We start from the raw sequence: 96,623 nt of genomic DNA, 5'->3' as shown, positions 1-96,623 counted from the left end.
CGAAGTGGGCGAAGGCGATGAACTCCCGCTCCTGCCAGGCGAGCTGGACAGGGGTGGGGGCGATTCGGGCGGCCTGGCCCACCACGTCCGCCTCCGCAACGCCGGGAGGGATGAGGCCGTAATGGGACGGCGTCGGGACGCTGCCGTTCGACACAGCGACGAGAACCACCGCCAGCAGAGCGCACCCGCATCCCCACCGCTTGGGGCGGGCGCCGGCGTGTGACGGCATGTGTCCTCCTTCTGAACGTGAACCGACGTTCAGCTGGTTCAGGTGGTGGGATTATAGGCGGTCCGGTCCCACATCGTCAATGGATCCGCGTTGCCGGCCATGGCTTTGCGCAGAAATGCCATCCAGTGGACGTCAATGAGAGCGATCCAAAACAACAGATCGGCGGATCGCCCATCCGGTCAGCTGTCGGACCGGCTGTACGAGCACTTCGCCGCCGGCGACCTGGCTGTCGTGCCGGGCGGAGGCGCCACCACGCTGGAGCTCGCGGCGCTGCGGCGGCCGTTCATCTACTTCCCACCCGATGAGCAGTCGAGCAGCAGCCCCATGTCACCCACCGCCTGGACCGGCACGAAGCCGGCTACCGGCTCAACTACCCGGGCACGACGCCGGACACGCTGGCCGAGCTCATCGTGTCGGAGATGACCACGCCCAACCTGTACCCGCCCATCCCCACCGACGGCGCGTGCCGGGCAGCGACCGTTCTCGCCGAGTTGCTGCCGTCTGCCCGTCGCTGATACCCCGCGATCCTTGGATGCCCGCGCGTGACGGTCATCGGGCGATTCTGTTTTCATGACGCGACCTAGGCCCTGCTTGAATCGGATCCAAACCGTCTTCAACGGACAGCCGCTTGAAGGCGACGGTCCCCGGACGTACAATGTCCCGGAGCACTACCCGTGTTAGGGTCTGGGGAACACCTTCTGATCCTGTTCCACTGGGATCCTGGCCGGCTGCACCGGCTGTGTGCTGTTTGCAGACACGTGGCTCCGCGACTGCCGGACAGGGAGCGGGGAGCCGGGTGCACGGATGGCCGATGACATTGTTTCACCAGGAGCATGCGCATGAAGACGATCGGCCTGCTGGGCGGCATGACCTGCGAGTCGTCGCTCGTGTACTACAAGCTGATCAACGAAATGGCCAGGGAACGGCTGGGCGGCAACCACTCGGCCGCCAGCGTGATGGTGTCGGTGGACTTCGGGGAGGTTCAGCCCCACATGGAGCGGGGAGAGTGGGATCGGGTGATGGCGGTGATGATCGAAACCGCTCAGGCGATCGAGCGCGGCGGCGCCGACTTTCTGGTGCTGTGCACCAACACCATGCACAAGTTCGCCGAACCCATCGGGCAGGCGATCCGGATTCCCATCCTGCACATCGTGGACGCGACCGCCCGGGAAATCCGGCAAGCGGGCCGCGACACGGTCGGGCTGTTGGGGACGCGCTTCACGATGGAGGAGCCCTTCTACCGGGACCGGTTGCGGGAGCCGCACGGCATCACCGCGCTGGTCCCGGACGCCGACGACCGGGCGCTGGTGCATCGGGTCATCATGGACGAGTTGAGCCGGGGCATCATCGATCCGGAATCCCGACGTGCTTATTGGCGGGTGATCGACACCCTCGCGAGTCGTGGGGCTCAGGGCATCATCCTCGGTTGCACGGAGATCCCTCTGCTTGTGACACAGGATCAGGGCCGCATCCCCCTGTTTGACACGACGACGATCCACGCCCGCGCGGCGGTGGACTTCGCGCTGAAGGGAACCGGTTCGTGACCGCGGCGGTGCGGCCTGACTCGACAGGAGCGGAGTGACATCATGATCACCGGCAACGAGTGGTTCATGACCCATCGCGAGACGGTGGACCGGCTGCTTCGCGAGGAATATGAAATCGCCGGAACCTGCCGGCTGCTGCCGGGCGAGTACGACCTGAACATCCGCGTGGACGCCGAGGCGGAGAGCTACCTCCTCAAAATCATGCGATCCGGCTGCGATCCGGCGTTTGTGGACATGCAGTGCCGGGCGCTGGCGCGACTGGCTGAGCGGGCGCCGGAGCTGCCGCTCCAACGCGTGGTGCCGACGCGCGCGGGCGCGTCCACGACTCTCCTGGCAGACGCCGGCGGAGAGCGCCTGGCCTGGCTCTTGACCTTCCTTCCCGGCCGGATGATGGCGGCGGTGCGCCCGCACACACCGGCACTGCTGGAGCAGATCGGCGAAGCGCTGGGTCGTCTGGACGCGGCGTTGGCGGGGTTCGAGCATCCGGCGCTGGATCGGGCGCTCAAGTGGAATCTGTGTCAGGCAGACTGGATCCTGCCGCATCTGAAGCGGGTCGATGACCCGAGGCGGCGGGATCGGCTGACGCGCGTTATGGACCGATTCACCGTTCAGGTCGCCCCGCGGCTCGGGGGCCTGCGCCGCGGCGCCATTTTCGGCGACGCCAACGATCACAACCTGCTGGTGGATTACGACGAGCAGGGCCGTCAGCAGCTCTCCGGCATCGTGGACTTCGGCGACATGTGCCGCTCCGTGGTGGCGGGTGAGGTGGCCGTGGCCGCGGCCTACGCCATGATGGGCGAGGAGCATCCGCTGGCGGCGGCCGCGGGCCTGATCGCCGGCTACCACCGGGTTTTTCCATTCACTGATGACGAGCTGGCGCTGTTGTTCCCCCTGGTACTCACCCGGTTGGCGGTGAGCGTCGTCAACGCCGCAGTGGTGGCGCGCGAGCGCCCCGATGACCCGTACCTCACCGTCAGCGAGGCGCCGGCCTGGCGTCTGCTGGAACGGCTGTGCGATGGCGATCCCCGGCGGGTCGAGGCCCGCTGGCGCGCCGCCTGCGGGCTGGCGGCGCACCCGGGCGCGGCGCGCGTGGGCGCCTGGCTCCGCGAACGGTCGGGGACGTTCGCCGAGGTGCTTGGGTCGGACCGGTCCGCCGCGGCGGGGCGGGTGCTGGACCTCTCCTTCGCTTCAACCGTCGGCGGGAGCCGCCTCGACGGATTCGATCCGGCGGAATGTGCCGGGCGCATCGACGCGCAGGTGGGCGCCGGCGGGAATCGAGTGGGCATCGGCCGCTGGGGCGAGCCGCGACCCATCTACTCAACTCCGGCGTTCGGCGGCGGTGACGATCCGGTGGCGCCCCGCCGGACGCGCCATCTGGGCGTGGATCTGTTCGCGCCTGCGGGCACGCCGGTGCGCGCGCCGCTCGCGGGCGAGGTGGCGGCGGCGGGCTGGTCTTCGGACCGGTTCGATTACGGTGGGTGGGTGCTGCTGCGGCACCGCACGGATGACGGCGACCCGTTCGCGACTTTCTATGGCCATCTGGCCCGGCCTGTCTTCACGGATCTGGAGATCGGCCGGTGCATCAACGCGGGGGAGGTGTTCGCCACCCTGGGCGGCCGGCCGGAGAACGGCGACTGGCCGCCCCATCTCCACCTCCAACTTCTGGCGGCAGGCGAGGAGCCATGGGGGGAGACGCCCGACGGTGTGGCCGACCCGGACGACTTCGATGCCTGCGCCGTGCTGTACCCCAATCCGGCGCCCCTGCTGAACCTGCCCGATGCGGCCATCGCGTGGATGGACACATCCCCCGACGCATTGCAGTCACGCCGCGCCGCGCGCTTCGCTCCCAATCTCCGGTTGAGCTACGCGGAGCCGTTTCGGCCGGTGCGCGGCTGGCGGCACTTCCTGTACGACGCCGAGGGGCGCGCCTACCTCGACGCCTACAACAACGTTCCCCACGTGGGGCACTGTCACCCGAAGGTCGTGGCGGCCGCCGAGCGCCAGCTCCGGCTCCTCAACACCAACACCCGCTACTTGTACGATGGCCTGGCCGAATTGGCGGAGCGCCTGACGGCGAAGCTTCCCGAACCGCTGTCGGTCTGCTTCTTCGTCAACTCCGGCTCCGAGGCCAACGAACTGGCGCTGCGACTGGCCCGGATCCACACCGGCGCCCGTGACATGCTGGTGATGGACCACGCCTACCACGGGCACACCACCGGGGCCATGGCCATCAGCCCGTACAAGTTCAAACGGCCGGGCGGCGGCGGGGCCGAGGAGTGGGTGCACATCACCCCGGTTCCCGACACGTATCGCGGTCCCCATCGGGCCGGCGACCATGAGGCCGGCGCCCGCTACGCCGCCGACGTACAGGCCGTGCTGGCGGTGGTGCAGGGGACCGGGCGGCGCGTTGCCGGCTACATCGCCGAGTGCCTTCCCAGCGTCGGCGGCCAGATCGTCCCGCCGCCGGGATTCGCGGAGGCGGTGTACCGCGACGTCCGGGCCGCCGGCGGCGTCTGTATCGCCGATGACGTCCAGACGGCGTTGGGGCGGTTGGGCGGCACGTTTTGGGGTTTCGAGTACCTGGGCGTGGTGCCGGATATCCTCGTGTTGGGAAAGCCCATGGGCAACGGCTATCCGCTGGCGGCCGTGGTGACGACGCCGACGATCGCCCGGTCATTCGCTGCCGGCCCCGAGTTTTTCAGCACGTTCGGCGGGAGCACCGTGTCGTGCGCCGTGGGGATCGCCGTCCAGCAGGTCCTCGAGGAAGAGGGGCTCCAGGCCCATGCGGCACGGGTGGGGACGGAGTTGCTCGCTGGCCTCGCCGACCTGGCCGGGGAGTTCCCGCTCATCGGCGATGTGCGCGGGACGGGCCTCTTCATCGGCGTGGATCTGGTCGTCGACCGCGACTCGAGGGCGCCGGCCACCGCCCAGGCGGCCTACGTGAAGAATCGGCTCCGCGAACGGCGCGTGCTGGTGGGTACCGAAGGACCTCACGACAACGTGCTCAAGATCCGCCCGCCCATGACGTTCGACTCCGCCGCCGCGGCGCGCCTGCTGGAGACGCTGGCGGACGTGCTCGCTGAGGATCCCGCCCAGCCCGGCTGGCCGGCATCAGCCCGCCACTTGGTCTGAAGCGCCGGGTTGTTGCGCGCGGAAACCGCCGAATCGCCCGGCACATCACCGCCGGAACATCCGGGCCAGGTCCCGGTTCACTTCCTGAAAACCCTTGCCCCCCGTCTGCTGGCGCACGGTCCGGTCCAGTTGGAGGATGGCGTACGGGTTGGTCTCCCGGGTGGCCGCCTGCTTGAAATTGCGCGACATGTCCTGCCAGTAGTGCAGGTCGGCCTGGGCCTGCTGGGCCTCACGGCTCCCGGCGGGCGCCTTGGAGAGCTTCTGCTGGAGCTGCGGCAACAGCATGTTGTCGATCTCCTTGGCCGATTCCCGACTCTGCGCCTGCAGCTTGGCGATTTCGCCGAGCACCGGGTCGCCCTCGATCTTGTCGTGCTTCACCCCCAGCACCTTGCCGATGCTTTCCACTTCCTCCGCGGTGAGCTGGTCGAAGTTCACCTTGGCTTTGAGCAGGCGCTTGGAGGCGAACGATTCGGCGTGGGCGCTGGTGGTCAGGTTCACTTCCGAGCGGGTGGCGCTGAAGCCGGTGACGCCGTGGTACGCCTCGTTGAGCGCCCGCTGCCCGTCCTGCTGGAACTGGGCGATGGAGACGGGCTTGCCGTTCTTGGTGATCACCAGGTTGGGCGTCTCCATGAGGGCCAGGTCCAGGTCCATGCTGGACGTGCCGGCGCTGGAGGCGTTGCGCATGGGCTTGAAGCGGAGGTTGCTGACGTCGTAGCCCTGGGCCTTGAGGAGCCGGAGCATCTCAGGCATCGCCTCGGCGTACGACTGGTCCACCAGCCGGGTGAACAGGCTCCGCACCGCGGGGTGGGCGTGGTACTTCATGAGCAGCTTGCAGTGATACGAGGAGTTGAGCGATGCGGCCAGGCGGCCGAGCTCTTGCTCCGCCTGAGCCAGTTGGGGCGAGCCGGCCGGCAGCTGCGCCCGCAACCGGGCCATGGCCGCCTGCTTTTCCTGGAAGAAGCCGATGAGCGCCTTTGCGTCATCGACGTCCTGCTGCATGCGGGCGGCGTCGAAGGCGAGCTTCACGTTCCGGCCGGGGCCCAGCACCGGCTTGAACAGGGTGCTGTCCGGACCGTAGTAGCTCAGGGCGCCCTTGACGAAGAGGCCGGTCCCGATCTGGGCAGCCTTGCCCATGAGGTAGGCGGCTCCCGCCTGTCGGGCGCCGGCCCAGACCCGGTCCTCCCAAGAAGTGGACTTGGCGTCCGCCGGCTCGCGACGGTAACCGTCGAAGAACTGGGTGGCCAGCAAGCCCACGGGCGACGACCAGGCGATGGCCTGGTAGGCGCCTTCGGTGGGGCCGCCCATGACCAGACCGGTGGTCCCACCGTAGATGGAACCCAGGATGTGCGGGCCCCACTGGGTGATGGCCGCTTCGGCGCCGTACGCCTGGGCCAGGGCTTCGCAGCCGACGCCGATGGTCACCGCCCCCGCCGCCATGACCGCCATGTTGATGTAGAAGTCGCGTTCCGCTTTGGCGACGGCCTTCTCCTCCTGGGCCGCCTCCCGGCCCAACGCGTACCCCTGAAGCATGGTGTCCAGGGCGCCGGCCACCTGGAGCACTTTCTCCACGTCGCCGCTGGCGACCGTCTTCGCGTCCAGCAGTTTCCAGACCCGCTCGCGGGTGGCCCGCCGGTGTTCCTCCGGAAGCTGGCCGACCTGCTGCTCCACCAGCGCGGCGATCCGGCGGGTGGCGTCGGCGCGGGCCGCCTCCTCGCGGACCTGATGGATGAACTTGTCGGACGCGTACTCGTCGAACGCGGACCGGGTGTGCACCACTTTGCCCGTCCTGTACGAGGCGATCAGGTCCTGTTCGGCCTGGATGTCGGACTGGAGCTGGATCATCCGGAAGGCCAGGGTTTTTCGGCGTGCCGGATCCGGCTCACGTTCCAGCTCTGTTTGCTCCTTCTGGAGGTTCCGGCTCAGCAGCTCGATCATCGCCTCGTGGAAGGCTACCGTCGCCTCGACGGTGGCGGCATCCACGGTTTCAAGGGACGATACCGGGCTCCGGGTGGTCGTCTTCGTTCTTGTAACGGCCGTCGATTCCGCCGTCGAGTCGGTCGGCTGTTTGGAGCGGGGATCGTCCGCCTTGTACGGGCCCTCGTCCCACGGGTTCCGCACGGGAGGCGGTGCGGGGAGGTTCTCCGGATCACAGGCAAGCAGTTCTTGAACCTGGGCGGCATACTCCTGTTTGGCCCGCTGCAGCTGCTGGATCCGCTGCGACTCGTAGCGCGTGGCCACATCCAGGAGCGCGGTCCACGTATGGCCGGGCAGCATGGGCGGCTCGCTGTGGGCGGCGGGGGCGCGGTAGTAGGTGGTGCCGGAGAATGTCCATCGGTCCGTCAGGCCAGTGGCGTAGCGCACGTAGTGCAAACGCTCGCCATCAGGGAAGAAGCCGTCCAGGGTGGCGCCGAGCTCCTGCGGGGACGACAGGAGCACGCCGTCGGGCTGTTCTTCCACCAGCCGAAGGGCGTCCTCCAGCCCCGGCACCAGGATCTGCTTGCCGTCCCTGGTGGTCACCCAGCCCGGTTTGGCGGCGGTCACGCCGGCGGCCGCGAGCGTGTCGGCGAAAGCGAACGAATACTGGTACACCAGCGCCAGGTTGCCCGGGTACCGCTTCACGGTCTTGAAGTAGAGCCGCGCCCCGCCGTCACTGACCCATTCGCCGTCCAGGCCGGAGGGCGTTTGCGGGAAGGACCGGCGGTAGCGCTCGCGGGCCGCGCACTTGGCGGTCAAGGGATTGGGCGGATTGCCGAGCGCCTTGATCTGAGCGGCGACGTACTCGAGGCCCGCCTGCTGGGATCGAAGCACCTCCTCCTGCCGACTGGCCACGGCCATGGCATCCAGGTAACAGTCGCGCGTGCCGGCTGCCACGCCCACGGCAGCGTCCCGGAGGCTCGCCTCCACCGCCACGGCCGTCCGGATGAACGCCTCCCGGCCGGCCAGGAACTGGCCAAGCAGCGGGATGAGGCGGCGCAGGTATTCCGCTGCCTCCGGCGTCGGGTGATCGAACAGAGGTGCCCACGCGGTCTGGAAACGCTGCTCGTCCTCCGGCGACATCGGACCGTAGAGCAGCCGCATCCCCTCCATGGCCATGGAGACCTCCCCGTTGTACTGCGTCTGGGAAATCCGGTTGAAGTCGGCGAAGGGGGGCAGGGCGGCCGCCGCGGGCAGACTACCCGGCGCCCGGGTGATGGTGGGCAGGCGGCCCGGCGTCTGCCACGGCATGCCGTCGCGGGGTTGGGCGGCTGTGGCGCAGGGGTCGGACGCCTCGAATGTCAGGGTGGGCAAGCGGACCGGTGTACCGGATGGGGGAATGGCCCCGGCCGTGGACGGGCCGGTCGGGGCGCCCGCGTCCGGGCGTGAGCCGCCGGCAGGCCCGCCGCCGAGCTTGGCCAGCTGCTTCGTCGCAAAGTCGTGGCCGGGCTCGATGGCCAGGGCCTGCGCGTAGTCCTGCCGGGCGCCTGTAGCGTCACCCATCCTGTTGCGGCAATAGGCGCGGTTGGAGAACGCGTCGGCGTTGCGGGGATTGAACTCGACGGCCTGGGTGTAGTCGGCGAGCGCCCCCTTCAGGTCGCCCAGTTTTTCCCTGGCCAGGCCGCGGTTGTTGTAAGCCGCGCTCATGCGCGGATCAGCCCGGAGGGCGCGGGTGTAGTCGTCGACGGCGCCCGGGTAATCGCCTCGGTCGTAACGCAGCAGACCGCGGTTGTTGAGGATGTGGGCATTGTCCGGTGCCAGCGCGGCCGCCCGTTCGATGTCGGCCCATGCGCCGGCGGCATCCTTCATCCGGCGTTTGAGCGATGAACGGGAGCTCCAACTGGTGGCGTCGGTGGGATCGACGGCGATCGCCCGGTCCAGATCGGCCAAGGCGCCGGGCAGATCGCCGAGGCGCTGGCGGCACAGGGCGCGCTGGCGGTAGCTTTCGGCGTAGGCGGGATCTTCGGCGATGGCTTGGTCGCACGCCTCGAGAGACTCGGCATATTGGCGCGCCTTGAACAGCTCCTTCGCCCGCTGCAGGCTGGGCGGGTCCCCCGCGCCGGCGGCCGCCGTCCAGATCAACGCAGCCGGCAGCAGGGTACTGACCAAACACCCGAGTAACCGTGATGGGCGCATCACCGCCTCCACCTCACCAGATGACTTCCAGAAGAGAATACCATAAACGCCGGGGCGAAGGCAGTGTGTCAGGCGTTGTGGAATGGCGGCACAGACGGCGTGATCTGGTGCGCCTCGCCGCCGTTGGTGTACAATGCGAGTAATGTTTCACCGTGTCGAAGATTCGCCGCATTCTTCACCGGACGGCGGCGTGAGGTGACCGGCTGTGGCCGATGCTGGGCGCAAACCCGGCGGTGGACTGCGAAGACGCAGGAGGGCAATCCCATGAGCGGCTCGATCCGGCTGCTGGCTGTGAGTGTGATGATGGCGCTGGCGCTGGCGGTGGCGCCGGCCCAGGCGGGAGGCGGGACGCAGAACGCCGGCGCCGCCTTGTCCACGGCGGTGCGGAAGCTGGATTACAAAGTTGAAAAGATGGGCGACAACCCGGCCCCGACGGCCGACTACTGGTCCGAGATGCAGCGGATGGGCCAGATCCCGCCGAATCTTGCGCGACATCCGGAATCCGGGTACTCTGCGGTGTGCGTCTCCAGCCGCGGTCCCACGCAGATGGTCATCGGGCTCAGCTTGTTTCAAACGGCGGCTGACGCGGAAGAGCGTCTGCACGCGATCCATCGCTTCCGCCAGGAGCGGCTCCGCGCCCAAGGCAAGGGCTGGATGGGAATGAAGGGGGAGATCCGGGCGGGCGACTTCCAGGGCTGCCCCGGCTACTATTCCCTGTTGACCGATCATTCATGGACCGCAGATCCGGACCCGCCGCGGTTCGAATACCGCTACTGGGTTCAGGGAAACGTCATGGCGGAATTCGGCGCGCTCTACCGACTGTCCGGCGGGGTGTACGGCGTGGATGCCGAGGCGGCGGTGCTCCAGCGGGAGCTCACCAACGAGGGCTTCCTCTGTGGCGGCGCGGCGCCGCCGCCGGCGGCGGGACCGGTGGCGCTGGCGCTGAAGGCCCAAGCGCCCGGCTGGCTGACCGCGGACGCCGCGGTGGCCGCCGATGCCTTGCCGTCGTCGATCACCGTCACCGGCACGGTGCGGGGCACGGACGGCTCCCCTATCACAGGCGCTCAGGTGCGCCTCACCCGGTACGGCGTCACGGCCGCTACCGACGCCCAGGGCGCCTACCGCCTGACTGCGACGGATCGGGGGAGCCGACCCTTCACCGCGCAAAAGGATTTCACACTTCGGCCGGCGGACACACCCGTCACCGTGGAACTCGCCGTGGCGGAGTGTCCGCTGCCCGTGCCCGGGGATGCTGCGGTCACGGTGCAGGCGCGGGCGGCCGACGGCCGGTCCCTCGAGGACCACGTGATCCGCGTCAGCCTGGAGGACGCCGACGGCCGGGAGGCGCGCTACGCGTTCGTGTCATTCGGCGTCGACGGCGCCCGGCTGGCCCAGGGGCGGCTGGACGCACGGGGCGCCTTCCGCACCACGATGCGCATCATCCGGCCCCAGGACGCCATCTACTCCGGCCTGTTCGAGGGGCGGTACGACCTCAAGCACATCCCGTGGCAGCTCCGGATCCGGGCAGAGGTGCTGCCGCGCGACCCGGGCGGCGCCAAGGTGCTGGGCGTCGCCCGCCAGACGTGTCCCCTCCGGCTGGCCCCCCTGCGGGTGCTGGACACGTTGCTGCTGCAGGCCATCGAGGACGGCGTCCTCGTGGGGCGGCGCAAGACCGGCCTGCGCATCCGGCTGGAGTCGGAGATCCCCTTCGACCTGCTCGGCGAGCTGCCGTGCGACGTGCAGGTGTTTGTCGATGCAGGCGCCACTCCCGCAGTCACGGGTCGGTTCACGCTGAAGCCGTTTTTCACGAACCAGGAGATCGACGCGTTGCAAAACTCGGCCAACCTGGTGATCCCGGCGGATGCGGTGCCGCCGGGCCGGCACACAGTCCGCCTCGAGATTACGCCCGTGGGCGGCACGGAGGTCAACACCACGACGCACGGTCTTGCTGCAACCGAATGGAAGACACCGCGGCGGCTGAACATTCTTTTCACACCGGCGCCCTACAATCCAGTCAAGCCGGAGGCTGTTCGGGCGATCGGACGACAAGCTGCAGAATTTCTGGAGGTTGTTTTTCCGGTGGCCGAGGTGACCGATTGCTACCTTGAGGACGCGGCCACCGCCGCTGCCGTCCAGCGTGTGGTCGATACCTACGGCTTCTACTCCACGATGTATGACGATTTTGCGATGGTCGATGGGATCCGCCAGAGCTACAACCTCAAGCATCCGGACGATCCTGCCGATTTCGCCGTGGGGATCTACCCGTGCGGGGTCTATGCCTGGTTCGGTGAAAAAATTCATGGTGCCCACAGCTTTTGGGACCGCACCGTGCTCAACTGCGACGAGAACAGCGTCAACGTGGCCCATGAGATTGGACACACCTTTACCCGGAATGACGAATACGCCGGCCTCTGGGAGAGTTTGAAGGGTGATGAAAGAATCGGGAAATTCATCAAGATCCGCAACGCATTCGACGGCCGCACCGATACGTTCTTCAATCCGGCAATACCTTATTGGATCAATTTCATGGGAGAAGCCGGTGTCAACCCGGGCATCGGGACCTGGGTGGACAGTACCACCTACAACGCCATCTACGCGTCATTGGAAAAGTTCCGGGTGGTGGGACCCAAGCCGCCGCCCGAGGTGACGTGGCTCAAGGGTAGCATCCGGGCGGGCGGGAAACTCGACGCGGGCGTCGCCGCGTATGGCGACCTCCTCACATCCGACAACGATCACCTGGCGGTGAACTTCGGCTTCGGCCCGGACACGATCCATCGCATCTTCGGCTCGCCGGGAATTGGCGTGCGGGTTCAATCCGCCACCCGTGCCGAGATCACCAGCGGTTCGGCTATCGTGGACGGCGGGGTGACGGTGTCGGTTGGTGGGGTCACCTTTACTCCGCGGGGCACCCGGTTCACTCTCAGCGTAGCCGACGATGGCGGCGTGACGGTCCAGGTGCTGCGGGGCGACGTCGAGGTGACAGCCGCCGCGGGGCAAGAGCGCCTGGTCGAAGGGCAGGCCCGCCGGGTGGATCCGGCGGGACGGATTCACCCGGCAACCGCGGAGGACCCGGCGGCGCTGACCCGGCGGATTCTCGGCGCGGCGCCGGCGGCGGTTTCCGCCACCCCGGGAACGTCAACCGCCGGCGAGCCGACGGGACGACCGCTGTGGCCGGATTCGAGAGCGAGCGCGCCTCTGCCTGGCGGACCGGTGGCGCGCCCGCCGAGACCGGACGGGGGGGCGGGCGTGCCGTCCGTACCGACTCCGGATGACGGACGCACCGGCACGCCGCCAACGGACAATCGGTCGCCGGCGCCGCGGCCCGAGCCTTCCGTGGCGCTCCCCGGGCGGGTGCTGGCGCTGGGCCTGGACGAGGTGACCGGCGTGATCACCCGGGGCGAGGGCCCGGCCGGAATCCGCGGCATCCTGCAGGGGAACCCGGAGCGTGTGAACGCGCGCCGCGGCCGCGGCGTCTCCTTCGACGGCCGCAACGATTGGATCCTCATGGATCCCGACCCGGCGCTGGATATCCGGGGCGCCCTGACGGTCATGGTGCTGGCCCGCGTGCCCGCAGCGGTCCTGGACGCGGACCTCTACATGATGGTCTGGCGCGGCGACGAGCAGGGCGGGAAAGACCCGTACGCCCTGTCCATCGCCGGCTCGCAGCTCGTGTTCCGGCGCGACTTTCCCAGGACCGTCCAGGTGACGTGGCCGCTGGCCGATCTGGAGTTGGACGAATACCACGTCTTCTGCGGCGTCCACCGGGCCGAGGAGGGGACGCTGGAACTCTGGGTGGATGGCGCCCGGGTGGCCGTCGCCTCGGCACCTGAGGCCGTGGGGTATCCGACGGGGACCATGCGGACGCTGGTGGGCGCCATGGACAACGGCAAGAGCCAGTTCTTCCGCGGCGTCGTCGACGAGGTGCGACTGTTTGCCAGGGCGCTGAATGCCGACGAGATCGCCGCCGAGGCGGCCGCCCTGCTGGACGAGCCGGTGCGCTAGAGCCTGGTATGGGGCGGAACGGCCGCCTGCATGGCGGTCCACTCTCACGCGTCGGGAGGTGCGCATGCTGAGTGTGCTGTGCCGGAGCCTGGGTATCGCGGCCCTGGCGACGGGGCTCGCCCTGCTGGTCTTTCCGGATCCCTCCGCCCGGGTGGTGCGCCAGCCGGTGGAAAACGTCTTGCTCACCACCGTGGACATGGACCGCTACGCGGCGGCGGTGGGCCCGGCGTGTGGCGAGGCGGCTGCGGAGCTGGCCCACGAGGGCCTATCCGAGGGACACGCGTTCCGAACCTTCCTCACCGCCATGGACTGGAGCGGGCCGGGCGAACGCGACCTCATTCTGACAGCCGCGGAGTGGGCTGCGCTGCGGCGGCAGGTCACTCCTGACCCGGGCGTCGCGACGACGTTCTGCGCTCGGGTGGGCGTGCGGCTCCTCCGGTTCGAAATGGAAGCGCTCCAACCGCCCGCGGATCGCTTCGTGGTGCACGTGCGCTTCTTGGGTGAAGCGCCCCCGTCGGGTTCGGCTGAGGCGCAGCCGTTGGACGCATCAACGCTGCAGCCGTTCCCGGCGATCCGCGAACAACTGGCAGCCGGCGCCGCGGCGTTGGAGGGCACGGCGGCCTGGGTGGTGCAGGAGATGACCGCCCTGGACGGCGCCGAGTGGCGTCGTTTCGCCGCCGCCGCCAAGCTGTCGCCCGATGCCTCTTTCAATTATGCAGGCCGGGTATACCAAGCCATGCTGGTGGCCGGCGCGGTGGGCGAGCAGATGGTGCCGGCCCAGAGGTTGGGATCAAAACGCTACGCGGCGGCCGCCATCCTCGCGATAGTCGGGCTGGCGCTGATGCTGTGGCTGTACCGACCCGGCCGGAGCATCCCGGTGGTGCCGCGGGGTGTGGCGGCCTTATGGGACGTTCTCTTCCTCGCGGCCGCCCTGCCGGTGGGATACGGCGCCATCGATGCCGCCCTGTCGGGCTGGTGGGGGTACCAGCCGATGCTGGGGCCGGTTATGCGGTTCGTGGGAATCGCCGGTATGGCCGTGGGTATTCCGGTGATGGCCATCGTGCTGACAATCCTCACCGCCCAGCGGCTGGAGGTGACCGCGGCGGACGTGGCCCCGGCCGGCGTGGGCGGCCGGCTCCGCCTGGCGTGGGACGACCTCACGGGGCTGGCATTCGAAGCGCGCTATCTCGCGACGGTGAAGGCCGGGGTGCCCGTGCCCCGGAAGCTGCAGCGGGTGCTGGTGTTGAAAGGGCAGGCCGTCTCACTCACCGTCCAGGAACCGCCCACCGCCGCAGGCAAGGCGCGCGTGGTGGACGCTCTGGCGGCAGCGGCGCCTGCGGAGTGGCGTGACCGAATCCGGACGATGGGCGCAAACTGGTGAAACGCGCGGCAAGGGATCAGCACTCTGGATGAGGTCAGGCGAGAAAATGACAGCGGTGCGGGATCACTCGATGGAATATCCCGTCATTGACGACGAGCTGGCCCGGCGCCTCGAGCGGACGGAGGGGACAGCCAGCGCCCGGTTCGTGGAGGCGCGGGCGCGCCTGCGTGCGGCGGCGGCGCAGGGCTGTGCCATCGCCATGATGGGTGCTGCTCCGGGCGGCGCCTCCCAACGCAACGCCGGGTGCCACGGTTTCCGCGTCGCTTACACCCGCAGCAAGTGGCGGCTGGACTGACGGTTGAGGAAGGGATTGTTCTTTTGAATCCGCTATCCTGATATAAATCGCGAAATATTGTCTATGTGTGACATAAATATCACACATATGCGATAATTCAGTTGACTACTGAATTAAGCAGATTTTCAGCGACTGCTGCCGGAATTGTCACCCCCGCAACTATTCAAAGAAGGAAGGCCCATGATGCATCGAGACGAACACTGCAAGGCATTTTGGCTCAGTATGATCGGTACTTGCGGCCTGATCCTTTGTTTCGTCGCGCCATCGACCGTGCATGCTGCGGACAGGGTCATGTACGACGACCAGCTTCGCAACGGCTTCCAGGACTGGAGTTGGGCCACGCGCAGCCTGACCCAGTCGGCGGTGGTCCACGCCGGCGGCGCGGCCGTCTCGTTCGAGCCCGACGGTTGGGCGGGCATCTACTTCCACGTGGACGCCGGTCTGACCACCGACGCATATGAAGCGTTCGACTTCTGGGTCCACGGCGGCGCCGCCGGCGGCCAGGCTCTCACCGTGGCCCTCTACACCGGCACGTCGCTGGCGGGCTCGGCGCCCCTGGCCAATTACCTGCCGGGCGGCGCCTTGCCGGGCGGGCAGTGGGTGCACGTGCGGGTGCCGTTCGCGGAGCTGGGTCTGGCGGCCGGCGTGATGAACGGCTTCTGCCTGCAGGACCGGTCCGGTGGCGATCAGGCGACGGTGTACGTCGACGACATCCTCGTCGCCGAGCGCACCGGCCCGCCCCCCGAACCCACGACCGTGGCCGTCAGCGTCAATCCGGCTGCCGACCGCCGGCCCGTCTCCCCGCTGATCTATGGCGTCAGCTTCGGCGACGCCGCCCAGCTCGATGCACCCGGCTTCACGGTGCGCCGCTGGGGCGGCAACCACACCACACGCTACTCGTGGCTCGCCGATACGAGCAACCGGGCCATGGACTGGTTCTTCCTGAACATCCCCGAAGACAACCCGCACCCGGAGCGGCTGCCCGATGATTCATCCGCCGATTTGTTCGTCGACGAAACTCTGGACGCCGGCCGCGAGGTGCTCCTGACGGTGACCCTCATCGGCTGGACGCCCCGGGACCGCTCGGTTCGCTGGGGCTTCTCGGTGCAGAAGTACGGCGCCCAGACCGAGACCGAATGCAGCGCCTCCGGCTATCCCGATTGGTGTCGCGCCGATGCCGGCAACGGCGTCCTCGTGGGCGGGGCCGACGTCACGGGCAACGATCCGGCGGACACCTCCGTCGCCATCGGCCCCGATTTCGTCGCCGACTGGATCGACCACCTCGTGGCCCGGAACGGCACCGCGGCCGAGGGCGGGATCCGGTTCTACGCCTTGGACAACGAGCCCATGCTCTGGAACAGCACCCACCGCGACGTCCACCCGGTGCCAGCCACCTATGACGAGGTCTGGCAGCGCACCGTGGATTACGCCACGGCGGTCAAGGCGGCGGACCCGTCCGCCGCGGTGCTGGGGCCGGTGGTCTGGGGCTGGTGCGCGTATTTCACGTCGGCCGCCGACGGCTGCCCCGACGGGCCCGATCGCCAAGCCCACGGCGGACTGCCGTTCCTCGAATGGTATCTCCAGCAGGTGACGGCGTACGAACAGGCGCATGGGATCCGGCTCGTGGACTACCTGGACATCCACTACTACCCGCAGGGCGGAATTTACTCGGCGAACGAAGCAGTCGCGGCGCAGCGGCTCCGCTCCGTCAAAAGCCTGTACGACCCGACATACGTCGACGAGTCGTGGATCGGCCAGGCGGTCCGCCTCATCCCGCGGATGAAGGAGTGGATCGCCGCGCGCGCGCCGGCGGTGAAACTGGCAATCACCGAGTATTCGTGGGGAACGAACGATGACTCACCCAGCAACGCCCTGGCCCAGGCGGAGGTGCTGTCCGTATTCGCCCGTGAGGGCGTGGACCTGGCCACGCGCTGGGTGGCGCCGGACGCGGACACTTTGGTGGAGGACGCCTTCCGCCTCTACCTGGATTACGACGGCGCCGGCGCGCAGGTGACGGGCGAATCGGTCCGGGCCGTAAGCGGCAACGTGGACCAGGTGGGCGCCTACGCGCAGGTGCGCGGCGACGGGCGGCTCTACGTGTTCCTTTTCAACAAGGACACGGTGCCGCACACAGCGGCGGTCAGCGTGGCCGGCGGCGATTCGTACGCGGTCGCACTGTACCGCTTCGACGCCATGCACCGGTTGGGACCGGCCGGGACTGCGGCGGCGCCGGGCGGAGTACTGGCGCTGGAGCTGCCGGCGCGCTCGGCGACGCTGGCGGTGCTGGACCCGTCGGCACCGCCCTACAACGGCTACGGCGACCTGGACCTGGACGGCGAGGTCGCGCTCTTCGACGCGCAGATCATGGCGGACTACCTGACCGGATCCCTGCTGGCTGGAGATGTGCCGTTCGCCGCATCACCGGACATGGCCGATCTCGACGGCGACAGCCGGATCACCGTGACCGACTTGGTCATCTTGAGAGCATACCTGGACGGATGGATCCCGATGCTGCCAGTCAGCCGGTGACATCGATTCGCGCGTTCACAAGTTTCAGGCTCACTGGTTCACAAGTTTGAAAACGATTGATGGGTTGATAGTTGATGGTTGCGTTGAGGTGGGATGTTTCCTGGAGATGTCTCATGGGGTGACCCATGGGATGCCCCCAATTTCTAGACACTCGATGGGTTGGGCCGTCCGTTTCCCCTGACCAATCTCAATCTCCCCGGACGCCTCCCGCACTCCGTTTACCGCAAGCTGTTTACTGCTTACTGTTTACTGTTCATAGTCGTTCCACTTCCGCCCACCCACGGTGCCCAGCGGGATCAGCATGGGCACGAACCAGAACAGGTGCCACCATGACAGGCCCAAATCAACCTTGGATCCGAACGCCCAGAATGCCCAAGCAACAGAAACGAAAAACACGGCATAAGGCGCCAGCATCAGCTTCCAGTAGGGCGTTGCGGGATGCCGCCAGGGGGCGCCGAAGACGATCACCAGCACGGCGACGCCCGTCAGTGCCAGCCCCATGATGCTTTCCAGCCATTGCCCCTGAAACATGAAGACCACCGCCAGCAGGGCCAGCCAGATGAAACCGCCCAACCAGCCGCCCGTCCAGCCGATTTTCTCACCCCTGCGTTCCGCCATAACGATGACTCCTTGCCGGAGATGTCATGTACTAACGCGGCAATTGTTTTGGATTGAGCGATTGGATATCCGGTACCGCCGCTCGGACATCGGAATTCGGACATCGGAAATTGGAAATCGTAAGTAGGATCCACGCATCCACTTGATATCCCATCCACCATCAACTATCAACTATCAACCCTCGACCCAACGATAAGAGAAAACCGCGGTTAAAGGAATATGCTTAAATCCACAGCTGGTGACAGGGTGACGATGGCCAGCGTCCAGAGCAGCGCTCCGGCGAACGCGGCGGGCAGCGCCGAACCGGTGGACCGCTCCGACGCGGTGCCAATCAGGGCCAGTCCCGCCAGCATGGGCGCCAGCGGGAACAGGTCCATGGCGAAAAAGTAATTCCCCAGCAACATGCCGGAGCCGAGAATCAGCGCGGCGAACCAGCCGAACAGCAAACCCGCCGCCAGCCACATCCCGCCGGTCCGATGGGCGCGACCGGAACGGCGGCCCAGCCACGCGGCGATCGACGGTCCCGCCAGCTTCTGGATGAAGAGGGCGAACCACAGGGTGATGGCGAACAGGGGCGCGAAAAACAGCGGAAGGGAAAGCCAGCGCTCCGGGCCCGGCAGCAGTCCAATCCAGTGGCGTCCCAGCAGCAGGAGGCAACCGACGCACAGCACCGCGGCCAGCACCACGGCGTGCAGCCACACCGTCCAGCCGCCGCCGAGGGCCTCACCGAACAACCGTCCCAGCGGGAGACCGGCGGAGCGGGCGGGCCGCCGCAGGACCAGCGCCAAGCTCAAGGCGCAACTGCCCAGGATGGCGGTGGCCAGGGCGCTGAAGGCCAGTCCGGTGAGCGCCAGCGGCAGGAAGAGCAGCGCCGCCGGCCAGCCCAGCAGGCTGATCGCCGTGCGGCTGACGATGGTCCGGACAGGGATGGATTGGGCCCGCGCGCCGGCGGCCGGGGGCTTCGACCCGGACAGGGGCAGCGCCGACACGGTGTACATGAGAGCGGCCAATCCAAAGAGTCCGAGCGCCAGCCAGCCCAGTCGCGGACCCAGCACGAAGTCCGCGTCGGTAGACAGGCCGAACGATTCGAGAATCCAGTTCCGGCTCCGGCGGAGCACGCCGCCGTGGTACGGAATCATCAAGTGGTCCACGCCCGGCAGCAGCATCACCTCCCGGGCAGTGCCGCCGGCGATCGAGCCGTACCGGCGGTCGTATTCGGCCGGACCTTCGGTCAGCAGATGGTCCAAGGACGCGCGGATGCGCTCCGGCCGGAACGCCTCGTCAAGGGTGCCGATGAGTAGCAGCACATTGCGCGGGCTTTGCGGACCGCCCACGCCGGACAGGGCGAAAGTGCCGAGGCCCACCCAGGTCCGGACGGCGTCGCGCTCCGCGGCGAAACGGAAGGTGGGCGGTCCGCCCATGGAGAATCCCACCAGCGCGAGGCGGTCCATGTCAGACTCCGGTGCGCGCCGCGGCAGGTCGGCGGCCACGGCGGCCAGATCCCGGGCCAGCCCGTCGCGTTGGCCGAGGCGGCCGCCACTGGCGCCGTGGCCTCGCCAGTCGAGGGCTGCCACGGTGCATCCGCCGGCGGCCAGCTCCAGCGCCAGCGATGCCATCATCTCCTTGTTGACCACCACGCCGTGGCCGATGATGACCACCGGCGGGGATGTGGCGCCGGCCGCCGGACGGTACAAGTCATAGGCGACGGAGACGCCGTCGGCGGTCCGGGTACGGTGGCCCGTCCGCTGGACGCCGCCGGGGTAGGCTGACAGCATCACGATGGCGGACGCGAGCGCCCCCGCGGCGATGATGGTGAGAACCCAGCGCGTGCGGTTCATTCGGCGGCCTCCGGTGTCAACCGACGGTGACCAGCAGGATGCCCGTCAGCGCCACCAGCGAAGCGAGCGCCTTGCGGCGGGTGAATGGCTCCCGCAGGAACATCGCGGCCAGGATGAGCACGTAGATGGTGCTGGACTGGTTGAGGATCGCCGCCACGCCCACTTCGACGTACTTCATGCCGGCGATCCAGAAGATCAGTGACAGGTAGGAGCCGAGGATGGCGCCGGGGAGCATGAACCGCCAATCGCGGTTGGGGCGGATCACGGCGAGGTGCTCCCGCCGCTTCGGCGAAACCAACGCGATGGGCAGCAGCGCCGCCAGGCAGCCGATCTGGCGCACCGTCGTGGCCCAGATCACCGGCGTGTGTTCCAGCACCGGCTTGGCGATGACGATCCCCAGCGCCAGAGTGAACATCGCCAGCACGCCCCAAACCACACCGAGGATGATCTGGCGCCGGGAGGCGCCGGGCGCCGGCGTGTGGCCGGCGGCGGCGATCATGCCCGACAGGACCAGCGCCATGCCCACGAGCTGGGGTGCGCTGAGGCGCTCGTCGAGCAGCAACCAGGCCAGGCCCACGGTGAAGGGAGAGTAGAGACAGTCCACGATGGCCGAAATTCCCGCACCCACCATGTTCAGGCTCATGTGAAACAGCGTGTCGGAGATCCCGATGGCGATGATGCCGCTCAGGATGAGGATGAGATAGTCGGACATCGACACGTCGGCGCGGAATAGCGGCTCTCCCATGAATAGCAGGGTGGCCAGCAGCAGCGTGCTGGACACCGACACGCGATAGAAGTTCAGCGCGAACGGCGAGACCGTCTCGCCGGAACGCTTCAGCAGGATCACGGCGCAGGCCCAGATGATGGCGCAGGTGAGGGCGAACAGCTCGCCCATGATGTCGTCTCCCCAAACCGGATGATGGCCCGGCCGCGAATTCGGCCGCGGCCGGTCAAACAGTCTAACAGACTCCGGGTGGCGGGTCTATGAAGTGATGAAGAAGATTCACAATACACATGCCGTGTGGTCGAAGGTGCGGTAGCCGGATTGTCTCAGGAATGCGGCGGCGATGCCCGCCGGTTCAGTTCCATCTCGACGCTGGCGCACATGTTCAGCGGATAGCCGCCCGCGGCCTGAGACCGCGCGTCGATATCCGCCTCGCTCCAACCGAACCGGTGGGCGGCGGCGTGCCGGCGAAAGAATTCCTTGGCACTGCGCCGGGAAAGATAACCGAGACGAATTTCCGTCACCGGAGTGAACATGGATCGCAGCCGAGCTAGGTCGGCCGATGGCAGAAACGATTCCACAATGAGGATGAACCGGTTGTGGCGTCCCCAGGCCAGCAGCCGCAGGAATTCGATCTTCGGCGCGGACAAACCGGACATGTTGTCCAGAACGAACACGGCCGGCGGGTTGGCCGATTGCACGAGCTGCCGGAGCAGCGCGCGCCCGGCCTTGTAACTGACCGGGCCGTCCGGCCGCGGATCGAGTGCGGCCAAGATCTGGCGGCAGAGGAAGGCCGGAGTATGCTGTCCGTCGAGAAAAACAAACGGATGGCGTCCGGCCAGCCGGGTGGCGATCTGCCGCGCCAGACTCGTCCGGCCGTTTCCAAACCGCCCGCTGAGGATCGCATTGACTCCGCCGGTGATCGCCTGTTCGATGTGACGGATTTCCCGATCACGGCCCACAAAGCATTTGAATTCCATGGCGGCGGCGACCCATCCAGCAGGATACCAGCCCGATGGCAGCGTTCCGCCGCTCCGGGTGACCGGGCGTCGGATTACCGCACGAACGCCTGGCGGCCGGCGTAAACGGCGGCGGCACCCAGTTCTTCTTCAATCCGGAGCAACTGGTTGTATTTTTCCACCCGCTCGCCGCGGCAGGGCGCGCCGGTTTTTAGATGCCCGGTACCCATGGCAACGGTGAAATCGGCGATGAAGCTGTCCACCGTTTCGCCGCTGCGGTGGGAGACCATCGCGCCCCAGCCGGCCTGGCGGGCGGTTTGGATAGCGTTGATGGTCTCGGTCAGCGTGCCGATCTGGTTCAGCTTGATCAGGACGGCGTTGGCCACCTGTTCCCGGATGCCCCGGTTGATGCGTGACACGTTGGTGACGAACAGATCGTCGCCGACGAGTTCGACGGTATTCCCGAGTTTCTCGTTGAGTAACTTCCAGCCCGCCCAGTCGTCTTCGGCCAAACCATCCTCAAGCACCACGATCGGGTATTTGGCCACCCAGTTCGCCCATACAGCGACCATTTCCTCCGCGGAGGCCTTCCGCTTCTCCGTGCGCAGGTGATACGCGCCGTCTTCGTAAAATCCGCTGGCAGCGGGATCCAGCGCGATCATGATCTGTTGGCCCGGTTGGTAGCCGGCCTTGGCGACGGCCTTCAGGATCAACTCCACAGCGTCGGCGTTCTGCTTCAGGGCGGGGGCGAAACCGCCCTCATCGCCGACGGCGGTGGAGTGTCCGGCTTCCTTGAGCACGCGTTTCAACGCGTGGTAAATCTCGCTGCCCCAGCGCAGCGCTTCCCGAAAACTGGGTGCGCCCACCGGCGCAATCATGAATTCCTGGAAATCGGCACCCTGCCAGTTGGCGTGAACACCGCCGTTGAGGATGTTGAACATGGGGACCGGCAACAGCCGGGCCGGTGCACCACCCAGGTATCGGTAGCGCGGCAGCCCGCAGGCGGCCGCGGCAGCGCGCGCCACGGCGAGGCTGACTCCCAGGATGGCGTTGGCACCCAGTCGCTGCTTGTTCGGCGTGCCGTCGAGGTCGATCATCCGTCGGTCGATGTCGGCTTGATCCAACGCATCATGGCCTTCCAGGGCTGCGGCGATCGTCGTATTGACGTTGGCCACGGCCTGCAACGTCCCTTTGCCGCCGAAGCGAGTTTTGTCGTCGTCCCGCAGCTCCACGGCCTCATGGACGCCTGTCGATGCGCCGGAAGGAACGGCGGCCCGGCCGCATGCTCCGCCGGCCAGCCCGACGGTGACTTCGACGGTGGGATTGCCGCGGGAATCCAGAATCTCGCGGCCTTGGACGGATCGAATTGCGGTGTGCATCGGCAGCCTCCTGGAAAACCGAATTCAAGGCATCGGATTTCAAACAAACACCCACCGGACAGGTGGGTGAAGAATCGGTCCGATGACCCCACCATCAAGCTGGTAGGAGTTATCAGCCCGAAGGCAATTTTAGGGAACTCCATCCCTGTATGCGTGAATTATCATTCCAGGGGGGCTGAAAGATCAATACAATTTTATCCGTCAGATGTATATTGCTCCGGTTCGGGCAGGTAGCGCTCTGAGCATCATCGTTGACGGCAGCTGAATCTCGACAACGCAGGAGCAAGAGATGGTTGACGACACGCTGGGACTGACCGAGAACCATCTGCGGGGGCTTGCGGTGACCCTGGGCAAACTGGCCCAGTATCTGTGTGAATTTTCGGATTGGGCGGATGGCCGGGCATACGAAGCGCCAATGTACCGGGAGATCAATCCGCTCACGGAGGAGCAGAAACAGGCGATCCGGAGCGAAGTTCGGGAACTATACCGGATCGTGTCCGACATGGAGGAGCGGTTGAACCTGAAGCCGACGCATCAAAGCGTGCCCCAAATCATCTGGGCGACATGCGCCGTAGCGCGACAATGGATCATTGAACTGGAAAGCCGCTACATGAAGCGGTACGGGCCGGTGGCTCCGACTGCGGCCGCGTATCTCGATCCACTGGTGAAGGAGATCGAATCACGCATTCGCCGGATCTCCGGTGTCGTCACCGGACGGAATCCTGAATGACCGGGCCAGATGGATGCGGCTGGATGCCATCAGGTTATGGAATTGCCGGATGACCGGACTCATCGCGCCGGTCAAAGTCGCCTTGATTTCGAGCGGCAACAATGGTAGCTTCTCCGTCTGATTTGGGGATGGAGTCCCCCGCATAACCGCCCTCCCGGGCTGATGACTCCTGCCGCGCCATACGTATCGAGCGGCGGGACGAAGCATGACAGAATCACGCGCCAACCAATCCGACGGTTCCCGGCTCGACACCTTCCAGCGCCTGGCTATGGAGGCCGGCTGCGAACCGATGGCCGCCGACGCCCGCTCCCTGGCCGGGCGCGTCCGGGCCGGCCGGTTCTACGTGGTCTGTGTGGGACAGTACAAGCGGGGCAAGTCCACGCTGCTCAACGCGCTGATGGGGGAACGGGTGCTGCCGGTCGGCGTCGTCCCCCTGACGGTGGTGGTCACCATCCTCCGGTACGGGACGCCGCGCACCGCCCGCGTCCAGTTCGCCGACGGCTCGTGGGCCGACATCGAACCCGACGCGATTGCCGAATACGTCACCGAGGAAAAAAACCCGGAAAACAGCAAGGGCGTGGCGGTGGTCGAAGTGCTCACGCCGAATTCGTTGCTCGAGAGCGGCCTGTGCCTGGTGGACACGCCGGGGATCGGCTCGGTGTTCATCGACAACACCGAGGCCACCCGGGCGTTCGTCCCCCACATCGACGCCGCGCTCGTCGTGCTGGGGACGGATCCGCCGATTTCAGCCGCGGAGCTGGTTCTGGTCGAGGAGATCGCCCGGCAGTGTCCCGAGCTGATTTTCGTCCTGGGCAAAGCCGACAAGCAGACCGATGCGGACCGGGCGACGGCGGCGGCGTTCACCAGTCGCATCCTTCGCGAGCGGCTGGGACGGGACATTCCGTCGCTCATCGAGGTGAGCGCGGCGGAACGGCTCGCCGGCGCCGGCGAGCTCCGGGGCTGGCCCGATCTGGTGGCGGCGCTGCACCGGCTGGCGCTGCATTCCAAGGGGGAACTGGTCCGGCAGGCGGAGGCACGCGGTTTCGCCATGCTGGCGCACCGGCTGCGGCATGTGTTGCAGGAACAGCGGGACGCGCTGTTTCGTCCCGTCGAGGCATCGCAACTGCGGGTGGAGCAGTTGCAGGCACTGGTGGCCGAGGCCGCGGTGTCGCTGAACGACCTGGGATATCTGTTCACCGCCGAACAGGATCGCCTCAGTCGATTGTTCGCCGAGCAGAAGGACGCGTTTCTACGGCGGGCCCAGCCGGAGAGTCGACAGGAACTCGGCGCCGCCCTGCGCGCGGAAGACCGTCAACACGGTCCCGTGTCGCGCGACCAGGCGGTCCAATGCGTGCACACCATCACCCGGCGCTGGCTCGATCAGTGGCTGGCCGAAGCTCAGCCCGCCGCTGAGTCGTTGTACGTGGAGGCCATGGCGCGATTTGTCAGTCTGGCGAACGACTTTCTCGGCAAACTGGCGACGACTGGCGATCCCGCGCTCGCCGCGCTGCCGCAGGTCGTGGGGCCGGAGATCGGTTTCCGGGTGAGCAGCGGCCTGTATTACACGTCGCTCATGAACTACACCCAGCAGACCGTCATGGAATGGCTGCTGAATCTGATCCGGACGCGGCATCGCAAATTCCTCGCGCTGGAGCGGCGGATGGGGGAATACCAGGACCTGATGCTCCTGGCCAACGCAAACCGCATCGCCAAAGATTTCGAGGAGCGGGTCATGGAAAGCCGCCGAAAACTGCAGGCGGAAATTCACGCGATCTTGAGCGAGACAGTCACCACGGCCGAGCGCGCTTGGGAGCGGGCCCGGACGATCCAGGCCCAGGGCACCCAGTCCATCGAGACGGAGATCCAGCGCCTTGATGCGCTGCAGTCGCGTCTGGAGCAACTCGGCGGATCGCAAACCGAAACCGCATGAACATGAACCGGACCGCGCGGTGACGCAATCGGTCGCACCCCGGCAAGCGTGCGGCCGCCGGCGGCAAGTGCCATTGGAATATTGATGGAGGTATGAATCTCGTGGCGGGCTTGGCGTTCGCCGGTCGTCATTGGAACATACCGCAGCCGAAAACGCGCCTGGAGTACGTAACGCGCAGTGCCCGCAGATCACCATGGGCGGTCACGACTCAGGACGCAGGGACTTGCCGCCTGACCGGCTATTCCGGTAGACTGTCGGGGTACACCATCCGCTGGAGGGTAACATGCAGCTCGATCTCACCGGGCAGTCCGCGCTGGTGACCGGCGCTTCGCGGGGCATCGGCAAGGCCATCGCCCGGGCGCTGGCCACGGCCGGCGCGCGCGTCGCCGTCCACTACCACCGCAACCACGCCGCCGCCAAGGCGGTGGCCGCCGCGCTCCCCGGCGGCCCGCACCTCGTGCTGGGGGGCGACGTCGCCGACCCGGCGGTGCCGCCGGCCCTAGTGGAGGCGGCCGTGCAGGGGCTGGGCGGGCTGCAGGTGCTGGTCAACAACGCCGGCGTGTTCCAGGAACACCCGCCGCTTGACTCAAACTACGATTCCTGGCGGGACGCCTGGCAGCACACCCTGGGGGCCAACCTTTTCGGACCGGCCAACCTCTGCCACGCCGCGGCTCGGCACATGGCCGCACACGGCGGCGGGCGCATCATCAACGTGTCGTCGCGCGGCGCCTTCCGCGGGGAGCCGGACGCGCCCGCCTACGGCGCCAGCAAGGCGGGGCTCAACGCCATGAGCCAGTCGCTGGCCAAGGCGTTGGCGCCCCACGGCATCTTCGTGTACGCGGTGGCGCCCGGATGGGTGGAGACAGACATGGGCGCCGACTACCTGGCCGGTCCGGACGGCGATGCGATTCGCGGCCAGAGTCCGCTTAACCGCGTGGCCCGGCCCGAGGAGGTGGCCCGGACCGTGCTCTTCCTGGCCACACCCGGCGCTGAGTTCCTTACCGGCGGCATCATCGACATCAACGGCGCGTCCTACCTGCGCACCTGACGGCCGCCCGCTTCCGGCTGACCGCGGCGTTCGGGCGACCGGTCACTTGAGCGGGGGATAGAGTGCGTTCCACCACTCCGGTTCGTCCTTGAGCCAGCGGGCGTACCACGCCATGATCGATTCCGACCAGCGCCGGCGTTTGTCGTGCTCCATGATCCAGTGGTCCTGCCCCTCCACCTGGAGATACTCCACCGGCGCCCCGAGCAGCTTCAGGGCGACGAAGAAGGCGTCGCTCTCGCCCACTGGGACGTTGGTGTCCGATGCGCCGTGGGTGAGGAGCAGCGGAGTCTTCACCTTGTCGGCATGGTAGAGGGGGCTCTGCTCCACATAGATGTCCTTCCGGTTCCAGGGGAAGGAATCGGCGGTGGCCAGGGCGCTGTAGGAGTAGCCCCAATAGCCCTCGCCCCAGTACGAGGCAAGCTGCGAGATGCCGGCGTGGGAGACCGCCGCCGCGTACTGGTCCGTCAGGGTGAGCAGACGCATGGTCATGAATCCGCCGTATGAGGCGCCGATGCAGCCCACCCGCTTGGGATCGGCGAACGGATGCGCCGCGAGAAAGCGGCGGGTGCCCTCGATGATTTCCTGCGCCGAAGTCAGGCCCCAGTCGTTCACGTGCCGGGCGGAGAACTCCTGGCCGTAGCCGGTGGCGCCCGACGGTTGCGGGACGTACACCAGGTAGCCGAGGCTGGCCCACCACTCCTTCGGGTAGCGGGTGCCGAACGCCCGGTTGATTGGGCTGGTCCCGCCGTAGTAGTTCACGATCACCGGATATTGTTTCGCCGGATCGAAGTCGGGGGGAAAGACGATGTAGCCGTCGATGGTCCGGTCCGGAGCCATTTCAAAGGACCAGTCTTCCACCCGGCCGGTTCTGACAAGGGCCAGCTCCTCCTGAGCCGGGCAATGCAGAGTCCGGGCGGCGGCCTGCTTCAGGTCCAGGGCGACGAGGGTCTGCGGCTGCCACGGCGATGTCCCCGTGGCCACGCCGGCGAGTGCCCGGTCAGCCAGGACGAAGCGCTCGGCCACGTCCACCGGCAGGGCAATGGGTGTGAAGCCCGGCAGCTTCTCATCGTAGCGGTACAACCGTACCCGGGTGCCGTCCTCGGCGCTCAGGTAGATGCGGCCGTCGGCGCGGCTCCAAGCGGCGCCGGTCACCGCCGGGTGGAACCCGCGGGTGATGGGCGTGACGGTGTCGGCGGCCGGATCCCAGATGTAGAGTTCGCCGTCGCTCTCGTTGGGGATGACACCCGCTGGCACATTCACTCCTGCAGCGCCGAAGGCGGACGGTCCGGCATGCACCAGCAGGCGCCGCCCGTCCGGGGCGTAGCACGCTGCGTTCAGCCAGCCAAATTCCCGCAGCTTGCGGGCGGCGGACGTAGCCAGCTCCAGCTCCCACAGCTCGATCCGCGAGAAGGGCCGCCGGCTCACGTCTTCCACGGTCCGGGTGAACAGCAGCCGCCGGCTGTCCGGGGAGATGTCCTCGAGGGAAGCGGTTAGGCCGCCGGCGGTGAGCCGCCGGATCATCCCGCCGGGCACCCCGGCCAGGTACAGCGCGCTCTTGTCGCGGTAATAGGACCAGCGGTCCATCAGGCCTTCCACCCGCTTGATGCCGGTCTTGCCCTTTTCGGCTTCCTGCTCGACGTCAAAGACGAGACCGGAGCCGTCAGGGAGCCAGCGATAGGCGCCCAGGTGTTCCAGCCGGTTCAGGACCGGCGTGGCCGCCTGAGTGTCCAGGTCCAGGAGCCAGACGGTGGTCAGGCGTTTGTCCTTGTCGCGTTCCGTGCTCGCGTACGACAGCTTCCGGCCCGCCGGCGCCCACTGCACCTGGCCGATGTCCAGATCGCCGCGCCAGGTGAGTTCCAGCTGTCCGTCGGCAATGCGGCGCAGCTCCAGCCAGGACTCGTCGGACGACGCGCCGGGGAGGCGACGACGCAGTCCCAGCGCCACGTGCGCACCGTCCGGCGAGACGGCCACGGACTGGATGGCCGGCCAGCCGAGGATGTCATCGATACTCACAGCCCGGATCGGATCGGTGACGGCCTGGACGGCCGGCGCGATCGACGCGGGGACGGCGCACGCCGCGCCCACGCTCCACTCCGTGGCGGCGTTCGGATCCATGACCGTTTTGATCAGCAGCAGGTGCCGGCCCGGGGTCAGCCTGGCTGTTGCGGCCACCTTGCCCGCATTGTCGTCGGATGGTTTGGTCCCGGACGCCATGGGTTCGCCGTCGAGCCAGAATCGCCGGGGGTGCGTGCCGGTCACGCTGATTTCCATTTCCGCCCAGCGCGAGACGTTGATGTAGGCGGCTAGCCAAGCCACGGCCGGTGACGCCGCCGACGGGCCGGGCTTGGGCAATAGTACCAGCCCGTTGGTGCCCGCCGCGACGCTCTGCCAGGCGAGGGGCGCGCCGCCGGGACACACGACGGTCAGACCCTCGACGGGATCGGCCGGCAACCGATCGAAGTCCGTGGCCTTGAGCAGGTCGTCCAGCTTGACGCCGCCGGCGGTCTCGTCGTGGAACACCGGCAACGGTGCAGCAGCCGGACCCAGCAGCAGCCAGCGGTCGATGGCAATCCGACTCGGTGCCTCCTGCTTTGGGACGGCTTCCGGTGGGACAGCAGTCAGAGGCAGTGCGCAGCCGATCAGCGCACACAACGTCACGACCAGGCAAACAGTGGTCTTCATGGCTCACCCTTGGTCTGTTGGATTTCCATGCCCGAGTCGATGCGCTTGGCGCACCGATGCAAATGCTGGATGCGGGACACGATGATCATACACCATGCAGCGGCGGATGGATATTCGCCGAAAGCCATACAGTAGACGAGATCCCGGAATGGTGCAACGGTTTTTGCCGCAGCCGGGAGAAAGAAAACGGGCGGAGCCATGCGGCTCCGCCCGTGGGTGTCAGAACACGTGGTGACGGCTACTTGAGCACCGGCAGCCGGCCCGGGGTCCAGGGGGCGCCGGCGGCCTCGACTTCCCGCTCCAGTTGCGGCAGGTCGGTTTGGTAAATCCGGGTGATGGCCTGGAGCACGGGCGGGAATTCCTTCTGGAGGATTTCGTAGGCCGTGCGGGCCGTCCCGGTGGGCTTCGACGTGGAGCGCCACATGGAGTAGGTCATCGCCGACAGACGGTCGTTGAGGGGCACCGCCGCCGGCGGGATCTCCTCGGCGCTGGCCTTGGCTTCCTGGCCGCGGAAGGTGAACAGCACCTGGTCCAGCTCCAGTACCAGCGTCCGCGCGCGCTCGGTCAGCGCCGCCGGGGCCGCCGGCGTGGCCGCCAGCGCCTGGCGGATGTGCGCCAGCCGCTTGAGCATCTCATCGGCCAGCCGCTCGGACCCCATCATGGTCCGGGCCAGCTCGGCCGCCTGCTTCTGGAACGCCACCAGCTCGGCCCGGTCGGGCGCCGGCAGGGTGGCGTTGTTCAGCACGACGGCCTCGAACGGCACCGGACCGGCCAGCGGTTTGGACCGGCCGTCGGTGACCAGCGCCATGCTGACCGTGTACGCGCCGGGCATGGCCAGCACGCCGCCCCGGGACTCCGCCAGCGGATCGAATGTGTCGTCCTTGAGCTGGACAGGGGTGGTGGGGGCGTAGCGCAGGTCCCAGGTGACGCGGTTGAAGCCCTTGACCGCCCGGGTGGCGATGGTGCGCACCACTTGGCCCGACGCGTCGGTGATGGTGAAAAGCAGATGCGGTTTCTCTTCGCGCTCCTCGGTGCGCAGCTCGTCGAGGCTCGGCTGCGGGATGGGCTTTCCCTCCTTGAAGAGCTCCGCTTCCTTTTCCTGCCGGATCTGGCGACGGGTCTTGGGTGCGTCCTTCAGGTAATAGGTGAACGTGGCGCCGAACGGCGGATTTTTGGCGGCGTAGTAGGAGGAACCCTGGCTGGAGAGGCCCCGGCTCTGAATGTACATGAGGGCGTCGCGCGCCGGGAAGAGCTGTGCGTCCGCTTGAAGCATCTCCGGGGTCACCTGGCGCAGGGCGGAATAGTCGTCCAGGATGTAGAAGCCGCGGCCGAAGGTGGCCAGCACCAGGTCGTTCTCGCGGCGCTGGATGGCGATGTCGAACACCGCCACGGTGGGCAGATCGCCGGTGAGCTGCACCCATTTCCGGCCGGCGTCCACGGTGAAGAAGACGCCGAACTCGGTGCCTGCGAACAGCAGGTCGGGGTTGACGTGGTCCTGGATGACGGTGTACACGGTGCCCCGTTCGGGCAGGTTGCCGGCGATGGACGTCCAGGTCTTGCCCTTGTCGGCGCTCTTGAGGAGGTACGGCTTGAAGTCGTCCCGCTTGTGGTTGTCGAATGCGGCGTAGACCACCTGCTCATTGAAGCGGTCGGCCTGAATATCGCTGACGTAGGTGTTGGCGGGCACGCCGGGAAACTCGCCGGCCTTGCGCCAAGTGCGGGCATCCTCGGAGATCTGGATCAACCCGTCGTCGGTGCCCGCGTACAGGAGGTTTTCGCGCAGGGGGGACTCATCCAGGGCCACGATGACGCCGTACTGCGAGATCGACACGTCCTTGGCCACCGCGTCGACGCTCCAGTACTTGCCCATGACGGGGATGGTGTTACGGTCGATCTGGGCGGTCAGGTCGTCGCTGATCACCGTCCAGGTGTCGCCGCGGTCGTCGCTGCGGAACACCTTGTTGGCGGCGCAGTAGAGGCGGGCGGGCGCATGGGGGCTGATCATGAGCGGCGTGTCCCAGTACCAGCGGTAGGTCTTTTCGCCGGGCCGCGGCTCGGGGCGGATGTCGATGCTCTCGCCGCTCTGCCGGTCGTAGCGGCACATGTTGCCGTACTGCGCCTCGGCATAGACGATGTTGGGGTTGGTCGGATCCACCGCCGTCCAGAAGCCGTCGCCGCCCTGGGTGACGAACCAGTCGGCGTTGACGATCCCCTGGGTGCTGGTGGTGCGGGAGGGGCCGCCCATGCTGTTGTTGTCCTGGGTGCCGCCGAACACGTAGTAGAAGGGCAGGGAGTTGTCCACGTTCACGCGGTAGAACTGGGTCACCGGGAGGTTGTGCTTGAACTCGTAGGTGGCGCCGGCGTCCCACGACTCGTACAGCCCGCCGTCGCCGCCGATGAGGAAGTGATCGGTGTCAGCCGGGTCGATCCAGATGACATGGTCGTCCACGTGACGGCCGTTGTTGCTCAGCCGCTGCCAGGTCTTGCCGCCGTCGGCGGTTACAAACGAGAACGTCTCGACGGAGTAGACCTTGTCCACGTTTTTCGGATCGCAGTAAATCTCGTTGTAGTACTGGCCGGAGCTGGCGTGGTTGCTCATCTTGGACCATGACTCGCCGCGGTCGGTGGAGCGGTAGAAGCCGCTCTCGTCGTTGGCTGCCTCGATCATGGCATAGACCACGTCGGGGTTGACCGGCGACACGGCCAGGCCGATGCCGCCCATGTGGCCCGACGGGAGGCCGCTGGTGAGCTTGCGCCAGGTCTTGCCGGCGTCCTCGGACTTGTGGATGGCGGTCTCCGGGCCGCCGCCGATCTTGGTGAAGACATGGGCGCGGCGCTGTTCCGAGGTGGCGTAGATCCGGTCCGGACAGCGCGGGTCGAGCACCACGTTGTTCACGCCGGTGTTCTCGCTGATCTCCAGCACCTTGTTCCAGGTGGCGCCGCCATCCTCGGTCTTGTACAGGCCGCGGTCGCCGCCGGGACCCCAGACGGAGCCCTCGGCAGCCACATAGACCACCCGGGAGTCGCGCGGGTCGACGGCGATCATCCCGATGTGGCGGGATTCCTTCAGGCCCATGTGCTTCCAGCTCTTGCCGCCGTCGACGGACTTGTACACGCCGTCGCCGTAGCTGACGGAGCGCTGGTGATTATTTTCGCCGGTGCCGATCCAGACGACGTTGGGGTTGGCGGGGTCCATGGCCACGCAGCCGATGGAGTAGGCGCCGTGCTTGTCGAACACCGGCGTCCAGGTGGTGCCGGCGTTGACGGTTTTCCAGACGTGGCCCGACGCCACGGCCACGTAGTACTCGCTGGGCTTGTTCGGGTTGACGGCCAGGTCGCCGATCCGGCCGGAGCAGTAGGCCGGGCCGATGCTTCGGAACTTCAGGCCGCTGAACGTGCCTGAAACGAAGGGATCCTTCTCCTTGTCCTTGACGTCCTTCTTGTCGGCCTCGGCGGCGAGGACGGGCAGGGCCAGGAGGCAGATCAGGGCGAGCAGCAACGATCTCGATCGCATGTCGTCTCCTCTATACAGGGGTTTGAAAACCCAGTATACGCAAACCCGGGCCGGGTGTTGGAAAAAAGTGTGGCTTCCGCCCCCCGGCCGGCCGCGGGGTGTCGCGCGGCGTCGGGTTGGGCGAAACCGGATTTCCGGCTATAATGGGGCTTTTGGAGCCAGAGAACAGATTCATGCGGGGAGCATGCGCATGACCCACGACTTTCCGGTGCCCGGTTGGGATCGGTACGAATCCATCGAGTTCATCGGCGAAGGCGGGATGGGTCGGGTGTACCGGGCCCGCGATCCGCGGCTGGGGCGCTGGGTGGCCATCAAGATCATCCGGCAGGGCAGCGCCGACATCCAGGAGCGCTTCATGCGCGAGGCCCGGGCCCAGGCCCGGATCGAGCACCCCCACATCTGCCCCATCCACGAGGTGGGCACTGTGGGTGACTTCCCGTACATCGCCATGCATTACGTCCACGGGGAGTCGCTGGAGAAAGCCAGTGCGCGGCTGACCCTGGATCAAAAGGTGGCCCTGCTGGCGCAGGTGGCCGACGCGATCCATGCCGCCCACCGGCTGGGAATCGTCCACCGGGACATCAAGCCGGCCAACATCATGCTGGAGCCCGACGCCGTCGGCGGCTGGCACCCCTTCGTCACCGATTTCGGCCTGGCGCGTGACACCGAGACGGACGGGACCACCGTCACCGGGGCCGTGCTGGGCTCACCGCTGTTCATGGCGCCCGAGCAGGCCAAGGGGGCGCTGAGCCGCGTGGACCGGCGGACGGACGTGTACGGCCTTGGCGCCACCCTCTATTTTCTGCTCACCGGCCGGCCTCCCGTCCAGGGAGACAACGTGTTTCAGGTGATCATGCGGTTGGCGCACGAGGAGCCCGAGCCGCCGCGCCGGCACGACGCCAGCATTCCCCGGGACCTCGAGACCGTGGTGCTCAAGTGTCTGGAGAAGGAACCCCAGCGCCGGTACGAGTCGGCCCAGGCGCTGGCCACGGACCTGCGCCATTACCTCGATGGCGAGCCCATCGCCGCTCACCGGGCCAGTCTGTGGTACCGCGGCGTGAAGCTGGTCCGCAGACACCGGCTGGCTTCGGCGGTGATTGCGGTGGCAGCCGTGGCGGTGCTGGCGGCGGTCCTGATGGCAGTGAAGGCCCGACAGGATGCCGCCCACCAGGCGGCGCTGGCCCAGCAGTTCGGCGCCGCCGCCAAGGAGACGGAAGGCTTCCTGCGCGTCGCCCACATGCTGCCGCTGCACGACATCCGGCGCGAGCGGACGGTGATCCGGGAACGGATGGCGCAGGTGCGACAGGCCATGCGCGAGGCCGGCCGCCTGGCGGACAGCCCCGGCTACTACGCCCTGGGCCGGGGCCACCTGGCGCTGCAGGAGTACGAGGCGGCCCGCGGAGCGCTGCGCCAGGCTTGGGACGCGGGCTTCCGGACTCCCGATGCCGCGTACGCCACCGGCTTGCTGCTCGGTCTGCTGTATCAGGTGGAGCGCGAAGCAGCCGACCGAATTTCCAATGCCGAACTGCGGGCGGCCCGACTCGAGGAGATCGAGCGCGAATTTCGGCTGCCCGCGCTGGACTTCCTCCGGCGCGGCGCCGGCGCCCAGGTGGAGTCACCGCTCTACGTGGAAGGACTCATCGCCCTGTATGAGGGGCGTCACGACGACGCCCTGACGCTGGCCGGGCGCGGCTTCCGGCAGTCGCCCTGGATGTATGAGCTCAAACGCCTGGAAGGGGACGTCCATCTGAGCCGCGGCAGCGACCGCGTCAACACCGGCCGATACGAGCAGGCTGCGAAGGACTTTCAGCGGGCCGGTGAGGCGTACCGCGCCGCCGCGGAGATGGCGCACAGCGACCCGGCGCTCTACGAGCAGGTCGCCGCCCTGCATCTAGCCCGCCTGACCCGGGCCCGCAACGCTCTGGACCGGGTTCAGGCGATCGCAGCGGACGGCTTGAGCGCCTGTGAGCAGGCGCTCCAGGCCGATCCGGAGCGGGGCTCGGCGTTCAGCCTGAAATCCGAGATCATCCGGCTCCAGGCCGACGTCCTCGCCGAAAACGGACACGATCCGATGCCGGTTATCGCCCGGGCCGCGGTGGCCGCGGCGGAGGGAGTTCGCCTCGACCGAAATAATCCCGCCGCCTGGGTCACCCTGGGTGACGCCATGCAGCGGAAAGGTGTTTTCCTCAGCTACCGGGGCGAGGACCCCACGCCGGCTCTGACAGAGGCGATCGGGCGGTACGGTCAGGCGCTGAAGTTGAATCCCCGGCAATTCCTCGCCCATCACCGCCTGGGACAAAGCCATCGCCTCATCGCCGAACACCTGCTGAACCAGGGGCGGGACCCCGTGGCGGAGTTGGCCTTGGCGTCGCAGGCGCTGGAACGGGCCCGCGAGCTGGCTCCCAAAGCCTACAGTCTGTACAACACGCTGGGCAACACGCACGCCTTGGAGGCGGAATACCGGTCGGACCATGACCAGGATCCGCGGCCCGCGCTGGAACATGCCGTTCGGGCGTACGAGCAGGGGCTGGCGCTCAACCCCCGGCTCACCAAGCTGCTGTGCAACCGCGGCATGGCCTTCGAGACGCGGGCGCGGTACGAGGCCCGCCACGGCATCGACCCGGCGCCCGCGCTGCGGCAGGCCATTGCAGACCACCGCCGCGCCGATGCCGAGGAGCCCGACTCAGCATGGATTCTCAACAACCTCGGCTTTGCCAACGCCCAACTCGCCTGGGACAACCTGCAGAACGGGCGGGATCCGGCGCCGCCGCTGGCCGAGGCGCTGCGTGCCCTGGAGCGCGCCCACGCCATCAACCCGGAGGACAGCTACATCGTCGACAATCTCGCCTTCGCCCATCTGATCCAGGCGCGCGGGGAATGGGCGCGGGGCGGCTCGCCCGGCGCCGAGCTCCAGCGTGCCGGCGACCTGTTGCGGCGGGAACTGGAGCTCAACGCCGAGGAGCGCTGGCCCTACGTGGGGCTGGCCCGCCGGTCCCTGTTCGAGGCACAACTGGCCGCCGACTCCGGGCGGGACGCCGCCGCGCTGTTCCAACAGGCGCGGGGATGGGCCGCGCGCGGCATCGCCCGCTGCGGCGGCATTCCGGAGCTGCACCTGCTGGCGGCGGAAGTGGAGCTGGCCCGGGCGGCGTGGACACAACGCCGCGGCCGAGACGCCTGGGCCGCGCTGGACGAGACGGCTCGGCGGCTGGAGGCCGACGCCGTTCGCGGCGCCGACCGGGCGGAGCGGTCTCTGCTGCTGGCTGAATGCCGGCTGCGTCAAGCCGCGAATGCGAGTGACGGTCTGACGGTGCGGGAGCGGCTGGCGCAGGTGGAACAGATGCTGGACGAATCGGCCGCGATCAACAGCCGTCGGGCCCGGTTGGGCGCAGTGCGCGCGGCCCTGTTGCTGCGTCGGGCGGCGGCAGCGCCAGCCGGCGAGCGGGAGGCGCTGCGGGCGGACGCCCGGCGGCTGCAGACAGAGGCGTTTCGACTCAATCCGCTGCTCCGGCTCGAAGTCGGGGATCTGTTCGCAGGCCGGTGAGCGGCCCGCGCCGGAGTGGTCGTTCGGACGCACCGCGCGGGATCACCGGTCCCGCCGCTGCAGAAAATTCATCAACCCGGTGAGCAATTTCCATTACAATATCGGCCCGGCCCGCATCGACGGCACGCGCCGCGGCGCCGGTTCAATTCATCCAGAGGCGATTCAGCCCTATGAGCACAGAACCTAACAAGGTCATCTACTCCATGATCGGCGTGGGCAAGTATCACGGCCAGCGCGCGGTCCTCAAGGACATCTACCTGTCGTACTTCTACGGCGCCAAAATCGGCGTCATCGGCCTGAACGGTTCGGGCAAGAGCACGCTGCTCCGCATCATGGCCGGCGTCGAGAAGGACTTCGTGGGCGAGACCGCCTGCGCGCCGGGATACACCATCGGCTTTCTGGAGCAAGAGCCGAAGCTCGATCCCGCCAAGACCGTCCGCGAGGTAGTGGCCGAGGGGGTGGCGGAGACGGCGGCGCTCCTGGAGGAGTTCAATCGGATCAGCGACCGCCTGGCCGAGCCCATGGATGACGACGAGATGTCCAAACTGCTGGAGAAGCAAGGCGTCATTCAGGAGCAGATCGACGCCCGCGACGCCTGGGACCTGGACAGCCGCCTCGAGATGGCCATGGACGCGCTCCGCTGCCCGCCGGGCGACACGCAGGTGGATGTGCTTTCGGGGGGCGAGCTGCGCCGCGTGGCCCTCTGCCGGCTGTTGCTTACCCGGCCCGACATCCTGCTCCTGGACGAGCCCACGAACCACCTCGACGCCGAGTCGGTGGCCTGGCTGGAGCACCACCTCAAGCAATACCCGGGCACAGTCATCGCCGTGACCCACGACCGCTACTTCCTGGACAACGTGGCCGGTTGGATCCTGGAGCTGGACCGCGGCCAGGGGATCCCCTGGAAGGGGAACTACTCCTCGTGGTTGGACCAGAAGCGCACCCGTCTCCAGCAGGAGGAGAAGGCCGAGAGCCAGCGCCAGAAGACCCTCCAGCGTGAGCTCGAATGGATCCATATGTCGCCCAAGGCCCGCCAGGCCAAGGGAAAGGCTCGCCTCACCGCCTACGAGCGACTATTGGCGCAGGAAAGCGAGAAACAGGCGCCGGAGCTGGAGATCTTCATCCCGCCGGGACCGCGCCTCGGCGACGTGGTGATCGAGGCTAAAAATCTCCGCAAGGGCTACGGCGAGCGCCTGCTGATGGACAATCTGTCATTCGCCATCCCGCCCAACGCGATCGTAGGCATCATCGGACCCAACGGGGCGGGGAAGACCACCCTGTTCCGGATGATCACCGGCCAGGAACAGCCGGACGGCGGCGCCATCCGGCTGGGTGAGACGGTGCAGTTGGCCTACGTGGACCAGAACCGCGACACCCTGAATCCTGAGCGGTCGGTCTGGGAGGAGATCACCGGCGGCACCGAGACCATCGACCTCGGCGGCCGGCAGGTGAACTCGCGCGGCTACGTGGGCCGGTTCAACTTCGCCGGGGGCGACCAGCAGAAGAAGGTGGGTCAGCTCTCGGGCGGCGAGCGCAACCGCGTCCACCTGGCCAAGATGCTCAAGTCCGGCGCCAACGTCCTGCTCTTGGACGAGCCCACCAACGACCTGGACGTGAACACGCTCCGGGCGCTGGAGGACGCCTTGGAGAACTTCGCCGGCTGCGCCGTCGTCATCAGCCACGACCGCTGGTTCCTGGACCGGGTCGCCACCCACATCCTCGCCTTCGAGGGGGAGAGCCAGGCGGTGTGGTTCCAGGGAAATTACTCCGACTACGCCGCCGACCGCCGCGCCCGCCTCGGCGCCGCCGCCGAGATCCCCCACCGCATCAAGTACCGTCAACTGACGCGCGACTAGCACAGGACGGTTGATGGTCGATGGCTCGTGCTCGTAAATCGTAATCGTGCTCGTAATCGTACTCGAACGCACCATCGCCTGATCGACAACTGAACCAGGAGGCCACCGCCATGTCCACAACAGGATCACCCGGACCTTCCCCGACGCCTGAAACCGGCACCGGCGGGGAGTTTGTGCTTCCCCCCGAGGACCGAACGCTCGGCGCGATCTGCTATCCGAACGTTTTTCCGATCCTGGTTCCGCTCATAGTCCTGCTCACCCAGCCACCGGAAAAGCGGTCCCTGCGCTTCCACGCATTGCAGGGCCTGGTGCTCCACGGAATCTTCCTGGTGGTGTGGATGGTCCTGCTCGTGCTGCTGATCGTCATCGGCGTGATCACCCTGGGTTGCGGCGTGTTCATCGGCCTGCCGGTCATGCTGCTGCTGCTGTTCACCTATCTGGGCGTCACGATCTACTGGAGCCTGCGGGTCTATCAGGACGGCGACATCCGCCTGGGGGCCGTCACGGATCTCATCTTGAAACACAAGGACAGGTACATCTAGTTCTCGATCGTATCTGAGAAAATCACGCCGATTACGAGCAAGCCTACAACGACAGGTTCATCCGGCCCAGCAGCGCCCATAGCGGACGTCGCGGCGGACAGGATCCGGGAAGTGGAACGACGGGATCGGCATGATCGACGGATCGCATTCCTCGACGGTCCGCCCCAGCCATTCGACGGCGGCCTCTCATTCCCCGAGACCGATGTATCCGAACGCAAAGGTCGACGGAGGCTCGTACCGATTGGCCGTGGCCAGCCGCGCGCTTTCAAGCGATGCCCGGGCGCCGGCCGGTTGTCCGGCCCGACCCTGAACGTACGCCCAAAACCCAGCGTGGATGCCGCCCCGGGTGTCGATGGGCTGCGCCGTCACCCGCACCCGGGTGCCGCCCGGCGCACGCTTCCCTCCAGCAGGTTGCCGACGCCGAGGCGCGCACCGGCCTCGCGGGCGAAGAGCCCCAACCGCGCCACGGCGAAGGCGGAGGTCCGGGCAATCACGGTCAGCCCGGGGATGCGGGTGAGCGCGTTGATGATCTCCTCGGCCAGGCCCTCGCAGAGGAAATCGTCCTCCTTCGTGCCACTCATATTGGCGAAAGGGAAAACCGCGATCAATGACTTCTCTTGGGCGGCCGGCAGCGGTCGGTTCGTCTTGGACGCCGACTGTGCCTCCAGCTTCCCTCACGCGTCCAAGGCGGCGGCCAGCTCGCGGGCCTTGGAAATCCACCCGGCTGGATCCTTCACCAGGCACCGGTCCGCGATCGCCTGCAGCTCCGGCGCCGGGTCCTCTCCCTGCTTCGACAGGGGGAGCGGCGCCTCAACCACGATTCGGTACATCACCTCCTCGGCGTACTCCCCTGCAAACGGTAGCCGTCCCGCGACCCGTTCACACAAGACAACACCCAGCGATCACAAATCCGACCGCGTATCCGACGCCTCGCCGTGCACCTGTTCGGGCGACATGTAGGCGGCCGTCCTCAGGGTCGAACCGTCTTTTGTCAGCACCGACGCCCCCGCCAGCTTGGTCAGACCGAAGTCCAGCACCTTGACCAATCCAGTCGGTGTCACAAACAGGTTGGCCGGCTTGATGTCGCGGTGGACGATCCCCTAGGTGTGTGCGTGGTCCAGGCTCGCCGCGGCCTGTACCGCCAGCCGCCCCGCTTCCGGCCAGGGCAGGGGACCCCGCTGGATGCGTTCCCGCAGCGTCTCCCCCTCGTAACAGGCCATAACGATGTAGAGCGAGTCGTCCGCCGTCTCGCCGATCTCGAACACCGCGCAGATGTTCGGGTGGTCCAACCGCGCCGCCGCCCGCGCCTCGTGCAGGAAGCGCTGCTTCGCCTCCGGGTCCCGGGTCAACTCCGGCGGCAGGAACTTGAGGGCCACGGTGCGCTGCAGGGCGGTGTCGTCCGCCTTGTACACCACCCCCATCCCGCCCGCGCCGAGTTTCTCGATGATCCGATAATGGGCGATCGTCCGACCGATCATCACCACCTCGTCGAGGGATATGATCGCTTCGATTTAGGGACAGTCGGATAACGTTGTGTCCATTATACACGGGTTCGCAGGTTCTGAAACCGTTGATGGTTGATGGTTGATTGTTGAAAGTTGAGTATTGATGTTGAGGGTGAAGATTGAGGGCTCGTGCTCGTAGTTCGTAATCGTGATCGCGATCATGATCGTAATCCCAACCCGGCGTAGCCGGAACCAAAGGAGCATGATCGTTCACTCCAGCTCTGTGCCGCCATGCCGGATCTTCGGCACGCCCTTCCGGTTTCGAAGACAATAGCTAGGCGCAGCCCGGCGAAGCCGGGCAGCGCCTGGAAAGTCGAATCGATTGGCACGGCGCGCCCCTGAACAGGGGCGCGGGGAAGCGTGGAGATCGCCGTCACCCTTTCCTCGCGCCCCGTACCCGGGGCGCGGCGCGTCAACGAGTTGGCCTTCCAGGCGCTGCCCCGCGTTCGCGGGGCTGCGCCTGGCTATTTTCGTGGTGAATGGGCGGATGGTGCCGGCCAATGATGAGTTGGGCGACCCGGCCGATCGGGCGGCCAAAATCCTGCCAAAAATTGTCAGAAAAACGGGAGTAACTGATTAATCTTGATCGTAACCGTACTCGCACTCGTCATCGAGACTTGTTCCCGCCATGTCAAATTGCATTCGTCTCCGGGCTCCCAGGCGAACCCATTGACACCGGCGCACCGATCCGACACAATGGGCACAGTCTACCTACCCAAAGCTGTTCTGAATCGGCGCCTGTTGTGGTGATTGGTTCGCTCTCCGGAACGATGGCCTGACGAGGAGGCAACATGATCAACGGATCCCGATGCACCCTGCTGCTGGTCTGCCTGTGCCTGATCACCGCCGGCGCCGCGGCTGCGCCTGCGCCTGCGGATACGGAGGCTTTCAAGGAGTACTACGAATCCGCCACGCCGCCGCGGGTGCAGCTGGTGGCGGAGCAGGGGCGCGATGCCGGCGTGTTTGTCGAACTGCAGGTGCCGACCATCTTGGCCGCGCTCAAGTACCAACTCGACAAGGGGATATGGGCCAAGCTGGCCCGGGCCGACCGGCAGCGGCTGGTGGACTGTCTGAACGATTCCAATCTGAGGTTCATTTACACCGGCCTGCAATCTTCCATGGCGATGGCGGCCGGCGGACAGACGATTGACGCCAACACGGTCAAATTCAACCAGGACGGTTGGTACTCGTCAGGCGGCGGCGGCGAAGCGCGCAGCCCCTTGGCCATCGCCAAGATCATCATCCACGAACTCGGCCATGTCTATCAAGAGCGCTTCAATTATCTCCCGCGCCCCGGGCCCACCAAGGAGTGGTTTCCTAACGAGCTGGAAGATCAACTGCCGGCCGACATGTTCACACCGGAAGCTCTCCGGGAGCTGGCCAAGATCCTCACCCGGGAGACCGACGGACCGTGCAGTGACATCTCCGGGGCGTGGACGGGCGTGCTGGCGGTGGCCGACGTCCAGGGCTCCTCGGCGATCAACGTGGGCCAGAAACGCAACGTGAGCGGCGGCAACTTCACCGTCATCCAGGAGGGGTGCGAGGTCACCCTCAAGTTCATGACGAACGAGATCCGTGGCACCGTCAGAGGGACCACGGCGACCTTGAACAAGCGGGTCTCCGGCGCGCTGGCTGAGGCTGAGCTCACCCTGGAAGGCGGCCGGCTGAAGGTGACGTTGAAGCAGACCATCTCGGACGGCTATATTTTGAGTGAGGGGCTGTTGGCACAGTGAATCGATGAAAGGGTGCATTGGCGGGAACTTGGAAAGTTTTCCTTCGGATCGGGCCCCGGGCCCTGGGTTTATGGGGCCTAGGTTCTGAATCCCCAGGACAAGATCCCAACAAGGAGGGAATGTATGAAGCGTTCCATTCGAGGCGTTGCAATCATCGCGGCACTGGTTGTCGGCGCAGCGGCATCGTACGCCGGGACGACCGACCTGCTGGCCCTGCACGAGGGCACACTCCCGGTTGTGGAGCCGGCGCATTACGGCGGCTGGCCGGCGGTGTGCCTCATCGATGAAAGCCCCACCTCTGGCTGGGCCAGCACAACAGGAAAGGTCCGGAACAACGCCATCGTCTTTGAGCTGCTGGCGCCGGCCACCATCCAGCGCTTCGAGTTCGACACCGAGAGCGTGGACACGCCGGGCTCAGCCGCCCGGCATGTGGTTGTGGAGATATCCGACACAGCGCCCGAGACCGGCTTTGTCGAGGTGCTTCGCGCCGAGCTCCAAGAGGGCGTCAATCGACAGGTGTTTCCGGCGGCCAAACCAGCCAAGGGCCGTTGGGTGCGTCTGACTGTCGAAGACAATCACGGCAGCGAGGAGTGGACCGAGCTGTTCGCCTTCCGCGGGTTCGGCGAACGCCCGGCGGCGCCCAAGGGAGTGGGCGACATATCCGGCACCTACGAGAGCAGCTATTCCCTGTTTCATGTCCGCCAACAGGGCACCGCTCTGGCTGGCTGTTACGAGTACAAGGACGGAGTCCTCGAGGGCGCCATCGAAGGACGGGTCATGAAGATCCAGTGGACGGAAGCGGGCGATGAGAACACGGGCCCGGCGATCCTGGTGTTCGCGCCCGATGGCAATTCGTTCCGCGGGTTCTGGTGGCGGGGCTCCGACAGGGAGGCGGCGCCGGCCGGCAGCTGGGACGGCCGGAAGGTATCGCCCGAAGTGGGCGGCTGCCCTCACTGGTCCGGCTCCGTGGGCGGCGAGCTCCGGAAGGATCTTGCTGCCGCCGGTCGCTCGCGGCTATACGGCATCCTGTTCGACGTCGACTCGACGACCATTCGCCCGGAATCAAAGCCGGTGCTCGACGAGGTGATCCGAATCCTGAAGGTTGAACCGGACTGGCGGCTCACCATCGAGGGACACACCGACTCGGCGGGCAACGACGCGCACAATCTGAAGCTGTCGCAGGGACGGGCCGAGGCGGTCATGGCGTACCTGGTGGGACAGGGGATCGCTGCGGGGCGTTTGAAGGCGACGGGCTTCGGCGAATCAAAGCCAGTGGCTGAAAACGCCACCGAACTAGGGCGCGCCCGGAACCGCCGCGTGGAATTCGTCAAGGAATAAACAATCGGCCGGATCCAGCGGATCCGGCCGATGATCATCGTGCGGGATCGTTCGAAGTCTTATCGGCCGGCCTGTCTGTTCTCCAGCCGCGCCGCGATCTTCTCCATTTCGCTCACCATCCCGTCGAACTGGCGCATGGCCGCTCGGACCGTCGCGGGGTCGGACATGTCGACGCCGGCGTCGCGCAGCGTGTCCAGCGGGAACTTGCTGCCGCCCGCCTGCAGGAACGTGAGATACTGTTGCTGCTCGGCCGGGCCGCCGGCCATTACCTGGTCGGACAGAGCCATCGAGGCCACGATGCCGGTGCTATACTGGAAGACGTAGTAGTTCATGTAGAAGTGCGGGATACCCGACCACTCGTACTGGATGTAGTCCTCCACATCCAACACCCCCTGGTCGTGGCCGTAGTAGGCGCGGGTGAGCTCGAGGTACTTCGCGTTCAGCCAATCGGGCGTGAGGGTCTGTCCCTTTTCCACGTGCTGGTGCATCGCCAGCTCGAACTCGGCGAACAGCGTCTGGCGGTAGAGTGTGGCGCGGAAGCGCTCCATGTAGCCGTCCAGCAGGAAGAGCTTCAACGCGTCGTCGGTTTCCGACTTGAGCAGCTCGTGCATGAGCATGTTCTCGTTGAAGGTGCTGGCGATCTCCGCAAGGAAGATGGGGTACTGGGACGTGGGAAGGGGCTGAGTCTTGTTCGAAAAGTACGAGTGCATGGCGTGACCCAGCTCGTGGGCCAGCGTGGATACGTCGCTGTAGGAGCCGTCGTAGTTCATCTTGACGTACGGGTGCACGCCGTAGACCCCGGAGGAGTAGGCGCCCGACTCCTTGCCCTTGTTTGGATAGATGTCGATCCAGCGGTCGTCAAACGCCTTGGCCAGAGCGGTCGCGTAGTCGGGGCCGAGGGGTCGCATGGCGGCTTGGACGAGCCGGCGCGCCTCGTCGAAAGTGTAGCGCTTCTCCACGGACTTGGCGGCCGAGGCGTAGACGTCCCCGTACTTCATCTCGGGGAGCCCCAGCAGCTTCTGGCGCAGGCGCAGGTAGCGGTGCAGCGGCGCCAGGTTCTCGCGGACGGTCTGGATCAGGTTATGGTAGACCGCCGGACTGATGTCGTTGCCGAACAGGGCGGCGGTGAGGCAGTCGCTGTAGTTGTTCACCCGGGCGCGGTACAGGTGCTGCTTGATGGCCGCGTCCTGGAGCACGGCGAAGGTGTTGGCGTATTGCTTCTGGTTGTTCCAGTAGGCTGCCATCACCAGCCGGCGGTCGGCCGCGTTGGCCGAGGCGCGATACTTCTGGTAGTTGGCCTGGTTGAGCACGACCTTCGTGCCGTCGGATAGGGTGATCTCCGGCCGGGGGATGTCCAGATCGTTGAGCATGGTGGACGCCTGACTCGGCGCACCGGCGAACATGCCGGTAAGCGACACCAACCGCTGCTGCTCGGCAGGGAGGATGTGGTCTTTTTCGCGGAGCACCCGGTCGAAGCCCACCTTCCAGGGAGCCAGCCGCGGTTCGGCCTTGACGTAGGCGTCGATCGTCTCCTGGCCGAGCTTCAGGATGTCGGGATTCATGAAGCCGAGCTTGGACTGGAAGTTCACGAACAGCATCTGCAGCTCGCCCTGCATCTTCTTGTAAAGCGGATTGGACAGATCGCCGTCGCCCTGCAGGCTGGCGTAAATGAACAGGCGCATGGCGCGCTGCTGGACGCCGCTGAGCCAGTCGACGAAGGCGTACATCCGGTCGGCCGACGTGGTCCAGTCCTTGGCCCGGGCGTCCAGCTCGCCAGTCATGCCGATCACGGCCTGCTTTTCCGCCTCCCAAGCGGCCAGGTCGGGGTAGATGTCCTCGACGCGCCATTTGTAAGCTTCGGGCACTTGGTCGCGGGGCGTCGCCGAGTAATCGGGAATGTCCGGCCCGACCGCCGCCGCCATGCCCGCTGCGGCGAGTGCGGCCAGCAGGACCATGACGGTTCTGGTGACGAGACGCGCAAACATCATGGATTCTCCTTGCCGAAAAGATGAAAACAGAATCCTACTATACGAACCGGCTGAGGGGAAGCTCGATTCTGCCGGGTTCCTCGTGCCGGCGGTGCGGCCACGCGGGCGGCGATCCGGATCAGAGAGTCCGGCCGTACAGCGCGCCGTATTTTTCCCGGATGTAGCGGATGAAGTGGGCCGCATCGGGCGGGGCGCCGGTGGCGCGACGGATGAGCTCCGGCGCCGGGTGGAGCCGCCCCTGCCGGTGCACGCGCTCCCGCAGCCACGCCAGCGGCGCCTGAAAACGACCCCGGCCCACCTGGGCCATGAGATCGGGAATCTCGCGGAGCATGGCGTCGCGGAGCTGGGCGGCGTACAGGTTGCCCATGGCGTAGGTGGGGAAGTAGCCGAAGGAGCCGATGGACCAGTGAATGTCCTGCAACACACCGTCGCGATCCGTCTCCGGCGCCAGGCCCAGGTAGTGGCGCATCCGCTCGCGCCACAGCTCCGGCAACTCGCCGGTGCCGACGGCGCCGTTGACGAGGGCCCGCTCGATTTCGAAGCGCAGCAGGACGTGCAGCGAATAGGTGACCTCGTCGGCCTCGACGCGCACCAGTGACGGCCGCACCACATTGACCGCCCGGACGAATTCCTCTGTGGAGACATCCGTCAGCTCGTCGGGGAACAGCGCCTGCAGGCGGGGGAAGTAGTGGCCCCAGAACTCGGGCGACCGTCCGATCATGTTCTCCCATAGCCGGCTCTGGCTCTCGTGGATGCCCAGGGACACGGCGTTGCCCATGGGCGTGCGTCGATGCGCCGGGTCCACCCCCTGCTCGTAGAGCGCGTGCCCGGTCTCGTGAATGGCGGCGAAGAGAGCCGCCGGCAGGTAGCGTGGGTTGTACCGCACGGTGATCCGCACATCGTCGGCGTTGCCGATGGTGAACGGGTGGGACGACTCGTCGAGCCGGCCTCGCTCCAGATCGTAGCCGAGATCGGCGATCAGCGCGCGGCAGAACGCCTGCTGGCGGGCAGGGTCGTAGGTCCGCTCCAGGAAGTCCGTCCGCGGCCTCGGGGTCCCGTCCAAACGGTCGATGATCCCGCGCAGTTCGATGCCCAGCGGCTCGAACACGGCCTGAACCGCCGCCGCGGTCATCCCCGGTTCGTACTCATCCAGCAGCGCGTCGTACGGCTCGTCGGCGTAGCCGATGTGCGCCGCCATCTCGCGGGCCATTCGCACCAGTTCGTCCAGGTGGGGGGCGAACGAGCGGAAGTCGTCGGCCGGCCGCGCGGCCTGCCAGACGTCGAACGCCTGCGCCTTGGCCTTGGCGAAGGCCTGCACCAGGGCGGGCGGCACGCGGACGGCGCGGTCGCGGTCCCGGCGGGTTTCCCGCACGTTGGCGCTTTGAGCGGCGTCCAGCCCCGGGGCGTCCGCCAGGCAATCCAGCAGCTCTCCCAGCCGCGGATCGGTGAACCGTTCGTGGATCAGGCCCGACAGGGTGGCCATCTGGGCGGCCCGGTCGCCGGAGCCGCCGGCGGGCATGGTGACTTGCTGGTCCCACTGGAGCCAGCCGTCAATCTGGTGCAGGTCGTGGATCTCGCGGATGCGGTCCAGGAATTCGGCGTAGGCGGTGCGAGTCATCGGGCCTCCGGGGCCGGCCCACGGGGACCGGCGGGGTTGGGTTGGCGTCTCAGCGGGCGCGCGGCATCACTCCGGCTCATCGGCCAGGGCGGGGAACAGGTGGCGGCGGGCGGCTGAAAACGTCCAGCCGGCGGCCGTCACAGTGCCGTCGGACGCGGGCTCGAACCAGGGATCGAGGTCGGGATGTTCCGGGTTGGCCAGTACGTGCACGTCCTGAGCGGGGTAGTACCCCTGGACCAGCAACACGACGCGCCGGCCGGATTCCGGGTGGCGCGCCGCATCGACGACGATCATGACGTGGCCCGGGAACCCGGCGATGATCAGCAGGTCGCCGCCGCGCATCTCGCGGTCGGCGGCGGGACGGGGCAGATCGCGCGCCAGCGAGTAGGAGCCGGCGTAGGCGAACACCGTCCGGAGGTACCGCTGGAACGAGGCGTAGGAAGCGACCGGCGCGGCGGAGGCGATCCAGTTCACCCGGTTGCCGGACACCCGGGGCCGTTCCCCCGCCTGCCACTGCCGCCAGGCCGCCTCATGGCCGCTGGTGAAGCGGAACGCGACGGCGTCGGCGCGGCCGGCGGCGTACAGGAACTCCGCCCGCAGCCGGATGGCCGCGTCGGCGCACTGGAGCAGGTCGCGGCGCCCGATGTCCAGTTCCAGCACGGCGCAGTGCCCGTCCTGGACCGGCACGAGCGTGCCGTCCCAGTAACGCACCGGCGGCCGGCCAGGCTTCAGGGGGAGGCGCTGCAGCCACCGGGCGAACGAGCCCGCCGCCGGGTCGTCCCGGACGAAGCCGGGCGGCGGCGGGATGCGCTGCCGCAAGGCGTGTGCCGTCAGGTCGTTGGGGAGCCACGGATAGGCGCGCTCCCCGGCGGGTGCCTGGGCGGCTGCCCACATGCCGAGCAGGATCGCGCCGATAGCGATCCACGGCCGCATGATTCCTCCGGGAAAGCCGATTCTCAATACCGGATCATTGTAGGCGGGAACCCCTTCCTCTGGCAAGGTGAAGCAGGTGTGGCGGCCGTCCATCAGCAATCGGTGCCGCAACAAATCACTCCGCGGGCTCGTAGATACGGGCATTCCATTCGGACCGCGCCCGGACACCGGGGCCGACGGGAAGATGCGGCTCCAGCCGGGCCGGAGCGGGGTAGACTATCGTGGACAATCAGGTGTGGCGGCACATCAGCCGGTGGCTTCTGGTGATTCTGGGGCTGACCCTGATCCCGGCCATGTACACCGTGCTCACGGCCGGCGGCGAACTGGCCAGCCATCTGTCTCCGACGCAGATATTCGTCACGGCTTGCCTGAACTGGTATGCGCTGGGCGTGATGATCCCGCCCATACTCTGGATGATCCGGCGGCTCCCCATCCGACGGCGCAGCTGGCCCCTGGCCCTGCTCGCCATCCTCCTGGCCGGCATCGCGGGGATGGTGATCAAGGAGTCCGTGTTCCTGGGACTTGACCGAATGGCGGGCGAAGCGTTCGGCGCCGCCTACTCCGCGACGGCGCGCTGGTATGCGTATGAAATCACGCCGTTGCCGCCGTTCTGGAAGCAACTCCATCTCAATGTCACGGGCAAGGCCTACGGGTGGGTGCTCGAATACCTGCTGGTGCTGGGGCTGGGCTACGCCCGGACTCAGTACCAGCTCTCCCGCGAGCGGGAGCGCCAGGCCATCAGACTGGAGGCCAGCCTGAGCGAAGCGCGGTTGCAGGCGCTGAAGATGCAGCTCCAACCCCATTTCCTGTTCAACACGCTCAACTCCATTTCCGAGCTCATGCACCATGACATTGACCGGGCCGACCGGATGATCACGCGCCTCAGCGACATGTTGCGCCTTGTATTGGAGGGGGGAGCCGACCCGCTGGTCCCGCTCCAAAAGGAGGTGGAACTGCTGACCGCCTACCTGGACATCCAGAAGATCCGCTTCCGGGATCAGCTGCGATTGACGTTGGACGTAGATCCCACGGCTCAGGCGGTGCTCGTACCCCACATGATCCTGCAGCCGCTGGTGGAAAACGCTGTCCGCCACGGAATCGCCCGGCGGCTCGAGCCGGGCCTGCTCTTGGTGAACATCTGGTGCGCCGACGGCGCCCTGCGTGTGGATATACTCAATGACGGGCCCGAAAACGCGGAGTCCGACACCGGGATGGCTGGCATCGGGTTGAGCAACACCCGCAGCCGGCTGGAGCAGCTCTATCCGGGCCGATTCGAGTTTCATTCCGCACCGGAGACCCGTGGGCGGTGGATCACCCGTCTGGCCCTCCCCCTGACGCCGCTCCAACCGACTCGGTTGTCTTGAAGCGGAACCGGACGGCCGCATCCGGATAAACAGCCAAAAATATTCAATATATTGGAATATGTAACCAAATAATTGGACATGCGCGGCTCCCCTTGGCTCCGTTGCAGCGTAGATGTCAATGAATATTTATATTTATGCCGATTATCGGGCAGAACAATAATTGGTATGTGATTTGCAAGATTATATTCTGAGAATAAGAATCATGCGCAAAATCAACGATAAATACGTGAACAATCAGTTGAACATGGCTTTCCCACAAATCCGTTTCAAATATCCGTCTCGGCGTCCTGTTTCGCATTGAGTCCAGTTCGTCCCAACCGCCTTTCATAACCCTTTTCAGATCCGCATAATGTGGTGTAGGAAGCCGGACTCTGGGTTTCCGAACCGGCGAAATCGGCCGGCAGAGTATCGGGGGAAGACTTTGATACCAAAATTTTGGATCAACCCCTCTGACCGACCACGGCGCCGCCCACCGGCAGGCGCCGCCCTCGCTGTTCGCGCGACCGCGACCGCTTCCAATTCTACCCTCAAGGAGGTTTGCATGTCCCGCACCCACAGAATGCTGGCCTTCGCGTTCCTCGCGGTCTGCCTGACCGTGGGCGTGTTCGCGGACCAGGCCATCGAAGGTGTGGTCAAGGACAACACGGGCGGGGTCATCCCCGGCGTCACCGTGATCCTGACCAGCACCGACACCGGCCAGACCCGGGAGACCCTTTCCGATGACAGCGGGTATTACGCCTTCAACAACCTGCGCGTCGGCAACTACGAGGTCAAGGCGGATCTGGAAGGTTTCCAGCCGGTGAAGGTCACCGGTATCAAGTTGTCCGTCGGTGAGCGCCTCAACTTCCCCCTGATCATGAGCGTATCCGAAGTGACCACGGAAGTCGAGGTCCGGGCCGAGGTGGAGCAGGTGGAGACCACCACTTCCCAGCTCGACACCATCATCGACGAGAAGCGCATTCTGGACCTGCCGCTCAACGGACGCAATCCGCTGAACCTGATCTACCTGACCCCCGGCGTCATCCAGGGGCAGTCCGGCTATGCCTCCGCCAACGGCGGCCGCGAGCGCGGCAACAACTACCAGATCGACGGCATCGACAACAACTACACCCAGACCGTCGGCTCCACCGTGGACGTGAACGTGGATGCCACCTCGGAGTTCCGCGTGGTCACCTCCAACCCGTCGGCCGAATACGGCCGCGCCGGCGGCGCGGTCATCGACCTGGTGACCAAGAGCGGCACCAACGAGTACCACGGCGCAGCCTTCTACTTCCTGCGCGCCGAAAACCTGGACGCGGCGCTCTGGGAGGAAAACCGCGACGGTCTGGAAAAGGGCGACTACAAGCGTCACCAGTACGGCGCCTCCATCGGCGGTCCCATTATCAAGGACAAGCTGTTCTTTTTCTTCAACACCGAGCTGCTGCGCGTCCGCCAGATGACGGTGGTCACCGGCTTCACCCCGTACCAGGCATTCCGGGACTCGATCACCAATCCCGCCATCGCCCAGATCTTCAACACCTATTACCCGATGCCCAACAGCGACCAGGAAACCGACATCAGCGGCCGCTATGTCTGGTCGCACGCCGAGCCGCAGAACTTCGAGCAGTACGTGGCCAAGGTGGACTACAACTTCAACGAGGCCCACGCCTTTTCCTTCCGCTACGTCCGCAACACCGGCACCGACCCGTACACCACTGCGCCTGCAGGCGGCTATCTGCCCACGTTCCAGAACACACGGGAGTACTCCGGCACGGCCCAGACCTTTGGTGCCGAGTGGACCTACATCGTGAATCCCACCATGGTCAACTCCCTGAAGCTTGGGTACACCCGCGCCGCCAACACCTGGACCCGCCAGTGGACGGACATCGACCTGAACTTCGGCGGCTACCTCCAGGATCCCACCCGCTACTTCACCGACTTCGGCGGGCCGTGGGGCTATGGGGACGAAGATTCGCCCCTCAACACCTACCAGGTCAAGGACATCGTCACTTGGACCCTGGGCACCCACAACGTCAAGTTCGGCGCCGATCTGCGCTGGAACCAGAACAACGGCGGTTCCGGGTTCGGCATGACCCCCACCGCCTTCTTTGACGGCGCGTTCAACGGCGGTGACACCGTCGAGAACATGCGCGCCGGCATCGTGGACAACGTGGACCACGGCGTCTACTCCGACGGCACGGTATTCTCGCGCGACATCTCCGACTGGCGCGGCTGGCGGCAGAAGGAGTTCGACTTCTTCGTCCAGGACGACTGGAAGGTGTTCCCCAACTTCACCCTCAACCTCGGTCTGCGCTACGAGTACAAGCCGGCGGCCTACGAGGTGAACAACCTGGCCTCCACCATCATCAACCCGTACTCCCAGGGCTATCGGATCGTGAACCAGAACAACTTCTTTGATCCGGCCAACTGGGAAGGCGGCGAGTGGTGGAACCTGGTGGTCTCCGAGTGGGTGGGCAACGGGACGGACATCATCCTGTGCGGCCCCGACACCGGCAACGACTTGTACGAGGCCGAAGCCCACAACTTCGCGCCCCGGATCGGCTTCTCGTGGGATCCGTTCGGCGACGGCAAGACCGCCATCCGCGGCGGCTACGGCATCAGCTTCGACCGCATGTTCGGCAACCTGCTCACCTGGAACGCCGCCCAGCTGCCGTTCGGTGTGGAGAACTTCCTCAGCGCCCAGCCCGGCGGCGGCTACGACGGCGTCTACCCCAACAACGTCGGCTACTATGGCAACGGCATCGCCCTGCCGGAAGTCACCCTTCACCTCGCTCCCGAATCCTTCTACGAGATGGTGCTCTTCAACAACGAACTCAAGACGCCATACATCCAGACCTGGAACCTGTCGGCCCAGCGAGAGATCTGGCCCGGCAACATCCTGAACCTCACCTATGCCGGTTCCGCAGGCGTCCACCTGTACGTCCGGAACAACCCGAACCAGATGCCGCACCCGTCCGAAGCGACCATCCAGGGCATGGTTGACAATGGCCTCGGTTCCACCGCCATCCCGTGGTTCGTGCGCTACTACAGCGGGATGAACTCCCAGTTCATCCGGGTGCACAACATCGATTCGTATGGGCACTCCAATTACCACTCCCTCCAGAGCTCGTATAGCCATCGCTTTCAGGACGGCCTCCAGTTCCAAGCCAACTACACCTGGTCCGCCGCCTTCGACAACAACTCCGAGTCCGTGTGGTCGTTGGGCAACTCCAGCCCGTTCGCATCCGACTGGTACAATCTGGACTACGACCGCGGGTACGCCGCCTTCGACGTGCGCCACATTTTCAGCGGCAATTTCATCTACGAACTCCCCTTCGGTCCCGGCAAGTGGCTGGGCGGCACCACGGAAGGTTGGCTGGCCGAGCTGATCGGCGGCTGGCAGATCAACGGGATCATCCAGGCCAACAGCGGCTTCCCGCTGGACTACAAAGTCCCGCGCGACACCCTGGGCACCGGCTACACCAACAACCGCGCCCCGTCCCGACCCAATGTGGTCACGTACGAGGTGAGCACCGACATCGCCAACAACATCGTCGGCCCCACCGCGGCCAACTTCTCCTGGGCCTCCAGCGTGATCAACCTGTACAACCCGGTGGGTGATTACTACCGCGGCAAGTTCCGCGGTCCCGGTTTCTGGAACGTCGATTTCTCCATGTTTAAGGACTTCAAGCTGCCGTGGTTCACCGCGGAGGGCTCCAAGCTGCAGTTCCGGGCCGAGGCGTTCAACCTGTTCAACCACACCAATTTCAACAATCCCAATACCAACCTGACCAGCTCGAATCTTGGCAAGAGCTACACCACGGTGGCCTCCCGCCAGATCCAGTTCGGCATGAAGTTCATCTTCTAGCCGATCCCGATTCCGGTACCAAAGGCTCCCCTCCGGGGGAGCCTTCTTTTTAGTGTGCGGTGAACAGTAAACAGTGAACAATTCGGAGATAGGAGTTTCAAGTCCTTCGCACTCTTGATTCGAAATCGTGATCGTAATTGAGGCTAGAGACTCGTTCTTGTCCCCATCCTTCGTGCTCGTGGTTCGTAGTCGTGATCGTAATCGTGATCGTAATCGTGATCGAGGTTCGTTCTCACGCGGTCTGTTTTCTCGGAAGCGTGCACGATTTCAAGACTCGAGTTTGAATAGCGATTTTTTGATTTCGACGGGGCGTGGTGTCGTGGCGATTCGGCTGGAATCTGAAATTGGAAATTGAACCGTCAGATCCGGTCAGCTCAAACAAACTTTGTATTCTTCGTGACTTTGTGGGGATCCCCGCCTAGCGATTGTCTAACGCCGCGGCGATGTCGCCGAGTGCGGGCGGACGGCCCGTCCATCGGCCCGCCTCCCCGCCGGCGCCGTCGAAGAGAATGAATGAAGGGGTGAGCGTCAAGCCGTGCTTCGCGGCAAACGCACCTCCCTCGACGCTGCGGATGTCCACCCGGATCACCCGGCCGCCGGTCCATTCCCTCTCGAGCCCGTCCACGAGGGGCCTGGCCGCGAGGCAGGCCATTCAAAGGTCGGAGAACACCTCCACCAGCACCGGCTGGCCCAGCGGTGCGGCTCCCCCGGCCACGTCCAGCGGAACCGCGCCGCCGCCCGAGTGCGGGCGCAGCAGCAGCCACGTTCCGGCGACGGCGAGCAGCGCCGCCCCGAACGTCGCCCAGTGCGCCCGCCGCGCACGCCGGAGCGCCAGCGTCAATGCCCAGCCCCCAAAGACCAGCCCGCCGAACACCATCGCCGAATGCTGGTTGAGAAGCTGCATGAAGGCCATCGCGTCACGCTCCAGCCGCTGGCAGTTCGAACCAGAACGCTGCTCCGCCGCCCGGCGGGCTGTCCACCCCGACGCGGCCGCCGTGAGCGTCCACGAGCTGCTTCACGATGAACAGGCCCAGCCCCACCGACGACTCGCCGCCGGTGGGCTTGGCCGACAGGCGGTGGAATTTCCCGAACACCTGAGCGCGATCGTCTTCGGACAGACCTGGCCCTTCATCCCGGACCTCGCAGCGCACCCGGCCGCCGTCCGTCCCGATCCGCACTGTGATGGTTTTACCCGGCGGGGTGTATTTGACGGCATTGCTCAGCAGGTTGTCCAGAACCTGGCGCAGGCGGCTCGCGTCGGCGTCCACCGAGCCGGTGTCCGCGACATCCAGCCGGAGCGTCTGCGATTTGTGCGCCGCCGCGTCGTGATATGCGGACACCGCCGCCTCGGCCAGCCGGGCCAGCGACAGCGGCTGCCGCTGCAGCTCCAGCTTGCCCGACTCGATGGCCGTCGCATCCAGCAGCTCGTTCACCAGGGCCAGCATCCGTTGCGACGACAGGTGGATCAGGTTGGCGTAGCGGAAAATCTTCTCGTTCACGTTGGACGCGTTGCTGATCAGCTCGCCGTAGCCCATGACCGACTGGAGCGGGTTCTTTAGATCGTGGGCGGCGATTCCCAGCAGTTCGCTCTTGAGCTCATTGGCCTTGCGCAGATCCTCGTTCATGCCGGCCAGCTCGCGGTTGAGCCGCTCGAGCTGCTCGGTCCGCTCCCGGACCTTGCGCTCCAGTTCCACGGCCTTGTTCTGGAGAGTGCGGTGGTTCTGCTCATCCTCGGTCAGGAACACGACGGACGTGGCGATGAGGAACAGGAAGGCGATATACTCGTTGATCATGACCCCGGATTTGTAGCCGTGGGCGATGGGGAAGTCGTGCACCGCGCCCAGTACGCCGGGCAGGAAGGCCAGCACCCCCAGCACCTTCATGCGCAGCTCGATGCGGCTGGTTATCACCTTGATCAGCGAGACGCTGAAGCAGGCCAGCAGGCACACCGCGTAGACGGAATAGAACACGTTGGTCTGCCCGAAGCGGTAGTCGAACGGAATACCCAGCCACTCGACGTGGACGTGGCGCACCGGCAGCGACACGTACAGGTCCGACGGGATGGTGCAGATGATGAACACCGACACGGCCAGCGCGCCCCGCGGGATCCAGCTCTTCTCCTTGAAGAAGATGGCGTAGGTGCAGAACATCCAGAAGACGATGGTGAGCAGCAGCGCCACCATCCGCAGGCGGTGGAACAGCAGCACGGCGTCGTCCGGCAGAGGAGTACTGAGCACCAGGCCGAAAAGGGAGAAGAGCCCCCCGCACAGGGTCGTGATGGCGTAGTAGAAATACCGGTCGATCCGCCGGTAGACGAAGATCACCCGGGGGAGATAGTAGGCGGTGAGGGTGAAAAAGATGGTGGCGATGGACGCGCTGGCCAGTTGGGACAGATGCATTGGTCGGTTCCTCCTCAGCGGTTGCGTTGGAGCTCCGTCCTGATTCCCACACCGTCTTCATGCGTCGGCGCTTGATCTGCTGTTTGTTGGATATCAGACATCGGCTCGGATGTAAAGTAAGAAATGGGTACTATGTCTTTGCACCCATTCACCGATTCACCAAAATTGATCAACGACCAATGAATAATGATTATTGAATGCGGCCTCCCCCCATTCACCTTTTCAGACATTCACCATTCTCTTGTCCACCTCCATGTCGTATAATGGCCAAAAAAATCCATAAGCAGATTTAGGAGATAATATGCGCAACCGATTCGTCTTGTTGGCTCTCTGCCTGATGCTGCTGGCCGGCGTCGCCGCCGCGGCCAAGTTCCCTCCGGCGCCCCGTAAATTCTCCGACGGCCTCCTTGGCCGGCCGAGTCTCATCGTGCGCGGGCACGGCCTGGATGCCCCGGTGCAGGAACCGCTCCCCGCCAAGCAGGCTGAGGGGATCCGCGTGCTCATCGTGAATGCCGATGACGGGATCGGCACTATGGCCGCGCCGCTGATGGCCTATCCGGACATTGCGGCGGTGGACTGGCATTACGCGGGTGGCGCTCTTCCTGGCGGGACAATCCCCACCGTCGACTTCCTGCTCACGTACGATGTCGTCATCGCCTGGAGCAACCATGCGTATTTGGACCGCGTGGCCATGGGCGACACGCTGGCGGACTACGTGGACGCCGGCGGCCGGCTGATCATGTGCTGCAGCAGCTGGAATCTGCCCGGCAACCCCTGGGGAATTGAGGGACGGATACTCAGCCCCGGCTACAGCCCCTATCAGGGCGGAATCAGCAACGGTCTGTTCTTCCCCATCACGCTGGGAGTGTACCAGGCGGGGCATCCCATCATGGATGGCGTGAGCAATCTCAGTGAAATGCTTCGCGAAGAAGTCACTTTGGTCTCCGGCGCGGAGCTGGTGGCCAGCTGGGCGGACGGTTTCCCGGCGGTGGCCGTCAACGGCTGCATCGTGGGCATGAACATGTTCATTGGTGGCGATGGAGATAAAGTGGCCGGCGACGCCCCGACCCTCTTCCACAATGCCATTCTGTACCTGATGGCGAACTGCGGCGCGCCCCGGGACTTCATCTTCGTCGACGACCTGGGCCGCTCGAAGCTCTGCATCAACGCCGACGGGACGTTCCTGTTCCGGGTGCTCACGGGTCCCGACGCCGGCGAGTACGAGGGGACGGCGCAGGTGGTGGAGCGGGCCGGAGTGTACGTGTTCATGAACCCGCGGGGCACGCCGTGGACCCTGTACGTGGTGTACGACAGCCTGCACGGCCGGGCGGTGGGGTTCTACCAGCAGCCGGGGTTCGACAACCGGTCGCATCTGTCCGACCGCAACACCGCGGACAACCCCGACACCTGCTTCTAGCGGAAATGCATCCGTCTGGTCCGGCAGGACCGGTCATTGCTGAGGAATTAACTCCCGGGGAGCTTAGGTTCCGCGGGAGTTTTTGTTTGCTTGACGTGATGGTACGCCGCCGACCATCCGCCGCATGCATTCGGACGTTAGCCGCAGGAAAAAGAAGAAGTACTTCTAGTATGGTGTGTTGCGAATATATAATTAATTATATACATAAATTTGATATTTTTTCTTGCCATGTATCCATTGTTTTTTCTAAAATCCAAAAAATTTATCTGAAGCGCAGCGACGACATGTAATCAGAATGCGGGGCCGTGGGGTACCGGCCGGCCGGGGAGGGAATGGGCATGTCCGAGGGGAACATGATGCTGCAACAGAGTCGGACTGGGCGGGCTTCCGAAGTCCGCGGTCTTGGGCCAGCCCGGCCGCCTGCGGCAACGCCTGCTCGGGAGTGTCCGTCACCGGGTTCCGCTTTACGGCGAAACCGGTGGAACCGGTCGGGCCCCCCGGAATCCCCGCTGCGGTGTCAGCAGCACCGGGGATGAAGGCGATCTGCCGACAGGCGGACGGCAAGACCGTCAGGGGACGTACCGCCCGGGATGTCGGAAACATTCTGGATTGAAATCTGAATGAGAAAACAGACACCCGGCCGCAGCCACGCGATGCGCAAACGCGCAGGGGATTACTTCTCATCTTCCCAGGCGGCGGGACGGCTCTTGGCCGGGGCGAAGGGGCGCCCCCAGACGGGCTGCCGGCTCGGGGCGAACACCACCCGAAGCGCCATCCGGTAGAGGTGAGGCGCCGTGTAGAACACGAACAGATACCAGCCCAACGCCGCCACCAGATCCACCAGATAGTGGTAGCGCAGGTAGACCGTGCCCACAATCAGAAGAAGGCCGGGCGGCAGCAGCACGCGGAACGCGGTTTTTTCGTGCCGCCAGGCAAAGTGGAGCGTCACCAGGGTCATCATCACATGGCCCGATGGGAAGCAGTCCCGGTTCACCGACTCCAGGTAATTGAGCAGATTCACCATGTGGTCGTAGAGCAGGACTCCCTGCAACGGCTCGGCGTAGAGCGGCTGCAAGGTGAACCGCGGCCCGACGGCAGGAATCAGAAAATAACCCAGGTAGGAGAAGAAGAAGCCGTAGCAGATGAGGAAATAAAAGTAGTCGTAAAGCCCCAGCCGGCGCCTGGCAACGATCACGATGGCCAGTCCAAGCGGGATGAAGTAAAAGCATGTGTAGACGTACTGCAGCAACTCGGTGAGCAGGGGGAACTGGAACTGGTTCAGGAACACCGACGGATGCTGCCCGAAGAGCCACAGGTCCCAGCGAATCAGGAGCTGATCGCGGTCGGCGGCGGTGGCGGCCGGAATGATCTCCACGAGATGCCCGAACAGGACGGTGATGAAGACCGGCGGGTGCCACAGGCGAATCGCCTTGATCCACCAGGGGGAGCCGATGACGGGGAACCGGGCGGCGTAGATGAGAATCGACGCGATGAACACGTGGACCATGAGCAGCCGGTTGGCGGAGGGAATCTCCCGGTAGTTGAGCAGGACCAGCAGGCTCAGCAGACCGATGAACACCAGCACGGCCAAGTCGGCCGGTCGCAGGCCGGGTCGGTCCAGGGCCTGGTTTTCAGTTCGGACGTAGTCAGGCGAGCTGTCCATGGTCCTTGTACCAGTCGATCGTTTGGCGGATCGCCTCGTCGATGGTCCACCGGGGTTGGAATCCGAAATCCCGCGCCGCTTCCGCCGGTGAGCACACCCAGTAAGACGCGCGCATCTCGCGGACCTTCTCCAGGTTCAGAATCGTCGGCTTCCGCATCATGCGTCCGGCGAGTTGGGCCATCAGGGCCACCAACCACACAACGGGGATCGGGATGATCACCGGGCGGCAGGTCCGGCCCAGTGCTCCGGCGGCGATCCGGCCCAACTCGGTCCACCGGTAGCTTTCAGTGTAGCATGGATAGTACGTTTTGCCCACTGCCGCGTCCGCGCCGGTTGCGGCCACCATCGCGGCGGCGAGATCCGGCGCGTACACCACGGACACGCGCTTCCGGTCGTGACCGATGATGGGCAGCCAGCCCCGGGCGACGGCGCGGAAAAAATGCAGCACATCGGTGTCGCCCGGTCCGAACACCACCGGCGGGCGGAACACGGTCACCGGACAAACAGCCGCCAGCGGCCGGACCGCCGCTTCGCCCTCCAGCTTGCTTCGGCCGTAATGGGTCAGGGGAGCGGGGGAGGCGTAGTCGGGAGGCGGCTCGGGAGTGGCGCCGGGCCCCATGGCCGCCAGCGAGCTCACGTGCAGGAAACGCTCCGGGGCGTGGGCCGAGGCGAGGATCGCTGCGACGAATGTCCGGGTGGATTCGACGTTGCCCTGGTAGTACGATGCGGGATGGAACGCCTTGGTGACCCCCGCCAGGTGGTACACGTGGGTGGCGCCGACCACGGCCCGTGCGGCGCACGCCGGGTCGGCCAAATCTCCCGGCACGGTCTCGATATTGCGGGAATCCGGAAACAGCGCCGAGAACTTGGCCGGATTGCGGACCACGACTCGAACCGCGTCACCGCGTTCCAGGAGCAGAGGGACGAGATGGCGGCCGATGAAACCCGTGGCTCCCGTGACAAGGGCCAGTCGCATGTCAGTGGATGATGCCGAAAGACTTGCCCAGCTTGGCCATGACCTCGAGCAGTTGCTGAATCTGCGACTCGTTGTGGGTGGCCATGCAGCTGATCCGGACCATGCAGCGGTCGGCGGCGGGCTTGAAGATGGGATTGGTATAGATGCCGTTGGCGAGGAGTTCCTTGTGGATCTGGCAGAGTAGCAGCTCGTCGTCGACGATCACCGGCACGACGGGCGTGATGCCGGGAATGACCTCGAAACCAAGTGCGGTGAGGCCCTCCCGGATGAGTTGGGCGTTGCGCAGCAACTTCTGACGGCGCTCCGGTTCGTCCTTGATGATCTGTAGCGAGGCCCGAGCGGCGGCGACCGACGGCGCCGGCATGCTGGCCGAGAAGATGAACGGCATGGAGTGGTGTTTCAAATACTCCACCACCGCGCGTTCGGAAGCGATGAAGCCGCCGGTGGAGGCAAACGATTTGCTGAATGTGGCCATGATGATGTCGGTGTCGGCCGTGACACCGAAATGCTCCACCGTACCGATGCCGTGTTCGCCCAGCACCCCCATGCCGTGGGCCTCATCGACGTAGAGCCGGGCGCCGTACCGCTGGCACAGCGGAACGATCCGGTCGAGCGGCGCCGTGTCGCCCTCCATGCTGAACACGCCGTCCACCACGACAATCTTGCCCCGGTTGGCGGGCAAGCCGGCCAACTCGCGCTCCAGGTCCTGCATGTCGTTGTGTTTGAAACGGCGGTGGTTCTTGCTGAAGGACGCCATGGTGCCGTAGATGATGCTGGCATGGACGCTCTTGTCCAGCACCGCGAACACGTCGCGGCCCAACAGGCTCGACAGGCAGCCGTTGGTCATGAACCCGGTGCTGAAGAGCACCGCCGCTTCCTTTCCGCAGAAGGCGGCCAGCTCTTCTTCAAGTTGGAGATGGATATCCAGGGTCCCATTCAGCATCCGGGAACCGGAGCAGCCGGTGCCATACCGCTGGATGGCGGCAACGGCCGCTTCCTTGACCTTGGGATGGCAGGTGAGGCCCAGGTAGTTGTTGGAGCCAAACATGAGCACCTGGGAGCCATTCATCATCACGATAGGGTCGGTGCCCACATACCCGCTGAAGGCGGTGAAATACGGATACAGTCCCAGCGATTTGAACTGCTCCGGACGGGTGTACTCGTAGCAACGCTTGAATACATCGCCCGTTCCGGCGTCCGCGACTGGCTTTTTCCTCTTGTCCGAAGCGGGCTTCATGCGGAACTCCTGGGCTGATGGAACATTTGTGGAATTCTAGTATGATTCGGAATGCAGATCAAGATTTATTACCGCCTGCGGCACGCCGCCGCCGCCGGATGAAATAGATTATTGCAACAGCCAGGACGCCCGCTGCGAGGACCGCGTAGTTGTACTTCTCCACGATGTCCACCACCTGCTTCCAGCGGGAGCCCAGGTAGAAGCCGGCGGCGAGCAGCAGCGCGTTCCAGAACAGGCAGCTGACCAGCGCTGCAAGAGCCACCCGGAGATACGGCAACCGGGTCATGCCGCAGACTAGGCTGATCACGGAACGGGCGCCCGACAGGAAGCGGTTCACCAGGACGATCCACAACCCCCACCGGATGAACCAGGCGTCCACCTGTTCCATGCGGGCACGAGGGAAGAACCGGTAGTTCCGCTGGTACAGAAAGTCACGGCCGAACCGGAACCCCACCCAGTATAGCCCCATGAACCCGGTGAGCGAGCCGGCGGTGGTGGCAAGCAGGACCAGGGAGAAATCCAGGTAGCCGATCCCAACCAGGTAGGCGCCGAAGAGCGTCACCGTGTCGCCCGGGACGGGCGGCACCAGATTCTCCACCACCGCGCTCAGGAACAGGATGGTGTAGATCCACAGGGGAGGCAGTTGCTGCAGGCTGCTGATGAGCGCGTCCATGTCCCCCGGCTAGCCCCACAGGATTTTGTTCAGGGACAACTGGGATGACAGCAGCGGGTGGTAGGGAAGGACACGGATGAAAAATCCGAAATTTCCGGTTTTCTGGCAGCGGATCTCGCCGGAGAACCGGTAGACGCCCTTGTCGACCTCACCCTGGAAGATCAGCGGTGAGAGGTCATGGTTTTGCAAGTTGTCGTTGGCGTCCACCGGCCCGAAGTAGGCGTCCACCTCCACCTCCTCGGGCGAGATGCGGCCCAGCTTCAGGTCAGCCAGCACGGGGATCGGCGCTCCGATCACGTAATCGCCGTTCTGCCGGTACTCGACATTCACGATCTGCACCTGGTCCCAGCCGTCCAGCAGCTTGCGACGCCATTTGGCCAGTTCGACTGCGCGGGCCATCTTTTTCTCGGTCATCACCCGCCACTGCATGGCCGCCTGGACGTAGAACTGCTCCACGTAGTCCTCGAGCATGCGGTGTGTGTTGAACGACGGGATGAGCGTCTTCATGGCCAGTTTCATCTTCTGGATCCAGCCGCGCGGCAGATTGTCCCGCCCCCGGTCGTAGAACAGGGGGACAATCTCGTTCTCCAGCAGCGTGTAGATGGCTTCGCTTTCCACCTCGTCATGGTAGTCGGCATCGGTGTACTCTTCGCCCATGCCGATCGCCCAGCCGTTGTCGCCGGTGTAGCCCTCATCCCACCAGCCGTCCAGGACGCTCAAGTTCAGGCCGCCGTTCGGCGTGACCTTCATGCCGCTGGTGCCGCACGCCTCCAGCGGTCGGCGCGGATTGTTGAGCCAGACGTCTACACCCTGCACGAGATAACGCGCCACGTTCATGTCGTAGTCTTCCAGGAAGACCACGCGGTGAAGGAATTCCTCCCGCCGGGAGAGATGGATGATCTGACGGATGATCTCCTTGCCGGGATTGTCCTTCGGGTGGGCCTTGCCGGCGATGATGATCTGGACCGGCCGCTCGGTATCGTTCAGGAGGGTCGCCAGGCGTTCGGGATTTCTAAAGATCAGGTGGCCGCGCTTGTAGGTGGCGAACCGGCGGGCGAAGCCGATGGTCAGTGCCTCCGGGTTGAGCACTTCGGCGGCAAGGCCCAGCTCTTTGCGTGAGGCGCCGCGGCGCGTGAGCTGGCGATGGAGCCGGCGGCGGGTGAACGCCACCAGGCGCTCCCGCCGGCGCTCGTGGGTGCGCCACAGCTCGGAATCGGGAATCCGGTCGATCCGCTCCCACACCCGCTTGCTGTCGGGGTCCTCGAACCAGTTGGGGCCGATGTAGCGCTGGTACAGAGTGGACATTTCAAACGAGATCCATGAGGGGATATGAACGCCGTTGGTGATGTGGGTGATCGGGATATCCGACTCGGGAACGTCCGGCCAGATACCCTGCCACATCCGCCGCGAGACGGTGCCGTGCAGCCGGCTGACCGCATTGGTGTGGGCGGAGAGGCGGATGGCCAGGACTGTCATGCAGAACGGCTCCGCTTCGTCCCCGGGATTCTTACGACCCAGGCCCATCAAATCCTGGAAGGATAAACCGAGCTGCTGAACGTAGGCGCCGAAATACTTCTCCATGAGGTAACGCGGGAACATATCGTTGCCCGCGGGGACGGGGGTATGGGTGGTAAAGACGCTGCTGGCGTACACCGCCTCGCGCGCCTCGTCAAAGGATACTTTGTACTGAGCCATCAGGAGTCGGATCCGCTCCAGGGCGGCAAAGGCCGAATGCCCCTCGTTCATATGAAAGACGAGGGGATTGAGTCCAAGCCGGCCGAGGGCGCGGACGCCGCCGATGCCGAGCAGTAGTTCCTGGCGGATGCGCAGTTCGGTATCGCCGCCGTAGAGCTGGGCGGTGATCTCGCGGCAATCGGGCGGATTTTCCGGCAGGTTGGTGTCCAGCAGGTAGAGTGGCACCCGGCCCACATCAACCTTCCACAGCTGGGCGGTCACGGCCACGCCGGCCAGATCCACGGTGACGGTCAGCGGAGCTCCGGCGTCGTCCCGGAGGAGGGTGACCGGCATGTTGAAGAAATCGTTGACGGGGTAGTGCTCCTGCTGCCAGCCGTCGTTGTTGAGATATTGCTGGAAATACCCCTTCTGGTACATCAGGCCGATGCCGTAGAGGGGCAGGCAGAGGTCGCTGGCCGACTTGAGATGCTCGCCCGACAGGATGCCCAGTCCGCCGGAGTAAAGCGGCAGACACTCGGTCAGCCCGTACTCAAAGGAGAAGTAGGCGACCTGAAAATCGGTGGGCCGTTCCAGGTTGAAGGTGTACCGTTGGCTGGCCTTCATGTACTGATCGAACGTCTGCTCCAACCGGTCCAACTGGGACAGGAACCCCTCGTCGGTGAGCAGCTCCTGATACTTCTCCTGGCTGAGCATGCCGAGAAACCGGATCGGGTTGTGCTGCGCGGCTTCCCATAAATCGGGATCCATCCGATGGAACAGGGAGATGGCATCCTGGTTCCAACTGAACCAGACGTTTTGCGTGATCTTCCGCAGGGCTCCCAGCCGCTGGGGCATACTGGGCAACACTCTGAAATGTCTCAAAATGCGCATATTCCATCTCCCGGTCCGGAGTCGGTCGAATCCGTATTGTATAACGGCGTCAGCCTGAACGAAAGTTGGAAAACTCAGTGTTCCCGGAACCGGCGGCACTGGAATTCAACACGTTCCAGGCCGACGGATCGAGCGTACTCGGTGACCGCCTGGTACTCCTCGGCGCGAAGCACGTGTCGAAGTGAGGAATGCGCCCGCGCTTCGTGGCAGGGGTGGTACTGGCTCATGATGTTGACGTAGACCCGGCGTGATACCGACTCGGCCAGAAAGCGCAGCACCGCACAACTGTCCGCCGTCATGCCGGGAAGCACGAGGTGGCGCACCAGCAGGCCCCGGACGGCCACGCCGTCCGGGCCGATGATCAGATCCCCGACGCCGGCCTGCATCGCCCGGACGGCTTCCCGGGCCCGCTCCGGGTAGTCGGGAGCGATGGTCCAGCGGGTCGCCGCCTCCGCATCCAGGAATTTCAGATCGGGCATGTAGATGTCCACCACCTCGTGCAGCATGTGGATGCTGGCGGTGCTGTCGTATCCGCCCGAATTGTAGACAATTGGCACGCACAAGCCGTCCGCTGCGGCCAGGGCCACGGCCTCCACCACTTGGAGAATGACGTGGGAGGGAGTGACCAGATTGATGTTGTGGCAGCCGAGCTGCTGCAGCCGCAGCATGAGTCCGGCCAGCGCGCGTGCGTCCAGCGGCTCGCCATCGCCGCCGTGCGAAATGTCGGCATTCTGGCAGAACACGCAGTACAGGTTGCAATGGGCGAAGAAGATGGTGCCGCTGCCGGCGAAACCCGAGATGGGACCCTCTTCGCCGAAATGGGGGGCCGCGCTGGCCACGACGGCGTGCCGGCCGGTGCGGCACCGCCCACGTGCATCGGCCAGCCGATCGACACCGCAGGCATGGGGACAGAGATCACACGACCGGGCGCGGCGGCGGAGCGCCGCCAGCAGGGCGGGGAACCGTCCGGCAGCCAGGGTGTCGAGATAGACGGGCCGAGGTGTACCGCTCATCGTCAAACCTCGCACGGGAACCAGGCGGTGGTGTTTGAAACAATTGCACGGCCTGTCTAGTATACACCGGATGATTTATGGATTCTGTTTCCGGCCCCCAAGGCGAACCGCAATCCGGGTGCAGGTGCCGGTTCCACCTGCTGTTGTATAATGTGCGTGAGATCTTTGCCGGTCTGTTGCATCCATCGAGGCAGCGCGCGCATCCACCGGGCATGATGAGGAAGCTACGGATGGTGCTCCGAGTCCTGACAATCCTGGTCGTAGTCGGCGTTCTCGCAATCTGGGGAACCGCGCAGAACCGGACCGCGGACTCGGACATGTACTCATCTATCCGGGTGAACGTGGACAGCGTGCGCGTACGCGTGGCCGTATCCGACTCCCTGAACCGGTTCGTCACCGGACTGCAAGCCGAACATTTCAAGGTATACGAAGACAAGGTTGAGCAGGAGGTGGTGAACTTTACCAGCGAGGCGTCACCGGTGAGCATCGGCCTGATCTTCGACACCAGCTACAGCATGAAGCCCAAGATCAACAAGGCCCGACAGAGCGCCATCGGGTTTCTCGATGACGGTACCCGCCAGGACGAGTTTTTCCTGGTGCTTTTCAGCGACCGGGCGCGGCTGGCCCAGGACATCACCACCGACCTGCGACAGATTCAGGGGAAGATCTCCGACTCCGAAGCCCGGGGCAGCACGGCCCTGTTTGACGCCATCTACATCGGTTTGGATAAGATCCGCCAGTGCCGCCACGCCAAGAAGGCCCTGATCGTCATCACCGACGGTGAGGACAACCACAGCCGCTATACCTTTGCCGAGATCAAGGAGTTTGCCCGCGAAGTCGACTGCCAGATCTACGTGCTGGGCGAGCATGGCACCGAGGGCTACGGCGAAGGCATCATCCAGGAGCTCAGCCGGATGACCGGTGGCCGGGTGTTCTTCCCGAACTCGCTTGAAGAACTCGACTACTTCGTCGAGCTGATCCACTCCGAGCTGCGCCACCAGTATGTGCTGGGCTACATTCCCTCCAATACGCGGCGGGACGCCACCTGGCGCAAGATCACACTGAAGCTGGATCCCCCGCCGGGCCTGCCCAAGCTCTTTGTGCACCACCGCGAAGGCTACTATGCGCCGCGCCAGTGATGTCAGCCGATGCGTGGCGCTGGTTCTGATCGCGGCCGTGTGGGCGGGCGGGACCGTTCTGGCTCAGGACCGGCGAAGCGATGATTATCGCATCGGCGTCCAGGTGCGGATGGTCACCCTCGACGTGACGGTACTCAACGAGGCCGGCCAGCGGGTGGACGCTCTCACAGCTGACGACTTCCGGGTTTACGACGACGGGGTTCTCCAGGAGCTGGCGCTCTTCCATCCGGCCGACCTGCCGATTTCGCTGGGGCTGATCATCGACACCAGCGGCAGCATGCGGGAGCGGCTCAACTTGGTCAACGAAGCGGTGCTGGCTTTCCTCAAATACTCCAACCCGGACAACCAGGTGTTCGTCGTCGATTTCGTCCACGATCAGGCGGAACTGCTGCTGGACTTCACCCAGGACCGGGACGACGTGAAGGATGCCATCCTGGAGCGGATGCTGGCGGGCGGCGGCACGCCGCTGTGGGACGCCCTTTATCTGGGCATGGAGCACATCGCCCGGGGGAAATTCGAACGCAAGGCGCTCGTGGTCATCTCCGACGGCGAAGACAAGGACAGCCACTATGGTTTCCCCGACGTTCTAGCCAAGGCCCGGAACAGCGACGTCCAGATCTACTTCATCGCGTTGCAGAAACGCCGAGCGGAGACGCTCTTCGATCTGGACGACGTTTCTCGGGATACGGCGGGCCGCGAGATGTCGGACCTAGCCGATCTGAGCGGCGGCCGCCTGTTCGTGCCCGAAGACCTGCAGGAACTGGATCGGGTGACCGCCGACCTGGCCACCGAGCTGCGCCACCAGTACCGGATCGGATTCCACCCCACTGTCACGCCCGCCCAGGCGTCTTTCCGGCGGCTCGAGGTCAAGTTGGCACAGCCGGGAACATTCAAGATTTATACACGACGCGGCTATTTTCACCCCGGTCGGTGATACAATACCATCCGTTCATCACATTGACGACCGATGGGGCAGGTACGCATGCTCAACAATCTTCGCAAGGAGAAGCGGGTTCCCATCCGCCTCAAGCTGCATCTGCGGGCCGAGGACAGCTGCGGGCGTGCCATCAGCGCCAATATCACCACGGTCAACGTCAGCAAGAGCGGCATCTGCTTCCAAAGCGAACTGCCGCTGCCGTTGCAAGCTGGTGACAGCCTGAAGGGAGAACTTGAGAGCCCGCAGTTCAAGACCGACTTCCACCTCCGGGTGATGTGGATCAACGGCACCTTGTTGGGCGGCCGCCTGGAGTCGGCGCCGGCCAACTGGCCGATCCGCTGAGCCGAATCAATCACACCGATGATGGCATGGCCTGCGGGTAGGCGGCGGGCGCCGGTCCGTTGCGGCGCGGGCAGCAGGTGTTCAGGAGGAGGTGTGTCTGGGGAAGCTGTCCTCGTTGTGGTGATTCATCAGATCGTCGATGGTCAGCAGCATGCCTTCGCGGGTGAAGGACGAGGTCTCCGTGATGTAGGTGTCCATGCGGATGGCATCCTCCGGGCACGCCTCCACGCAATAGCCGCACATCACGCAGATCCCCAAGTCGATGTCGAACGACTTCGGCCGCTTCTCGATCCGCGGGTCGTGGTGCTCGTCCGCCACGATGTAGATGCATTGGGCCGGGCAGATGGTCTCGCACATCATGCAGGCGACGCAGCGGGTGGAGCCGTCGGGGCGCTTCATCAGGCGGTGGCGGGCGCGCAGCCGGCGGGCCACCGGGCGGGGATCCTCGGGATACTGGAAGGTCACCGCGCCTCGCTTTCCCTTGGCCAGGCCGATCCGGTGGAGGATGTGCACGGTCAGGTTAGCAAAGTGGTGCCGGGTTGTGATGAGCAGGCCGCGGAGAATCTCCGGCAGGTACAGTCGCTCCAGCACGGTGAGTTTGGGCTTGGTCATCTGGCTCACCTGTACACCAGGATGATCCCGGTCACGAGGATGTTGACGATGGACAGCGGCAGCAGAAACTGCCATCCCAGCCGCATGAGCTGGTCGTACCGGAAGCGGGGGAGCGTCCAGCGGATCGTCAGCTGCAGCCAGCAGAAGAAGAACAGCTTCGCGCCGAACGCGCCCACCTGGATCAACCCGACGGCCAGCGGGGCCAGCGCCCAGTGCGTGCCGCCCGGCAGATGAAATCCGTCCGCCTGCAGGTACGGGAACTGCCAGCCGCCGAAGAACAGCACGCTCACCAGAGCGGCCACCACGACCACTTCGATGAAATCGGCCAGGAAGAACAGGCCGAATTTCATGCTGCTGTACTCGGTGAAGTAGCCGATGATCTCGGACTCGCCTTCGGGCATGTCGAAGGGGTTACGCTTCGATTCGGCGATACCTGCGGTGAGGAAAATCAGGCAGGCCAGCGGCTGGAGGACCACACCCCACGCCGGCAGGAAACCGAAGAGCTGCTGGCCCTGGTAGTGGATAATGTCATTCAGGCTCAGGGAACCGTAAATCATGATCAGGCCGATCAGCGAGATGCCCAGCGCGATTTCATACGACAGCATCTGGGCGGCGCCGCGCATGGCGCCGAGGTAGGCGAACTTGTTATGCGACGACCAGCCGGCGAAAAAGATGCCGTAGATGCCCAGCGACCCGAGTGCGAGCACATACAGCAGGGAGATGTTGGAATCGAAAATCCACAGGTTGACGGTGGTATCGCCCAGCGGTACAGACGGCCCGAAGGGGATGCAGGCGAATATCGCCAGAGCGCAGAACGCCGAGATGAACGGCGCCAGGGTGTGGAACAGCCGGACGCCGCGGGCGGGGACGAAGTCCTCCTTGAGGAACATTTTCAGCGAGTCGGCGATGATGTGGAACAGCCCGATGGCCCGAAAGCCCAGAATGCTGGCGCGATTGGCGCCGATCCGGTCCTGCATCAGAGCACTCTGCTTCCGCTCCATCCAGGTGAGCAGCGCCGCCAGGGTGAGCACCACCGACAAAATGTACCCGGTGACAATCAGGGCGTGCGCGATCTCACTCATGGCGGATCATGGCTCCATGGGGTGTCAGACTTTCGTGGCTCAGGCCCCTGAACGCGTCCACTTCCGCGGCCAGCTGGCGGAAGATGGCCGCGGGGCCCGGGAATGCCAGATCAACGCTGAGGCGCTCGGCCAGCCCCTGGTGGACCGACCATTCCGGCGCCGCATCGCCCAGGGGCGGCACGGCCAGCTCGAACTTCTGCACCCGACCCTCGATATTGGTGAACGTGCCTGCCTGTTCGGCGAAGACGGCCAGAGGTACGACGAGATGGGCGGCTGCGGCCGTCGCGTTGTCATTGGTGCCCAGAAAGACGAGGCGCGTGCCCGCGGCGAGGATTTTGTCCCGCAGGGGGCCGGGCAGATCCGCCCGATTGACCAGCAGCAGCTCGGGCGGCTCGGCGCCGAGCACGGCCTCGAGCCGCTCCGGGGAGACCGGGTCGCTCTCGCCGAGGCCGAATAGAATCCGGGCGCCGCGACTGTTGGGATGCTTGTCCTCACAGATCAGGAAGTCGTCGGCGTCGCCGGTCCGCAGGCCCGTGTCGGGGAGCAGACAGCGGACGCCCAGCGCGTCGCGCAACAGCTTGCGGGCGGCGAACAACTCTTCGTTGGAGGCGTCCGCCGACAGGAGGTACGCGGTCCGGCCGGCGTGGGAAGACCGCAGCCAGTCGGCCAGTCGGTCCAGGGCGTCCCTGAGGTAGAGCTGTCGGACGCCGCCTTCCTCGCGCAGCGCGGCGAACCGCAGGCGGTGATCGTCGATGAACGGGTAGCTGTAGCGCCCGTCGTCACAGAGCCAGAACGCGTTGACGTGCGGATTGGGGCGCGGTTTGAACCGCAGGACACGGCGGCCGCCGGCGTGATGCGGCCGCTCGGGATTGAAGTGGATGGCGATGTTGCAGCCGCGGGCGCAACCGGGGCAGACCGACGGCGCCTGCTTCAGGTACCAGACGCGGCAGCGGAACCGAAAATCCCGGCAGGTCAGCGCGCCGACGGGGCAGATGTCCACGATGTTGGCCGAATACCGGTTGTGGAGCTCGCCGCCGGGAAAGACGTCGATCTCGGCGTGGTCGCCGCGGTTGAAGATCGCCATCTCGTTGGTCTTGGTGATTTCGCGGGTGAAGCGCACACACCGCGAACACAGGATGCACCGTTCCTGGTCCAGCATCACCCAGCGGCCGATGGGGGAGGCCTTCTTGTGTTTGACCACTTTGTTTTCGGCAAACCGGCTGTCGTACCGGCCCACCAGCATGTAGTATTCCTGGAGGCCGCATTCGCCGGCCTGGTCGCAGACGGGGCAGTCCACGGGGTGGTTGATGAGCAGGAACTCGAGCACGTGGCGGACCGCTTGGCGGACACGGTCGTTGTCGGACCGGATCACCATGCCGTCGCGCACCGTCGTACCGCACGCGATCTGCAGCTTCGGAACGCCTTCGATCTCGACGAGGCACATCCGGCAGTTGCCCGCGACCGGTAAGCCGGGATGGAAGCAGTAGTGCGGGATGTGAATGCCGTTTTCCAGGGCGGTTTGCAGGACCGACTGGCCGGGCCTGGCTTCGAAGGAGCGTCCGTTGATGGTGACGGTGACCTTGTCCATGGCTATTTGACCGGCGCGAGCACTGCGGACCGCTTGTGCCGGACGAAGTGCTCGAACTCGTCGCGAAATTTCGTCACGAAGCTGATGACCGGCAGGGCCGCGGCGTCACCCAGCGGGCAGATCGTGTTCCCCAGGATACCTTCGGCGACGTCGCGCATCACGTCGACGTCCTCGGGCCGGCCGTCGCCGCGGATGATCCGGTTGATGATCTTGAGCAGCCAGCCGGTTCCCTCCCGGCACGGCGAACACTGGCCGCACGACTCGTCCTTGTAAAAATGGATCAGGCGCTGCAAGGCCCGGACCATGCAGGTGCCGTCGTGCATGACGATTACGCCGGCCGATCCCAGCATGGAGCCGGCGGCAGCGACGCTTTCGAAATCGAGGGCGATGTCGATCTCGTCGGCGCGCAGCACCGGTACCGACGAGCCGCCGGGAATGACCGCCTTGAGGGTGCGCCCGTCGAGAATGCCGCCGGCATCCTTGAAGATCAACTGCTTGAGGGAATAGCCCATGGGGCGCTCGTAAACGCCCGGCCGGGTCACGTGGCCGCTTACACCGAAGAGGCGGGTGCCGCCGCTGCTGTTCGCGCCGACGGCGGCGAACCAGTCGCCGCCCTTCTCCAGAATCGCAGGCACGTTCGCCAGCGTCTCGACGTTGTTGATGATGGTGGGGCAGCCGTACAGGCCCACCACGGCGGGGAAGGGCGGTTTCAGACGCGGATATCCCTTCTTCCCCTCGAGCGATTCGAGGAGCGCCGTCTCCTCGCCGCAGATGTACGCCCCGGCGCCGGTGAAGACCGCGACCTCGAGGTCGAAGCCGCTGCCAAGAATCCGCCGGCCGAGACAGCCCCGGCCGTAGGCTTCCTGGATGGCCGCCCGCAGCCGGCGGATCTGGGGAATGTACTCGCCGCGGATGTAAATGTACGCCTGGTGGCAGCCGATGGCGTAGGCGGAGATAATGATCCCTTCCAACAGCAGGTGAGGATCCTGCTCCATGATGTGCCGGTCCTTGAACGTGCCCGGCTCGCTCTCGTCGGCGTTAACGCACAGGTACACCGGCCGGTCTGTGTCTCTGGGGATGAAGGACCACTTCAAGCCGGTCGGAAAACCTGCGCCGCCGCGGCCGCGCAGGTTCGACTTCTTTACCTCGTCGGTCACCTGGGCCGGCGTCAGCTCCTGTAGCACCCGCCGCGCCGTGGCGTAGCCGCCGGTGGCTTCGTAGACCCCGATGGTGTGGGAATCCGCCAGTCCGAACCGCTTGCTCAGGATGCGTTCGCTCATAGTCCTCTATGACAGACCGGCCAGAATCCGGTCGACTTTCTCCACCGTCAGGTCCGGGTGGAACTCGCCGTCCAGCAGCATGACCGGGGCGTGGTCGCACATGCCGAGACACTCGACCACCGACAGGGTGACCCGGCCGTCGGATGTCGTTTCGCCCGGCTGGATACCCAGACGATCGGCCAGGTGGTCGCGCAGCGTCTCGGCGCCGCGCAGCCAGCAGGACAGATTGCCGCAGATGTAGATGTGGTGGCGGCCCACCGGCCGGGTGTGGAACATGAAATAAAACGTGCTCACCTCATGGACGATCTCGGCGGGGACGCCCAGATAGGCGGCGAGCGGCTGCTCCAGCTCCGGTGGGATGTGGTTGTGCTCCGCCTGGACGGCGTGCAGGGCGGGCATCAGAACGCTGAGCCCCTTCGGGAACTGTTCCTTGAGCGCGTCGAGAGTCTGTTTCAACTGGTCCGAAAGCTCCATGACGTCATCCTTGCGCGTGCCGGCCGGTGGTCGACCGGCTCACCGGTCCAGCTCTCCACCGATCATGTTGACACTGCCGAAGGTGGCGATGATGTCGGCCACCATGCCGCCAACCAGGACTTTCTCTAGTGATGCCAGAATGGGGAAGCAAGGCGGATGCACCCGCACCCGGTAGGGATAGCCGGTGCCATCGCTCACCACGTAGAAACCCAGCTCGCCGTTGGCGCCCTCCACCGCGGCGTAGGCCTCGCCGGCGGGCGGACGAATGCCGTGACAGTTCATGACGAGCATGAAATGGTTCATCAGCGACTCGATGTTGCCGTACGTCTTGCCCAGAGAGGGCATGGCCGCGGTTTTGTCGTCGGCGATCACCTGGCGTTTGTGGCGGTGCTCCTGCCCCTCCATGTTCGGGCTGAGGCGGGCCTCCCGGTCGATCAGACATTCGGTTTGGGCATGCTTGGCCGCGTCCACCATCTGGTTGGCGTCGATGTACTCGGGCGGGATGTCCGCCTGATGGGCGCCGGGCTCCATCTGCTTGAAGCACTGCTCGCAGATGCGCAGGCTCTGCTCCATTTCCTCCATTCGGACGAGGTACCGGTCGTAGTTGTCGCCCCGTGTGCCGGTGGGCACGGTGAATTCCACCCGGGAGTACATGTGGTACGGTTCAGCCTTGCGTAGGTCGTGGGCGACTCCGGTGCTGCGGAGGAAGGGGCCCATGATGCCGTAGTCGAGGGCGTCGGCGGCGCAGATCACACCGGTGTCGCGCATCCGGTCGTAGAAGATCCGGTTGCGAGTCAGCAGGCCGTGCACCTCGGCGATGTTCTTCCGGATGGTCTTAAAGAAACCGAGCGCCTTTGGGATGAACCCCTCAGGGAGGTCGGCGCGGACGCCGCCCACCCGGCCGTAGGCGATGGTGATTCGGGCGCCGGTGACGTCTTCCACCAGCTCGTAGATGAGTTCGCGGGCGGCCATGAAGTAAAGAAACGCGGTGAAGGCGTTCAGCTCCATGGCCGAGGCGCCGACGCAGGTGAGGTGGTCGCCGACGCGGGACAGCTCGGCCATGAGGGTGCGGATGTACTCCGCCCGCTCCGGCGGACGGATGCCCATCAGTTTCTCCACTGCCATGCAGTACCCGAAGTTATTGATCAGAGGCGAGACGTAATTCAGCCGGTCGGTGTACGGCATGACGCCGTTCCAGCCCACGTGCTCGGCGCTCTTCTCGAACGCCCGGTGCAGGTAGCCGATTTCGATCTCGGCCTTGCGGACCGTCTCCCCTTCGAGCTCGGTCATGATGCGGATGATGCCGTGCATCGCCGGATGCGACGGGCCGATGTTGATTACCATCCGGCGGGCATCGTCGTCCTCGGCGGCGGCCGCCACCGGGTTGTCGCGGCGTTCGACCGCGGGTTCCTGCTTCATGTCGTCCGCCATACATCCTCAATTCATGGGTCCGATCAGCGGCTGACGCTTCTTGATCGGATAGTCTTTGCGGAGCGGGTGTCCCTCGAATCCCTCGTACATGAGAATCCGCTTCAGATTCGGATGCCCCCGGAAGCGGATGCCGAACATGTCCCAGACCTCCCGCTCGTACCAGTTGGCGCTTTTCCAGAGCGGGGTCAGGGAGTCCACCTCCGGCTGTTCCTCGGGCACCGGGAGCTTGACGCGCAGGCGGGCCCGGCGGGGCAGGGAGTAGAAGTGGTATACCACCTCGAAGCGGGGCGTCCGGCCGGGGTAGTCGACGGCGGTCACGTCCATCAGGACGTTGAACTGGAGCTCGGCGTCGGATCGGAGAAACGCGGCGACCGGCGCGATCCCCTCGGGGCGGAGCACGACGGTTTCGTCGCCGTGCTGCTCGTGGGCATCGAGGAAGCAGTCGGCGAACCGGGCGCGAAGGATCTCGGTGGCGCGGCCCATGCTCAATACTCCTGCCGCTGTTTCTGGATCTTTTCCTGCAGCATCATGATGCCCTGGATGACGGTTTCGGGACGTGGCGGGCACCCCGGGATGTAGATGTCCACGGGAATGAGGGTGTCGATCCCCTGGACCGTGGCGTAGTTGTCGTAGAAACCGCCGGTGCAGGTGCAGACGCCGAAGGCGATCACCCATTTCGGCTCGGTCATTTGCTCATAGACCCGGGTGAGGACAGGCGCGATCTTGTGGGAGATGGTGCCCACCACGATGAGCACATCGGCCTGCCGGGGCGAAAAGCGGGGGAACGCCGCACCGAATCGGTCCAGGTCGTAATGGGAGCTCGACACCGACATGTATTCCATGCCGCAACAGGCGGTGACGAACGGGTACATGAAGAGCGAGTACTTGCGCGACCAGCCGATGGCGGCATCCAGCTTGGTGGTGACGAAGCTGTCGTCACCGAAAACACGGGTGACGATCCGCTTCAATCCCACAGCAGCGCTCCTTTCTTCCAGGCATAGACCAGGCCGGCGACCACCACGGTGAGGAACACTCCCATCTCGACGAGACCGAACACGCCGAGCTTCTTGAAGACAGTCGCCCAGGGATAGAGGAAGGCGATTTCCACGTCGAACAGCAGAAAGAGCAGCGCGACCAGATAGAACTTGATGGTGAAGCGGCCCGAGAAGGGCTGGATGTCGCCGACGCCGCATTCGAACGGCTCGTCCTTGACAGGCGAGCGGCGCCGGGGGCCGAGCAGGACCGACCCGGCGATCATGAAGGCGACCAATCCGCCGACGATCCCCAGATATGTCAAGATCGAGATGGCTGTCGGGTCCGTCATGCCGGTGTCCTCGCGTCGAGGGTGGATCCGAGGGCCATTGTACTGTCACCGTTGAAGATTTGACAATTAAAAATTCAGCGATCTTGATCCGGACGGCCTGCGACGGCCCCGGCGTCCGGGGGGCGCCTTTTCTCCGGCCAGCGCAACACAGTTGCAAAGGACGGCGCTTTGGGTTATGTTGCCACGGTAGCTGAGTTCCAGCCCGGCGCGTACGGATGAGCGACCAACAGAAGCATCCCGGAACAATGAAGGTGCTGTTGACCGGTGGCGGTACCGGCGGTCACGTGTATCCTCCGCTGGCCCTCCTCGAGATACTCCGGAGCCGGTTCCCCATCGGCGACGTCCTGTACGTGGGGATCCGCGGCCGGGCCGAGGAACGGATCGTCCCGGCTCATGGGCTGCCGATCCGCTACATCGACAGCGCCCCGTGGAGCGGCCTGCAGCCGGCCGCGATGGCCCGGGCGCTTTTTCGCATCGGGCGGGGCGTCCTGCAATCCATCCCCATCCTGCTGAAGTTTCGTCCACATCTGATTCTCGCTGCGGGCGGCTACGTCAGCGCGCCCATCACCCTGGCCTCGTTCCTGCTGCGGCCCTTCGTGCGGTCCCGCCTGGTGGTGGACGAGCAGAATCTCTACCCGGGACTCATGAACCGGATCGCCTCGCTGTTCGCCCATGCGGTGCTGGTCAGCTTCCCCGAGACTCCGTATTACATCTGGAACCAGCGCTGCGTGTACACCGGTTATCCCGTGCGGGACGTGTTCACGACCGCCGCCGACCGCGGAGCCATCCGCGCGCGCCTCGGCGTTCCGCCGGACGCCCTGATGCTGCTGGCGTACGGCGGATCCATGGGATCCCGTTCCATCAACCGCCTGATCGCCGAGTCGCTGCTGGAACTCGCCCGATGCGGACGCCGGATCGTGCTGGTCCACGCGGCTGGACTGGCCACCGGCGACTATGACGCCTGGGCGGATACCCGAACGCTGGCGCAAACCCGCGGCGGCATCGCTCTGGCGCCGGTTCCCGAAACGGATGGCCTGGTCGGGTACTCCTCCGACGGCCTGCTGGAATATCGCCTGATGCCGTACCTCCATCAGATCGTCGATTACCTCCAGGCCGCCGACCTGGTGGTGGGGCGGGCCGGCGCCGGCACCCTCGCCGAACTGGCGGCGCTGGGCAAACCGGCCATCGTCATCCCCAAACGCGGATTGCCGGGCGACCACCAGGAGCTCAACGCCATCAGCCTGGCGGAACGCGGCGGCTGCGAAGTCTGCTTTGAACGACCGGGCCCGGACGGCGTCGATTACGTGGTTCACCGGGAGTTTCTTGACCTCCTGCTGGCGTTGCTGGCGGACCCCGCCCGCCTGACCCGATTGGGCGAGCAGGCTGGCCAGTTCTTCATCCGCGATTTCAAGGAGAAGATCTGCGACACGGTGGGCCGCCTACTCGAAGGACGGGAAGTGGATTACGTGCTGGAGTTCGAATTGCCCAAAGGGCTGAAGATCCAGAAGCAGATCGACGCGCTCACGGCCTTCCTCCGCAACGAGCCGCCGGGAAGCCTGTACCGCCGCTACTACGGGATCCAAGTGGACACCGACCTCAAGTCGACGGACTGGCAGATCGTCAACCGCGGCATCAAGCTGTGCGGCGCGTTGCAGCGCACCGACAAGGTGTCCGAACTTTGCGGCTTTTTCGATAGCGGCAACGGGTTCATCCGCCGGAACGTGCTGGCGGCGATCCGCGAGCTGGAGGTGGATTACGGAATGGTGGTGAACCTGGTTCGACGCGGCCTGGACGATTCGTATTTTGAGGTGCGCGCCGGCGCCGCGGTCCTGGCCGGGCAGTACTTCGACCAACTGGCCGGGCATGCGGACGTCCTGCAGAGGCTGCGTGCCCTCGCCGCCAAGCGGTTTGAGGTGTCCGAGGTGCAGGCCGCGGTCATTCAGGTGCTGCCGCTGTTCTTTCCGCTGGACGATTATTTCAAGATGGTGGACCGGTTCCGGTTCGCCCGCAACGTGCGCCTGCGCCAGGCGATCCTCAGCGGCATTCAGCGGGCGCTGGCGGCGGGCCGCATCCGCCGCGAGGACATGGACCGCGTCCGCCAGTTCGTCAAGGAAATCCTCATCACGACGTCCAGCTTCAAGCCCGAATTCAGCATTCGGGAAAGCTATCGGGAGCTGTACGACAAATTGTCTTGAGCCGGCGCCGGAGACCGGCAGGAGCAGGGAAGGCGTGTCCATCATCATCTTGCATTTGTTGAAGCAATACGGCATATCCTACGGATATTTCAGATTGTTCGAATACCTCACATTCCGGACAATGCTGGCCGCGATCACCGCTCTCCTGTTCGTCATGATTTTCGGCCACCCGGTCATCGTTGCACTCTACCGGCGGCGCTTCCGCGACACCGGCGGTGATTACGCCTCCCTGGACGCCAGTTCCAAGCGCGGCACGCCCACCGGCGGCGGATTGCTCATCATTCTGGCCGCCATGCTGGCCCTGCTGCTGTGGGGCGACTGGAACAGCGCCTACCTGCTCGTCGCCGTGGCCGCCTTCCTCTACTTCGGACTGGTGGGTTACCTGGACGACCTCCAGAAAGTCCGCTTCAAGTCCTCCCTGTTCGGGCTGGGTCAGATGGCCAAGACGTTCATGCAGCTTCTGTTCATCGTGCCGTTCGCCCTGTTCTTCATTTCATCCTGGAACCCGGTGCCGGCGGCGTGGCGCACGCCGGTGCTCCTGCCGTTCTTCAAGAACGCCGTGTTTGAGCCCGCTCCGCTCCTGTTTGCCGCGTTCATCGTGTTCGCGTACTTTTCCATCGTCAACGCGGTGAACATCACCGACGGGCTCGACGGCCTGGTGAGCGGGCCGTCCATCATGACCCTGTCACTCTACGGCATCTTCAGTTACATCCTGGGGAACACGGTCCTGTCGAGCTACCTCCTGTTCCCCTACTTCCCGGGGTGCGGGGAACTGACCGTTTTCTGCTGCGCGCTGATCGGCGCTCTGCTCGGATTTCTCTGGTACAACACCTACCCCGCCGAAGTGTTCATGGGCGACACCGGCTCCCTGGCGCTGGGGGGCAGCCTGGCCGCACTGGCCTTCCTGACCCGGCAAGAGATGCTGTTTCCAATCGTGGGCGGCGTCTTCGTGGCGATGATCGGCTCCTCGCTGCTCCAAGAAAAGGTGGGCATGCGGCTCGGCCGGCGGATCTTTCTGCGGGCACCGATCCACCACAGCCTGACGCACAAGGGCGTGGCCGAGCCCAAGGTGGTGACCCGGCTCTGGATCATCTCGATTTTACTGACCATCTTGGCCGCGCTTTCGTTAAAATTGCGCTAGGCGGAACAGGAAAGGACGGTACGGAACATCTTGACCGACGAATCCAATAACCAACCCTTCGACCGGGACCCTACCGCGGCGGACGCGCAGCCGGCGGAAACCCAGCCGGAGATCACGCCGGCAACCCGTCGCCGCAGCCGCCGGTTTGTCTTCTGGGTGGCGTACACTCTGCTGCTGATCCTTTTCGTCTCGCTGGGTATCCTCGGCGGATTCTATCTCAGCTACGTGGTGGACCTGCCCGAGGTGGAGGCGCTGGAGGATTACCAGCCCAGCGTGGTGACGGAGATCTTCGCCGACGACAACACCGCCATCGGTCAGCTCTATCTCGAACGCCGCAAATTGGTCTCGCCCAACGACATTCCCCTGCAGTTCAAGCAGGCGGTGATCGCCATCGAGGACAAGAGCTTCAACAGTCATTTCGGCATCGACATCCAGCGCATCATCCAGTCGGCGATCCTCGACCTGTTTCACATGAAGATCGTCCGGGGCGCCAGCACCATCACCCAGCAACTCAGCAAGCTGCTGTTCCTGAGCCCGGAAGTCAGCCTCGAGCGCAAGATTAAGGAAGCGATCCTGGCCATCCAGATCGAGAAGAATTACTCCAAGGACCGCATTTTCGCCTTCTACGCCAACAAGATCTATTTCGCCCACGGCAACTACGGCATCGCCTCGGCGTCGGAGTTCTACTTCGACAAGTCGGTCAAGGAGCTCACCTTATCCGAATGCGCCCTCCTGGCGGCGGTCATCAAGAACCCGCGACGATACTCGCCTCTGCTTTCGCCCGAAAACGCCAAGAACCGGCGCAACCTGGTCTTGCAGGAGATGTGCGACGAGGGCTTCATCACCACAGCCCAGCTGGAGGCGGCCCGCAAGGAACCGCTCCGGATTGTCGGCAAGGAGATGGACAAGAATTTCGCCGGTTACTTCGTGGAGATGGTCCGCCAGTATCTGCAGCGCAACTACTCCAACAAGCAGATCTTCACCGAAGGCCTGAAGGTGCACACGACCCTCAACCGGGAGATGCAGGCGAGCAGCGAGCGCGCCATGAGCGAGGGGCTGCGTGCGTACGACCGGCGGAAAGGCTGGCGGGACAAGCTCCGCAATCTGCTGGATGAGGATCCCAGCCTGCGGCTCGATCGCTACCGCTTGCCGGATTGGCGGGACGAGCCGGTGGCAGGGGGCGTCCGCACTGGGTTGGTGCTCGAGGTCGGCCCCGATCGGGCGGTCGTGCGGATCGCCGATTACATCGGCGAACTGGGACGTGACGGGATCAAGTGGACGCGCCGCAAGGCGGTGGATCAGGTGCTGCGGCGAGGCGACCTGGCCGAATTCCGGGTGGTTAAGGTCCACCCCGGCCAGCGAAAGCTGGAGCTGTCCCTCGAGCAGGTCCCGGCGGTTCAGGGCGCATTCCTGGCCCTCGAGAACCGGACGGGCGCCATCAAGGCGCTGGTGGGGGGCTTCGACTGGACGCTGAGCAAATTCAACCGGGCGGTCCAGGCCAAGCGACAGACCGGCTCCACCTTCAAGCCGTTCGTCTACACCACCGCGCTGCTCGCCGGCGCCACGCCGGACGACGTCGTGCTCGACGAACCGTTGACCTTCGTCGACGACCTCGGCGTCGAGTACGCGCCGAGAAATTACACCAATGAATTCAAAGGAAACATCACGCTGCGACAGGCGCTGGCTGAATCCATCAATATCCCCGCGGTGCGTATCGGTCTGGCGATCGGCATTCCCAACGTCATCCGGACCGCCCGGAAATTCGGCATCACGTCCCAGTTGCGGCCGTATCCATCGATCGCCTTGGGCGCATTCGAGATCACACTGCTGGAGCAGGTATCGGCCTTCTCCACGTTCCCCAACGACGGCTACCGGATGGAGCCATACTTCATCCAGCGCATCGAAGACTATCACGGCAACGTCCTCGAGGAGCATAAAAAGAACGTGCACGAGGTCATCCCCGGTGACACGGCCCGGGACATGATCTCGATGCTGCGCGGCTCGGTGGAATTCGGAACGTCCCAGAAGGCCAAGTCCCTGAACGCTCCGTGCGCAGGCAAGACGGGCACCACGAACGATTTCACCGACTCCTGGTTCATCGGATTCACCCCGTCGGTGACCGCCGGTGCCTGGGTGGGGTTCGACGAAAAGAAATCCCTGGGTGACGATGAGACGGGCGCCCGCGTCGCCTTGCCCATCTGGATCGACTTCATGAAGGACTACCTGAAGAATCATCCGCCCGAGCGGTTTCCGGCCGGGACCGAACCCTACCTGTCAAAAGCGCCGACGTCAGGCGAACCGGTGATCGGGCCCCGCCGCAAGGTGATCGAAGAGGATTTGGACTGAAGGGACGGAGGTTCCATGCACGCGACCATCGAATGGACGGCCGACGACGTCGTGATGATCGATCAACGGCTGCTCCCGCATCAGGTGACGTTCTGCCGCTGCCGCACCCACCAGGAGGTGGCCGACGCCATCCGCAACATGGTGATTCGAGGCGCTCCGGCCATCGGCATCGCCGCGGCGATGGGCATCGCCCTGGGGGCGCGGGAAATCCCCGCCGGCCTGGACCGGAGCGAACAGGCGCGGCGCTTCGAGGCGGTGTGCGGCGCCATCACCGGCACGCGGCCCACCGCGGTCAACCTGTTCTGGGCGGCGGACCGGATGCGCCGCGTGTTCGACGGCCTGCGGGACCGGCCATGGGACGAGGTGGCCGGCCGGCTGGAGTCGGAGGCCCGCGCCATGCTGGACGAGGACATCGCGTGCAACCGGCGCATCGGCGCTTTCGGCCAACCGCTGATCCCGGACGGGGCCACGGTGCTCACCCACTGCAACGCCGGCGCCTTGGCCACGGGCGGCTACGGGACCGCGCTGGGAGTTGTCCGGGCCGCCGCGGAAGCCGGCAAGCGGATCCGCGTCGTCGCCGATGAAACCCGGCCGTACCTGCAGGGCGCCCGACTCACCGCGTGGGAACTGCAGCAGCTGGGCATTCCGGTGACCGTCATCGCCGACAACATGGCCGGGTACCTGATGGCCCGCGGCGAGATCCAGGCGGTCGTCGTCGGCGCTGACCGAATCGCCCGCAATGGCGACACCGCCAACAAGATCGGCACCTTCATGGTCGCGGTGCTGGCCCGGTTCCACGAGATCCCGTTCTATGTCGCCGCACCCGTCTCGACGGTGGATCTGACCCTGGAATCGGGGCAGGCGATCCCCATCGAGGAGCGGAGCGCACGCGAGCTGACGCACTTCCGGGAGCTTCCGATCACGCCCGACGGAGTGGCTGTCCGCAATCCGGCTTTCGACGTGACCCCCTGCCGGCTGATCACGGCCATCATCACCGAGCGCGGCATCGCCACGCCGCCGTTCGACGACACGCTGCCCCGGCTGGCAGGCTCCGATGGCGTCCCGCGCTGACGAACCGCCCGTCACCCTCGGTATCGAATCGTCCTGCGACGAGACCTCGGCGGCCGTGCTGGACCGCGACGGCCGCCCCCTGGCCAACGTGGTGGCTTCGCAGATCGCCTTGCACGCCCCGTACGGCGGCGTGGTACCCGAGTTGGCCGCCCGGGCCCACCTCCAGAATATCCGGCCGGTGGTGGCCGAAGCTCTGCGGCAGTCCGGCACCGAGCGACGCGACCTCGGCCTGGTGGCGGTCACCCAGGGGCCGGGGCTGATCGGTTCGCTGCTGGTTGGGCTGAGCTACGCCAAAGCGATGGCGCGAGTGCTGGAGATCCCGGTGGTCGGGGTCAATCATCTGGAAGGCCATTTCTTCTCACCGTTCCTCGAGCATCCGGACATTCGATTTCCTCTGATCGCCCTCGTGGTGTCGGGCGGCCACAGCAGCCTCTACTACACGCCCCGGTTCGGAACCTATGAGCGGCTGGCTGCCACCCGGGACGACGCCGCGGGCGAGGCGTACGATAAGGTGGCCAAACTGCTGGGCCTGCCGTATCCCGGCGGCCCGTTCATCGACCGGGCGGCATCGAACTGGGCGGGTGATGGCGTGGCCTTCGCCCCGCCGAAAATCTCGGACGGTTCCATGGATTTCAGCTTCAGCGGTCTGAAGACCGCCGTGCTGTACCGCGTCCAGAAGGAACGGATCGACGCCGCCGCTGTTCCGCCCGCCGAGAACCCGGCGGTTTTAGCCATCCTCAAGGGATTTCAGCGGACCGTGGTGGGGCACCTGCTGCATCGGGTCCGCCATTTCTGCCTGGCACGACGTCCGCGGTCGCTCATCTTGTGCGGCGGCGTCGCCTGCAATTCCGAATTGCGCCGTCGCAGCATCGAACTGGGACAGGAACTGGGCATCGACGTCTATCACCCGTCGCCCGAGTACACCACCGACAACGCCGCCATGATCGCCGCCGCCGGCCGCCACGCCGTCGTCACAGGCCGTCGGGACTCCTTGTGCATGAACGCGTTTGCCGATCTGCCCCTGGGGGCGGCACCGCCGGGATAGTCCTTGACACGTTGTTTTCCATTATGTTACGTTCAATTCCTTTCAGTCGGCTGGCCGAAATGTACCTACCTGGGAGGTTCCCTTGAATAGCGAAACGCTGAAGAAGACCCCGCTCACCGAAGTCTGCCGGGCGAGCGGCGGCAAGATGGTTCCCTTTGCCGGCTACGAGATGCCGGTCCAGTTTGCGTCCACCATGGACGAGCATCTCGCGGTGCGCCGCGGGGTGGGGCTGTTCGACGTGTCTCACATGGGTGAGGTGTTCGTCACCGGTCCGGACGCCCTGAAGCTCCTCCAGCGCCTCACCTGCAACAATGTGGAAAAGCTCAAGGACGGCCAGATCCATTATTCCGGCCTCATGTATCCCGAAGGCACGTTCGTGGACGACCTGCTGGTGCACCGTTTCAACGAGCGGAAGTACCTGTTGTGCGTCAACGCCGCCAACCGGGACAAGGACGTGCGCTGGATCCTGGAGCATCAGACCGGCGACGTCCAGGTCGAGGACGCCAGTGATCGCTACGCGCAGATCGCCGTCCAGGGCCCGAAGGCGCTGGAAACCGTGCAGCCGCTGGTGGACGTGGACCTGTCCGCCATCAAGTATTACTGGTTCGCCGAGGGGCATGTGGACGGTGTGCCGGCCATCATCGCCCGGACGGGCTACACCGGTGAAGACGGATTCGAGCTGTACACCGCCAATGAGCCGGCACCGCGGATCTGGCAGCGGCTCATGGAAACCGGACGTTCGTTCGGCGTCGTCCCCTGCGGCCTGGCGGCGCGCAATACCCTGCGCCTTGAGGCCAAGATGGCCCTCTACGGCAACGACATCGACAGGACCACCACCGTTCTCGAGGCGGATCTGGGCTGGATCTGTAAGCTGCAGAAAGAGGATTTCATCGGCAAGGCTGCCTTGCTCAAGCAAAAAGAGGAAGGGCTCCGGCGCAAGCTGGTGGGGTTCGAGATGCTGGACCGCGGCATCGCCCGCGACCACTACCCGGTGTTCGTGGACGGTCGGCCGTTCGGACACGTGACGAGCGGGTCTTACGCCCCCTATCTGCAGAAGAATATCGGGCTGGTCTATCTGCCCATAGAGCACACCGCAGTGGGCACGCCGTTCGCGGTGGAAATCCGGGGCAAACAGGTGGCGGCCCGGGTCGTGGAAACTCCGTTTTATAAACGCAACTACTGACATCACTCCGGGAGGTCGATATGTATTCGGATGATTATCTGTACACGAAGGAACACGAATGGGTGCGGGTGGAGAACGGCGAGGCCACGCTGGGCATCACCCATCACGCTCAGGAGGAGCTCGGTGAGATTGTTTTCGTCGAACTGCCCGAAGTGGGCAAGGTGCTGGCCGCCGGTGACACGCTGGGCAGCGTTGAATCGGTGAAGGCGGTTTCCGACGTCTACGCGCCCGTGAGCGGCGAAGTGATCGCGGCCAACGACCTGCTGGCCGACAAGCCGGAGCTCGTCAACCAGGAGCCCCACGGCGGCGGCTGGATCGCCCGGATCCGCCTGTCCGACAAGAGCGAGTTGGACAGCCTAATGTCCGCCGACGACTACGAGGCTTACCTCGGCGAGGAAAAGAAACACTGATGAAGTACATACCCCATTCCGAGGCGGAAACCCGGGCGATGCTCGAGAGCATGGGCCTGTCCAGCGTGCAGGACCTGTTCCAATGCATCCCGGCCGCTCTCCGGCTCAGCGCCGACCTGCCCATACCCCGGGGCAAATCCGAGTTAGAGCTGGAGCGGTACTTTTATCAACTGAGCCGCGAAAATGACGGGGTGTTGGAGTTCACGACATTCCTCGGCGCGGGCGCCTACAGCCACTATGTGCCGGCCGTCATCGACGGGATCATCTCCCGATCGGAGTTCTTCACGGCCTACACGCCGTACCAGCCGGAAGTCAGCCAGGGTACCCTGCAGGCCATCTTCGAATACCAGACCATGGTATCCCAGCTGACGGGCATGGACGTGACCAACGCGTCGATGTACGATGGCGCGACTGCGGTCACCGAAGCCGTTCTGATGGCGCAGCGGGCGCGGAGCGGCGCCCGGAAGGTGCTGGTGGCGGGATCGCTGCACCCCTTCTACCGCCAGGTGATGCGCACGTACGTGGCGAACTTCGACCTGGCCGTGGAGGAAGTGCCGTGGGATCCCACCGGTCGCGTGGACCTGACCGCCCTGGCGGCCGCGACCGATGACACCACCGCCGCCGTGGTGGTGCAGTCGCCCAACTTCTTCGGGGCGGTGGAGGACGTGGCTGAATGTGCCCGGATCGCCCACGCGCGCAAGGCGCTGCTGGTGATGGCGGTGACCGAGGCGGTCTCGCTGGCCGCGTTCAAGGCCCCCGGCGAGCTCGGCGCCGACGTGGTCGCCGGCGAGGGGCAGTCGTTCGGTATCCCGGTCTCGTTCGGTGGTCCCTACCTCGGTATCTTTTCCACCCGTTCCGAGCACCTTCGCCGGATGCCCGGCCGCGTCGTCGGGATGACGGAGGACACCCGGGGCCGGCGAGGATTCGTGCTGACGTTGTCCACCCGCGAGCAGCACATCCGGCGCGAGAAGGCCACCTCCAACATCTGCACGAACCAGGGCCTCTGCGCGCTGATGGCGTCCGTGTACCTGGCGTACACCGGCAAGAGCGGTCTCCGCGAGCTGTGCCGGCAGAACCTGGCCAAAGCGTATTATGCCCGCGAGCAACTCTGCGCCGTGCCGGGCGTCGTGCCGCGGTTCAGCGCACCGTTCTTCAACGAGTTTGTGCTCACCCTGCCGGGCGACCCGCATGCCTTTGCCCGGTTCTGCAAGGAGCGGCAGATCGTTCCGGGCGTCCCCCTGAAATGGTTCTATCCCGGGCTGGACCAGGACATGCTGTTCTGCGTGACCGAAGTCAACCAGCGGGCGGAAATCGACAGGCTGGTCGCGGCGGTCCGCGAATTCTTCACGCAGCCCTGAGCCCGTCGGCAAGGAGAGAACACTCATGACTCAACGCGTACGCAAAACAATATCCATCAACGAACAGCTGCTGTTCGAACAGGTGCCGGGCAACCGGTCCACCTGCGATTTCCCGCCCCTCGACGTGCCGTCCGGCGAGATGGCCGACTACGTGCCCCGGGAGCTGCTGCGTGACGATATCCCCGGCTTTCCCGAGCTCAACGAGGTCGAGGTGGTCCGCCACTACACGCGCCTGTCCACCCACAACTACCACGTCGATCTGGGCCTGTACCCCCTGGGTTCCTGCACCATGAAGTACAATCCCAAGATCAACGAGAAGCTGGCCCGCATCCCGGCTTTCGCCCAGGCTCATCCCCTGCAGCTGCACGAGAACACCCAAGGCTGCTTGAAGGTGCTGCAGAAGCTCGCCGACCTGCTCGTGAAAATCACCGGGATGGACGGCGTCACCCTCCAACCGCTGGCGGGCGCCCATGGCGAACTCACTGGCATGATGCTGATCCGCGCGGCGCTCACCGCCAGGGGCAACCCCCGCAAGAGGGTGCTGATCCCGGACTCGGCGCACGGCACGAATCCCGCCAGCGCCGTCCTGTGTGGATACACCACGGTGACGCTCAAATCCAACGCCAGTGGCTGTATCGACTTGGATGAGCTCCGGCGCCACCTGGATCCGGACGTCGCCTGCCTCATGATGACGGTGCCCAACACACTGGGCGTGTTCGAGGAGAATATCCAGGAGGTGGCCCGGCTGGTCCATGCCAACGGCTCCTTCCTGTACATGGATGGCGCCAACTTCAACGCCTTCATCGGCGTCGCCCGGCCCGGCGACATGGGCGTCGACGTCATGCATCTCAACCTGCACAAGACATTCTCCACCCCCCACGGCGGCGGCGGTCCCGGCGCCGGTCCGGTCGTGGTGGTGAAGGAGCTGGTGCCGTTCCTCCCGGTGCCGGTCGTGTCCGCCAAGACCGACGGCAGCCTGTTCCTGGATTACAACCGCCCCCAAAGCATCGGGCGAGTGGCGGCGTTCTACGGCAATTTCGGCATCCTGCTGCGCGCCCTGGCCTATATCCTGCGCGAGGGGTCCGACGGCCTTCGCCAGGTGGCGGAGAACGCCGTGCTCAACGCCAACTACATCCGCCACCACTTGAGCCGGGATTTTCATCTGGAATACCAGCAACCCACCTTGCACGAGGTGGTGTTCGACGACAAGAACCAGGCTGACGGGGGCGTCCACACCATGGACATGGCCAAGCGCCTGCTGGATCTCGGCTTCCATCCTCCGACGGTGTACTTCCCGCTCATTGTGCCGGGCGCGATCATGATCGAGCCCACCGAGAGCGAATCGAAGGCGGAACTGGATGCGTTCATCGACACCATGCGGCAGATCGCGCAGGAAGCCCGGGAGTCGCCGAAGCTGCTTCAGGACGCGCCTCAGGACATCCGCAGCACCCGCTTCGACGAGGCGCTGGCGGCGCGCAAGCCGGTGTTGGTCTGGAAGGAGACCGGTCAGGCCTAAGCCACCGTGGCCCAATCGAACCCACAGGCCGAACGGAACTGTTCGGCCTTTTTTTTCCCGGTCGGTTGAAGGAACATCCATGACACCGTCACAGCGGGCACAACGTTTCATCCAAACCATCGAAGCGCAGGTGATCCCGCTGAATCGCGAGGGGAACCTGGCCGCGTGGGAAGCCGCCACCACCGGATCGGATGCCGCCTACCGACGAGCCGCCGACCTGGAGGCGGAGCTGGCGACGGTGTTCGCCGACCGGTCGGCGTACCGCGAGCTGAACTGCATCCGGACCGCCGCCACCGCTGCTGCTCCACTGATCCGTCGCCAGCTCGAATTGCTCCATTTCAAATTTCTCAGCAACCAACTGCCGCCCAAACGGATCCGGGCGATGGTCCGGTTGCAAAGCCGCATCGAGCAGCGCTTCGCCACGTTCCGCGTCCAGACCTCGGCCGGCGAGTTCGGGGACAACGCCGTCGAGGACGTTTTAAAAACCGAGACCGACTCGACCGCCTTGGAAGCAATCTGGCGGGCCAGCAAGACGGTGGGCGTCGCGGTGGCCGATGACGTCCGTGAACTGGTCCGGCTCCGCAACGCCGCTGCCAGGCAGATGGGGTTTCCCGATTTCCACGCGATGTGGCTGCACGTTCACGAACAGGATCGCCGGCAGGTGGACGCCCTGTTCGATGAAGCCGACACCCTGACCCGCAATGCATTCAACCGCGCCAAAGCCAGGCTGGACGAACGTCTGGCGGATCGGTACGGTATCCCGGCGAGCGCATTGATGCCGTGGCACTACCAAAACCGGTTTTTCCAGGAGCCCCCGGCGGCGGATGACGCGGATCACACGCGACACTTCGCCGGCGTCGATCCGGTGGCCGTGGCGCGCGAATTCTTCTCCGCCATCGGACTTTCCGTCGAGACCGTCGTCGCCGCCAGCGACCTGTACGAGCGAGCCGGAAAGAACCAGCACGCCTTCTGCATGGACGTGGATCGCACCGGCGACGTCCGGGTGCTGGCCAACGTGCGGTCCGACAGCCGTTGGATGGGCACCCTGCTGCACGAATTCGGCCACGCCGTCTATGATCAGGGAGTGGATCCGGAGCTGCCCTGGCTGCTGCGTGAACCGGCTCACATCTTCACCACGGAGGCGGTGGCCATGCTCTTCGGGCGCCTGGTGTGGGACGCCCGCTGGCGCGGGGCCTGGTTGGGCGTGGAGGCCGGGGAAGTTGCAAAATGCGCCGAAACTTGTTACAGTGCGTTATGTCTCGGACAACTGGTCTTCAGCCGCTGGGCTCAAGTCATGTATCGCTTTGAGCGGAGTTTGTATGCGGAGCCGGACCAGGATCTCCAGCAGCTCTGGTGGGAACTGGTCGCCGAGTACCAGGGGCTGAAGCGGCCCGCGGGGCAGGGTGGTGCGGACTGGGCGGCCAAGATTCACATCGCCACGTATCCCGTCTACTACCACAACTACCTGCTCGGCGAGCTGCTGGCTTCGCAGCTTCAGGCAGCGCTGGAATCCGGCTGGACGGTTCCAACCGGGCGGCCTTACTGGGAGAATCCGGAAACCGGACCGCAGCTGCGGCAACGGATTTTCCGGGCCGGACGGCGCTATCCGTGGAGCGAGCTTCTGGTTCGGGAAACGGGCGAACCGCTCAGCACCCGTCACTTCGCGCGCCAATTCGTGGACTCTGTTCGATAATAATAACTTGCAGGAGGCAACGGACATGATGAACGTCAACCAGATCAGCAAGCTGTTGGGCGCCGAGGGCGATGCGCTGCTCACGCACGTCGCCAAAGTGCCGAAGGAGCGGTTGCATATTCCGGGTCCGGACTGGGTGGAGCGGATCTTCCTGCATTCCGATCGTCCGGCGCCCGTGTTGCGGAGCATCCAGACGATGTTCGATCACGGACGGCTGGCCGGCACGGGATACCTGTCTATCCTGCCGGTGGACCAAGGCATCGAGCACTCGGCTGCGGCCTCTTTCGCGCCGAATCCGGAATTCTTCGATCCGGAGAACATCGTGCGGCTCGCTATCGAGGGCGGTTGCAATGCCGTGGCATCCACGCTCGGAGTGCTGGGCTCCGTCGCCCGCCGGTACGCGCACCGGATCCCGTTCATCCTGAAAATCAACCACAACGAACTGCTCACCTATCCTAACGGTTTCGACCAGATCATGTTTGCCAGCGTCGAGCAGGCGTGGGACATGGGCGCCACCGCGGTGGGTGCCACCATTTACTTCGGCGCTCCCGAGAGCGGGCGACAGATCGTTGAGGTCAGCGAGGCCTTCCAGATGGCCCACGAGCTGGGCTTGGCCACCATCCTGTGGTGCTACCTGCGCAATCCCGCCTTCAAGAAAGGCGGGGTGGACTATCACACCGCCGCCGACCTGACGGGGCAGGCGAACCACCTCGGCGCCACCATCCAGGCGGACATCATCAAGCAGAAGATGCCCGATTGCGACGGCGGCTATAAGATGCTCAACGTCGACAACACGAAATACGGCAAGTTCGACGAACGCATCTACAGCGAGTTGAGCAGCACCCACCCCATCGATCTGACCCGGTACCAGGTGGTCAACAACTACATGGGCCGGATCGGCTTGATCAACAGCGGCGGCGCGTCGGGCAAGGACGACCTTGGACAGGCGGTCCGCACCGCGGTGATCAACAAGCGTGCCGGCGGCATCGGGCTCATCAGCGGCCGGAAGGCTTTCCAGAAGTCCATGGCGGACGGGGTCAAGCTCCTCAACGCCATCCAGGACGTCTATCTGTGCAAAGACATCACCGTGGCTTGATCCCGTTCTGACTGCAGCGCGGGCACGGTCAGCTTCGCTCCGTCATGCCTGGAACTCGGCCCGGCCGGCGGATGATCCGCCGGTCATCACCGTTCTCAGGTGGACCCCGCTTGGCGTGCCTGCCCGTTGATGCCTGAACCAAATCTTCACAGTAAACCTATACGCCGCCAACTGCCATCGGCTAGCTTTCACATTCACTAAACTGTATAATCGCGTACAGTTAACTGAATCAGTACCACGCGGACGGAGCGGCATGGCCCGGAAGAAAATCCAATCAAAACAATCAGGAAAACGTGGCGACAGCGGGTTGGCTGTCAGGGTGCCGGCGTTTCCGCTGCGCGCGGGCGCGGTGGATGTAGGGTCCAATGCCATCCGCATGCAGGCTGCAGAGTTCGCGACCCCCACGGAATTTACCGTTCTGGAATACCAGCGTGTCCCCGTCCGGCTGGGTCATGATGCGTTTCTCTCCGGCCGGCTCACGCAAGCGGCCATGGATGCCGCGATCCAGGCCTTGCAGGCCTTTGCCGATCGGTTCAAGGATCTGGGTGTGGAACATTGCCGGGCGGTAGCCACGAGCGCGGTCCGGGAGAGCCGGAACGGACCCGAGTTCGTCGAGCGGGCGTATCGGGAGAGCGGCATCGAACTCCGCACCATTTCGGGTTCCGAGGAGGCCCGGCTCGTGCACCTGGCGGTGCGTCGCCGACTGGAGTTGGGGAGTGAGCAGTGGGTGCTGGCCGATCTGGGCGGCGGCAGCGTCGAAGTTTCTCTGGTGGACATCCGGGGCGTCCTCTGGAGCGAGTCCCACACCATGGGTTCGGTGCGACTGCTCGAGGAACTCGCCGGCTCTGGCGAGGAGCCGGGACGCTTTCGCCGCCTGCTCACCGAGTACATCGGCACCCTGCGGATCCCCACCGCGGCGCGGCACCACAAGCCGGCCGGATTCGTGGCCACGGGCGGCACCATCGAGGCGGCGGCTCGGCTGGCCGGTTGCGAGCCGAACCCGGACGGAGTCAGCCAGATCCCACTGGACCGCCTCCGTGCGCTGATCGACACGCTGACGCTGATGTCTTACCGGCAGCGTATCGAGAAGTTCGACCTCCGGGCGGACCACGCCGATGTCATTCTGCCGGCGGCAATGGTCTTCGAACGGCTGGCGGTGCTTTCCGGGCAGGAGATGGTCATCGTGCCCCATGTCGGGGTCAAAGACGGCACCCTGCTGGACCTGGTCGACGAGCTGGCGACCCGGGCAGACCACTGCGACCGGATTGAGCAGGAAGTGATCGCTCATGCCATAACACTCGGGCGGCGTTATATGTTCGACGAAGCCCACGCCCGGCACGTCGCCCACCTGGCCCGTATCCTGTTCGATCAACTGCGCCGGGCGGAACTGGTCCCCGAGACCGACCTGAACCTGCTCCTGACGGCGGCGTTGCTGCACGACATCGGCAGTTTCATCAGCTACAAACGCCATCACAAGCATTCGCACTACCTGATCGCGAATTCCGAGCTGGCCAACCTCACGCCGCGGGAGATGCAAGTGGTGGCGACAGTGGCGCGCTACCATCGCAAGACGGAGCCGTCGCTCCGCCATCCGGAGTTCGAGCGCCTCTCCGAGGCGGAACGGGCGCAGGTGTTGCGCATTGCTGCCGTCCTCCGCATCGCTGACTCGCTGGATCGGGAGCATCTGCAGAAGGTGCGTGACGTGCGGATGCGCCCGAACAAAAACGGTGAAATCCTGTTGGAGATCTTCGGCGACGGCGACTTGCTCATCGAACGGTGGGCGGTGCAGCGCAAGATGGATCTGTTCCGAAAGGCCTACCATAGGAGAGTTAGAATCCAGACAGACAAGGATGCATATGTCCAATCATGAACAGGTTCCCGGCAAGCTCATCGCCGTCGAGGGGCTGGACGGTTCGGGGAAGTCCACGCAGATCTACCTCCTGCATCAGTGGCTGCAGGGGCTGGGATGCAAAGTCTTCTTCACCGAGTGGAACTCCAGCGAATTGGTCCGGGAGGCCACGCGCAAGGGGAAAAAACGCCAGCTGCTTTCCCCGGCCACATTCAGTCTCATCCACGCCACCGATTTCGCCGATCGATATGACCGGCAGATCTTGCCCATGCTCAAGGGCGGGTACCTCGTGCTGTGCGACCGGTACACCTTCACCTCTTTCGCCCGGGATTCTGTTCTGGGGAATGATCCGGAATGGGTGCGGGCCAACTACGGCTTTGCCCGTCGGCCGGACATTGTCTTCTATTTCAAGCTGCCGCTGGAGATCGCGTTGAGCCGCATCCTCGAGGGGCGGCCGAAGTTGAAGTACTTCGAGGCCGGAATGGACCTGGGATTGTCGCCGGATATCTACGACAGCTTTCGGATCTTCCAGAGCCGGGTCATGGCGCAGTATGACCTCATGGCCGACGAGTTCGGCTTCACCGTGGTCGACGCCACTCGGCCCATCCACAACCAGCAGAAGATCGTGCGCGGGATCGTTGCCGATCGAATCGACCTGGCCAGATTCAGGGGGAAGGTGTGACCATGCCGCAGAAAAAGTGCTACGTGGCGCCGCCGCCGGGTGTGGAACCGTCCAAGCTGGGTGGGCTGCTTGTCGTGGTGGAAGGGCCCGATTCGTCGGGCCGGAGCACCCACACCCGCCTGCTTTCTGAGTGGCTGGAGCAGAAAGGCTTCGCCGTGTCCCAGGTGGGCTTGAAGCGGTCGGCGCTGGTGTCGGCCGAACTGGAGAACGCCATGATGGGCAATGTGCTCAGCCCGCGGACAATGTCGCTGTTCTACGCCACCGATTTTTACGACCAGTTGGAGAACAGCATCGTGCCGGCGTTGCGAGCCGGTTCCATCGTTTTGGCCGACCGGTACATTTTCACCCTCATCGCTCGGGACGTGGTGCGTGGTGCGAATCCCGATTGGACGGAGATGTTGTATTCCCGGGCGCTGGTGCCCGACGCGGTCTATTATCTTGCGGTTTCGCCCCGCAACCTGGTGGAACGAACGCTGCGGTCCCACGGGTGTCTCGACTACTGGGAATCGGGCATGGACATCGGGCACTCCCGGGACTGGTTCGAGAGTTTCGTCTGGTATCAAAGGCGCATTCGTGAGGAATTCCGCCGGTTGGAGCAGCGCTTCAGATTTGAGACCATCAACGCCAACCGCTCAGTCCGTACCACCCAGAACGACCTTCGCAAGCGGATCGACGCCGTGTTGCAACAGGCGTTGGCGAAACTCTGAGCAGGAGCGAGAACCACCCATGAGATCCAAGGCACACCGAAAACCGAACGCTTCGAAGGAAACAGCGGCGGCCGAACTGAAACCGTGCCGACCGGCGAAGGCCAACCCCTCCCGCCGCCAGTCGGCCGAGGCGCTCATCCTGGAGCTGAAGGCGCTGCGGTCCGTCCTGAAGGAATCCGCGGCCCAATTCGAAATCAAGCACAGCGGGCGGATTGCCGAGATGATCCGGTTGCTGGAGGGCGATCCCGCCACGGGCGAGAAGCCGGTGGCGCCCAGGGGCAAACAGCGGGACGCCCTCATGACCCGGCTGCGGCAGACCAAGTTCAAGCCCAAGAAGGGCCGCTTGAAGGATCTGGTCGCCCTGCACACCATCGTCGACATGTTGGCGGAGTCGCTCGGCAGCCTGAGCGACAGGGGAGATGTCTAGCGGAGGGCTGGCATGCGCGTCGCATTCCTGTCGGATATCCACGCCAACTTTCCCGCCCTCTGCGCCGCCCTGGAGCGCGCCCGGCTGCTCCGGACGGAGCGTCTCGTCGTGGCCGGTGATGTCATCGGCGGCGGCCCGCACCCCGTGGAAGTCATCCGGCTGCTGCGGGAGCGGTCCGCCCTGGCGATACGCGGCAACGTGGAACGCAAGCTTCTGTCTCTGCAGGGCAAGTCGAAACGCCAGAAGCGGTGGCTGAAGCGAAAAAGCGCTGCCCACCTGGTCTGGACCGCCCGACAGTTGGGCGACGCGGAATGGGAATGGCTGGCCGCGCTCCCGGACACCCTGCATCTGGATTTCGACTCCGTGCGCACCCAGGTAGTCCATGGGACGCCCCAATCCGATGAGGAGTATCTCTTCCCCAGCGTGACCGCTGAAACCATTCGGCGGGCAGGTCTCGATCCGGTCGCCCAGGCGCTGGTGTGTGGGCATTCCCATATTCCGTTCACGAAGATGGCCGCCGGCATCCGCATCATCAATTGCGGTTCGGTGGGACGGCCTGTGGATGGCGACCCGCGCGGCGCCTTTGCCGTGGCGGATTTCGTCGGGCCGGCCATCCGGCGGCCCCGCATCGTCCGGTTCCGATACGCCGTGGCCGATCTGGTGGCCGACCTGGAGGCGCGCGCGGTGCCCGGGGCGCGGGGCGGTGAATACCTCAGGGGGATCAAACTGCGGGGCGTGTGAATCACTCCCCGCCGAACGGGCCACGGAATGACAGCCGTTGAGCGGTGTTATTTCTTAACGGGAAGCCAGCGTCGGGTCCGGGACGGCCTGACGGCTCTGGGGTACTTTTTGGAAGCAGCCGAAGACGAAGTATGGCAAGGCACCTACTACGATACCCACTCCGGCAGTTTGTTCCGGCGGGGGATCCGCCTGCTCGGTATCGCGGATCCGGCGCAGTGGCGGTGGTTTCGGGCGGAACTGACGCCGGCGGCTGATACGTTGCCCGACGAGGTACCAGCAGCCCCGCCGCCGCCTGACGATACACCGGTGGAATGGCGCGGACAGCGCCTGCTGCCGGTGCTCCGCCTGAGTGTCCGCCGGCGGACGCACCACCTCACGGCCCGATCTGGACAGGTGTTCCATCTCAGTTTCGGCGAGGCGGCATTTGCCCGACCCATGGCCCGGGAGTGGACCGCGGGCCCACGGTTGGTGTGCCTGTCGGTACCGGAGGGCCAGGAGAGCGAGGTCGCAGTGATCGGCAGCTTTCTGCGGGATCTGTTTCGGCTGAAACCACTGCCGCAAGATCTCCTGGTGTACGGCCTGGATGTGGTGGATGCACACCTGCCGGGCGCGCCCGTGCCTGCCCGATTGAAGCTGAAATCCGACGATACGATTCGCCAGGCGGGGCAAAAATTGCTGTCTCGGCAGGCGTTCAAAATGCAGGCCAACATCGAAGGGGCCCGGATGGATTTGGATCCGGAATTCGTGCACGATATCCGCGTCGCCACCCGAAGGGCACGGTTTGCCCTGCGGCTGTTCGGCGAGGAGCTGGGACGGACGGAAGCGGAGGCCCTCCGGGCCGAGTTGGCCTGGATCGCCGGGCTGCTGGGCCAGGTGCGCGATTTGGACATCATGCATTGGAACATTCACCGTTACACGGACGAACTGGCCGGCCGGCCGGCCGTGCCCACAGCCATTCGGGAGCACATGCAATCGGCGCGCAACGAAGCGCTGGCCGTACTGAACGAAGCGCTGGCAGGCAACCGGTTTGCGCAGATGTTGAACCGGCTGGAGCGAATCGCGGCGGACGAAAGCGGGCCGCCGCCGTCCGAGCCGGTCCGCAGCGTGATCGAAGCGGCGCCGCCGCTGATCCGGGCGGCGATGGCGAGACTCCAGCGATGGCTCAAGCGCCGCCCGGCGGAATTGACGCCGGCCCAGCTGCACCGCATCCGGATCCATTTCAAACGGCTGCGCTACACATGCGAATTTTTCAATGACCTGTTCGCCGAGGCGTTCACCGCGGCGATCGGCCAATGCGTGGACTATCAGGACTGCCTGGGCGAGCACCAGGACGTCCAGGTGGCAGAGACAAAGCTCCGCGAGATGGCCCAGCAGCTGGCGTCGGTCGGCGGAATCCCGCCGGAGGCGCTGATATTCGTGGGCAGCATGATTCAACGGCTCGACGGCGTAGCCCGGGATTGCCGCAGGATCTTCGAAAAACGTTGGAAGCAGTTTCCCCGGCTCATTGCAGATATCGACGCATCGATGGAGCCCGGCACCGGTCCGGAAGCGGCGGACTGATCCACGTGGATATCGCCTGGTTGAACGGATTTCCGAGCAAGCCAACGACCTGACGCGCACCGCCGTAGGCCCGGTTGTGAGCGCCGTCCCCCAACCGCTGTCCAGAAGGCGGAGTGCGGCCGGTTTCAATTCGATTTGGTACGTTTTTCGAACAGGGCGAAGCGGAACAGCAGGTTCAGCCGTTCCATCACCGGGATGATCTTGCGCACACTGTACATGTCGACGAGAGAGCTGCCGACGATGAGCGGCAGGCGCGGCCGGGCCGCCATGCAGCCGCCGCACTCGGGAAAGGCGCCGGCGTTGCCACGGAGGTGGGCGGCCCGCATCGCCTGCATGCGTCCGTTGTTCCAGATCCGATCCAGCGGCTCCTCCCGGATGTTGCCAAGCGGTTGTCCGGTCCAGGCGTGGCAGCAGGGAAACACGTTGCCGGTTTCCTCGATGTAGATCGGACCTTGCCATAGGTAGTGGCAGGGGTTCTTGGCCTTGGCGGCCGTCGGCGCAGCGGGGAGGCAGACGTTCTCGACGCCGATCTCATCCTCTTT

At 65.2% G+C, this 96,623-nt stretch carries 71 protein-coding genes; 37 read left to right on the top strand and 34 right to left on the bottom strand.

The genetic code is table 11. The features are described from left to right. The coding region (locus GX414_08230) for a hypothetical protein (protein NLI47080.1) at positions 1–229 on the bottom strand (229 nt) is incomplete at its 3' end. An 839-nt stretch (positions 230–1,068) separates the two neighbouring features. Between GX414_08230 and GX414_08225 the strand changes: the two genes are divergently transcribed. Then, positions 1,069–1,773 carry an aspartate/glutamate racemase family protein gene (locus tag GX414_08225; protein NLI47079.1) on the top strand — a complete coding sequence of 235 codons (705 nt, stop codon included), beginning with the start codon at positions 1,069–1,071 and terminating at the stop codon, positions 1,771–1,773. Between the two features lie 66 nt (positions 1,774–1,839). After that, the gene (locus tag GX414_08220; GenBank protein ID NLI47078.1) at positions 1,840–4,905 is read left to right on the top strand and encodes an aminotransferase class III-fold pyridoxal phosphate-dependent enzyme; all 3,066 of its coding nucleotides are present in this window, start codon (positions 1,840–1,842) and stop codon (positions 4,903–4,905) included. A gap of 45 nt (positions 4,906–4,950) precedes the next feature. Here the strand turns inward: GX414_08220 and GX414_08215 are convergent, their stop codons facing one another. Further along, the gene (locus GX414_08215) at positions 4,951–9,015 is read right to left on the bottom strand and encodes a tetratricopeptide repeat protein (protein NLI47077.1); all 4,065 of its coding nucleotides are present in this window, start codon (positions 9,013–9,015) and stop codon (positions 4,951–4,953) included. 264 nt (positions 9,016–9,279) lie between these two features. On the opposite strand from GX414_08215, the gene GX414_08210 reads away from it, so the two are divergent. The 4 genes from GX414_08210 (at position 9,280) to GX414_08195 (ending at position 17,222) form a co-directional block, all read left to right on the top strand. Continuing rightward, a complete protein-coding gene (locus GX414_08210) occupies positions 9,280–13,017 on the top strand; it encodes a hypothetical protein (protein NLI47076.1) in 3,738 nt (1,245 codons plus the stop codon). Positions 13,018–13,081: 64 nt separating this feature from the next. Continuing rightward, a complete protein-coding gene (locus GX414_08205; protein ID NLI47075.1) occupies positions 13,082–14,398 on the top strand; it encodes a hypothetical protein in 1,317 nt (438 codons plus the stop codon). Positions 14,399–14,468: 70 nt separating this feature from the next. Continuing rightward, positions 14,469–14,693, top strand: coding sequence for a hypothetical protein (locus GX414_08200; protein ID NLI47074.1), 225 nt, complete (start codon positions 14,469–14,471; stop codon positions 14,691–14,693). A 291-nt stretch (positions 14,694–14,984) separates the two neighbouring features. Continuing rightward, on the top strand, positions 14,985–17,222 hold the full coding sequence (locus GX414_08195) for a hypothetical protein (protein ID NLI47073.1): 2,238 nt from the start codon (positions 14,985–14,987) through the stop codon (positions 17,220–17,222). Positions 17,223–17,468: 246 nt separating this feature from the next. Here the strand turns inward: GX414_08195 and GX414_08190 are convergent, their stop codons facing one another. The 5 genes from GX414_08190 to eno all read right to left on the bottom strand — a co-directional run bounded on the left by GX414_08190 (position 17,469) and on the right by eno (position 22,740). Next, complete coding sequence (locus GX414_08190) at positions 17,469–17,840, bottom strand: hypothetical protein (protein ID NLI47072.1); 372 nt, start codon at positions 17,838–17,840, stop codon at positions 17,469–17,471. A 209-nt stretch (positions 17,841–18,049) separates the two neighbouring features. Further along, positions 18,050–19,678, bottom strand: a complete 1,629-nt coding sequence (locus GX414_08185; protein NLI47071.1) for a lysophospholipase — start codon at positions 19,676–19,678, stop codon at positions 18,050–18,052. 16 nt (positions 19,679–19,694) lie between these two features. Beyond that, positions 19,695–20,573: a DMT family transporter gene (locus GX414_08180; GenBank protein NLI47070.1), complete on the bottom strand. Its 879-nt coding sequence runs from the start codon at positions 20,571–20,573 to the stop codon at positions 19,695–19,697. Positions 20,574–20,728: 155 nt separating this feature from the next. Beyond that, complete coding sequence (locus GX414_08175; GenBank protein NLI47069.1) at positions 20,729–21,382, bottom strand: ATP-binding protein; 654 nt, start codon at positions 21,380–21,382, stop codon at positions 20,729–20,731. Between the two features lie 74 nt (positions 21,383–21,456). Then, entirely contained in the window at positions 21,457–22,740 is a 1,284-nt protein-coding gene (eno, locus tag GX414_08170; GenBank protein NLI47068.1) for a phosphopyruvate hydratase, read from the bottom strand. A 289-nt stretch (positions 22,741–23,029) separates the two neighbouring features. Between eno and GX414_08165 the strand changes: the two genes are divergently transcribed. The 3 genes from GX414_08165 (at position 23,030) to GX414_08155 (ending at position 26,448) form a co-directional block, all read left to right on the top strand. After that, on the top strand, positions 23,030–23,470 hold the full coding sequence (locus tag GX414_08165; protein NLI47067.1) for a hypothetical protein: 441 nt from the start codon (positions 23,030–23,032) through the stop codon (positions 23,468–23,470). Positions 23,471–23,675: 205 nt separating this feature from the next. Beyond that, positions 23,676–25,400, top strand: a complete 1,725-nt coding sequence (locus GX414_08160) for a hypothetical protein (protein NLI47066.1) — start codon at positions 23,676–23,678, stop codon at positions 25,398–25,400. 283 nt (positions 25,401–25,683) lie between these two features. Then, positions 25,684–26,448: an SDR family oxidoreductase gene (locus GX414_08155; GenBank protein ID NLI47065.1), complete on the top strand. Its 765-nt coding sequence runs from the start codon at positions 25,684–25,686 to the stop codon at positions 26,446–26,448. A gap of 42 nt (positions 26,449–26,490) precedes the next feature. Here GX414_08155 and GX414_08150 read toward each other — a convergent pair whose 3' ends face one another. Next, complete coding sequence (locus GX414_08150) at positions 26,491–29,130, bottom strand: S9 family peptidase (GenBank protein ID NLI47064.1); 2,640 nt, start codon at positions 29,128–29,130, stop codon at positions 26,491–26,493. 238 nt (positions 29,131–29,368) lie between these two features. Then, a complete protein-coding gene (locus GX414_08145; protein ID NLI47063.1) occupies positions 29,369–32,644 on the bottom strand; it encodes a glycosyl hydrolase in 3,276 nt (1,091 codons plus the stop codon). A 190-nt stretch (positions 32,645–32,834) separates the two neighbouring features. On the opposite strand from GX414_08145, the gene GX414_08140 reads away from it, so the two are divergent. The 3 genes from GX414_08140 (at position 32,835) to GX414_08130 (ending at position 38,583) form a co-directional block, all read left to right on the top strand. Next, a complete protein-coding gene (locus GX414_08140; GenBank protein NLI47062.1) occupies positions 32,835–36,185 on the top strand; it encodes a protein kinase in 3,351 nt (1,116 codons plus the stop codon). Positions 36,186–36,355: 170 nt separating this feature from the next. After that, positions 36,356–38,041, top strand: a complete 1,686-nt coding sequence (ettA, locus tag GX414_08135) for an energy-dependent translational throttle protein EttA (GenBank protein ID NLI47061.1) — start codon at positions 36,356–36,358, stop codon at positions 38,039–38,041. 110 nt (positions 38,042–38,151) lie between these two features. After that, complete coding sequence (locus GX414_08130) at positions 38,152–38,583, top strand: DUF4870 domain-containing protein (GenBank protein NLI47060.1); 432 nt, start codon at positions 38,152–38,154, stop codon at positions 38,581–38,583. 365 nt (positions 38,584–38,948) lie between these two features. Here GX414_08130 and GX414_08125 read toward each other — a convergent pair whose 3' ends face one another. The 4 genes from GX414_08125 to GX414_08110 form a co-directional block, all read right to left on the bottom strand. Then, positions 38,949–39,164 (bottom strand): hypothetical protein, encoded by a 216-nt coding sequence (locus GX414_08125; protein NLI47059.1) that lies wholly within the window; start codon positions 39,162–39,164, stop codon positions 38,949–38,951. Positions 39,165–39,257: 93 nt separating this feature from the next. Then, positions 39,258–39,413 carry a hypothetical protein gene (locus GX414_08120; GenBank protein NLI47058.1) on the bottom strand — a complete coding sequence of 52 codons (156 nt, stop codon included), beginning with the start codon at positions 39,411–39,413 and terminating at the stop codon, positions 39,258–39,260. Between the two features lie 72 nt (positions 39,414–39,485). After that, entirely contained in the window at positions 39,486–39,644 is a 159-nt protein-coding gene (locus tag GX414_08115) for a hypothetical protein (GenBank protein NLI47057.1), read from the bottom strand. Between the two features lie 39 nt (positions 39,645–39,683). Then, on the bottom strand, positions 39,684–40,061 hold the full coding sequence (locus GX414_08110; GenBank protein NLI47056.1) for a serine/threonine protein kinase: 378 nt from the start codon (positions 40,059–40,061) through the stop codon (positions 39,684–39,686). Positions 40,062–40,879: 818 nt separating this feature from the next. Here GX414_08110 and GX414_08105 point away from each other — a divergent pair. Both GX414_08105 and GX414_08100 read left to right on the top strand, forming a co-directional pair. Beyond that, positions 40,880–41,821, top strand: coding sequence for a hypothetical protein (locus GX414_08105; GenBank protein ID NLI47055.1), 942 nt, complete (start codon positions 40,880–40,882; stop codon positions 41,819–41,821). 123 nt (positions 41,822–41,944) lie between these two features. Beyond that, positions 41,945–43,159, top strand: coding sequence for an OmpA family protein (locus tag GX414_08100; GenBank protein NLI47054.1), 1,215 nt, complete (start codon positions 41,945–41,947; stop codon positions 43,157–43,159). 59 nt (positions 43,160–43,218) lie between these two features. Here GX414_08100 and pepF read toward each other — a convergent pair whose 3' ends face one another. From pepF to GX414_08085, 3 genes are all read right to left on the bottom strand, one after another. Further along, entirely contained in the window at positions 43,219–45,147 is a 1,929-nt protein-coding gene (gene pepF, locus GX414_08095) for an oligoendopeptidase F (GenBank protein ID NLI47053.1), read from the bottom strand. Positions 45,148–45,265: 118 nt separating this feature from the next. After that, positions 45,266–46,765: a carboxypeptidase M32 gene (locus GX414_08090; protein NLI47052.1), complete on the bottom strand. Its 1,500-nt coding sequence runs from the start codon at positions 46,763–46,765 to the stop codon at positions 45,266–45,268. A gap of 66 nt (positions 46,766–46,831) precedes the next feature. Further along, entirely contained in the window at positions 46,832–47,698 is an 867-nt protein-coding gene (locus tag GX414_08085) for a DUF4846 domain-containing protein (protein ID NLI47051.1), read from the bottom strand. 221 nt (positions 47,699–47,919) lie between these two features. Here GX414_08085 and GX414_08080 point away from each other — a divergent pair, with 221 nt between their 5' ends. Both GX414_08080 and GX414_08075 read left to right on the top strand, forming a co-directional pair. Beyond that, positions 47,920–49,062, top strand: coding sequence for a histidine kinase (locus tag GX414_08080; GenBank protein NLI47050.1), 1,143 nt, complete (start codon positions 47,920–47,922; stop codon positions 49,060–49,062). A 541-nt stretch (positions 49,063–49,603) separates the two neighbouring features. Next, positions 49,604–52,909, top strand: coding sequence for a hypothetical protein (locus GX414_08075; protein ID NLI47049.1), 3,306 nt, complete (start codon positions 49,604–49,606; stop codon positions 52,907–52,909). Positions 52,910–53,327: 418 nt separating this feature from the next. Here GX414_08075 and GX414_08070 read toward each other — a convergent pair whose 3' ends face one another. The 3 genes from GX414_08070 to GX414_08060 are packed head-to-tail and all read right to left on the bottom strand — an operon-like array spanning position 53,328 to position 55,308. Next, a complete protein-coding gene (locus tag GX414_08070) occupies positions 53,328–53,561 on the bottom strand; it encodes a thioredoxin family protein (GenBank protein ID NLI47048.1) in 234 nt (77 codons plus the stop codon). After that, the gene (locus GX414_08065) at positions 53,562–53,822 is read right to left on the bottom strand and encodes a hypothetical protein (protein NLI47047.1); all 261 of its coding nucleotides are present in this window, start codon (positions 53,820–53,822) and stop codon (positions 53,562–53,564) included. A 4-nt stretch (positions 53,823–53,826) separates the two neighbouring features. Continuing rightward, entirely contained in the window at positions 53,827–55,308 is a 1,482-nt protein-coding gene (locus GX414_08060; protein NLI47046.1) for a hypothetical protein, read from the bottom strand. Positions 55,309–55,609: 301 nt separating this feature from the next. Here GX414_08060 and GX414_08055 point away from each other — a divergent pair, with 301 nt between their 5' ends. Then, entirely contained in the window at positions 55,610–56,725 is a 1,116-nt protein-coding gene (locus GX414_08055; GenBank protein NLI47045.1) for a hypothetical protein, read from the top strand. A 673-nt stretch (positions 56,726–57,398) separates the two neighbouring features. Here the strand turns inward: GX414_08055 and GX414_08050 are convergent. The 6 genes from GX414_08050 to GX414_08025 all read right to left on the bottom strand — a co-directional run bounded on the left by GX414_08050 (position 57,399) and on the right by GX414_08025 (position 64,792). After that, positions 57,399–58,388 (bottom strand): hypothetical protein, encoded by a 990-nt coding sequence (locus GX414_08050; protein ID NLI47044.1) that lies wholly within the window; start codon positions 58,386–58,388, stop codon positions 57,399–57,401. Continuing rightward, entirely contained in the window at positions 58,372–59,364 is a 993-nt protein-coding gene (locus GX414_08045; GenBank protein ID NLI47043.1) for an NAD-dependent epimerase/dehydratase family protein, read from the bottom strand. Before GX414_08045 ends, GX414_08050 begins: the two co-directional genes overlap by 17 nt. A gap of 1 nt (position 59,365) precedes the next feature. Further along, positions 59,366–60,601, bottom strand: coding sequence for a pyridoxal phosphate-dependent aminotransferase family protein (locus GX414_08040; GenBank protein NLI47042.1), 1,236 nt, complete (start codon positions 60,599–60,601; stop codon positions 59,366–59,368). A gap of 58 nt (positions 60,602–60,659) precedes the next feature. After that, positions 60,660–61,274: a DedA family protein gene (locus GX414_08035; GenBank protein NLI47041.1), complete on the bottom strand. Its 615-nt coding sequence runs from the start codon at positions 61,272–61,274 to the stop codon at positions 60,660–60,662. A 9-nt stretch (positions 61,275–61,283) separates the two neighbouring features. Further along, the gene (locus GX414_08030; protein ID NLI47040.1) at positions 61,284–63,839 is read right to left on the bottom strand and encodes a glycosyltransferase family 1 protein; all 2,556 of its coding nucleotides are present in this window, start codon (positions 63,837–63,839) and stop codon (positions 61,284–61,286) included. A 74-nt stretch (positions 63,840–63,913) separates the two neighbouring features. After that, positions 63,914–64,792: a radical SAM protein gene (locus GX414_08025; GenBank protein NLI47039.1), complete on the bottom strand. Its 879-nt coding sequence runs from the start codon at positions 64,790–64,792 to the stop codon at positions 63,914–63,916. Between the two features lie 377 nt (positions 64,793–65,169). On the opposite strand from GX414_08025, the gene GX414_08020 reads away from it, so the two are divergent. From GX414_08020 to GX414_08010, 3 genes are read left to right on the top strand one after another with little or no spacing between them, the layout of a single operon-like run. Continuing rightward, positions 65,170–65,991 (top strand): VWA domain-containing protein, encoded by an 822-nt coding sequence (locus tag GX414_08020; GenBank protein NLI47038.1) that lies wholly within the window; start codon positions 65,170–65,172, stop codon positions 65,989–65,991. Beyond that, a complete protein-coding gene (locus GX414_08015; GenBank protein ID NLI47037.1) occupies positions 65,975–66,925 on the top strand; it encodes a VWA domain-containing protein in 951 nt (316 codons plus the stop codon). Before GX414_08020 ends, GX414_08015 begins: the two co-directional genes overlap by 17 nt. Before the next feature lie 48 nt (positions 66,926–66,973). Continuing rightward, positions 66,974–67,270, top strand: a complete 297-nt coding sequence (locus GX414_08010; protein ID NLI47036.1) for a PilZ domain-containing protein — start codon at positions 66,974–66,976, stop codon at positions 67,268–67,270. An 81-nt stretch (positions 67,271–67,351) separates the two neighbouring features. On the opposite strand, the gene GX414_08005 is transcribed toward GX414_08010, so the two are convergent. Genes GX414_08005 through GX414_07970 form a run of 8 tightly spaced genes read right to left on the bottom strand, consistent with a single transcriptional unit; the run spans position 67,352 to position 74,930 of the window. Next, a complete protein-coding gene (locus GX414_08005; GenBank protein NLI47035.1) occupies positions 67,352–67,882 on the bottom strand; it encodes a 4Fe-4S dicluster domain-containing protein in 531 nt (176 codons plus the stop codon). A gap of 5 nt (positions 67,883–67,887) precedes the next feature. Beyond that, positions 67,888–68,964 (bottom strand): NADH-quinone oxidoreductase subunit H, encoded by a 1,077-nt coding sequence (locus tag GX414_08000; protein NLI47034.1) that lies wholly within the window; start codon positions 68,962–68,964, stop codon positions 67,888–67,890. Next, on the bottom strand, positions 68,957–70,552 hold the full coding sequence (locus tag GX414_07995) for a 2Fe-2S iron-sulfur cluster binding domain-containing protein (GenBank protein ID NLI47033.1): 1,596 nt from the start codon (positions 70,550–70,552) through the stop codon (positions 68,957–68,959). Before GX414_07995 ends, GX414_08000 begins: the two co-directional genes overlap by 8 nt. A 2-nt stretch (positions 70,553–70,554) precedes the next feature. Next, on the bottom strand, positions 70,555–71,832 hold the full coding sequence (nuoF, locus tag GX414_07990; protein ID NLI47032.1) for an NADH-quinone oxidoreductase subunit NuoF: 1,278 nt from the start codon (positions 71,830–71,832) through the stop codon (positions 70,555–70,557). Positions 71,833–71,838: 6 nt separating this feature from the next. Continuing rightward, complete coding sequence (locus tag GX414_07985; GenBank protein ID NLI47031.1) at positions 71,839–72,306, bottom strand: NAD(P)H-dependent oxidoreductase subunit E; 468 nt, start codon at positions 72,304–72,306, stop codon at positions 71,839–71,841. Positions 72,307–72,345: 39 nt separating this feature from the next. Continuing rightward, on the bottom strand, positions 72,346–73,725 hold the full coding sequence (locus GX414_07980; GenBank protein ID NLI47030.1) for an NADH-quinone oxidoreductase subunit D: 1,380 nt from the start codon (positions 73,723–73,725) through the stop codon (positions 72,346–72,348). An 18-nt stretch (positions 73,726–73,743) separates the two neighbouring features. Next, complete coding sequence (locus GX414_07975; GenBank protein NLI47029.1) at positions 73,744–74,220, bottom strand: NADH-quinone oxidoreductase subunit C; 477 nt, start codon at positions 74,218–74,220, stop codon at positions 73,744–73,746. 2 nt (positions 74,221–74,222) lie between these two features. Further along, complete coding sequence (locus GX414_07970) at positions 74,223–74,930, bottom strand: NADH-quinone oxidoreductase subunit B (GenBank protein ID NLI47028.1); 708 nt, start codon at positions 74,928–74,930, stop codon at positions 74,223–74,225. 346 nt (positions 74,931–75,276) lie between these two features. On the opposite strand from GX414_07970, the gene GX414_07965 reads away from it, so the two are divergent. From GX414_07965 to GX414_07885, 17 genes are all read left to right on the top strand, one after another. Continuing rightward, positions 75,277–77,256, top strand: a complete 1,980-nt coding sequence (locus tag GX414_07965) for a UDP-N-acetylglucosamine--N-acetylmuramyl-(pentapeptide) pyrophosphoryl-undecaprenol N-acetylglucosamine transferase (protein ID NLI47027.1) — start codon at positions 75,277–75,279, stop codon at positions 77,254–77,256. Positions 77,257–77,290: 34 nt separating this feature from the next. Then, positions 77,291–78,397, top strand: coding sequence for a phospho-N-acetylmuramoyl-pentapeptide-transferase (mraY, locus tag GX414_07960; protein ID NLI47026.1), 1,107 nt, complete (start codon positions 77,291–77,293; stop codon positions 78,395–78,397). Between the two features lie 30 nt (positions 78,398–78,427). Continuing rightward, entirely contained in the window at positions 78,428–80,743 is a 2,316-nt protein-coding gene (locus GX414_07955) for a PBP1A family penicillin-binding protein (GenBank protein NLI47025.1), read from the top strand. Positions 80,744–80,758: 15 nt separating this feature from the next. Further along, positions 80,759–81,814, top strand: a complete 1,056-nt coding sequence (mtnA, locus tag GX414_07950) for an S-methyl-5-thioribose-1-phosphate isomerase (GenBank protein ID NLI47024.1) — start codon at positions 80,759–80,761, stop codon at positions 81,812–81,814. Continuing rightward, complete coding sequence (gene tsaD, locus GX414_07945; protein NLI47023.1) at positions 81,798–82,859, top strand: tRNA (adenosine(37)-N6)-threonylcarbamoyltransferase complex transferase subunit TsaD; 1,062 nt, start codon at positions 81,798–81,800, stop codon at positions 82,857–82,859. The genes mtnA and tsaD overlap by 17 nt, the downstream gene beginning before the upstream one ends. A 97-nt stretch (positions 82,860–82,956) precedes the next feature. Further along, entirely contained in the window at positions 82,957–84,042 is a 1,086-nt protein-coding gene (gene gcvT, locus GX414_07940; protein NLI47022.1) for a glycine cleavage system aminomethyltransferase GcvT, read from the top strand. Between the two features lie 20 nt (positions 84,043–84,062). Next, complete coding sequence (gcvH, locus tag GX414_07935; GenBank protein NLI47021.1) at positions 84,063–84,452, top strand: glycine cleavage system protein GcvH; 390 nt, start codon at positions 84,063–84,065, stop codon at positions 84,450–84,452. Then, positions 84,452–85,810 carry an aminomethyl-transferring glycine dehydrogenase subunit GcvPA gene (locus GX414_07930; GenBank protein ID NLI47020.1) on the top strand — a complete coding sequence of 453 codons (1,359 nt, stop codon included), beginning with the start codon at positions 84,452–84,454 and terminating at the stop codon, positions 85,808–85,810. The genes gcvH and GX414_07930 overlap by 1 nt, the downstream gene beginning before the upstream one ends. 25 nt (positions 85,811–85,835) lie before the next feature. Then, positions 85,836–87,326 (top strand): aminomethyl-transferring glycine dehydrogenase subunit GcvPB, encoded by a 1,491-nt coding sequence (locus GX414_07925; GenBank protein NLI47019.1) that lies wholly within the window; start codon positions 85,836–85,838, stop codon positions 87,324–87,326. A gap of 79 nt (positions 87,327–87,405) precedes the next feature. After that, a complete protein-coding gene (locus GX414_07920; GenBank protein NLI47018.1) occupies positions 87,406–89,019 on the top strand; it encodes a M2 family metallopeptidase in 1,614 nt (537 codons plus the stop codon). 28 nt (positions 89,020–89,047) lie between these two features. Continuing rightward, positions 89,048–90,115 (top strand): class I fructose-bisphosphate aldolase, encoded by a 1,068-nt coding sequence (locus GX414_07915; GenBank protein ID NLI47017.1) that lies wholly within the window; start codon positions 89,048–89,050, stop codon positions 90,113–90,115. A gap of 307 nt (positions 90,116–90,422) precedes the next feature. Next, a complete protein-coding gene (locus tag GX414_07910) occupies positions 90,423–91,985 on the top strand; it encodes a Ppx/GppA family phosphatase (GenBank protein NLI47016.1) in 1,563 nt (520 codons plus the stop codon). Next, the gene (locus GX414_07905; GenBank protein ID NLI47015.1) at positions 91,966–92,646 is read left to right on the top strand and encodes a thymidylate kinase; all 681 of its coding nucleotides are present in this window, start codon (positions 91,966–91,968) and stop codon (positions 92,644–92,646) included. Before GX414_07910 ends, GX414_07905 begins: the two co-directional genes overlap by 20 nt. 2 nt (positions 92,647–92,648) lie before the next feature. Beyond that, entirely contained in the window at positions 92,649–93,353 is a 705-nt protein-coding gene (locus tag GX414_07900) for a thymidylate kinase (protein NLI47014.1), read from the top strand. Positions 93,354–93,372: 19 nt separating this feature from the next. Beyond that, entirely contained in the window at positions 93,373–93,780 is a 408-nt protein-coding gene (locus GX414_07895) for a hypothetical protein (protein ID NLI47013.1), read from the top strand. Positions 93,781–93,792: 12 nt separating this feature from the next. Further along, positions 93,793–94,521 carry a metallophosphoesterase family protein gene (locus tag GX414_07890; GenBank protein ID NLI47012.1) on the top strand — a complete coding sequence of 243 codons (729 nt, stop codon included), beginning with the start codon at positions 93,793–93,795 and terminating at the stop codon, positions 94,519–94,521. A gap of 108 nt (positions 94,522–94,629) precedes the next feature. Then, a complete protein-coding gene (locus GX414_07885) occupies positions 94,630–96,081 on the top strand; it encodes a CHAD domain-containing protein (GenBank protein NLI47011.1) in 1,452 nt (483 codons plus the stop codon). A 125-nt stretch (positions 96,082–96,206) separates the two neighbouring features. On the opposite strand, the gene GX414_07880 is transcribed toward GX414_07885, so the two are convergent. Further along, on the bottom strand, positions 96,207–96,623 hold a 417-nt coding region (locus tag GX414_07880; GenBank protein ID NLI47010.1), incomplete at its 5' end, for a hypothetical protein.

The organism is Acidobacteriota bacterium (assembly GCA_012517875.1).
GTDB lineage: Bacteria > Acidobacteriota > JAAYUB01 > JAAYUB01 > JAAYUB01 > JAAYUB01.
This window is presented reverse-complemented; position numbering and strand designations above follow the sequence as displayed.

Coding starts and splice junctions, on each gene's coding strand:
- GX414_08225 (NLI47079.1), top strand. CDS start 1,069: ATGAAGACGATCGGCCTGCTGGGCGGCATGACCTGCGAGTCGTCGCTC.
- GX414_08220 (NLI47078.1), top strand. CDS start 1,840: ATGACCCATCGCGAGACGGTGGACCGGCTGCTTCGCGAGGAATATGAA.
- GX414_08215 (NLI47077.1), bottom strand. CDS start 9,015: ATGCGCCCATCACGGTTACTCGGGTGTTTGGTCAGTACCCTGCTGCCG.
- GX414_08210 (NLI47076.1), top strand. CDS start 9,280: ATGAGCGGCTCGATCCGGCTGCTGGCTGTGAGTGTGATGATGGCGCTG.
- GX414_08205 (NLI47075.1), top strand. CDS start 13,082: ATGCTGAGTGTGCTGTGCCGGAGCCTGGGTATCGCGGCCCTGGCGACG.
- GX414_08200 (NLI47074.1), top strand. CDS start 14,469: ATGGAATATCCCGTCATTGACGACGAGCTGGCCCGGCGCCTCGAGCGG.
- GX414_08195 (NLI47073.1), top strand. CDS start 14,985: ATGTACGACGACCAGCTTCGCAACGGCTTCCAGGACTGGAGTTGGGCC.
- GX414_08190 (NLI47072.1), bottom strand. CDS start 17,840: ATGGCGGAACGCAGGGGTGAGAAAATCGGCTGGACGGGCGGCTGGTTG.
- GX414_08185 (NLI47071.1), bottom strand. CDS start 19,678: ATGAACCGCACGCGCTGGGTTCTCACCATCATCGCCGCGGGGGCGCTC.
- GX414_08180 (NLI47070.1), bottom strand. CDS start 20,573: ATGGGCGAGCTGTTCGCCCTCACCTGCGCCATCATCTGGGCCTGCGCC.
- GX414_08175 (NLI47069.1), bottom strand. CDS start 21,382: ATGGAATTCAAATGCTTTGTGGGCCGTGATCGGGAAATCCGTCACATC.
- eno (NLI47068.1), bottom strand. CDS start 22,740: ATGCACACCGCAATTCGATCCGTCCAAGGCCGCGAGATTCTGGATTCC.
- GX414_08165 (NLI47067.1), top strand. CDS start 23,030: ATGGTTGACGACACGCTGGGACTGACCGAGAACCATCTGCGGGGGCTT.
- GX414_08160 (NLI47066.1), top strand. CDS start 23,676: ATGACAGAATCACGCGCCAACCAATCCGACGGTTCCCGGCTCGACACC.
- GX414_08155 (NLI47065.1), top strand. CDS start 25,684: ATGCAGCTCGATCTCACCGGGCAGTCCGCGCTGGTGACCGGCGCTTCG.
- GX414_08150 (NLI47064.1), bottom strand. CDS start 29,130: ATGAAGACCACTGTTTGCCTGGTCGTGACGTTGTGTGCGCTGATCGGC.
- GX414_08145 (NLI47063.1), bottom strand. CDS start 32,644: ATGCGATCGAGATCGTTGCTGCTCGCCCTGATCTGCCTCCTGGCCCTG.
- GX414_08140 (NLI47062.1), top strand. CDS start 32,835: ATGACCCACGACTTTCCGGTGCCCGGTTGGGATCGGTACGAATCCATC.
- ettA (NLI47061.1), top strand. CDS start 36,356: ATGAGCACAGAACCTAACAAGGTCATCTACTCCATGATCGGCGTGGGC.
- GX414_08130 (NLI47060.1), top strand. CDS start 38,152: ATGTCCACAACAGGATCACCCGGACCTTCCCCGACGCCTGAAACCGGC.
- GX414_08125 (NLI47059.1), bottom strand. CDS start 39,164: ATGAGTGGCACGAAGGAGGACGATTTCCTCTGCGAGGGCCTGGCCGAG.
- GX414_08120 (NLI47058.1), bottom strand. CDS start 39,413: ATGTACCGAATCGTGGTTGAGGCGCCGCTCCCCCTGTCGAAGCAGGGA.
- GX414_08110 (NLI47056.1), bottom strand. CDS start 40,061: ATGATCGGTCGGACGATCGCCCATTATCGGATCATCGAGAAACTCGGC.
- GX414_08105 (NLI47055.1), top strand. CDS start 40,880: ATGATCAACGGATCCCGATGCACCCTGCTGCTGGTCTGCCTGTGCCTG.
- GX414_08100 (NLI47054.1), top strand. CDS start 41,945: ATGAAGCGTTCCATTCGAGGCGTTGCAATCATCGCGGCACTGGTTGTC.
- pepF (NLI47053.1), bottom strand. CDS start 45,147: ATGATGTTTGCGCGTCTCGTCACCAGAACCGTCATGGTCCTGCTGGCC.
- GX414_08090 (NLI47052.1), bottom strand. CDS start 46,765: ATGACTCGCACCGCCTACGCCGAATTCCTGGACCGCATCCGCGAGATC.
- GX414_08085 (NLI47051.1), bottom strand. CDS start 47,698: ATGCGGCCGTGGATCGCTATCGGCGCGATCCTGCTCGGCATGTGGGCA.
- GX414_08075 (NLI47049.1), top strand. CDS start 49,604: ATGTCCCGCACCCACAGAATGCTGGCCTTCGCGTTCCTCGCGGTCTGC.
- GX414_08070 (NLI47048.1), bottom strand. CDS start 53,561: ATGGCCTGCCTCGCGGCCAGGCCCCTCGTGGACGGGCTCGAGAGGGAA.
- GX414_08065 (NLI47047.1), bottom strand. CDS start 53,822: ATGGCCTTCATGCAGCTTCTCAACCAGCATTCGGCGATGGTGTTCGGC.
- GX414_08060 (NLI47046.1), bottom strand. CDS start 55,308: ATGCATCTGTCCCAACTGGCCAGCGCGTCCATCGCCACCATCTTTTTC.
- GX414_08055 (NLI47045.1), top strand. CDS start 55,610: ATGCGCAACCGATTCGTCTTGTTGGCTCTCTGCCTGATGCTGCTGGCC.
- GX414_08050 (NLI47044.1), bottom strand. CDS start 58,388: ATGGACAGCTCGCCTGACTACGTCCGAACTGAAAACCAGGCCCTGGAC.
- GX414_08045 (NLI47043.1), bottom strand. CDS start 59,364: ATGCGACTGGCCCTTGTCACGGGAGCCACGGGTTTCATCGGCCGCCAT.
- GX414_08040 (NLI47042.1), bottom strand. CDS start 60,601: ATGAAGCCCGCTTCGGACAAGAGGAAAAAGCCAGTCGCGGACGCCGGA.
- GX414_08035 (NLI47041.1), bottom strand. CDS start 61,274: ATGGACGCGCTCATCAGCAGCCTGCAGCAACTGCCTCCCCTGTGGATC.
- GX414_08030 (NLI47040.1), bottom strand. CDS start 63,839: ATGCGCATTTTGAGACATTTCAGAGTGTTGCCCAGTATGCCCCAGCGG.
- GX414_08020 (NLI47038.1), top strand. CDS start 65,170: ATGTACTCATCTATCCGGGTGAACGTGGACAGCGTGCGCGTACGCGTG.
- GX414_08015 (NLI47037.1), top strand. CDS start 65,975: ATGCGCCGCGCCAGTGATGTCAGCCGATGCGTGGCGCTGGTTCTGATC.
- GX414_08010 (NLI47036.1), top strand. CDS start 66,974: ATGCTCAACAATCTTCGCAAGGAGAAGCGGGTTCCCATCCGCCTCAAG.
- GX414_08005 (NLI47035.1), bottom strand. CDS start 67,882: ATGACCAAGCCCAAACTCACCGTGCTGGAGCGACTGTACCTGCCGGAG.
- GX414_08000 (NLI47034.1), bottom strand. CDS start 68,964: ATGAGTGAGATCGCGCACGCCCTGATTGTCACCGGGTACATTTTGTCG.
- GX414_07995 (NLI47033.1), bottom strand. CDS start 70,552: ATGGACAAGGTCACCGTCACCATCAACGGACGCTCCTTCGAAGCCAGG.
- nuoF (NLI47032.1), bottom strand. CDS start 71,832: ATGAGCGAACGCATCCTGAGCAAGCGGTTCGGACTGGCGGATTCCCAC.
- GX414_07985 (NLI47031.1), bottom strand. CDS start 72,306: ATGGAGCTTTCGGACCAGTTGAAACAGACTCTCGACGCGCTCAAGGAA.
- GX414_07980 (NLI47030.1), bottom strand. CDS start 73,725: ATGAAGCAGGAACCCGCGGTCGAACGCCGCGACAACCCGGTGGCGGCC.
- GX414_07975 (NLI47029.1), bottom strand. CDS start 74,220: ATGGGCCGCGCCACCGAGATCCTTCGCGCCCGGTTCGCCGACTGCTTC.
- GX414_07970 (NLI47028.1), bottom strand. CDS start 74,930: ATGCGGCGTCGGCGACATCCAGCCCTTCTCGGGCCGCTTCACCATCAA.
- GX414_07965 (NLI47027.1), top strand. CDS start 75,277: ATGAGCGACCAACAGAAGCATCCCGGAACAATGAAGGTGCTGTTGACC.
- mtnA (NLI47024.1), top strand. CDS start 80,759: ATGCACGCGACCATCGAATGGACGGCCGACGACGTCGTGATGATCGAT.
- tsaD (NLI47023.1), top strand. CDS start 81,798: ATGGCGTCCCGCGCTGACGAACCGCCCGTCACCCTCGGTATCGAATCG.
- gcvH (NLI47021.1), top strand. CDS start 84,063: ATGTATTCGGATGATTATCTGTACACGAAGGAACACGAATGGGTGCGG.
- GX414_07930 (NLI47020.1), top strand. CDS start 84,452: ATGAAGTACATACCCCATTCCGAGGCGGAAACCCGGGCGATGCTCGAG.
- GX414_07925 (NLI47019.1), top strand. CDS start 85,836: ATGACTCAACGCGTACGCAAAACAATATCCATCAACGAACAGCTGCTG.
- GX414_07920 (NLI47018.1), top strand. CDS start 87,406: ATGACACCGTCACAGCGGGCACAACGTTTCATCCAAACCATCGAAGCG.
- GX414_07915 (NLI47017.1), top strand. CDS start 89,048: ATGAACGTCAACCAGATCAGCAAGCTGTTGGGCGCCGAGGGCGATGCG.
- GX414_07905 (NLI47015.1), top strand. CDS start 91,966: ATGCATATGTCCAATCATGAACAGGTTCCCGGCAAGCTCATCGCCGTC.
- GX414_07900 (NLI47014.1), top strand. CDS start 92,649: ATGCCGCAGAAAAAGTGCTACGTGGCGCCGCCGCCGGGTGTGGAACCG.
- GX414_07895 (NLI47013.1), top strand. CDS start 93,373: ATGAGATCCAAGGCACACCGAAAACCGAACGCTTCGAAGGAAACAGCG.
- GX414_07890 (NLI47012.1), top strand. CDS start 93,793: ATGCGCGTCGCATTCCTGTCGGATATCCACGCCAACTTTCCCGCCCTC.